The 115,343-nt window shown below is 56.4% G+C and carries 92 protein-coding genes (2 of these 92 cut by a window edge); 55 read left to right on the top strand and 37 right to left on the bottom strand.

Going from position 1 to position 115,343, the window contains the following annotated elements; genetic code table 11:
• Window positions 1–482, bottom strand: partial view of a hypothetical protein gene (locus ACEPPP_RS00685; RefSeq protein ID WP_374089145.1) — the 5' portion only. 379 nt of this gene lie to the left of the window's left edge; only the first 482 of its 861 coding nucleotides appear in the window; the start codon lies at window positions 480–482; the stop codon falls past the left edge of the window.
• 309 nt (window positions 483–791) lie between these two features.
• Here ACEPPP_RS00685 and ACEPPP_RS00680 point away from each other — a divergent pair, with 309 nt between their 5' ends.
• Window positions 792–1,091: a hypothetical protein gene (locus ACEPPP_RS00680; RefSeq protein ID WP_374089144.1), complete on the top strand. Its 300-nt coding sequence runs from the start codon at window positions 792–794 to the stop codon at window positions 1,089–1,091.
• 39 nt (window positions 1,092–1,130) lie between these two features.
• Here ACEPPP_RS00680 and ACEPPP_RS00675 read toward each other — a convergent pair whose 3' ends face one another.
• Entirely contained in the window at window positions 1,131–1,547 is a 417-nt protein-coding gene (locus ACEPPP_RS00675) for an MAPEG family protein (RefSeq protein ID WP_374089143.1), read from the bottom strand.
• A 157-nt stretch (window positions 1,548–1,704) separates the two neighbouring features.
• A complete protein-coding gene (locus tag ACEPPP_RS00670; protein WP_374089142.1) occupies window positions 1,705–2,139 on the bottom strand; it encodes an Hsp20/alpha crystallin family protein in 435 nt (144 codons plus the stop codon).
• A gap of 310 nt (window positions 2,140–2,449) precedes the next feature.
• Here ACEPPP_RS00670 and ACEPPP_RS00665 point away from each other — a divergent pair, with 310 nt between their 5' ends.
• The 3 genes from ACEPPP_RS00665 (at window position 2,450) to ACEPPP_RS00655 (ending at window position 7,232) form a co-directional block, all read left to right on the top strand.
• Window positions 2,450–5,143, top strand: a complete 2,694-nt coding sequence (locus ACEPPP_RS00665) for a glucosidase (RefSeq protein ID WP_374089141.1) — start codon at window positions 2,450–2,452, stop codon at window positions 5,141–5,143.
• Between the two features lie 129 nt (window positions 5,144–5,272).
• On the top strand, window positions 5,273–5,821 hold the full coding sequence (locus ACEPPP_RS00660; RefSeq protein ID WP_374089140.1) for a hypothetical protein: 549 nt from the start codon (window positions 5,273–5,275) through the stop codon (window positions 5,819–5,821).
• A gap of 61 nt (window positions 5,822–5,882) precedes the next feature.
• Window positions 5,883–7,232 (top strand): cyclic 2,3-diphosphoglycerate synthase, encoded by a 1,350-nt coding sequence (locus tag ACEPPP_RS00655; protein ID WP_374089139.1) that lies wholly within the window; start codon window positions 5,883–5,885, stop codon window positions 7,230–7,232.
• Window positions 7,233–7,253: 21 nt separating this feature from the next.
• Here the strand turns inward: ACEPPP_RS00655 and arcC are convergent, their stop codons facing one another.
• From arcC to uvrB, 8 genes are read right to left on the bottom strand one after another with little or no spacing between them, the layout of a single operon-like run.
• Window positions 7,254–8,183 carry a carbamate kinase gene (gene arcC, locus ACEPPP_RS00650; protein WP_374089138.1) on the bottom strand — a complete coding sequence of 310 codons (930 nt, stop codon included), beginning with the start codon at window positions 8,181–8,183 and terminating at the stop codon, window positions 7,254–7,256.
• 46 nt (window positions 8,184–8,229) lie between these two features.
• Window positions 8,230–8,412, bottom strand: a complete 183-nt coding sequence (locus ACEPPP_RS00645; protein ID WP_374089137.1) for a hypothetical protein — start codon at window positions 8,410–8,412, stop codon at window positions 8,230–8,232.
• Between the two features lie 40 nt (window positions 8,413–8,452).
• Window positions 8,453–9,415 carry an XdhC family protein gene (locus ACEPPP_RS00640; protein ID WP_374089136.1) on the bottom strand — a complete coding sequence of 321 codons (963 nt, stop codon included), beginning with the start codon at window positions 9,413–9,415 and terminating at the stop codon, window positions 8,453–8,455.
• Entirely contained in the window at window positions 9,408–9,884 is a 477-nt protein-coding gene (locus tag ACEPPP_RS00635; RefSeq protein WP_374089135.1) for a hypothetical protein, read from the bottom strand. The genes ACEPPP_RS00640 and ACEPPP_RS00635 overlap by 8 nt, the downstream gene beginning before the upstream one ends.
• Window positions 9,877–12,141: a xanthine dehydrogenase molybdopterin binding subunit gene (locus tag ACEPPP_RS00630; protein WP_374089134.1), complete on the bottom strand. Its 2,265-nt coding sequence runs from the start codon at window positions 12,139–12,141 to the stop codon at window positions 9,877–9,879. Before ACEPPP_RS00630 ends, ACEPPP_RS00635 begins: the two co-directional genes overlap by 8 nt.
• Window positions 12,128–13,567 (bottom strand): FAD binding domain-containing protein, encoded by a 1,440-nt coding sequence (locus ACEPPP_RS00625; protein WP_374089133.1) that lies wholly within the window; start codon window positions 13,565–13,567, stop codon window positions 12,128–12,130. Before ACEPPP_RS00625 ends, ACEPPP_RS00630 begins: the two co-directional genes overlap by 14 nt.
• Before the next feature lie 5 nt (window positions 13,568–13,572).
• Entirely contained in the window at window positions 13,573–15,231 is a 1,659-nt protein-coding gene (ade, locus tag ACEPPP_RS00620; RefSeq protein WP_374089132.1) for an adenine deaminase, read from the bottom strand.
• A complete protein-coding gene (uvrB, locus tag ACEPPP_RS00615; protein ID WP_374089131.1) occupies window positions 15,232–17,241 on the bottom strand; it encodes an excinuclease ABC subunit UvrB in 2,010 nt (669 codons plus the stop codon). It abuts the gene before it with no gap.
• An 87-nt stretch (window positions 17,242–17,328) separates the two neighbouring features.
• Here uvrB and ACEPPP_RS00610 point away from each other — a divergent pair, with 87 nt between their 5' ends.
• Window positions 17,329–18,510, top strand: a complete 1,182-nt coding sequence (locus ACEPPP_RS00610; RefSeq protein WP_374089130.1) for a pyridoxal phosphate-dependent aminotransferase — start codon at window positions 17,329–17,331, stop codon at window positions 18,508–18,510.
• A 63-nt stretch (window positions 18,511–18,573) separates the two neighbouring features.
• Here the strand turns inward: ACEPPP_RS00610 and ACEPPP_RS00605 are convergent, their stop codons facing one another.
• Window positions 18,574–19,569, bottom strand: a complete 996-nt coding sequence (locus ACEPPP_RS00605) for a DUF3137 domain-containing protein (RefSeq protein ID WP_374089129.1) — start codon at window positions 19,567–19,569, stop codon at window positions 18,574–18,576.
• A 506-nt stretch (window positions 19,570–20,075) separates the two neighbouring features.
• Between ACEPPP_RS00605 and ACEPPP_RS00600 the strand changes: the two genes are divergently transcribed.
• The 4 genes from ACEPPP_RS00600 to ACEPPP_RS00585 all read left to right on the top strand — a co-directional run bounded on the left by ACEPPP_RS00600 (window position 20,076) and on the right by ACEPPP_RS00585 (window position 22,891).
• On the top strand, window positions 20,076–20,519 hold the full coding sequence (locus ACEPPP_RS00600) for a bacterioferritin (protein ID WP_374089128.1): 444 nt from the start codon (window positions 20,076–20,078) through the stop codon (window positions 20,517–20,519).
• A gap of 26 nt (window positions 20,520–20,545) precedes the next feature.
• Window positions 20,546–20,929: a hypothetical protein gene (locus ACEPPP_RS00595; RefSeq protein WP_374089127.1), complete on the top strand. Its 384-nt coding sequence runs from the start codon at window positions 20,546–20,548 to the stop codon at window positions 20,927–20,929.
• A gap of 166 nt (window positions 20,930–21,095) precedes the next feature.
• Complete coding sequence (locus ACEPPP_RS00590; protein WP_374089126.1) at window positions 21,096–22,298, top strand: AAA family ATPase; 1,203 nt, start codon at window positions 21,096–21,098, stop codon at window positions 22,296–22,298.
• Window positions 22,295–22,891 (top strand): DUF4276 family protein, encoded by a 597-nt coding sequence (locus ACEPPP_RS00585; protein ID WP_374089125.1) that lies wholly within the window; start codon window positions 22,295–22,297, stop codon window positions 22,889–22,891. The genes ACEPPP_RS00590 and ACEPPP_RS00585 overlap by 4 nt, the downstream gene beginning before the upstream one ends.
• A 251-nt stretch (window positions 22,892–23,142) precedes the next feature.
• On the opposite strand, the gene ACEPPP_RS00580 is transcribed toward ACEPPP_RS00585, so the two are convergent.
• The 3 genes from ACEPPP_RS00580 to ACEPPP_RS00570 are packed head-to-tail and all read right to left on the bottom strand — an operon-like array spanning window position 23,143 to window position 25,076.
• Window positions 23,143–23,982 carry an AAA family ATPase gene (locus tag ACEPPP_RS00580; protein WP_374089124.1) on the bottom strand — a complete coding sequence of 280 codons (840 nt, stop codon included), beginning with the start codon at window positions 23,980–23,982 and terminating at the stop codon, window positions 23,143–23,145.
• 17 nt (window positions 23,983–23,999) lie between these two features.
• Window positions 24,000–24,425 carry a protoporphyrinogen oxidase HemJ gene (gene hemJ / locus ACEPPP_RS00575; RefSeq protein WP_374089123.1) on the bottom strand — a complete coding sequence of 142 codons (426 nt, stop codon included), beginning with the start codon at window positions 24,423–24,425 and terminating at the stop codon, window positions 24,000–24,002.
• A gap of 3 nt (window positions 24,426–24,428) precedes the next feature.
• A complete protein-coding gene (locus ACEPPP_RS00570) occupies window positions 24,429–25,076 on the bottom strand; it encodes a peroxiredoxin family protein (protein WP_374089122.1) in 648 nt (215 codons plus the stop codon).
• 90 nt (window positions 25,077–25,166) lie between these two features.
• Between ACEPPP_RS00570 and serA the strand changes: the two genes are divergently transcribed.
• The 17 genes from serA to ACEPPP_RS00485 all read left to right on the top strand — a co-directional run bounded on the left by serA (window position 25,167) and on the right by ACEPPP_RS00485 (window position 40,336).
• Window positions 25,167–26,750, top strand: a complete 1,584-nt coding sequence (gene serA, locus ACEPPP_RS00565) for a phosphoglycerate dehydrogenase (RefSeq protein WP_374089121.1) — start codon at window positions 25,167–25,169, stop codon at window positions 26,748–26,750.
• Window positions 26,747–27,388 (top strand): HAD-IB family phosphatase, encoded by a 642-nt coding sequence (locus ACEPPP_RS00560; RefSeq protein WP_374089120.1) that lies wholly within the window; start codon window positions 26,747–26,749, stop codon window positions 27,386–27,388. Before serA ends, ACEPPP_RS00560 begins: the two co-directional genes overlap by 4 nt.
• A gap of 229 nt (window positions 27,389–27,617) precedes the next feature.
• A complete protein-coding gene (locus tag ACEPPP_RS00555; protein WP_374089119.1) occupies window positions 27,618–28,367 on the top strand; it encodes a YebC/PmpR family DNA-binding transcriptional regulator in 750 nt (249 codons plus the stop codon).
• 15 nt (window positions 28,368–28,382) lie between these two features.
• The gene (gene ruvC, locus ACEPPP_RS00550; protein ID WP_374090959.1) at window positions 28,383–28,901 is read left to right on the top strand and encodes a crossover junction endodeoxyribonuclease RuvC; all 519 of its coding nucleotides are present in this window, start codon (window positions 28,383–28,385) and stop codon (window positions 28,899–28,901) included.
• Window positions 28,898–29,497 (top strand): Holliday junction branch migration protein RuvA, encoded by a 600-nt coding sequence (ruvA, locus tag ACEPPP_RS00545; RefSeq protein WP_374089118.1) that lies wholly within the window; start codon window positions 28,898–28,900, stop codon window positions 29,495–29,497. Before ruvC ends, ruvA begins: the two co-directional genes overlap by 4 nt.
• Entirely contained in the window at window positions 29,494–30,528 is a 1,035-nt protein-coding gene (ruvB, locus tag ACEPPP_RS00540) for a Holliday junction branch migration DNA helicase RuvB (RefSeq protein ID WP_374089117.1), read from the top strand. The genes ruvA and ruvB overlap by 4 nt, the downstream gene beginning before the upstream one ends.
• A gap of 69 nt (window positions 30,529–30,597) precedes the next feature.
• Window positions 30,598–30,996: a tol-pal system-associated acyl-CoA thioesterase gene (gene ybgC / locus ACEPPP_RS00535; RefSeq protein ID WP_374089116.1), complete on the top strand. Its 399-nt coding sequence runs from the start codon at window positions 30,598–30,600 to the stop codon at window positions 30,994–30,996.
• Window positions 30,986–31,663: a protein TolQ gene (tolQ, locus tag ACEPPP_RS00530; RefSeq protein WP_326501487.1), complete on the top strand. Its 678-nt coding sequence runs from the start codon at window positions 30,986–30,988 to the stop codon at window positions 31,661–31,663. Before ybgC ends, tolQ begins: the two co-directional genes overlap by 11 nt.
• Window positions 31,660–32,103 carry a protein TolR gene (gene tolR, locus ACEPPP_RS00525; RefSeq protein WP_374089115.1) on the top strand — a complete coding sequence of 148 codons (444 nt, stop codon included), beginning with the start codon at window positions 31,660–31,662 and terminating at the stop codon, window positions 32,101–32,103. Before tolQ ends, tolR begins: the two co-directional genes overlap by 4 nt.
• Window positions 32,104–32,108: 5 nt before the next feature.
• The gene (gene tolA, locus ACEPPP_RS00520) at window positions 32,109–33,785 is read left to right on the top strand and encodes a cell envelope integrity protein TolA (protein WP_374089114.1); all 1,677 of its coding nucleotides are present in this window, start codon (window positions 32,109–32,111) and stop codon (window positions 33,783–33,785) included.
• A 265-nt stretch (window positions 33,786–34,050) separates the two neighbouring features.
• A complete protein-coding gene (gene tolB / locus ACEPPP_RS00515) occupies window positions 34,051–35,256 on the top strand; it encodes a Tol-Pal system beta propeller repeat protein TolB (RefSeq protein WP_374090958.1) in 1,206 nt (401 codons plus the stop codon).
• Between the two features lie 108 nt (window positions 35,257–35,364).
• A complete protein-coding gene (pal, locus tag ACEPPP_RS00510) occupies window positions 35,365–35,940 on the top strand; it encodes a peptidoglycan-associated lipoprotein Pal (protein ID WP_374089113.1) in 576 nt (191 codons plus the stop codon).
• Window positions 35,941–36,831 (top strand): tol-pal system protein YbgF, encoded by an 891-nt coding sequence (gene ybgF / locus ACEPPP_RS00505; protein ID WP_374089112.1) that lies wholly within the window; start codon window positions 35,941–35,943, stop codon window positions 36,829–36,831.
• Complete coding sequence (gene queE / locus ACEPPP_RS00500; protein ID WP_374089111.1) at window positions 36,828–37,469, top strand: 7-carboxy-7-deazaguanine synthase QueE; 642 nt, start codon at window positions 36,828–36,830, stop codon at window positions 37,467–37,469. Before ybgF ends, queE begins: the two co-directional genes overlap by 4 nt.
• A 6-nt stretch (window positions 37,470–37,475) precedes the next feature.
• Window positions 37,476–38,147, top strand: coding sequence for a 7-cyano-7-deazaguanine synthase QueC (gene queC / locus ACEPPP_RS00495; protein ID WP_374089110.1), 672 nt, complete (start codon window positions 37,476–37,478; stop codon window positions 38,145–38,147).
• Window positions 38,148–38,330: 183 nt separating this feature from the next.
• Window positions 38,331–39,338 (top strand): ornithine cyclodeaminase, encoded by a 1,008-nt coding sequence (locus ACEPPP_RS00490; protein WP_374089109.1) that lies wholly within the window; start codon window positions 38,331–38,333, stop codon window positions 39,336–39,338.
• Window positions 39,339–39,358: 20 nt separating this feature from the next.
• The gene (locus ACEPPP_RS00485) at window positions 39,359–40,336 is read left to right on the top strand and encodes a DUF3616 domain-containing protein (protein WP_374089108.1); all 978 of its coding nucleotides are present in this window, start codon (window positions 39,359–39,361) and stop codon (window positions 40,334–40,336) included.
• Between the two features lie 11 nt (window positions 40,337–40,347).
• On the opposite strand, the gene ACEPPP_RS00480 is transcribed toward ACEPPP_RS00485, so the two are convergent.
• The 8 genes from ACEPPP_RS00480 to ACEPPP_RS00445 all read right to left on the bottom strand — a co-directional run bounded on the left by ACEPPP_RS00480 (window position 40,348) and on the right by ACEPPP_RS00445 (window position 51,608).
• On the bottom strand, window positions 40,348–41,067 hold the full coding sequence (locus ACEPPP_RS00480) for a YcbK family protein (RefSeq protein ID WP_374089107.1): 720 nt from the start codon (window positions 41,065–41,067) through the stop codon (window positions 40,348–40,350).
• 111 nt (window positions 41,068–41,178) lie between these two features.
• Window positions 41,179–42,558, bottom strand: coding sequence for an L-serine ammonia-lyase (locus tag ACEPPP_RS00475; RefSeq protein ID WP_374089106.1), 1,380 nt, complete (start codon window positions 42,556–42,558; stop codon window positions 41,179–41,181).
• Between the two features lie 152 nt (window positions 42,559–42,710).
• Window positions 42,711–43,406, bottom strand: a complete 696-nt coding sequence (locus ACEPPP_RS00470) for a DUF2959 domain-containing protein (protein ID WP_374089105.1) — start codon at window positions 43,404–43,406, stop codon at window positions 42,711–42,713.
• Window positions 43,399–43,950, bottom strand: coding sequence for a uridylate kinase (locus tag ACEPPP_RS00465; protein ID WP_374089104.1), 552 nt, complete (start codon window positions 43,948–43,950; stop codon window positions 43,399–43,401). Before ACEPPP_RS00465 ends, ACEPPP_RS00470 begins: the two co-directional genes overlap by 8 nt.
• Window positions 43,947–45,326 carry an aminodeoxychorismate synthase component I gene (pabB, locus tag ACEPPP_RS00460; protein WP_374089103.1) on the bottom strand — a complete coding sequence of 460 codons (1,380 nt, stop codon included), beginning with the start codon at window positions 45,324–45,326 and terminating at the stop codon, window positions 43,947–43,949. The genes ACEPPP_RS00465 and pabB overlap by 4 nt, the downstream gene beginning before the upstream one ends.
• Before the next feature lie 278 nt (window positions 45,327–45,604).
• A complete protein-coding gene (locus ACEPPP_RS00455; RefSeq protein WP_374089102.1) occupies window positions 45,605–47,011 on the bottom strand; it encodes a C13 family peptidase in 1,407 nt (468 codons plus the stop codon).
• Window positions 47,012–47,245: 234 nt separating this feature from the next.
• A complete protein-coding gene (locus ACEPPP_RS00450) occupies window positions 47,246–50,422 on the bottom strand; it encodes a tetratricopeptide repeat protein (protein ID WP_374089101.1) in 3,177 nt (1,058 codons plus the stop codon).
• Complete coding sequence (locus ACEPPP_RS00445; RefSeq protein WP_374089100.1) at window positions 50,415–51,608, bottom strand: hypothetical protein; 1,194 nt, start codon at window positions 51,606–51,608, stop codon at window positions 50,415–50,417. Before ACEPPP_RS00445 ends, ACEPPP_RS00450 begins: the two co-directional genes overlap by 8 nt.
• A gap of 246 nt (window positions 51,609–51,854) precedes the next feature.
• On the opposite strand from ACEPPP_RS00445, the gene pepN reads away from it, so the two are divergent.
• The 14 genes from pepN to ACEPPP_RS00375 all read left to right on the top strand — a co-directional run bounded on the left by pepN (window position 51,855) and on the right by ACEPPP_RS00375 (window position 80,764).
• A complete protein-coding gene (gene pepN, locus ACEPPP_RS00440) occupies window positions 51,855–54,503 on the top strand; it encodes an aminopeptidase N (protein WP_374089099.1) in 2,649 nt (882 codons plus the stop codon).
• A 98-nt stretch (window positions 54,504–54,601) separates the two neighbouring features.
• A complete protein-coding gene (locus ACEPPP_RS00435; RefSeq protein WP_374089098.1) occupies window positions 54,602–55,564 on the top strand; it encodes a 1-aminocyclopropane-1-carboxylate deaminase/D-cysteine desulfhydrase in 963 nt (320 codons plus the stop codon).
• Between the two features lie 73 nt (window positions 55,565–55,637).
• Window positions 55,638–56,297 carry a trans-aconitate 2-methyltransferase gene (locus tag ACEPPP_RS00430; RefSeq protein ID WP_374089097.1) on the top strand — a complete coding sequence of 220 codons (660 nt, stop codon included), beginning with the start codon at window positions 55,638–55,640 and terminating at the stop codon, window positions 56,295–56,297.
• A gap of 24 nt (window positions 56,298–56,321) precedes the next feature.
• Window positions 56,322–58,412: a polyphosphate kinase 1 gene (ppk1, locus tag ACEPPP_RS00425; protein ID WP_374089096.1), complete on the top strand. Its 2,091-nt coding sequence runs from the start codon at window positions 56,322–56,324 to the stop codon at window positions 58,410–58,412.
• A 36-nt stretch (window positions 58,413–58,448) separates the two neighbouring features.
• A complete protein-coding gene (gene def, locus ACEPPP_RS00420; protein WP_374089095.1) occupies window positions 58,449–58,970 on the top strand; it encodes a peptide deformylase in 522 nt (173 codons plus the stop codon).
• A gap of 36 nt (window positions 58,971–59,006) precedes the next feature.
• Window positions 59,007–60,269, top strand: coding sequence for an MgtC/SapB family protein (locus ACEPPP_RS00415; protein ID WP_374089094.1), 1,263 nt, complete (start codon window positions 59,007–59,009; stop codon window positions 60,267–60,269).
• 312 nt (window positions 60,270–60,581) lie between these two features.
• Window positions 60,582–62,168, top strand: a complete 1,587-nt coding sequence (locus ACEPPP_RS00410; RefSeq protein ID WP_374089093.1) for an ArnT family glycosyltransferase — start codon at window positions 60,582–60,584, stop codon at window positions 62,166–62,168.
• Between the two features lie 327 nt (window positions 62,169–62,495).
• Window positions 62,496–63,173, top strand: a complete 678-nt coding sequence (locus ACEPPP_RS00405; protein ID WP_374089092.1) for a LuxR C-terminal-related transcriptional regulator — start codon at window positions 62,496–62,498, stop codon at window positions 63,171–63,173.
• 194 nt (window positions 63,174–63,367) lie between these two features.
• A complete protein-coding gene (locus ACEPPP_RS00400) occupies window positions 63,368–74,278 on the top strand; it encodes a cadherin-like domain-containing protein (protein ID WP_374089091.1) in 10,911 nt (3,636 codons plus the stop codon).
• A gap of 377 nt (window positions 74,279–74,655) precedes the next feature.
• Window positions 74,656–75,771 (top strand): IS110 family transposase, encoded by a 1,116-nt coding sequence (locus ACEPPP_RS00395; RefSeq protein WP_374089090.1) that lies wholly within the window; start codon window positions 74,656–74,658, stop codon window positions 75,769–75,771.
• Window positions 75,772–76,070: 299 nt separating this feature from the next.
• The gene (locus ACEPPP_RS00390; RefSeq protein WP_374090957.1) at window positions 76,071–77,462 is read left to right on the top strand and encodes an IS4 family transposase; all 1,392 of its coding nucleotides are present in this window, start codon (window positions 76,071–76,073) and stop codon (window positions 77,460–77,462) included.
• Window positions 77,463–77,607: 145 nt separating this feature from the next.
• Window positions 77,608–78,387, top strand: coding sequence for a DUF4347 domain-containing protein (locus ACEPPP_RS00385; protein WP_374089089.1), 780 nt, complete (start codon window positions 77,608–77,610; stop codon window positions 78,385–78,387).
• Complete coding sequence (locus tag ACEPPP_RS00380; protein WP_374089088.1) at window positions 78,330–79,163, top strand: cadherin-like domain-containing protein; 834 nt, start codon at window positions 78,330–78,332, stop codon at window positions 79,161–79,163. Before ACEPPP_RS00385 ends, ACEPPP_RS00380 begins: the two co-directional genes overlap by 58 nt.
• The gene (locus tag ACEPPP_RS00375) at window positions 79,094–80,764 is read left to right on the top strand and encodes a tandem-95 repeat protein (RefSeq protein WP_374090956.1); all 1,671 of its coding nucleotides are present in this window, start codon (window positions 79,094–79,096) and stop codon (window positions 80,762–80,764) included. Before ACEPPP_RS00380 ends, ACEPPP_RS00375 begins: the two co-directional genes overlap by 70 nt.
• A gap of 189 nt (window positions 80,765–80,953) precedes the next feature.
• On the opposite strand, the gene ACEPPP_RS00370 is transcribed toward ACEPPP_RS00375, so the two are convergent.
• From ACEPPP_RS00370 to ACEPPP_RS00335, 8 genes are all read right to left on the bottom strand, one after another.
• The gene (locus ACEPPP_RS00370; protein WP_374089087.1) at window positions 80,954–82,321 is read right to left on the bottom strand and encodes a TolC family outer membrane protein; all 1,368 of its coding nucleotides are present in this window, start codon (window positions 82,319–82,321) and stop codon (window positions 80,954–80,956) included.
• Between the two features lie 7 nt (window positions 82,322–82,328).
• Window positions 82,329–83,651: an HlyD family type I secretion periplasmic adaptor subunit gene (locus ACEPPP_RS00365; protein ID WP_374089086.1), complete on the bottom strand. Its 1,323-nt coding sequence runs from the start codon at window positions 83,649–83,651 to the stop codon at window positions 82,329–82,331.
• 6 nt (window positions 83,652–83,657) lie between these two features.
• Complete coding sequence (locus tag ACEPPP_RS00360; protein ID WP_374089085.1) at window positions 83,658–85,379, bottom strand: type I secretion system permease/ATPase; 1,722 nt, start codon at window positions 85,377–85,379, stop codon at window positions 83,658–83,660.
• Window positions 85,380–85,622: 243 nt separating this feature from the next.
• Complete coding sequence (locus ACEPPP_RS00355; protein ID WP_374089084.1) at window positions 85,623–86,621, bottom strand: cytochrome d ubiquinol oxidase subunit II; 999 nt, start codon at window positions 86,619–86,621, stop codon at window positions 85,623–85,625.
• 2 nt (window positions 86,622–86,623) lie between these two features.
• Window positions 86,624–88,015, bottom strand: a complete 1,392-nt coding sequence (locus ACEPPP_RS00350) for a cytochrome ubiquinol oxidase subunit I (protein WP_374089083.1) — start codon at window positions 88,013–88,015, stop codon at window positions 86,624–86,626.
• Window positions 88,016–88,063: 48 nt separating this feature from the next.
• Entirely contained in the window at window positions 88,064–88,903 is an 840-nt protein-coding gene (locus ACEPPP_RS00345) for a phosphate-starvation-inducible PsiE family protein (RefSeq protein WP_374089082.1), read from the bottom strand.
• A 205-nt stretch (window positions 88,904–89,108) separates the two neighbouring features.
• Window positions 89,109–90,734, bottom strand: coding sequence for a GTPase (locus ACEPPP_RS00340; protein WP_374089081.1), 1,626 nt, complete (start codon window positions 90,732–90,734; stop codon window positions 89,109–89,111).
• Window positions 90,715–92,454, bottom strand: coding sequence for a GTPase domain-containing protein (locus ACEPPP_RS00335; RefSeq protein WP_374089080.1), 1,740 nt, complete (start codon window positions 92,452–92,454; stop codon window positions 90,715–90,717). The genes ACEPPP_RS00340 and ACEPPP_RS00335 overlap by 20 nt, the downstream gene beginning before the upstream one ends.
• A 127-nt stretch (window positions 92,455–92,581) precedes the next feature.
• Between ACEPPP_RS00335 and ACEPPP_RS00330 the strand changes: the two genes are divergently transcribed.
• The gene (locus tag ACEPPP_RS00330; protein WP_374089079.1) at window positions 92,582–93,010 is read left to right on the top strand and encodes a hypothetical protein; all 429 of its coding nucleotides are present in this window, start codon (window positions 92,582–92,584) and stop codon (window positions 93,008–93,010) included.
• A 77-nt stretch (window positions 93,011–93,087) separates the two neighbouring features.
• Here the strand turns inward: ACEPPP_RS00330 and glgC are convergent, their stop codons facing one another.
• Together glgC and ACEPPP_RS00320 are read right to left on the bottom strand one after the other, a co-directional pair.
• Entirely contained in the window at window positions 93,088–94,305 is a 1,218-nt protein-coding gene (glgC, locus tag ACEPPP_RS00325; RefSeq protein ID WP_374089078.1) for a glucose-1-phosphate adenylyltransferase, read from the bottom strand.
• 189 nt (window positions 94,306–94,494) lie between these two features.
• Window positions 94,495–94,626, bottom strand: coding sequence for a hypothetical protein (locus ACEPPP_RS00320; protein WP_374089077.1), 132 nt, complete (start codon window positions 94,624–94,626; stop codon window positions 94,495–94,497).
• Between the two features lie 432 nt (window positions 94,627–95,058).
• On the opposite strand from ACEPPP_RS00320, the gene ACEPPP_RS00315 reads away from it, so the two are divergent.
• Complete coding sequence (locus ACEPPP_RS00315) at window positions 95,059–95,505, top strand: CBS domain-containing protein (protein ID WP_374089076.1); 447 nt, start codon at window positions 95,059–95,061, stop codon at window positions 95,503–95,505.
• A gap of 10 nt (window positions 95,506–95,515) precedes the next feature.
• Here the strand turns inward: ACEPPP_RS00315 and ACEPPP_RS00310 are convergent, their stop codons facing one another.
• Window positions 95,516–97,246, bottom strand: a complete 1,731-nt coding sequence (locus tag ACEPPP_RS00310) for a PQQ-binding-like beta-propeller repeat protein (protein WP_374089075.1) — start codon at window positions 97,244–97,246, stop codon at window positions 95,516–95,518.
• 294 nt (window positions 97,247–97,540) lie between these two features.
• Here ACEPPP_RS00310 and ACEPPP_RS00305 point away from each other — a divergent pair, with 294 nt between their 5' ends.
• The 4 genes from ACEPPP_RS00305 to ACEPPP_RS00290 all read left to right on the top strand — a co-directional run bounded on the left by ACEPPP_RS00305 (window position 97,541) and on the right by ACEPPP_RS00290 (window position 101,032).
• Window positions 97,541–98,332 (top strand): GNAT family N-acetyltransferase, encoded by a 792-nt coding sequence (locus tag ACEPPP_RS00305; RefSeq protein ID WP_374089074.1) that lies wholly within the window; start codon window positions 97,541–97,543, stop codon window positions 98,330–98,332.
• Window positions 98,304–99,092 carry a lysophospholipid acyltransferase family protein gene (locus ACEPPP_RS00300; protein WP_374089073.1) on the top strand — a complete coding sequence of 263 codons (789 nt, stop codon included), beginning with the start codon at window positions 98,304–98,306 and terminating at the stop codon, window positions 99,090–99,092. Before ACEPPP_RS00305 ends, ACEPPP_RS00300 begins: the two co-directional genes overlap by 29 nt.
• A 160-nt stretch (window positions 99,093–99,252) precedes the next feature.
• Entirely contained in the window at window positions 99,253–100,269 is a 1,017-nt protein-coding gene (locus ACEPPP_RS00295) for a M14 family zinc carboxypeptidase (protein WP_374089072.1), read from the top strand.
• Entirely contained in the window at window positions 100,262–101,032 is a 771-nt protein-coding gene (locus ACEPPP_RS00290; protein ID WP_374089071.1) for an alpha/beta fold hydrolase, read from the top strand. Before ACEPPP_RS00295 ends, ACEPPP_RS00290 begins: the two co-directional genes overlap by 8 nt.
• 83 nt (window positions 101,033–101,115) lie before the next feature.
• On the opposite strand, the gene ACEPPP_RS00285 is transcribed toward ACEPPP_RS00290, so the two are convergent.
• Both ACEPPP_RS00285 and recJ read right to left on the bottom strand, forming a co-directional pair.
• Window positions 101,116–103,203 (bottom strand): spermidine synthase, encoded by a 2,088-nt coding sequence (locus ACEPPP_RS00285; RefSeq protein WP_374089070.1) that lies wholly within the window; start codon window positions 103,201–103,203, stop codon window positions 101,116–101,118.
• 127 nt (window positions 103,204–103,330) lie between these two features.
• On the bottom strand, window positions 103,331–105,073 hold the full coding sequence (recJ, locus tag ACEPPP_RS00280) for a single-stranded-DNA-specific exonuclease RecJ (RefSeq protein WP_374089069.1): 1,743 nt from the start codon (window positions 105,071–105,073) through the stop codon (window positions 103,331–103,333).
• Window positions 105,074–105,285: 212 nt separating this feature from the next.
• Between recJ and ACEPPP_RS00275 the strand changes: the two genes are divergently transcribed.
• The 9 genes from ACEPPP_RS00275 (at window position 105,286) to ACEPPP_RS00235 (ending at window position 115,033) form a co-directional block, all read left to right on the top strand.
• Window positions 105,286–106,719, top strand: a complete 1,434-nt coding sequence (locus ACEPPP_RS00275) for a UbiA family prenyltransferase (protein WP_374089068.1) — start codon at window positions 105,286–105,288, stop codon at window positions 106,717–106,719.
• Entirely contained in the window at window positions 106,713–108,011 is a 1,299-nt protein-coding gene (locus ACEPPP_RS00270) for an FAD-dependent oxidoreductase (RefSeq protein WP_374089067.1), read from the top strand. Before ACEPPP_RS00275 ends, ACEPPP_RS00270 begins: the two co-directional genes overlap by 7 nt.
• A gap of 2 nt (window positions 108,012–108,013) precedes the next feature.
• Window positions 108,014–108,769, top strand: a complete 756-nt coding sequence (locus ACEPPP_RS00265) for an SDR family NAD(P)-dependent oxidoreductase (protein ID WP_374089066.1) — start codon at window positions 108,014–108,016, stop codon at window positions 108,767–108,769.
• A 14-nt stretch (window positions 108,770–108,783) separates the two neighbouring features.
• Entirely contained in the window at window positions 108,784–109,728 is a 945-nt protein-coding gene (locus tag ACEPPP_RS00260; RefSeq protein ID WP_374089065.1) for an NAD-dependent epimerase/dehydratase family protein, read from the top strand.
• A 2-nt stretch (window positions 109,729–109,730) separates the two neighbouring features.
• Window positions 109,731–111,017 (top strand): NAD(P)/FAD-dependent oxidoreductase, encoded by a 1,287-nt coding sequence (locus tag ACEPPP_RS00255; protein ID WP_374089064.1) that lies wholly within the window; start codon window positions 109,731–109,733, stop codon window positions 111,015–111,017.
• Window positions 111,014–111,415 (top strand): GtrA family protein, encoded by a 402-nt coding sequence (locus ACEPPP_RS00250; RefSeq protein ID WP_374089063.1) that lies wholly within the window; start codon window positions 111,014–111,016, stop codon window positions 111,413–111,415. Before ACEPPP_RS00255 ends, ACEPPP_RS00250 begins: the two co-directional genes overlap by 4 nt.
• Window positions 111,416–111,493: 78 nt before the next feature.
• Window positions 111,494–112,945 carry a hypothetical protein gene (locus ACEPPP_RS00245; RefSeq protein ID WP_374089062.1) on the top strand — a complete coding sequence of 484 codons (1,452 nt, stop codon included), beginning with the start codon at window positions 111,494–111,496 and terminating at the stop codon, window positions 112,943–112,945.
• A gap of 518 nt (window positions 112,946–113,463) precedes the next feature.
• Complete coding sequence (locus ACEPPP_RS00240; RefSeq protein WP_374089061.1) at window positions 113,464–113,727, top strand: RNA recognition motif domain-containing protein; 264 nt, start codon at window positions 113,464–113,466, stop codon at window positions 113,725–113,727.
• 154 nt (window positions 113,728–113,881) lie between these two features.
• Window positions 113,882–115,033, top strand: coding sequence for a DEAD/DEAH box helicase (locus ACEPPP_RS00235; protein ID WP_374089060.1), 1,152 nt, complete (start codon window positions 113,882–113,884; stop codon window positions 115,031–115,033).
• 193 nt (window positions 115,034–115,226) lie between these two features.
• Here the strand turns inward: ACEPPP_RS00235 and ACEPPP_RS00230 are convergent, their stop codons facing one another.
• Window positions 115,227–115,343, bottom strand: the 3' portion of a protein-coding gene (locus tag ACEPPP_RS00230) for a hypothetical protein (RefSeq protein ID WP_374089059.1). It continues 270 nt past the right edge of the window; 117 of the gene's 387 nt are visible here — the last part of the coding sequence; its start codon lies beyond the right edge, outside the window; it ends in the stop codon at window positions 115,227–115,229.

Here is a 115,343-nt window from a genome sequence, read left to right as displayed (position 1 = left end):
TCAGCCTCAGTGTATTCGGAGGGAGCAATTTGATTGTTGTTCTTGTCCACCTGAAAGTTGTCATTTTCGCTATTCAATATCGGGAAGAACAACGCTTTCCCCTCGGGGATAGTAGCCGTTCGAGAGGCCTCTCCGATATTCTGAGTACCTCCTTGTGGCAGTTGAGATTCGGTTGCGCTGTAAGTGCCGCCCAAAAACCATACTTTACCCGATTGACCCGTGGCGACGTATTCGCCGGTTGAATCAAATAGCGGGTGATTCGTCCCAGGCAAGGAATAGGCCCATTTCCAAAACTCGGCGGACCATTCGGCGTAAGTCTTTCCGTATGCATGTGATTGGGGTGGCAGGATACCTGGATTGTCCACATTTCCCTGGCCGGCCGATGCTCCCAAGGGCAGTGCTAGCATCAGCACAGCAACCGCAGCGCACCGAACGCCATAGAAAAAGAGTCGACTTTGTTTTATTACGAGCGAAGGTTTCATTGTTTTTCTCCTTGCTATTTTTATGAAAGAGCGCAAATTAGGATGGGCGCACGGCTCGAATAGATAGCCCCCTTTGTGAGATAAAGTAACTATCCATATTGACCACTGCCATTAGACTGGCCTGTCCTGACACCTGGTGAAAATTGACCATCCGTACCAGCCTAGCCTTGTTTAAGGCCGCTCAATTGGGCCACAACTTATATGGATAATCATATTGGTATGATTACCTAGGTATCTATACGTATAAGAGATGCTATTCGCCTTGGCCCCAGACCATCCGCCGAGGCCAGCTGGAGCTCGATTTGCCCGATGACCCAGCAGCGGATCGGGTTCGAAAAAAAGGCGACGACAGGAAAAACAGCACTGGAACAATCCGCACAGTTGGAGCCTCACTTGCTCGACCTGTTGGCGGACTTCAGCGCCGGCGACCCGATATCCGCAATGGGTACAAAGTGCGCGAAGGCGCTTTATGGAGAAATTTGTCGTGTAGCGAAATCGGCCGGCGCTGGCGAGAAAGCGACGCCGGTCAGCCCAAACACGGTGCGCATATCGGGCTTTTCCATAGGGCAATTTCGGGAAGTTATTTTTGAGCGAATCCAAAACGCCTAGCTGTCGCAAAGCGTAGTGAAACCTGCTGGTTTGGCCGGACTAAATCATTTGAACAAATAGACGTATCCAGATTCCGATAAGCACGATGCTTCCGAACAAGAACGGGATCATGCGATGAATAACATTATTGTAGGTAGTATGGATATAACTATGAATAAAACGGCTGCCGACATAGATCCACGCCAATGCGATATAGGTGACATCTACCCGCTTTGTCGCGTAGAGCATAAGTACGACAACGTAGAACAGTATAGGAATTTCAAGCAGGTTCTCGAAGTTTCGACTCACCTTAACCAAATATTCGGGAGCTTCCCAGCCGCGGTTCAGTTGGTAATAACGCCGGTCAAGGTCGCCTTGTTTGACGGCTTTGAACCTAAGGCGCGCCATCCAAAGCGCAACAAAGAAGGTCAACGCCCCTAACGCAAAAACAGGAAACAGAATGTCTTCTTGGTTCATAATGCTGTTGAGGTGAATGGTCAATTTCCGGAATGAGTGGCTGACAAGCAAAACACTCTGAGTTCTCGGAGGATGAAGAAAGGCATAATACCTTACCCCATCCTCATACAAGAAAGTCAAGCCGCCTCATCGTCAAACCGGCGACTCGTACGCTACATCACTCTATCGATTCGACGCTGATTTTCTTCGGCTTGACCGCTTCGCGTTTCGGAATCACAATTTCCAACACGCCGTTTTTCGATTTGGCGCTGATCGCATCGGCATTGGCGGTATCGGGCAGGCTGAAACGGCGGTAAAACGAACCGTAGATCCGCTCGACGCGTTTATAACCTTCCTGTTCGGACTGGGTTTCGTTCTTTTTTTCGCCCTTGATCGTCAATACGCCGTTTTCCATGCTGATGTCGATGTCTTCCGGTTTGACGCCCGGGATATCCGCATAGAGCACGAATTTTTCGTTGTCTTCCTTGATGTCGACCGCAGGCGTCCATTCGGCCGTCGCGATAGAGCCCTCACCTGCGCCGCCTTCATGTGCGCGCTCAAGCTCACGTTGCAATTGATTTAACAAACTCCAGGGTTGGTAATGGTAGGCCATCGTAGTCTCCTCGTTAATTAATCAAATGGATCTTGTCGATGATAAACCGGATGTCCGGTCTCATGCCCTTACAATAGGGTTTGCCCGTTAGCTTTTCAAGTGGGCATCCTGTCAGGCAAGAACAAAATAATACCCCTCCCCCACGCACCGGTCACGGATATTGCCGGATCTATGATGATGGCGTCATGAACCATGGCGTTGAAAATTTGTCACCGGTTAATCCTGGTGGCGTATTCGAGGAATACGGACATGGTATTGATGCGCTTAATAAGTCTCTATTATTTGATAATAGATAAAAAGGAGAAAAAGCATGATTGTCGATAAAACCAATGCCGAACAAAGACGGCTTGAGAATCAACGCCAACACAAAGAAAACTGGCGCCTGTGGGGACCTTACCTGTCCGAACGGGCCTGGGGCACGGTGCGCGAAGACTACAGCCCGGACGGGAACGCCTGGGAGCATTTTTCCCATGAGCAGGCGCGATCCCGCGTTTACCGCTGGAACGAAGACGGGCTGGGCGGCATTTCGGATGAAAAACAGCGCCTGTGTTTTGCCCTGACCTTATGGAACGGCAAGGACCCGATTCTAAAAGAACGCCTTTTCGGCCTGACCGCCAACGAGGGCAACCATGGCGAGGACGTCAAGGAATATTACTTTTATGACGATGCGACGCCGAGTCACAGCTACCTGAAATATCTTTACAAATATCCGCAAGCCGCTTTTCCCTATGCCCGCCTGGTGGAGGAAAACGCAAGGCGAGGACGCGATCAGCCGCCTTTCGGCCTGATGGATACCGGCGTCTTCGCCGACAAGCGTTACTGGGATATTGGCATCGAGTATGCCAAGGCTTCCACGGATAAAATCCATATCCGCCTATCGGTTTGCAACCGCGGCCCCGATTTAGCCAGTCTCCATCTCTTGCCGACACTATGGTTTCGCAATACCTGGAACTGGAGTGGCGAGCATAGGGATAGACCCGTACTGAAAAGAGAAAACGGGAACCGATGCGGATGGACCATCCAAGCCGCTCACCCGGAGCTTGGGAGCTACCGTCTCCACGGCAGGCAGGAGGTGGAACTGTTGTTTACCGAAAATGAAAGCAACGGCGAGCGCCTCTGGGGCATTCCGAATGCCCTGCCCCATGTCAAGGACGGCTTTCACCGCCGGGTAATCGATCGGGACATAGAGGCAGTCAATCCCGAACAAACAGGTACCAAAAGCGCCGCCTGGCATGTGCTGACCGTTCCGGGCGGCGGCGAGAAGATCGTCGAAATGGTGCTGAGCGCGCAAGACGATACCGATCCTTTCGCCGATTTCAACGCTGTGCTTGCACAACGCCGACAGGAAGCCGATCGGTTTTATGCCGATCTGCTGCCGAATGCCGACACGGACGATCTTCGGATTTTTCGCCAGGCCATGGCCGGCATGATATGGTCAAAACAGTTTTTTCATTATGACGTGCTGCGCTGGCTGCAAGGCGATCAATTGCCGCCTCCGGAAAGCCGCAAGGCTGGGCGGAATGCGCACTGGAAACACCTTAGGGCCGCCGATATAATCTCGATGCCGGATGCCTGGGAATATCCCTGGTTTGCGGCCTGGGATTTGGCCTTTCACTGCATCGCGTTCTGCTCGATCGACTCGGATTTTGCCAAACATCAGATCGAAGTCTTGCTGAAAGAAACCTATTTTCATCCGAGCGGCCAGATCCCGGCTTGCGAATGGTCTTTCAGCGACGTGAATCCGCCCGTGCATGCCTTGGGCGCGTTGCAGGTATTCAGGATGGAACGGCAACAGCGCGGCCATGGCGACCGCAATTTTCTGCAGCGCGTCTTTCACAAACTCTTGATGAATTATGCCTGGTGGATCACCAGCAAGGATCGCGACGGCCTGAATGTATTCGAAGGCGGTTTTTTGGGCCTCGACAACATTTCGGTGTTCGACCGCTCCCAGCGCTTACCGGAAGGTTACAAACTGAAACAGTCGGACGCGACGGGTTGGATGGCCATGTTTGCGCTGAACATGACCGTGATGGCGCTGGAATTGGCGACCGAAGATCCCGATTATGAGGATGCGGCGATACAGATTTATACGCAGTTTCTGAATATCGCCAACACCCTCGCCGGCCATGCCGGAACCGGAGTTTCGCTTTGGGATCCGGAGGACGGTTTTTTCAAGGATTTGCTGGTGGAGCCCAACGGCAAGCACCATCGCGTGAACGTCTATTCCTGGGTCGGACTGATTCCTCTATTCGCCTGCGAAATCGTCGATCATCGCTTGTTGAAGAACGCCCCTCGCTTCCGCGCCTTGCTCAACCAGCATGGCGGCGGCGTGTTCCACGGAAATGCCATTTGCGCCTGCCCCGCGCGTAAAAACGGCCGCGGCGAACACCTGCTGTCGCTGGTCGATCACACCATGCTGCCGGCGATCATTCGCCGCCTGTTCGACGAACAGGAGTTTCTCTCGCCATACGGCATAAGGAGCGTCAGCCGCGTCCATGCCGAGCGCCGCGATTTGGGGGTTTTGCCGGGCATCGGCCAGGCCATGATCGAATACGTGCCCGGCGAGTCGAATTCCGGCTTGTTCGGCGGCAATTCGAACTGGCGCGGCCCGATCTGGCTGCCGACCAATTACACGCTGATCCTGGCGCTGGAGAAATTCCACCGCTTTCTCGGCGACGCTTATACCGTTTCTGCGCCCGGACTCGGCGATAAGGCCTTGACCCTGAGCGAAGTCGTCGACTGCTTGTCCCGGCGGATGGTTAACCTTTACCGCCCCGATGCCGACGGCCGCCTGCCGGCCTTTGCGGCCGACAGTCCCTGGCAGTCCGATCCCGACTGGCGCGAACATCTGTTGTTCTTTGAATATTTTCACGGCGACAATGGCCAGGGGCTCGGCGCCGCGCATCAAACCGGCTGGACCGGGCTGCTGGCCAATCTGGTCATGCGTTGTCACGGATACGATATCGCCGGTTTCGGCATCGGGAGTGACATTTCCCCCGTGTAGCCATGTCGGGTCGAGTGCACTGAGACTCCCTGAGTAAAACCAGCGGACGCCTGCGACTATTCATTCCAAGCGCTCAATAACGCATGAAATGTTATATTATCTCTATCATCTCATCCATAAAGGGCAATCATGCACGAACTGACAGACCGCGAGCTATATCAGGCAATAGAATATGCGAGAAGCATCGACGAGAACGCCGGCCGGAAGATTATTGAGCAATTCCAGCTTGATCAAACCGCTTTGGCGCAAACCTTCTTCGGCATGTTTCCGGCCATCATCGCCGAGCAAAACCAGGACATGTCGCACTTGTTCATGGACCTTTGCTTCGACGTGATTTGCATCTATCAGCACGCTTTCGGCCCCCTACCCTCGCACAAAGACCTGGACTTCGACTTTCTTGAGAAAGAAGCGATGCTGCTGGATGCGGAGCTGCAATCGTTGCTGGCGGATAAATTCATGGACGAAAAGATCAGGGAAAAACTGCAAGATCGCCTGCGGCAGCGCTCGCTCGATGAAACCGGACAAATGGGACTGGTAAAATTCATGAACGAAACGATCGATGATTTCGCTTCGGAAAATCCGGTTCGGGTACCGGCAATCAAGACCACCCAGACGCTGATTGCCGTTGTCATCCGGCTCTTCAACAACCTGTATAGTCACACCCGCAAAGCATCCTGATAATAAGCGGAACGATTTGCCATAATGGATTCTCTGATCACCCTGTCAGGATGAACTTTCTATGCCCGCTACGAAACAACGCACCAAAATCGTGATCATGGGCGCCGCCGGCCGCGATTTTCATAATTTCAACGTTGTCTATCGGGACGATCCGGCCTACGAAGTCGTCGCCTTCACCGCCGCGCAGATTCCGGACATCGCGGGCCGCCGCTATCCGGCCGCACTGGCAGGCCAACTTTATCCCGAGGACATTCCTATCGTCGATGAAGCGGAACTCGCCGCCCTGTGCGGAACGCAGCACATCGATCAGGTCATTTTCTCGTACAGCGACGTGCCGCATAGCCGGGTGATGCACACGGCTTCGATCGCACTCGCCCAAGGCGCCGACTTCATCCTGCTGGGCCCGAAGCGAACGATGCTCCAGGCTTCCGTGCCGGTGATCGCCTGCTGCGCGGTGCGCACCGGCTGCGGCAAATCGCAAACGACGCGCTGGCTGTCCAAACTGTTGAAGGCGCACGGCCTGAAAGTCGCGGTGATCCGGCATCCGATGCCTTACGGCGATCTGGAGCAACAGGCCGTGCAGCGTTTCGCTGCAAGCGCCGATCTGGATGCGGCCGGCTGCACGGTCGAGGAACGCGAGGAATACGAACCGCATCTGGCGATCGGCAATGTGGTGTTTGCAGGCATCGATTATGCCAGGATCGTAGAACTCGCAGAACGGGAAGCCGACATCATTGTCTGGGACGGCGGCAACAACGATTTTTCGTTCATAAGGCCCGATCTGCACATCGTGCTGGTTGATCCGTTGCGGCCGGGCCATGAAACTTCGCATCATCCGGGCGAGACGGTGCTGCGGATGGCCGATATTATTCTGATCGCCAAGGTCAATTCGGCGGCGCCTGACGATGTGCGGCGCGTGGAAGACACCGTGCGGCAAATGAATCCACGTGCTAAGGTCGGGCGCGGCGCCTCGATCGTGCAACTGTCTGATCCTAATCGGGTGCGTGGCAAACGCGTGCTCGTGGTCGAGGATGGCCCGACCATCACGCACGGCGACATGGCCTATGGCGCTGGCTATGTTGCCGCATTGGAAGCCGGGGCGGCGGAGATTGTCGATCCGCGCGATTTCGCGGCAGGCGAGATCGTCGAGGTTTACCGCCACTATCCGCATATCGGCAAGGTGCTGCCGGCCGTCGGCTATCATCCGGCACAACTTCGCGCCTTGCAAGAAACGATCAATGCGGCCGAGGCCGATGTGGTCGTGACCGCGACGCCGTGCGACCTTGGCGCGCTGATCGAGATCAACAAACCGGTCGTGCGCGCGAGTTACGAATTCGACGAAATCGGCGAGCCGTTGTTGAGCGGGTTGGTGGAAGCATTTCTGCAAGAGCGGAATTTGCTTTCGGATTGAATGCGCAAGGAAACCCTGCAGTCAATCCCACCAGCCGATATCCACATCCGGCGCGATCGTCGTGCCGGCGGTTCCGTCGAGAATCTCGACCACATCCTTGAGCTGGCCGATGCCGGCAATGCGGCCGGTTTTCTCGACAAATTCGCATGCGGCCAGTATTTTCGGAGCCATCGAGCCTTCGGCAAAGGCCATTTCCCGAAGCGCTCCGGGCGATATGCGGCGAATCGCACGGGCCTTGGGCATTCCCCAATTCTGGTACACCGCATCGACATCGGTCAGCATCAAGAAATGATCGGCGCCTAACTCGATCGCCAGCAGCGCCCCGGCCAGATCCTTGTCGATCACCGCTTCAACGCCGCGCCAGTGGCCATCTACGTCCTTCACAACCGGGATGCCGCCGCCTCCCGCGCAAATCACCACCACATTACGTATGATCAGTGACTTAATCACCTCGATCTCGACGATCCTTCGCGGCCTGGGCGACGGCACCACACGCCGATAATATTCGCCATCCTTCGCGATGCGCCAGCGATGTTGATTGGCGAGTCGTTCCGCGGTGGTTTTGGAGTAAACGGGGCCGATCGGCTTGCTCGGCGAGTCAAAAGCCGGATCATTGGGGTCCACTTCGATTTGCGTCAGCAAGGTTGCACAGAGCCGTTCTGGCGGCAAATAATTGCCCAATTCCTGCTCGATCAGATAACCGATCATGCCTTCGGTTTCGGCGTCGAGAATGTCCAAGGGATAGCTTTCGTCAGACTTATAGGCCGCGCCTTGCAATGCCAACAGTCCGACCTGAGGTCCATTGCCGTGCGTGATGATGATCTGATGGTCGCCAGTCAGTGGCGCCAGCGCGGCGGCGGCAATTTGAATATTGCGGCGCTGATTTTCGGAGGTCAGCGCTTCGCCTCGGAGCAGTAGCGCATTGCCACCCAACGCAACGACTAATCTCATCGGTTTAAAGCAGAATCAGGAAATCGACATTCATCATAAGCCTTTTTCAAGCGGGTCCTTCGTTCCAACTGTCTTCGCTTACTGCACCCGACTTCACATCGGTCCATTCGATGGTTTGATAAACAAATTCAAATTTTTCGAGATCGACAGTGGCGATTTTATTATCTGCATTCGCGTCCTTCGTTGCTCTAATTACTCGGGCATTCGTGAGTTTAATGGCGCTGTTCATAAAGAGTCTCCATCGGTGATAAATCGGTAAGGCCATGTTGTTAATGGTTCATGACAGAATTGGTAAATTGGACCAATTCGGCGGCGATGCTGATCGCTATTTCGGCCGGCGCATGGCTCTTGATCGGCAAGCCGATGGGCGCATGCAGCCTTTGCAGGGCTTGCTCCGGTACTTGCCTGGACAAGGCCTCCTTGATCGAGGCAATTTTTTTACGGCTGCCCAAGAGGCCAAGATAAGGCACGTTCTTTGCGGCCAGCTTCGCCAAGACCCGCGCATCGGTTCGATGGCTGTGCGTCATGATGACGATAAAAACCTCGGGGCCTTCCGGAACCGCTTGATCGATCTCCGCGTAAGGGGTAACGATTTTTTTCCAGGCGACGTCGTTGCTTTGCATCGCTTCGAGGCCTTCGCGTTCATCGATCACGACGAAATCGAAATCCAGCAGATCGAGCACTTTGGACAGCATCAGACTGACATGTCCGCCGCCGATGATATAGGCGCATTTGCGGAGCCCGATCACTTCCTGGTAATGCCAGTCTGCACCGGGCTCGAAATGTGCAGAAAAACCCGACGCATCGGCGTCGATCAGTCGCAGGCCGCGCCTTGATACGACGAGGCGCCTTGGCATTCTGAGGCGGCAGCATTCGGCGACCTGCTCGAATAAGGACCGTTCCTGAATCCGGCAGGGGTAGGCTAGAACCGTTTGTTCGCCGCCGCAGATCATGCCGGAACCGGTACCCGTTTCCGAGGCATGATGCGCTCTGGAAACAAGCGTCGGCTCGGACTCTCCCTTGGCCATCGCTGCCCTGGCCGATTCAATCAAGCCATATTCGACGGCCCCTCCCCCAATCGTTCCGATCACGCCGTTCGCGCTGACCGCCATTTTGGCGCCGCTCTTGCCCGGAGAACTGCCGCAACTGTCGACGACAAGCAGCAACGTGGCCGGCTCGCCCGCAGCCAAGCTCTCGCCTATCCATTGCCAGGGTTGCACAGGATCAGCCAAACAGCACCTCGCTTAAAGCGTAATAGACCGCCATGGCAGCCGAAAACAGCGCACTGGCCAGAAACCGCCAGTTGAGCGATATCACGTTTTGTATCACGTAATTGATCAGTAGCGCAAACGGCAAGGCGTACAGAAAGGAATCCAGTCCGATTGCCAACAAGCCCCAGTTGATTTCCGAGCCGCGTCCCGAAAACAAATTAATCAGCGCAATATGCCGCGCGATCCACAACGGATTGAAAAATGCTTCCGCGCAGAGCATGCGCTTGATTGCATTCCATCGACCGGGATGGTCAAACTGCCGATCTATCCAGACGAAATACGCCGGAATCTCCAGCGCATAAAGCGTTCCGCCGACAAACGTCATGCCCAGCATCCGGCTCATCTGAAAATCGCCCGCAATCGCGGCGGCAATGGAATCGCCGCTCGCGTAAACCAGACTGCCGTGCACGACGTTGCGCCAGTTAAGCATCGGGATGTTGTTTCTGATGCAGCGCCAACAGCATTTTTTCCGGCGTCATCGGAGCGTGGAAATCGGGTTGCCAGCCTGGATTGAACGCCCGAATCGCCTTGCAGAGCGCGAAATAGGCCGCAATGCCGTACATCAAGGGCGGTTCGCCGACCGCCTTCGAATGCATCAGGCCCGGCGGATTCGTCGCCGATTCCAAAAAGTGCACGTCGATGGCCGGTGCGAAATGCATGTCCGGAATTTTGTAAGCGGTCAGGTTATCGGTCAACAGGCGCCCCGTCTCGTCGAACACGACCTCTTCCAGCGTCATCCAGCCCAGCCCTTGTACGACGCCGCCTTCGACCTGGCCGCGATCGACCATCACATCCAGCGGCTGGCCGTCATCGTGCACAATTTTGACGCTATCGATGCGATACCTCCCGCGCAGGCAATCGACGGTGATTTCGACCGCCGCACAGCCGTAGACATGGTAGGCGAAGGGCTGGCCCTGTGCCTTATCCCGGTCGAAAAACAGCTCCGGCGTCGCGTAGTGCGCCTCGGCCGACAAGGCCGTCCTCGACATATAGGCCAAGTTGACCAGTTTGTTCCAGCTTAGCTCTGTCGCTTTGCCCTGCCGATAGACCCCTTCCCGCTCGAAGGTCAGCTCCGAAGCTTCGACGCCGAGTTGTGCGGCAGCCAGCTCGATCAGGCGCTGTTGGATCTGCAATGCGGCCAGACGGGCCGCCTGACCGTTCAGGTCGGCGCCGGTGCTGGCCGCGGTCGGCGACATGTTCGCGATGCGCGTGGTATTGGTGCTTTCGACCTTGACGCGTTGCTCGTCGAGGCCGAAAACCGCAGCAACCACCTTAGCGATCTTCTGTTTCACGCCCTGCCCCATTTCGACCGCGCCGCAGCTGACGCTGACGCTGCCATCGCCGTAGACATGAACCAGCGCGTCGGCCTGATTGAGAAAAGTCGAGGTAAAGGAGATGCCGAAACACACCGGCATGATCGCGATGCCTTTCTTTTCGAGCTGATGGGCGGCATTGAATGCATCGATTTCCTTTCGGCGATCTTGCAAGCCAAAACGGGACTCCGCTTCCTGCCAGCATGCCGTCGCCATACAGCGCCGCGCCTGCATGCCATAGTAAAAATACCGGTCTTCCTGCATCAGATTGATCTGTTGAATTCGGCCGGCGTCGACACCCATGGTCTCGGCCGCCTTAAAAATCGCGCACTCCAGCACATACATTCCCTGCGGCCCGCCGAAGCCTCTGAACGCGGTATTGGGCGGCAGATGGGTCCTACAACTGACCGCGCTGACCTGCATGTTGGGGATGAAATAGCTGTTGCAGGCATGAAACAACGAGCGCTCCAGGATGGGCGGAGACAGGTCGGCTACCGCGCCGGCATTCTGGAAGAAATCGGCCCGGTAAGCCAAAATTTTTCCTGAACGGTCCAGGCCGATCTTGAAGTCCGCATCATAGGGATGGCGCTTGCCTGTCATCCGGCAGTCTTCATCCCGCCGTAGCGATATTTTTACGATTCGTTGCAAGCGATGAGCCGCCAGGGCCGCCATCACCGCAAATGCAGTCGCCTGTTCCTCCTTGCCGCCAAAGCCTCCACCGAGGCGCAGCACATCGACTTCTACCGCGTGCATCGGCAAGCCCAGTACCCTGGCGATGATGCGCTGTGTGGAGCCCGGCGACTGTGTCGCCGAAAGCACCTTGAGCCCGTTGTTCTCCAGAGGAAAGGCGATGGCATTCTGGGTTTCGAGATACATGTGCTCCTGCGCGCCGGTCGCGGCCGAGCCTTCGACGATCAGATCGCATTGGCCCCAGGCCGCCTCGATATCGCCGAAAGAAAACAGCCTTCTCGGCGCGATGTGCAGGCCCATTTTATCCGCCGTCCGGGCATCGAATACGGCAGGCAAGGGCCGATAATCGATCACGACCGAAGCCGCCGCCTGCCGGGCCATGTCGACGGTTTCGGCGACCACCAGGGCGATCGGCTGCCCCTGATACACGACTTCTGTCTCGGCCAGCAACACCTCATCGGCGGCAACGTTGCCGATTTGATTGATGCCCGGAATATCGGCCGCCGTAAACACGGCGACGACACCGGAGCAAGCCAATGCCGACGCGGTATCGATCCTTTCGATCATGCCGTGTGCTATCGTCGAAACGACAGGAAAAACCGCCAGCGAACCTTCCGGAAGAAGCAGGTCGTCGGTAAACTGGGATGCGCCCTGCGCATGTAATTCGACATCACGAAGATTCATACAGCGCCTCCCAGCCGGGTTGCTCCGCAAACAGTTTCAGGAAATGGGCGAAAATCAGCTGCCTGAGCAGCAAGCGTTTATAACCTTCGGTACCGCGGACATCGGAAATCGGCGCAATTTCGGTTTGCGCGACCCCGGCCGCTTCAATAACGACATCCGGACGCGGCGCTTTTCCGAGCAAATAGTCGCAAGTCGCGGCCAAATACAGGGGAATCGGCGCGACGCCGCCGGCGGACAGGTGAATTTTTTGGATAATGCCGTTCGACACTTCGATTAGCAGCGCCGAATTGACGCTGGCGATATCCAGGTAGGTTCGCTTGCTGACTTTTTCGAAACTGAAAACGGCAGACGGATCGGGCAGATCGAAAAGGATTTCCCGGAGCAGTTCGTCCGGCCCGCAATCGATCTGCTTGTACGCGTTGAAGAAGTCCCGCAATTTGACCGAGCGTTCCCGAAGGGGTCCGGCGATCCGAACGCCGGCATCGAGCGCCAGAAAAAACACCGACAGATCGCCGATCGGCGAGGCATTGGCCAGATTGCCGCCGACGGTCGCCCGCTGACGAATCGGCGCGGAACAGACCAGCTTGAAATCTTCGACTATTGCCGGAAACAGCGTCCGCATCTCTGGCGATGTCCGCAGTTGTTCGATCGTGGCTGCCGCATCGATCAGGCATTGGCCGTTTTGCAGGCGAATGCCTTCAAGGCTGTCCTCCGGCTGCAAAAAAGCCAGCGGTTGGGTGCATAATTGAACCGGTTGCTGCACAAACAGATCGGTGCCACCGGCCACCCTGACGGCATCTTGTTCGCCAGCGGACGGTTTTACCGACGGCAGCGCGACCAGTTGCTGCGGAATCGAGGCAAAGTAAGGCGGCAGCAATTGCCAGTCGATGCATTCGCGGATGCGGTTTTCGAAGGGCGAGGTTCTCAAATCGAAGCGGCCGCAAAGTTCATGAATGGCCCGTTTGATGCCGCTGTAACCGGTGCAGCGGCAAAGATTGCCGGCAACCGCATCGTCCGCTTCGGCGGCATCGGAAGCGCTCCCGTTCAGAAAAAAGGCGGTCAGCGCGACCACGATGCCCGGCGTACAAAAGCCGCATTGGATGCCGCCTTGAGCCACCAGCGCTTGTTGGATCGGATTCAGTGACTGGCCGTTGATACCTTCGATCGTGACCACATGACGACCGGCAACCGCGCCCAGCGGCAATAAACACGAGTTGACCGGGACATAATGCATCCGGGATGCAGCATCTGGCGTGCCGAGCAAGACCATGCAGGCGCCGCAATCGCCCTCGCGGCAGGCTTCCTTGGTACCGGTCAGATGGCGTTCGCGGCGGATGATGTCCAGCAACACGATGCCGGGGGCGGCCTTTTCCTCGACTCTGTCCCGATTCAGCAGGAAAGTGATCGCTTCGTTCGCAGCAGACATCGTGCTTATACCCTCAGGTCGGTGAATTGGAAGGTACGGCCGTCGAAGAGCCCCCGGTCGCTCAACTTCAGCTCAGGAATCACCAGCAAAGCCATGAAAGACAGGGTCATGAAGGGGGCCCGCAGGGGCGATCCGATCCGTTTGGCGATGCGGTCCAATTCGGCATAACGCCTCGCGACAAAATCGCCGTCCCTGTCGCTGATCAGGCCGGCAATCGGCAGCGGCAAGCACTCGAAACGGTCGTTGTGGACGACCGCGATGCCGCCCTGCTGATCGATCAGACCGTTGACGGCCCGGCATAGCGCCTCCGCATCGCCCCCTACCGCGATGAGGTTATGCGAGTCATGCGCCACGCTCGACGCCAGTGCGCCCTGCTTCAGGCCGAAACCCTGAATGAAGGCGACGGCCGGCTTTTCGGGGCGGTAGCGGTTGACCACGGTCAACAGTAGGATGTCCCGGTCGCTATCAGGAACGATGTGGCCGCCGGAGACTTTCGGCGCCAGCAAAATCTCACGCGTCAGCAATTCGCCGTCCATCGCTTGCATCACGCGTATTCTTTCACTGCCGGCCGTTATTGCCAGGTCGGAAGCTTGAATCTTGCGGGCGTTAAAGCGATTAATCGATTCGGGGATAACGGCCGGCAACAGGCTCTTGCCGTGTTCGGCGACCAAGCGGCCGGCCAGCCAGGTTTTCAGGGGCATCAATGTTTTAAGATCGCCGACCTCTACCGCATCCATGCGGTCGCCTACGCGCAGCTGTCCGATAGCGAGGCCATAATGCCGGATCGGATTGATCGACGCGCATTGCAGCACATCGAACAGCGCATGGCCGTGCTGAAGCGCCCTCGCCGCGAGCCGATCGATATGGCTCGAAGCCAGCTCGTCCGGGTGCTTGTCGTCGCTGCACAGCATCACCTTATCCGGATAGCGGCTGATCAAGGGGTGCAGGGCCTCGAAATTGCGCGCGGCCGAGCCTTCGCGGATCAGGATATGCATGCCGGAGGCGATCTTGTCTTCGGCTTCGTTTAAGGTGCTGCATTCATGATCGGTCGTGATCCCCGCCGCCGCATAGCCGGCAGCCTCTCGTCCCGACAATCCCGGCGCATGGCCGTCGATCTTGCAACCGTAACGCCTGGCCAGATTCAGCTTGGCCAGAACGGCAGGATCGTTCGCGAGGACGCCCGGATAATTCATCATTTCGGACAGATAAGAGGCCTCGCCGGCTTGAAACAATCCTTCGAGTTGCTCGCAATCGAACCTGGCGCCGGCCGTTTCGAACGGCGTCGCCGGCACGCAGGACGGCGCCCCGAAGCAGAAGCTGAACGGCGTCTGCCGGGCGTTATCGAGCATGAAGCGCACGCCTTCGAGGCCCAATACGTTCGCGATCTCATGCGGATCCGAAACCGCCGCCACCGTGCCATGGCGGACCGCGATACGAGCGAACTCGACGGGCGTCAGCATCGAACTTTCGATATGCACATGCGCGTCGACAAAGCCCGGCAAGAGATAAGGCAAGCACGAATCTTCGCCGCCAAGTTCGGTGATCGCGGTAATCACGCCATCGCGCCAGTAAAGCTCGGCCGAAAAGATTCGTCTCGCGGCGACGTCGACGATGTTGGCCCTGAGCGAATCGTCGAGGCTTTCGATGCGTTGGTCTTGCGGCATTTATACCAGCACCTGCTCTTGCAGCAACTTCAGCTCGTCGCGGATTTTCGCCGCCTGCTCGAACTCCAGATCCTTCGCATGCTTGTACATCGCTTCCTCGAGCTGTTTGATTTTTTTCGCCAGTTGCTTTTGCGTCAATGGCTTAATGTAAGACGCGGACGGCTCGGCGACGCGTTTTTGCGTGCTCGGGATCGCCAGGCCGGCGCCGGGGATCGCGGTCTGCAGGATGTCGGTGACCGATTTATAGACGGTCGCCGGCGTTATCCCATGCGCTTCGTTGAAGCTGCGCTGCTTTTCGCGGCGGCGCTCGGTTTCCTCCATCGCCTGCTGCATCGATTTGGTGATCCGGTCCGCGTACAGGATCGCCCTGCCGTGCACGTTGCGGGCGACGCGGCCGATCGTCTGCACCAGCGACACGGTCGAGCGCAGGAAGCCTTCCTTGTCCGCATCGAGGATCGCGACCAAAGAGACTTCCGGAATGTCCAGGCCTTCGCGCAGCAGGTTGATGCCGACCAGCACGTCGAACTGGCCGAGGCGCAGGTCGCGGATGATCTCGACGCGCTCGACCGTTTCGACGTCGGAATGCAGGTAGCGCACACGGATGCCGTGGTCGGTCAGGTATTCGGTCAAATCCTCGGCCATGCGTTTGGTCAATGTCGTGACCAGGACCCGTTCCTGCTTATCGACGCGTTTGTTGATTTCGGACAAGAGATCGTCGACCTGCGTCGTGGCCGGGCGCACCTCGACTTCCGGATCGAGCAGGCCGGTCGGCCGCACCACCTGATCGACGAAGACGCCAGAATGCGTCTTTTCGTAAGGCCCGGGCGTCGCCGAAACGTAAATCCGCTGCGGCGATTTCAGCTCGAACTCGTCGAAGGTCAACGGCCGGTTGTCGAGCGCGGACGGCAGCCGGAATCCGTATTCGACCAGGGTTTCCTTGCGCGAACGGTCGCCCTTGTACATCGCGCCGATTTGCGGGACCGTGACATGGCTTTCGTCGAGCACGATGATCGCGTTCGCGGGCAGGTAATCGAACATCGTCGGCGGCGGTTCGCCGGGCCCGCGGCCGGACAGATAGCGCGAATAGTTTTCGATGCCGGAACAGTAGCCCATCTCCATGATCATCTCGATGTCGAACAGCGTGCGCTGTTCCAGGCGCTGCGCCTCGACCAGTTTGTTCAGCGCGCGCAGCTGCTCCAGGCGCTCTTTCAATTCGACCTTGATCTTGTCGACCGCTTCCAGTAATTGTTCGCGCGGCGTCACGTAGTGATTCTTCGGATAGACAGTATAGCGCGCGACATGGCGCAGGATTTCGCCGGTCAAGGGATCGAACAGCGACAGGCGTTCGACCTCGTCGTCGAACAGTTCGACCCGCAGCGCTTGCGAGTCCGATTCGGCCGGATAAATGTCGATCACGTCGCCGCGCACCCGGTAGGTCGCGCGCCTGAGGTCGACGTCGTTGCGGGTGTATTGCATTTCGGTCAGCCGGCGAATGATCGCGCGCTGATCGATCAGGTCGCCCTTGACCAGATGCAAGACCATCTTGAAGTAGGATTCCGGCTCGCCCAAGCCGTAGATCGCGGACACGGTCGCCACGACGATCGTATCCTCGCGTTCGATCAGCGCCTTGGTCGCGGACAACCGCATCTGCTCGATGTGTTCGTTCAGCGAGGCGTCCTTGTCGATGAAGGTGTCTGACGCCGGCACATAGGCTTCCGGCTGGTAGTAGTCGTAATAGGAAACGAAATATTCGACGCTGTTTTCCGGAAAAAACTCCTTGAACTCGCCGTAAAGCTGCGCGGCCAGCGTTTTGTTCGGCGCCATCACCATCGCCGGGCGCTGGACCTTCTGGATCACGTTCGCGATCGTAAAGGTCTTGCCCGAGCCGGTCACGCCGAGCAGGGTCTGATGCACTTCGCCGTCGTTCAGGCCTTCAATCAGTTTTGCGATCGCGGCAGGCTGGTCACCGGCCGGCTGGAAGCGGCTGTGGATCTTAAATTCTTTCTTCACTCGTTATTTCTCAAAACCGTTTATTTGACGGGTCGCTAAAGGGTATAATTTACGGCGATTTTTGACATTGATTTTACACGGCGGAACATGAGCATCAAACTATCCAACAGAGTTCAGGCAGTCAAACCCTCACCGACCTTGGCGATTACCGCCCGGGCCGCACAAATGCGCGCGGCCGGCAAGGACATCGTAGGACTCGGCGCGGGCGAACCCGACTTCGATACGCCGGAACACATCAAGGCGGCGGCCGTCGAGGCCTTGGCGAAAGGCTTCACCAAGTATACCGCGGTCGACGGCATTCCGAGTTTGAAAAAGGCGATCATCGAGAAGTTCAAAAAGGATAACGGTCTCGACTACCAGCCGAAACAGGTTCTGGTCTCCTGCGGCGGCAAGCAAAGCTCGTTCAACTTGACGCAGGCGCTGTTGAATGCGGGCGACGAGGTGATCATCCCTGCCCCGTTCTGGGTTTCGTATCCGGACATGGTGCTGCTCGCTGACGGCGTGCCGGTGATCATCGAAACGACCCAGGCGCAGCGCTTCAAGATCACCCCGGAACAACTGCGCGCCGCGATCACGCCGAAGACCCGCCTGATCTTCATCAACAGCCCGTCGAATCCGTCCGGCATCGCCTACACGCTCGACGAACTGAAGGCGCTCGGCGACGTGTTGAAGGAACATCCGAACATCATCATCGCGACCGATGACATGTACGAGCATATTCTCTGGAAGCAAGGCACGTTCGTAAACATCCTGAACGCGCATCCGGACCTTTACGACCGGACCGTCGTGATGAACGGCGTCTCGAAGGCCTATTCGATGACCGGCTGGCGTATCGGCTATGCGGCGGGTCCCGCCGACCTGATCGAGGCGATGACCACCGTGCAGTCGCAAAGCACCTCGAACCCGACCTCGATTTCGCAGGTCGCCGCCGAAGCCGCGCTGACCGGCGATCAAAGCTTCATCGACGACATGTGCGTCGAATTCAAGAAGCGCCATGATTATGTGGTCGCAGAATTCAACAAGATCGACGGCATCGACTGCATCGAAACCGACGGCACGTTTTATGTGTTCCCGAACATCGAGAAACTGCTCGCGCGGCTCGACGGCATCGACGACGATCTAGGATTTTCGGAATATCTGATCGAGCATGCCGGCGTCGCGCTGGTGCCGGGTTCCGCCTTCGGTACCCCGGGCCACATCCGGATTTCGATCGCGACCAGCATGGCGAATCTCGAAAAAGCGATGGAGCGGATCAGAAACGCGGTTTGACACGGCTAACCGCATCTGTAGGGTGGATAAGCGTAGCGCATCCACCCTGTAGTGGATCGATTATTACACCTTCCCCCAAATCCTCAAATTCAGGTTCAGGTCGTCGACGATCCCCGCGACCAGCGCGAGATAGCGGAAATAATCCCGCAAACAGGCGGACTGTACGCCGCTCGAAAATATCTTCGGCGCGAACAGATCCTTGCTGAGCGGCAACGCCACGAACATTTTCGAGTTGATGAAGGAAAGATGGACCGGGGTGTCTGCCTTGTTCCTGAAATGAACCAAGCGGTCCATCATCGCCGATGACAGGATATAACGCGCCACGATCTGATCGGTGCCGTAGACGGTAAACAGCGCGTCAAATTCGGGATTTTCGAGTTCGACGATGTCGCCGCGGCCGAAGCTCCCTTTTTCGAATAACTTGCCTAAATTCAAGACGCTGCCGCGCGCATCGGGCACCACATAGGTTTTGCCGTGAAAAGGCTTGTTGAAGTCGGCGATGAAAAAAAGGCCCTTGAAGACGGTCTCCCAGCGCGTCCGCCTGCATCCTTTCGCATCGGTCGTTTCCTGCATTTCCTCGTGCATCAGTTCGGAGAAGAAAAAACGGGTCGCGCCGAGCGCCCCTTCGACCAAATCGCGGCCGCGGTAACGGTCGATCCGGTTCCTAAAGAGCTCGGACTCCCGGTAATCGGCTTCGTCGATATGACGGTGCGGAAAATAATCGAAATGCGGATCGATCAATGCGACCAACTCGCGGATTACGCAATTCTTGAACACGTCCGCATAGGCTCGCTTCTTTTGCTTGAAACGATAAAACTGGTAGACCGCAACGATCACAAACGGCGCGGCCGCCAGCAAATAAACCGGCTGATCGGAACGCAACGACAACACGAAGCCGGGCGCGCTGGCCGCCAGAAACACGACGCCCGTCCAAAACAGGAGCAGCAACGCTCTCCTCTCAGGCTCCAGATCGCGTAATATCGGCGCCACATTATTGCGGTAGTGTTTGATAAAGTTGTCGACCGATTTCATAGGCGTCAGGCGTGTACGTGTTGGCAAATCGGACTCAGCTTTTGAACACATCTCAGGCGCCGATGCTCTTCCTCTCTTTGTCCGATATTTCGATAGGAGTTTTGAGCAAAAAATTCATCATACCGGCCAAAATATTCGTCGCCAACTGCTCGCAGGCATTGTGGCAGTCAACAGGTCATAACGTTTTTTCATCTTCGCATCGATCGCGCCGAAGGCATTGCCGACCGCATTCCTCGCGATCAGCGAGTTGTTCAGCAAAAACGATCAGAATGGCCAAAAACAGTAGGATGCCGAGCAATACTAAGATCATGGGAAAATATCCAGAGATTCAGGTAAAAATGCCGTTCAGACGGCTAGACTCTGCGCGCTTCTCCATCCGAAGAATAGATGAGGATCGCAGAAATGCAACACGCAAGTCCTTTACATTACTGGCAAAATCATGAATTCCTTGTCTATCGGACGGGACCCGGGTCGCAAAATTCGGCCAAACCCGATATAGTAAGGCTTTCTTCATTTTGCCTTTGGAGGCAGCCATGGCTCACAACGGATTCGATAAAGACGAAGTCGTCACCGTGCTGAACAAGATTCTGGAAACCGAATTGGCCGGCGTGGTGCGCTATACCCATTATGCCTTGATGGTGGTCGGCTACGGACGTATACCGATCGTCGGCTGGATGCGCGCACAGGCCACCGAATCGCTGCAGCACGCGAACGAAGCGGGCGAACTGATTACGCTGCTGGATGCGCATCCGTCGCTCGGCATCGGCCCGCTGCTCGAAACGCACCGGCACGACATCGGCGACATCCTGCGCGAATCGCTCGATCATGAAATGCTCGCGCTGTCGGCCTATAACACCCTGCTCGACCTGGTCAGCGGCCATCATGTGCTGCTGGAAGAATACGCGCGGCGGATGATCGCGCAGGAAGAAATGCATCTGGGCGAAGTGCGAAAAATGCTGAAGAAACCCGGCAACTGAAGGACATTGCACAATACCCGAACGCGATGAAAGCTGCCCCGGATGACTTGCCGAATCGCCGGCCGGTGTGGGAGGCGCTGTCCGATTTATTTCTCTATACGGATGTGACGCTTGCCCGCACTTGGCGGGCGGAAAAACTGGCCGCATCGCCCTATTCCTTGGCCGACATCGAGCAGATCCTGATCGACGAGGTTTATCCGGTCTGCAAATACAACCTTGTATGCGTGGCGGGAGAATGGGAGTTTTTCGACCCCGATTGGCTCGAAAACCGCATCTTGAACCGTCTCAAGTCTCCGCTGCGCGGACTGCACTGGCTGAACGCCGGCCGCTTCTGGGTCCCGCGCTGCGAAGAGTGGCAAGCCACCAAAACAACGATAATCTCGATTCGCGAGTCTTCAAACAGCGCCTAGTCGGCTAACGCCGTTTGATCCGCGAGAATGATATGTGATAGAGATCTGGACTTGATCTGACGGCTTCAAAATACAGTGCGCCGGAAAAATCAGGTGTCAATTACCGAGCCTGGCCAAGCAGTTCGATTGCCGTTAACGTACATCATAATATAGAGAACCTAACCCCATGGCCCATGCCCGTATCACCTGCGTCGTATTACGAAATTACAAAAGTATTGGTTATTGCAACGTAAAACTGGACCAACTCACCTATTTAGTAGGGGCAAACGGTTCCGGTAAAAGCAATTTCCTTGATGCCTTGCACTTGGTACGAGATGCCTTAACAAGTTCGTTGGACAACGCATTAAACGAACGTGGAGGTCTATCGGAAGTACGCAGATATTCCAGCGGCCATCCAAGCCATTTCGGCATTCGTCTGGAATTCTCACTAGCTAATGGGCAAAAAGGACATTACGCATTCAATGTTGGAGCGCTTTCCGGCCAAGGCTACGAAGTGCAAACAGAGGAATGCGTATTGGAGGGTATCGGTAAAGGTCCGTTTTTCCAGATCGAAAAAGGCAAACTGTGCAACAGTAGCGAAGCGACATTCCCCACCGTGACCTCCGACCGCTTGGCCTTGGTAGCTGCTTCCGGCTTGACCGAATTTCGTCCGGTTTTCGACCTGTTCTCAACAATGGGATTTTACAATTTGAATCCCAAATTAATGCGCGAATTGCAGAAACCGCAAGAGGGTAGATTACTAAAGCCGGTTGGCGAAAACATCGCTAGTGTCATCGGGCACTTAGAAAGAGTATCTCCGGAACGCATGACCATCATTCAGGAATATTTGCAAACCGTCGTACCTATGGTTCATGGTGTAAAACGTAAGTCCATTGGCCCGATGGAAACCCTTGAATTTCGTCAGGACATGGCCGGCGCCAAGTATCCCTGGCGTTTTCTGGCGCAAAACATGTCCGACGGCACCTTAAGGGCATTGGGAATATTGGCTGCACTGTTTCAAGGTAACCGGGATTACGCCCCCACCTTGATAGGCATCGAAGAGCCGGAGACGGCGTTACATCCGGCGGCAAGTTCAGCTTTGCGCGAAGCGTTGAATCGGGCTTCGCAAGAAACTCAAATCATTGTCACCAGCCACAGTCCGGATCTGCTCGACGATCGGCAATTGAGCGCCGATTCTTTATTGTCGGTGGTTTCCGAAAAAGGCGAAACCCGGATCGGCCCCATCGACGAAGCGTCTCGGCAAGCGATTCGAGACTCACTGTTCTCTGCCGGCGAGTTGCTGCGTCTAAATCAACTGGCTCCCGACCGCAAACAACTGGAAGCGCAAGAACAAAAACAAACCGATTTATTTGGAGACAGCCAGCCGTGATCAATGTGACTGCGATTGTGGAAGGCGATGGTGAAGTCATCGCTTTACCTGTCCTATTACGGCGACTCAACGAGTGGTTAACCCCAGAAGTATATGTCGATGTAGGCTATCCGATTCGTGTCCGCCGAGACCGTTTCCTAAACAAGGACGACGAATTTCGCCGCCATCTCAGTCTTGCCGCCAACAAATGCGGCGACGAAGGCTGGATATTAATCCTATTCGATGCGGACGATGACTGCCCCGCAGAACTGGGTCAAGAGATTTTGCGTCGCGCCCAAAGTATCGTCCCTCACCGTAAAATTTCCGTTGTGTTGGCAAACAGAGAGTACGAAGCCTGGTTTATTGCAGCCGCCGAATCGTTGCAGGGAAATCGAGGCTTCAATTATGACCCGGCAAAGGCCGTAGATCCCGAACGACCGCGCGATGCCAAGGGCTGGATCGAGGCTTGCATGGCCAACCGCTCGTATGGCGAAACTACCGATCAACCGGCATTTTCCGCGCAAATAGACTTGCAACTAGCGTTTGACCGTAGTCGCTCGTTTAGAAAGCTGTGTAGCGAATGGAACAAATGGTCACAGGTTCCTAGCGATTAACGCCTGCCTTTCTATCATCAATCCCCCACCGTGTGATCCTCTTCCATCATGTTTTCCAACATGCCGAATGTCGCAGCGGGCTAATCAAGCAACCAGCGTCGCACAAATGTAGGGGCAAGTATTCCACTCAAGCATCTTTGGATAAACTGAATGGCCAGTATTCATTTTACTGCTGTCAAACCAGGTCGAACTTTGGTGGCAGCTCCTGGCCGGTTTGAGCCGATAAATTTTGATGAGCCTCGCCCTTCATATCAAATATTGACATCCATCGCGGCTTCCCAGGCTTGCCGCATTGACGGCGACACGGCACCGGCGAGTTCGCTGAAATTCGCTGCATCTTCGGTCAATATCCGGGCAGGAATCAGGTCGAGGCCGGCCTTGCGCGCGGCCAGCATTTGTTGATGGCCGTCGGCGATATAGATCAGGCCGTCATGCACAAATACCGAGATCGGCGCAGCGAAATCGAACTCGCTATTCTCGCCGGCTTCAAGCTTTTGCGTGGGCAACAACCGCCGAGGGTCCAGCCAAAGTTCCGGAAACTCCCCGCCCTGGTTCCGCTGTTCAAAGCAGTCATAGATCTTGCGGGCGATCGCTTCGGGCGCGGTATAAGAGGTGTCGACGATCAGGTCGTAATTGTCGTAGCGCCTAAAATGCACGTCGTACAATTTGTAAAAACGCTGGTCTTCCGAGGACTGACGTTTCAGGTTGTTTTGCAGCGTCGCTTCCAGCGACGGATTGTGCTCGTCGCTGCGGCCGGCGTTAAAAACGCGTTCCGCGCCGATCAGCGCATCGACCGACAGGTAGACCTTGAACGCGGCCGGAATGAAATGCCAGGCCAGCCGCGAATCGATGATCAGATCATCCTGGGTTTTACCGGTTTCGATCACATAATTGTCGATCTCGTCATCGACGCTGCGGTCGGTTTCGGAAATCTTGTTCAATTCGAGCGTGGTCAGCCCGCGCCGCTCGGCGATCGCGCGCTGAATCTTGCCGGTGCCGATGATGTCGTAGGCGGTCAGTTTTTGCAGTTCCGCCGCGACCGAGGACTTGCCGCTGCCGATGTCGCCGGACAGGGTGATGATGTGTTTCATGAATTAAAAAATAGCTATTAAAAAGGTTTGACCACGGCCAGAATCACGATGCCGAACAGGAACAACACCGGCACTTCGTTCATCCAGCGAAAATACACATGACTATGACGATTGCGCTCATGCTTGAAATCGAGGAGCCACTTGCCGCACAGGCCATGATAGCCGACCAGCAACGCCAGCAAGGTAAATTTCGCATGCAGCCAGCCGCTGCTGCGGTACATGTCCCAGGCGTAATCGGCCAGCATCCAGACGCCGAACAGCAAGGTCAACAGCATGCCCGGCGTCATGATGCCGTAATACAGCTTGCGTTCCATGATCTTGAAGCGCTCTCGGCTGACGGTATCGGAACTCATCGCATGATAGACGAAAAGGCGCGGCAGATAAAACAGTCCGGCGAACCAGGTGACCATGAATATCAAATGAAACGCTTTTAACCAGAGCATCGCTCATCCTTTGTTCAACATTGCGGCAATTCGGGCTTGCCAGGATGGATAATCGAAAACGCCGACCGATTTTTCGGCGATCTTGCCTTCGGGGCTTATCAAAAAAGTCGTCGGGGTAAATTGTACATCGCCAAACGCCAACGCATGCGCCGAATTCAAATCCAGCGCCACATGATAAGGCAATTGTCTGGCGCGCGTCATTTCGACGACATGATTAGGTGGATCGTAAGCCATCGCGACCGCGATCATTTCGAGACCCTGGGGATGAAACTTCTGATACAAATCGAGCAGATGCGGAATTTCAAGCATGCACGAAGGACAATCGGTCGCCCAAAAGGTCACGATCGCCGGCTTGCCGCGCCACTCCCGCAGTGCGATCTGCTTGCCGGTAATCGTGGTAAAGGCGACCTCCGGCGCCGCGCCGGTCATCCGGGGCACGGCCTGCCAGACGAGCCACACGGCCAAGGCGAACACCGGCAGCGCGAACAATAATTTAGCCCTGGACAACTTCCCCCCCTTCACCGCCCAGCCGACGGCAGGCATTTTTTTACTGACAAAGGCCGGATTATACCAAATCGGCTCGCTGTAGGATTGCGCAAAACGCAGCGCGTGCCGGCCGGTATCAAACAGGCAAAAACCGGGCCGAAGCAAATCGGATCCGCGAAAGCCGATACCGGGAAAGGGTCAATTCTGTTAGAATAGGCACTTTTTAGCAAGCCTCACTGCGGCCAACAGAGCACTATGAAGAAAATCCTGATCTCCGACAAATTATCCGAAGCCGGCATTAATTACCTAACCGAGCAATCCGGCCTCCAGGTTCACATCCAGACCGGACTCGACGAAGACGGCTTGTGCGGAATTATCGGAGATTACGATGCGCTGTTGATCCGCAGCGACACCAAGGTCACGGCAAAGGTATTGCAAGCCGCCAAGCGCCTGAAACTGATCGGCCGCGCCGGCATCGGCGTCGACAACGTCGACATCCCGGCCGCGACCGAAATGGGCGTGATCGTGATGAACACGCCGGACGCAAACGCAACCACGACCGCCGAACTCGCAATCGCGCACATGATGTCGCTGAGCCGCCGCCTGCCGACCGCCGACAGCTCTGTGCGTTCCGGCAAATGGGAGCGCTCGAAGCTGATGGGTGCGGAAGTCGCGCACAAGACCTTGGCTATTCTCGGTTTCGGCACGATCGGCCGCATCGTCGCGCAGCGCGGCCACGGCCTCAAAATGAAAGTGATCGCCTATGACCCGTTCGTCGCACCGGAAATCTTCGCCGACCTCGGCGTCGAAGCGGTCAGCCTCGACGACCTGGTCAGCCGCGCCGACTATCTGACCCTGCACTGCCCGCTGATCGAAAAGACCAAAAACATCATCGGTGCCGCACAGTTCGGCATGATGAAAAAGAGCGCGCGGATCATCAACTGCGCGCGCGGCGGCCTGATCGACGAGGGCGCCCTGTATGAGGCGCTGAAGAACGGCAAGATCGCCGGCGCGGCGCTCGACGTGTTCGAAAACGAGCCGCCGGTCGGATCGCCCCTGCTTGAACTCGACAACATCGTGTTCACGCCGCATCTGGGCGCCTCGACGACCGAAGCGCAGGTCGCGGTCAGCGTCGAAATCGCGCGCCAGGCGGTCACCTTCCTGCAAACCGGCGAGGCGATCAATGCGATCAACCTGCCGAGATTGTCTGCGGAAGAACTGAAAAAATCGGCCGATTACATGAATCTTGCGACCATTCTGGGCAAGGTCGTGGTCGGTCTCGCGACCCAGCCGATCGAAAAACTCGAAGTCGCGCTGTTCGGCCGCGCCGCCGAAGTCGAGACGCGGCCGGTATCGGTCGCGGCGCTGGTCGGCGTGTTGGGCGGCCAGTTTTCGACGCCGGTCAATCGGGTCAATGCCGAGAACATCGCCAAACGCCAGGGCATCGCGCTGATCGAATCGAAAACGGCCGAAACCGAAGACTATGTCTCGCTGATCAAGGTGACCGGCCACTGCGCGGACGGCAGCATCAGCGCTTCCGGCGTACTGCTCGGCGGCCACCACCCGAGGCTGATCTGCATCAACCATTTCGACATCGAAGTGGTACCGGAAGGTACCTTGCTGATCACCCGGCACGATGACCGTCCGGGCGTGATCTCCGCGATCAGCGCGGTGCTCGGCAATGCGAACATCAACATCACAAGGATGCAGGTCGGTATGGCCGACGGCCAGCAGCAGGCGATGGCGGTGATCAGCGTCAGCGAACCGGTCGGCGAGGACTTGTTGAAACAATTGCACAACGTGCAACCGGTGCATCAGGTCACCCAGATCCGTTTATGAGCTTCGGCATCATCTGCTTCGATTGCGACAGCACCCTGAGCCGGATCGAAGGCATCGACGAACTGGCCGGCCGCGTCGGCCTCGGCGAAGCGATGGCCAAGCTGACCGATGCGGCGATGAACGGCGAAGTGCCGCTCGAGGCGGTGTATGAAAAACGGCTGTCGCTGATCCGTCCGGATGCGGACAGCATCGACTGGCTGGCCGGACTGTACATCACAGAAATGGTCGAAGGCGTCGCGGACGTGTTTTCGGCGCTCGCTGCGCACGGCAAGGAAGTGCATATCGTCAGCGGCGGCCTGCGGCAGGCGATCCTGCCGCTCGCGGGCTTCCTCGGCGTGCCGGAAAATCATGTGCACGCGGTCGATATTTATTTCAACGCCGACGGCAGCTATAAGGATTTCGACCAGACTTCGCCCTTGGCCCGGACCGGCGGCAAGGCGCAGATCTGCCGCGACCTGAAACGGCCGGAAAGTCCGCTGTTGCTGATCGGCGACGGCAAGACCGACATGGAAGCCAAGCAGGAAGGCGTCAGCGTGATCGGTTTCGGCGGCGTGGCCGCGCGGCCGATCGTCCGCGAGCTGGCCGATCATTTTGTCGAGGGGCCGAGTTTGGCGGCGGTGCTGACGCATATTCTGTAGGGTGCGCACTGCGCACCAAATTCATACCTATTTTCTCGGACGCCTCGGGTTACAGAATTTGGTGTACGGAAATATTCAATGGTGCGCAATGCGCACCCTACCGGGGAGTCTTGTAGGTACGCTGCGCGTACCTTAACAAGGTCTGCCTGGTCTGAAAAACTCAAAATGGTACGCGCAGCATACCCTACGATTGTTGTTTATTTAAGAAATACGTTATTAGAGAAAGATAATGGCTGGACACAGTAAATGGGCTAACATCAAGCACCGCAAGGCCGGACAGGATGCCAAACGCGGTAAAATCTTCACCAAACTGCTGCGCGAAATCACCGTCGCGGTCAAATCCGGCGGCCCCGACGCGGGCAGCAATCCGACCTTGCGCACCGCGGTCGACAAGGCGCTCGGATCGAACATGCGCCGCGACACGATCGACAACGCGATCAAGAAAGCCTCCGGCGCGCAGGAAGGCGTGAACTACGAAGAAGTGCGCTACGAAGGCTACGGCCCCGGCGGCACGGCCGTGATGGTCGAATGCCTGACCGACAACCGCAACCGCACGGTCAGCGACGTGCGCCATGCCTTCACCAAGGCGGGCGGCAACCTCGGCACCGACGGCTCGGTCGCCTATCTGTTCACCAAAACCGGCATCATCAGCTATGCGGGAGGCGTCGACGAAGACGCGCTGATCGAAGCGGCGCTGGAAGCCGGCGCGAACGACGTGATCACGAACGACGACGGTTCGATCGACGTGATGTCCTCGCCCGAAGAGTATCTGGCCGTCAAATCCGCGCTGGTCGCGGCGGGCTTCGAACCCGACAACGCCGAAGTCACGATGCAGGCCTCGACCAACACCGAACTCGACGCCGAAGACGCGGAAAAAATGCTGCGCCTGATCGACCGCTTGGAAGATCTCGACGACGTGCAAAACGTGTATTCGAACGCGGACATCAGCGAGGACATCATCGCGCAGTTCGCAGGCTAACCGGCATTGAATCCCATTCATACGGATAGTCAGACCACCCGGATACTCGGCATCGACCCCGGCTCGCGCATCACCGGCTACGGCATCATCGAACAGGGCCCGAAAGGCTGCCGCTACATTGCCAGCGGCAGCATCAGGGTCAAGGCCGATTATTTTCCGGACCGGCTGAAACAGATCTTCGATTCGGTACGCGAAATCGTCGATCTTTACCATCCCGAGCAGATGGCGATCGAGCAGGTCTTTATGCATAAAAACGCCGATTCGGCGCTGAAGCTCGGCCAGGCGCGCGGCGCGGCGATCTGCGCGGTGCAGACCGCGGGCCTGCCGGTCTTCGAGTATGCGGCCCGGCAAGTCAAGCAAGCCTTGGTCGGCAAGGGCAACGCGGAAAAAACACAGGTGCAACACATGGTCAAAATTCTGCTCGGCATACAGGGCGAACTGCAAATCGACGCCAGCGACGCGCTGGGGCTGTGCCTGTGCCATTCGCACTACCGGCAGACCGCGCTCAGGATCGAACGGAGCCTGGCGCGATGATCGGTTTCCTGCGCGGCATTCTGGCCCATAAGGCTCCTCCCCTGTTGCTGCTCGACGTGCACGGGGTCGGCTATGAGATCGAGGCGCCGATGACGACCTTTTACAACCTGCCGGCCGTCGGCACCGAAGTGAAGCTGCATACGCACCTGGTCGTGCGCGAGGATGCGCAGATCCTGTTCGGTTTTTCGACCGAGGCCGATCGCGCCCTGTTCAGGAGCCTGATCAAGGTCAGCGGCGTCGGCCCTAAGCTGGCATTAACGCTGCTGTCCGGACTCACGGCCGAACAATTTCAACGCGCGATCCAGGACAATGATACGCAGGCCCTGGTCCGTCTGCCCGGCGTCGGCAAAAAAACCGCCGAACGCCTGATCATCGAAATGCGCGACCGTCTGCCCGAGTTCGGCGGCGGCGACGCGCCGGTCGTCAGTCTAAACCAGAGCCCGGTGACGAATACGCCGAAGCAGGAAGCGATCAGCGCCTTATGCGCACTCGGCTACAAACCGCAGGATGCGGCCAAAATGGTGCAGAATATCGCCGGCGAGGACAAACGCTGTGAGGACATCATCCGGCTGGCCTTGCAGGGCGCGGCGCGATGATCGAAAAAGACCGCCTGATCACGCCGCACAGCCGGCTCGATGAAGAGCGTCAGGACCGCGCGATCCGGCCGAAAAAACTGGCCGACTATATCGGCCAGGAAGAACTGCGTACGCAGATGGACATCTTCATCCAGGCCGCCACCGCGCGCCGGGAAGCGCTCGACCATGTGCTGATTTTCGGCCCGCCCGGCCTCGGCAAGACCACGCTCGCAAACATCATCGCGGCCGAAATGTCGGTGAATATCCGCCAGACTTCGGGGCCCGTGCTCGAAAAGGCCGGCGATCTGGCCGCGATGCTGACCAATCTGGAGGCGCACGACGTGTTGTTCATCGACGAAATCCACCGATTGAGCCCCGCGGTCGAGGAAATCCTGTATCCGGCGATGGAAGACTACCAGCTCGACATCATGATCGGCGAAGGCCCGGCCGCGCGTTCGATCAAGCTGGATTTGCCGCCGTTCACGCTGGTCGGCGCGACGACGCGGGCGGGGCTTTTGACCTCGCCGCTCCGCGACCGCTTCGGCATCGTGCAGCGGCTCGAATTTTATACGGTGGCCGAGCTATCCCAGATCGTCACCCGCTCGGCCCATATGCTGAACATCCAGATCGAGCCGAAAGGCGCCGAGGAAATCGCCAAACGCGCGCGCGGCACGCCCCGGATCGCGAACCGATTGCTGCGCCGGGTGCGCGATTTCGCCGAGGTCAAGGGCGGCGGCATCGTGTCCGAACAGATTTCCGTTCAGGCTCTAGACATGTTGAAAGTGGATCATAACGGCTTCGACGCCTTGGACAGGAAATTGCTTTTGACGATGATAGAAAACTTTGCCGGCGGACCGGTCGGCCTCGATACCTTGTCCGCCGCGATCAGCGAGGAGCGCGGCACGATAGAGGACGTGCTGGAGCCGTACCTGCTGCAACAGGGCTTCATCATGCGTACGCCGAGAGGCCGGGTCGTGACCCCGAATGCCTATCTACACTTCGGCCTGAAACCGCCCCAGCCGATGGGCGTTTCGCAAGATTTGTTTGAATAGCCTCGATAAATTAGGCTTGAATCGATAAAATTTAACCTTATCATGGTGCAAAGCGAGCAACCGATCGATATGTTCACCTGGCCGATCCGGGTGTATTACGAAGACACCGACGCCGGCGGCGTGGTGTTTTACGCGAATTATCTGAAATTTTTCGAGCGCGCCCGCACCGAAATGCTGCGCGCGCTGGGCCATGAGCAGGATGCCTTGATCGCCGATTACGGCGTGATTTTTGTCGTGCGTTCGGTGCAGGTCGATTACCTGAAGCCGGCCCGCTTCAACGAACTTTTAACCGCCAGCGCCCGGGTCATCGAAGCGAAAAAAGCCAGCCTGGTCTTCGCGCAAGAGATTACGCGCGGCGACGATGTTTTATGTAAAGGGATCATCCGCATTGCCTGTCTCGATGCCGGCACGATGACTCCGAAAGCGATTCCTCAACATTTGTTAGAACCACTCAAGCATGAACACTGATTTATCGATACTCCATCTCATCAAGGAAGCCAGCGTCGTCGTCCAGTTCGTGATGGCGCTTTTGGTCTCGGCCTCGCTCGCCTCCTGGACGTTCATCTTTTCGAAGCGCAAGGAGCTCAACCGCGCGATCAAGATCACCGACGAATTCGAGGCCGAATTCTGGTCCGGCGTCGCGCTGGCGGAACTGTACCGCAAACTGACCGCGAAAGGCTTCGAGCCCGAAGGCATCGAAAAAATCTTCCTGGCCGGCTACAAGGAATTCTCGAGGATGCGCCAGGCCGGCAATGTCGAACCCTTGGTCCAGGTCGAAAGCGCGCAACGGGCGATGCGGATCGAATTGTCGCGCGAAATCGATCGTCTCGACGAACACCTGCCGTTCCTGGCCACGGTCGGCTCGACCAGCCCCTATGTCGGCCTGTTCGGCACGGTCTGGGGGATCATGAACTCGTTCCGCTCGCTCGGCAATGTCAAACAGGCCACCCTGGCGCAGGTCGCGCCGGGCATCGCCGAAGCCTTGATCGCGACCGCGATCGGCCTGTTCGCCGCGATTCCGGCCGTTATCGCCTATAACCGTTTCTCGACGAACCTGGACCGTCTGATCGGCCGCTACGAATTGTTCGTCGAAGAATTCGTCGTATTACTGCAAAGACAGGCGCACCAAAAATGAGCAGACAACGAAAAGGCCGGCGCAGAAAGCCGATGGGCGAGATCAACGTCGTACCCTATATCGACGTCACCCTGGTATTGCTGATCATTTTCATGATCACGACGCCTTTGTTGCAGACCGGCGTCAAGGTCGACCTTCCGGAAGCCGAATCGGCGGTCGTCGAGCCCAAAAACGATCCGCCGCTGATTCTTTCGATCAAAAAGGAAGCCGACGACAGCTACAAGTATTACATCACCTGCTGCGAAAAAGACCAGGAGCCGATCGAGCCTGAAGAAGTCGACGTCAAGGTGTCGGCGGTATTGGCCGAAAAACCCGAAACACAAGTGCTGATCGAAGCCGACAAAGACGTCGATTACGGCACGGTGGTCACGATGATGGCCGGCCTGAAGAATACCGGCGTGCCGAATGTGGGCTTATTGACCCGACCTGAAGAAAACTGAGCGGGATGGACAGAAAAAAATATTCATGGCCGTTCGTACTGGCCCTGACGTTGCATCTTTCGATCGTGCTGTTGTTCATCCTCAGCACGCTGTTCAAAAAGTCGGACAATGCGGCGCCGCCTGCCCCCGAAATCATCCAGGCCACGATAGTCGAGCAACCGGCCGAACATCCTGCCAGCGAGGCAAAAGCCGAACCGGTATCCGAACCTGCGCCGGAGCCGCCGGTCGAGCCGGCCAGCGACGTGCAGAAACAGGCAGCCGCGATAGCCCAGGCGCAAGCCGCGAAGGCCAAGGCCGCTGCGGAAAAGGCGGCGGCGGAAAAGGCGGCGGCGGAAAAGGCGGCGGCAGAAAAGGCGGCGGCGGAAAAAGCCGTTGAAGAAAAGAAGGCTCAGGAAAAAGCGGCCGCGATCAAGGCGCAAAAATTGGCCGAGGAAAAAGCCAAAGCCGCAGCGGAAGAGGCGGCGCTGAAAGCCAAAAAGCTTGCCGCCGAAAAAGCGGAAGCCGCCGCCAAAGCCCAGGCCGATGCCGAAAAAGCGGCCGAAGCCAAGGCGCAAAAGCTCGCGGCCGAAAAAGCCGAAGCCGCCGCCAAGGCGAAAAAACTCGCCGCAGAGAAGGCCGAAGCCGCACAGAAAGCGAAGGCCGAAGCCGAAAAAGCCGCGGCCGAGAAAGCGCAAAAATTGGCCGCCGAAAAAGCCGAAGCCGCCGCCGCGAAAGCCAAGGCGGAAGCCGAGAAACTGGCTGACCTGAAAGCGAAAAGACTCGCGGCGGAAAAAGCCGAGCAAGAGAAAGCCGCGGCGGCGAAGGCCGAGGCCGAAAAGGCGGCGGCCGAGAAAGCCAAAAAATTAGCCGCTGAAAAAGCCGCCGAAGAAAAAGCCCAAAAACTCGCCGCGGAAAAAGCCGAAAAGGCAAAAGAAGCCGCGGCCGAGAAGGCCGCTACGGAAAAAGCCAACAAGCTGGCTGCGGAAAAAGCGGCCAAGGCGAAGGCCGAAGCCGAAGCAAAAGCCAAAAAACTGGCGGCCGAAAAGGCCGCCAAGGCGGAAGCCGCCGCAAAAGCTAAAGCAGAAGCCGATGCGAAAGCGAAGGCCGAGGCAAAAGCCGAAGCGGAAAAGGTGGCGGCGGAGAAAGCCAAAAAATTAGCCGCCGAAAAAGCCGCCAAGGCGAAAGCGGAGGCCGATGCGAAAGCCAAGGCGGAAGCCGCCGCAAAGGCCAAGGCGGAAGCCGAAGCGAAAGCGAAGGCCGAGGCGGAAAGAGCCGCCGCCGCCAAGGCTAAGGCGGAAGCCGAGGCTAAAGCGAAGGCCGAAGCTGCACGCGCGGCTGCCGAAGCGCAAGCCAAGGCCGCAGCCGCTGAAAAAGCGGCTCAGGAAGCGAAAGCCAAAGCCGCCGCCTCGCAGGATGCGGTCAATGCTGCGATCAAAGCGATTCGGCTGAAGGTCAACCGCAGCTGGATACGCCCAATGTCGATGCAACCCGGCTTGAAATGCCGAATCCGGGTCAGGCTGATGTCCGACGGCACAGTAATCGATGCGGAAGTCATCGCCTCCAGCGGCGATGAAATTTTTGACCGTTCGGCCGAAAATGCGGTCAATAAGGCATCGCCATTGCCGGTGCCGCAGGATAAGGACGTTTTCGCGAAATCCTTCCGGTCGTTTACGTTTACTTTCGACCCGGACCGCGGCGCTTAGTGATAGCCTGGAAAACTCCGGCAAGGTACGCGCCGCGTACCCTGTCTAGTGCAATGAAAACGAATGATCGTTCCCACGCTCTGCGTGGCAACGCAATTCGAACCGCTCTGCGGTTCGGGACGCAGAGCGTCCTTATCCCGGTTCCCACGCAGAGCGTGGGAACCATAAGAGAAGTTGTTTTTTAGAGGTCTTGCGCGTGAAGAGAATAAAGAAAATCATCATCATCGGTCTATTAGGTCTGTTTGCGCCATTGCTGCGCGCGGAAATGGATATCGAGATCACCGAAGGGATCGAGAGCGCTCTGCCGATTGCGATCGTGCCGTTCGCCCAGCAAGGCGGTCCGGTCAGCATCAGCAGCGTCGTCAGCCATGATTTGGGCGGCAGCGGCTATTTCAGACCGATGAGCGAACAATCCATGCCGAGCCGGCCGACCTCTCCCGAGGCGATCCAGTTCGGCGAATGGAAATCGGTCGGCCAGAATTACATCGTGATCGGCCAGGCGGTGCCGGCCGGCGGCCAGTACAATGTGCAATTCCAGTTGTTCGACGTGAATAGCGGCAGTCAGCTGCTCGGCTACCGGATGGCGTCGACCGCGCAGGATCTGCGCCGCACCGCGCATCACATCAGCGATCTGATCTTTGAAAAGCTGATCGGCAAAAAAGGCGTATTCAGCGGCCGTATCGCCTACATCACCAGCAGCGGCCAGGGCGCCTCGGCGACGCACCGCCTGCAGGTCGCCGATGCGGACGGCTTCAATCCGCAAACGATCGCGACCTCGTCGGAACCCTTGATGTCGCCGTCCTGGTCGCCGGACGGCCGCAGAATGGCCTATGTGTCGTTCGAAAGAAAAACCGCCGCGATCTATGTGCAAACGCTCGCGACCGGCCAGCGGGTCAAGGTCGCCGAATTCCCCGGCATCAACGGCGCGCCGTCCTGGTCTCCCGACGGCAGCAAGCTCGCGCTGACCCTGTCGAAGGACGGCAGCCCCGATATTTATGTGCTGAGTCTGGTCAACAATTCCCTGCGCAAGATCACGAACAGTTCCGCGATCGATACCGAACCGACCTGGTCGCCCGACGGCGGCACCATCGTGTTCACCTCGGACCGGGGCGGCAAACCGCAGCTGTATCGGGTTTCGAGCCAGGGCGGCGGCGAAAAGCGGATTACTTTCTCCGGCAGCTACAATGCGCGTGCCAGCTTCTCTCCGGACGGCAAGAATATCGCGATGGTGCACGGCAACGGCAATGACTACCGGATCGCGGTGATGGATGTCGGCAGCGGAGCGATCAACGTCCTGACCAGCGGCCCGACCGACGAATCGCCCAGTTTCGCGCCGAACGGCGACATGATCTTGTATGCCTCGCAACGCGGCAGCGGCGGCTTCTTGGCGGCCGTCTCGCTCGACGGCAAGATGCAGCAAAAACTGGTCTTCGACAGCAACGCGGTGCGCGAGCCGTCCTGGGCGCCTTAAAACCCTCGACCGGCCATCCGGAGGCAGGGCTAACATAAATGCCCTGCCCGATTGGCACAAACCCTTTTTTTTTGTAGAATTATTACCTTATTTTTCTGGACCTTAACGATGAAACTGAACAAAACACTCTTAGCTTTGGCGATAAGCGCCATGTTTTTGACCGCTTGCAGCGATGACGAAGCCGATCAGGCCTTGACCGATGGCTCGCAAATGGGCGCCAGCGGCATCAACGATGCATCGACCGGCGGCCTGAATAACGGCGCAGGTCTCGGCGGTTCGCAATTCGGTGCGGGCGGTGCTGGAAATTATCCCAATAGCCGCTTGGGGCCCGAGTTTTCCGATCCGAACAACCCGCTGTCCAAATCAACGATCTATTTCATGCTCGACAGCAGCCAGATCCAACCGGATTTTGAACCGGTCATCGCCGCGCACGCCCGTTATCTGGCGAGCCATCCCGGCCAACGCCTTGCCCTGGAAGGCCATGCCGACGAACGCGGCTCGCGCGAATACAACATCGCATTGGGCGAAAACCGCTCCAAATCGGTCGCGAACCTGATGCGGGCGCAAGGCGCCTCCGATGGCCAATTCGACATCGTCAGCTATGGTGAAGAGAAACCGGCCGCCTTCGGCAGCGACGAGTCTGCGTGGGAACTTAACCGCCGCGTCGAACTGGTTTATAAGTAAATGAACATACGTCCCTTGCTGCTGTCGGCGCTGGTCGGCAGCCTCTCTGTAAACGCCTGGGCGTTGGCTCCCGTGGTCAACGATCCCGGCAATCCGGCAGGGGTTCCGATCCCGCAGGCGGCTGCATCCAGCAAGACCCTTTACGAGCTGATGAGCCGCATCGACCAACTGCAAAGCGAAGTGCGCGAACTGACCGGCAAGGTCGAGGAACAGGCCTATCAAAACGCCGAACTGAAAAAACGGCTGAGCACGATGTATTCGGATTTTGACGAGCGCGTGCAAAATCTCGAAAGCAAGGCTTCGGGCGGCAGTCCGGAGGCAGCCCCAGCCGGCGATGCCGCGCCGCCTGCCGATCTGGACAACTTGCAGCCTTCGGGCGATGCGCAACCGGCAGAGCCGAATCAGGGCGCCACGGAACCGCCTGCCGATGCAGGTCAGGCGGCTGAGCCGGCGCCTGCCAGCAGCCCGGCGGCCGCCGTTCCACCGCCTCCGAGCGAGCCCGCCGCCGCGGTTTCGGAAGATCAGGAATACAAACAGGCTTACGACGACCTCAGAAACGGCCGCACGGCGCAGTCGATCGAGGAATTCAAGGCCTATTTGAGCCGCAACCCTTCCGGCCCTCTGTCCGGCAATGCGCAATACTGGCTCGGCGAAGCCTATCGGGTCAATCAGGATTTCAGCTCTGCCCGCGCGGCCTTCACCAAGGTGCTGGACAGTTATGCCGGCAGCCCGAAGGTGCCTGATGCGTTGTTGAAACTCGGTTATCTCGAAATCGACCTGAACAACAAGGCGAAAGCCCGCGAGTATCTGACTCGGGTTTCGAACGATTATCCGAACACGAACGCGGCGCGTTTGGCGGCCAAGAAACTGCAATCGATCCAAGGCCAGTGAGTTCTCTTCGCATCACCGAGATTTTCTATTCGCTGCAAGGCGAATCGAACACGGTCGGCTTGCCGACCGTCTTTATTCGCCTGACCGGCTGTCCGCTGCGCTGCGTTTATTGCGATACCGAATACGCCTTCACCGGCGGTAAAAAAATCGCGATCGACGAGATCCTCGCCGAGGTCGACGCCTACGGCACGCCCTATGTGACCGTCACCGGCGGCGAGCCTTTGGCGCAGCCGGGCTGTCTGGAATTGATGACCCGCCTGCTCGACAAAGGCTACACCGTCTCGCTCGAAACCAGCGGCGCGCTCGACATTTCGAAGGTCGATCCGCGCGTGATCAAGGTGATGGACCTCAAAACGCCAAGCTCCGGCGAACTGGGCCGGAATCTTTATCAAAACATCGGTTTCCTGGATCGCAAGGATCAGATCAAATTCGTGATCGGCAACGAAGAAGATTACGCCTGGTCGAAGGCCGCGCTGAACGAATATCACTTGCCGGAACGTTGCCAGATACTGTTCTCGCCGGTGATGGGCCAGCAAGATCCTACCGACCTGGCCGATAAAATTCTCGCCGACCGGCTGCCGGTCCGCTTTCAGGTTCAACTTCACAAACTGCTGTGGGCCGATGCCCGCGGCAAATGATCCCGCATGCAAAAAAAAGCGATTATCCTGCTCTCGGGCGGGCTTGATTCGATTACCGCATTGGCGCTGGCCCAAAGTCGGGGCTATCTTTGCCACGCGCTCAGCTTCGACTACGGACAGCGGCATAACGCGGAATTGAACGCCGCGCGGCGCATCGCCGAACGCTATCGGGTCGCCGATCATAAGATCATCCCGTTGGGACTCGGCGCTATCGGCGGCTCCGCATTGACCGACGATCACATTCCGGTGCCGATGACGCCGCAAGACGGCATACCGACCACCTATGTGCCGGCGCGCAACACGATCTTTCTGGCGTTTGCGCTGGGTTGGGCGGAAGTGCTGAATGCCCGCGACATTTTCATCGGCGTGAACGCGGTCGATTATTCCGGCTACCCGGATTGCCGGCCCGAGTTCATCGCAGCCTTTCAAAAACTGGCGGACCTTGCGACCAAGGCCGGCGTCGAGGGCGATCATTTTACGATCCACACGCCGCTGATTGCCCTGAGCAAGGCCGACATCATCAAAACCGGCCTGGCCTTGGGGGTCGATTACAGTCAGACCGTGTCCTGCTACGCCGCCGACCCGGACGGCCGCGCCTGCGGCCTCTGCGATGCCTGTCGGCTGCGCAAAAACGGTTTTGCGGCCGCGGGCATCGCAGATCCTACGCGCTACCGCTAACCCTACCCTCGTCCCCGCGCGTCGCGTTGGGATGCCGCACACACCGCGCCTGCGGTGCGTGAGGCAAAGCGTCCTTCTACTAGCATATGAACCCGCTCGCCTAGAGCCTGTCATAAGGTCAAGACACATGGACTTCGCCAGTCCCTGTCCAGAACAGAGCCAACATTTAGTCAAGGCCTCCCCATGAAAGTCGTCACGGTTCGAGACATGCAAAAGCTGATCGCCACGATCGGCATCGAAGCCTTTTTTGGCCGGCTGATTACTTCTCTCGAACGCGACTTTTCCCGCTGGCCAGACTTTCGCTTATCTCCCCGCCATGCCACGTATTATTCCCATGGCGCGATCGAACTGATGCCCTGCGCCGACGACCGCTACTATGCCTTCAAATATGTGAATGGCTATCCCGGCAATCCGGCCAAAGGCAAATTCAGCGTCGTCGCGACCGGCCAGCTCAGCGATGCCCTGACCGGCTATCCCCTGCTGTTTGCCGAAATGACCCTGCTGACCGCATTCAGGACCGCCGCAACCTGCGCATTGGCGGCAAAATACCTGGCCCGTAAAAACTCCGAAACGCTCGCGATCATCGGCACCGGCGCGCAGGCGGAATTTCAGGTTCTGGGCTTCAAGCGCCTGTTTCCGCTCAAGGAAATCCGCTTTTATGACAAAGACCCGCTGGCGATGATCAAATTCGCGCATAATCTAAAGACCTGTAATTTTACGCTGACTCCTTGCGACACGATTCAGGAAGCGGTCCGGCAAGCCGATATCGTGATTACCGCGACCGCCGCCTACGGCCGGCATCGATTATTCGATTTGCAGGACATCGCGCCCGGAACCCATATCAACGCGATCGGCTGCGATTGCCCCGGCAAAACCGAACTGCCCCCGGAACTGCTCGATGCTGCAAAGATCGTTGTCGAATACCTGCCGCAATCGCTGATCGAAGGCGAAGTGCAGCAATGCGGCGCCATCCGCATCCATGCCGAGTTATGGGAACTTACGACCGGGAGTAAACAGGGGAGGGAAAGCGGTGCTGAAATCACCCTATTCGATTCGGTCGGCTTTGCGCTGGAAGATTATTCGGCGCTCCGCCTGCTCTATCAACTGGCTTTGGAGCATGCCTTGGGCCAGGATCTGGACCTGTTGCCGGAGCCTGCCGACCCGAAGGATTTGTTCGGGCTGTTAACCTAAAATCAGGAGTCGTGGCGCAGATGAAAAGAATCAGATTCAGTGTTGATAAAGAACTCATACATCAGGGAATCTGCGATGCCTCAGCGGCGATTGCCCTTGATGAACGGCATTTTGTTGTGGCCAATGACGAAGACAATATCCTAAAAGTCTATCGCTCCGACGAGTCGGGAGGGCCAATTCCCGGAATTTCCGGGAAGGATATTAACGACTACTTTGACAATAACCCTAAAAAGAGGGAAGTCGATATCGAAGGCGCTGTTCAACTTGGCGAAATACTCTACTGGATCACCTCGCATGGAAGAAATAAAGACGGTGAATCCAAGCCGGAACGGCATCAATTTTTTGCCAATAAACTAGTGACAGACGATGGCGAGAAGCGCTTCAAACAAGTCGGGCATGCCTATACTCAACTGTTTGAGGACTTGCTGAAGGATGAGCGGTTAAAGCCTTATCAACTTGAAGCCGCGGAAAAACTGCCGCCTAAAGCCAAAGGCGGGTTAAACATCGAAGGGTTAGCCGTAACGCCCCATCATGAGCTGCTGATCGGTTTCCGCAATCCCATTCCTGGCGGCAAAGCCTTGCTTTTGCCTCTAACAAATCCGCAAGCATTGCTTGAGAAAAAACAGGCCCATGCCATTTTTGGCGCGCCTATCGAACTGGACTTGAATGGCCTCGGGATCCGAAGCATTGAATATTGGGCGGAAAAAAAGCGATTTATCCTCATCGCAGGCGCTTATGACGGCAGCGATCAATTTTCTCTCTACCAATGGTCGGGGCAAGAAAAGGAAAACCCCGAGCGGATTGAAGTCACGGGGTTGCCCGATCATTTTCGTCCGGAAAGCGTTTTATTTTATCCGCATCGGGATAATCGGCTACACCTTCTCAGCGATGACGGTTCGATCGAGAGAATTGAAGGCACGCCTTGCAAGGACATTGAAGATAAGGATCATCCCCAGAAATATTTTAGGAGCGTCTGGATTAGCCCTGATGAAGCATAGTCTTCCTTTATCTACCAGGTTCTAAACTCACCCGTATCCAAATGGACAAAATTATCCCGAGGATAATAACCCACGCCGCCTTGAGCCAGCGTCAGCGCCGCGTTTCTGATCGTTTTGGAGGACACGCCTTCAAGCCTGATGTCAATCGCTCGGCCTTGCATGTGAAAACTGTGATCTGCAACCCCGTGGCTATGTCTGCGTAACTGGGCGTTGGTGAGCGGAGAACGATAACCGGAGATGATATGAAAAGGTTTATTCACGCCCAGGGTTTGCTTCAGCACAAACAACTGATCCAGTAACGCGGTATCAATGGGATGCACATCATCGGTGCGGAAGTCGCGGAGCAAGTAATTGATTTCTTGCAGCGCTTCCGTAATATACCGGCCCCGTTCGAAATAGGTTAATTTTAATTTATCGCCGGTATGCGTATGTTCGAAGGCGAGAGTTTTGTGTTCGGCCGCATGCAGATAGTAAGGTTCCGGGGTATTCTGCATAAAACGCGTCTGCACATGACGCTCAAGGGCGCGGATAGGTTTTGCATGTGAATGCCCATGGCTATGGCCGTGCCTGTGCCGATGCGGATGGATCACATGCCGAACCGCCGCCGTGGCAACCTCGGATCCGCCCAATGCCAGCAAAGATCCAAAAGCCAGCTTCTTCAGAAACTTACGTCTTGAAGCAATAGCGCCATCTTCGTCAATATTCGTGTTTTCTAAGGGTTGCTCGCTCATATTTTTAATTCAGGTAACGCTTATTTTCAATTGTCCACTACAGACATTAATCAAATCTTAATTATACACTTAATTGATTAGGCTGCTCTTGCACCGATTGAAAATCGACTTTCAACACTCGATCAAATTCACCGCGAGCCCCCCGCGCGAGGTTTCCTTGTATTTGGTTTTCATATCCGCACCGGTTTCGCGCATCGTCTTGATCACCTTGTCCAGCGACACGAAATGCGTACCGTCGCCGCGCAGAGCAATCCTGGCAGCGTTAATCGCTTTGACTGCGCCCATCGCATTGCGTTCAATGCAGGGCACCTGCACCAAACCGCCGACCGGATCGCAGGTCAGGCCCAGATTATGCTCCATGCCGATTTCGGCCGCGTTTTCGACCTGCTCCGGCGTGCCGCCCAACACTTCCGCCAAGGCGCCGGCCGCCATCGAGCAGGCGACGCCGACCTCGCCCTGGCAGCCGACTTCGGCCCCGGACAGCGACGCATTCTCCTTGTATAAAATCGCGATCGCGGCCGCGGTCAGCAAAAAGCGGATCACGCCGTCTTCATTCGCGCCTTCGCAAAACCGCCAGTAATAATGCAGCACCGCCGGAATGATGCCCGCCGCGCCGTTGGTCGGCGCGGTCACGACGCGGCCGCCGGCGGCGTTTTCCTCGCTGACCGCCAGCGCGAACAGGTTAACCCAGTCCAGCGTCCCGACCGGCACGCCCGGCGTCTGCCGGGGTATCTCGCCGATCAATTGCCGATACAGGTTCGCGGCCCGGCGCTTCACCTTCATGCCGCCCGGCAGGACGCCTTCTTCGCGCATGCCGCGTTCGACGCAGGCCTGCATCACCCGCCAGATGTTCAAGAGGTTTTGACGAATTTGATCCTCGCCCAGCCAAACCCTTTCGTTGCTGAGCATCAACGCGCTGATCGGCTTGTCATGCGCCGCGCACAGCTTCAACAGTTCGGCGCCGGTTGTGAACGGATACGGCAGACGGGTGTCGTCATGACTCAGTTTGTCGGCCGCCGCGGCCGCGCCGGTCACCACGAAACCGCCGCCGACCGAGTAATAATCGGTTTGCAGCAGTTCGGCTCCGGTATCGTCGAACACGGTAAAGCGCATGCCGTTCGAATGATAAGGCAGAACCTTGCGGTGAAACAGCAAATCGGCCTTCTCGTCGAAACGGATCGGATAGCGCCGCAACAGTTGAATGGCTCCGGCCGCCCGGATAGCCTCCAGCCGAGCCGGAATGATCGCGGTATCGATCAAATCCGGCGCCTCGCCTTCAAGCCCGAGCAGCACCGCCTTGTCGGTGCCGTGTCCCTTGCCGGTCGCGCCGAGGGAGCCGAACAACTCGACCTGGAGCCTATCCACCTCGCCGATGATACCCTGCTGCTCCAGCTTGCCCGCAAACATCATCGCCGCCCGCATCGGCCCCACCGTATGCGAACTGGAAGGGCCGATGCCGATCTTAAAAATATCGAAGACGCTGATAGCCATGACTGCCCCCTGGATGAGGTAAAGGAAAAGGGATTCGATAAACGGAAGTGCGAAGCGCTACAGAGATTTCAGCAATGATGATGCCAATGACGCCGCTTCGGCTCCGCTCAGCTAACGGCAAGAACGAAGGAGAAAGCCTTCCGTCATCAAACTTAAGGACTCGGCAACGCCTTCCGGTCGGACAATACCGCCACGAAACTGCTGGCCTCGGCGATCGTTTTTTCCATCGCCTGGATCAATTGCGCGATGTCGATGCCGATTTCGATGAACTCGTGTTGCAGCGCGGCGATCGCCTGCGCGTTCAGATTGTGCTTCAGATACAGCACCTGGTCCTTGAAGGCGGACAACACCGGCTGGATCTTCGCTTCGGCCATGCGCAGCGCCTTGATCAGCCGGGCGTAATTCTGCCGGGCCAGCTTGAGCTGCTGCTTGCTGTGATTTTTCAAGGCGCGGTTGCTGTATTCGTCCAATTCCTTTTCCCATTCTGCAAACAGCGCCTCGCTGACTTCCTCGATCGCCCGAATCCGCACGCTGACCGCTTCGGACTTCGACTTGCAGAACTGGTATTTGCGGTTCAACTGATGGTAGCGGTGTTCGAGCGCCGAATCGTTCACATTGACCAGCATCTTGAAGCGCTGCAAGGCATCCTCGAATTCGTTGCGCGTTTCCTGCAGGTTCACGCAGGCCTGTTCGACCTGATGCACCACGATAGCGCGTTTGTGATCGCCGCCGATCGTTTCCCTGGCGTTGTAATAGACCGATTTGATTTGTTTGACGAATAAGCGCCGGATAAACGTCAAGGCATAAGCCACCAGATCGCCTTCCGCGGGTTTGTTTGGTTCAGCCATTCAATGTGTGTTGATTGATGAGGGTAATTTTAAAAAGCGCGTCCGCCGCGTAATCCCAAAACGCCTTGTCGACTATCTGCCGCGCGGCCAGCTCCTCCAGGCTTTCGCTCCCTTCGATCGCGGCCGATTTTACCAGGATTAATTCCTCCGCCGAAAGCTGCTCGGCGAGCCAGGTCGCGAGACTGTCCGAGGTGATGTCCCAGCTGGCCGGAATCCCGGCCTGGTCGAGTTCGTCCGGGTCCGGCGACCAGATCCGGGCTGCCGGCTGGTCTTTGAGATCGGCGACGCGTGGAACGACAGGCCAATGCGGCTTCAAGCCGTTGAACAATAGCGCCATCTGCTGCATCGCCAGGAGCGCCATCCGGTGCGCGGTCACGTCGTCGAACCGCCATTGCTGCTGCGCGCTGCGGACCTGATCCGCAAACAGGCCGCCGCCCGGCACCACCACGACCGCCCTGCCCCCGAATTTCCGGTCTATCGCATCGAGACAATCGGCCAAGGTGCCGGCCGCCGCGAGACTGCCGCCGAGCTTGATGACGATCATCGCGTATCCGAAAACTGCCTGAGCAGGTCGAGCAAGGCCGCCGCCTTGTCGAAGCATTCCTGATATTCCTCTTCGGCGACCGAATCGTTGACGATGCCGCCGCCGGCCCAGAAGCGAATCTCGCCGTCCGAATGCACCAGAGTGCGGATCGCGATATTGCTGTCCATGTTGCCGTCGAAACCGATATAGCCGATCGATCCGCAATAGACGCCGCGCCGGCAGGGTTCGAGTTCCTCGATGATTTCCATCGCGCGGATTTTCGGCGCGCCGGTGATCGAGCCGCCCGGAAAACAATGTTTCAACAGGTCGAGCGCATGCTTGCCGTCCGCGAGCAAGCCGGTGACCGTGGTGACCAGATGATGCACGGTCGCATAGGTCTCGACCGCGAAAATCTTCGGCACCCTGACCGATCCCTGCTTGCAGGTCTTGCCGATGTCGTTGCGCAACAGATCGACGATCATCAGATTTTCGGCGCGGTCCTTCGGACTGTTTTGCAGTATCTCGATCTGCCGCCGGTCTTCGTTTTCATCCGCCTTGCGCGGCCGCGTGCCTTTGATTGGTTTGGTGGTTACCTTGCCGTTTATCAAACGTAAAAAGCATTCGGGCGAGGAACTCAGCACCTGCACGTCGGGCAGATTCAGATAGGCGCTGAACGGTGCGGCATTCAATTCGCGCAATTTACGATAAGCCGTCCACGGATCGCCCGCGCACAGCGCCGAAAACCGTTGCGACAGATTGACCTGATAACAATCGCCTTCGGTCAGATAATGCTTGATCCGATCGAAAGCCCGGAAATAACCGGGCTTGTCCATGTTGGCCTTGATCTCGCCGAGCACCCGGAACGGGGCCGCCGAGCGGTCATCCGGCAAGCGGCTGAACTGATCGATCAGTTTCTGCCAGTATTCCGGGTCGCGCGCGATGCCGGCCAGATAACTTTTTTGCTCGCGATGATCGACGACGACGGCCCATTCGTAAATACCGACCGCCATTTCCGGAATCCGCTCCAGATCGGCGGCGATGCTGTCGAGGCGTTCGATCCGTCTCGACAGATCGTAGGCGAAATAGCCGATCGCGCCGCCTTTAAACGGTAATTCATTCTTCGTCTGCCGGATTTTGCCCACCTCATGCTTGACCAAATCGAAGGGGTCGGCTGCCGATGACACGGTGTGACCGTCGCGGGTAATTTCGGTGATTCCTCCCCGTGTGACCAAGGTGCACACCGGATCGGCCGCGAGTATATCGTAACGGTCTAAAGTGCAAGCCGGATAGCCGCTGTCCAAAAAAACCGCCCAGGGCTTTCCTGCGATCGACGAAAACAACGCGGCGCTATCCGCGAAATAAGGCAAGGAAACCTTGTGCAAATTAGCTTGAGGCATTGAGGCGACTGGCTCGGTTAAGACTAAAAACGGACTTAGCCGGTATCGGCCGCATTATGCGGCATAACGCCGGGTTTGATGAATATTTGTAATCTGAAGGCATCGATAGTTCAGTGCTTCCTGCAACGCATCCGCAAGTTTCGGAATCAGGCGTGGCGGCAATGAGGCTTGGATTGGCGGAAAAGCGCAAGCGGTATGATGAAAGCGGATAATCGCGTGTCGTGAATGGCGGCTATTGTAACATTGTTTGGCACAATGCTCGACGCCAGTTCGTACATTCAGCACGCCTTCGCCTTGCCCCGCTCGGCCCCGCATTGCAGCTGTGTTAGCGATTTTTCGAGGACGGCAAGATGCGGCGCTATCGAGGGGCCGACCGACAATTGGGGCTTGGACGCTTCCAGTTGCTCCCGCTGCTCGCGCTTGGCGATCGAAACCGCGGCGTCCTTGAACGCCGAAATCAACGAAAACCGATTCTGCAACTGCTCTTTGAACACCGCTTCGCCGAAATAGGTGAAATCCGATTCGGAACCGCAGCCGAACGAGGTGCGGTCGGCGGCCGCGGCGGTCGCGACCAGCGTGTTCGGCCCTTTCAGCGCATCGACAAAGCCGCCGGAATAACAGGCCGACACCACGATCACCCGCCATTTGATGCCGGCCTGGTCGAGCATCGCCTTCAAGCGCTCGGGGGTCAGATCGTGCAACGGCAACGGCCAGAATTCGACCGCGAGCGTATGATCGCTGCCGCCGTGACTGGTCAGATACAGGAACAGCACGTCTTCATCCCGGTTCATGATTCTGCCGATCCCTTTCAAGGCCACTTCAAGATTGGTCGCGGTCGCGAGCGGCGTATCATCGAGCGTATCGAGATGATTGACCAGGTTGACCGAATGCCCGGAGGTGCCGAAGCGCCCGTCGAACAAGCGTTTGATATAGTCCGCTTCAATCGCGAACACGTCTTCGGTCGCGAAACCGGCAAAACCGACATAAAACAAATCGACGTGCTTTTTGCGCTCAGGGCGCAAGCGGTTTAGCGTGTCGTCGAGCAGGACCGGCTGCCGGTACAACAGCGCTTCAGCATCCAGCGCCTTGTACTTTGCATAAGGGTCGCCGTCTTGTGCTTCCTGTTCTTCGGGGGGATACCAAAAATCGCGGTAATCGGCAAACCACCATTCGCCGGGGCCGGCTGACAACAGCACCAGCGCAACACTGATCACGGTGGCGGGCAGCCGGCCGCAAACCATAAACAACGCGCGGCCGAGCAGAATCACAGCATAAACGCCAGTCAGGTATCCGAGCCACAGTCCAATATCCGGCCATTCGGCAAACTCATATTGATTGATATAACGCGACACCGTTTGCAGCAGAATAAACACTGGCGCCAGGCTGCAAATCACGGTGGCGCTCTGCAACACCGCGTTCTCGCGTCGTATGATCTTCGCGGCCAGATAGATCGCGATCAATAAACAGGCCAGATCGAAGGTGTAGACCGGCAACGCATAGAGTTGAAATTCCGGCTTCGGCCAATTCAGCAAATAGCCGGAACCGATTTCGAGCAGCAGATCGAACAGTAACAGAAGCAAAAACTGGTCACGGTTGTAAATGAACCGTTCCAGGCTGCATGGGCGGAAAAACGTCAGGTGCAAGCCGTTCTGCAGGTTGGTCGATAAATTGAATAATGCGTTCATTCGGAAAAGGTGCGAAACAAGCGCTGGAGAAGGTGGGGAGGTCCGATATTTTACCCGTTCCAGCCCTTGACAATCGCTTTTTTCTCAGCCAAAAGCCTGCCGACGGCGGCGCCCCGAATTGCCCCTAAGCCCTTAGCAGGACGGGATATTTATCCCGTCCGAATCGTTTTGCGTTACCGAATACCGCAACAACACACCCAAAAGCGTCGAGACGAGAGGAGAGGCTCGTCGCCTTCAGCGATTCCGATACGCGCGAATATCGGCCAACACCTCGGCAGCCATATTCTTGATTTCGGCCGCCGCACCCTCCAAGGCATCGGGCTCGCCGTCCGCTGCCCGCAAGGCTAAAATCATCGGCTGCATAAAATCGGCATGGCGCGACACCGCCATCAATTCGCTGAGGGCCCTGCCCAGACCGATCGCACCGGCTTCGCAGGCTTGTTCGCGCAGTTTATACAAAGCCCATTTATCGGCTTTGCCTGCCGCCTCCGCGAGACGGTCCAATGCCAAGCCGGCCGCATCGAAATTATGTAGCCATAAATGGGCTTGCAGCAACAATTCCTGGCAATCGATACCTTCTTCATTGAGTGCCGCTTGTGCTGCGGCTAATTGCGCAGCTTGCCGGAACAACTCGTTCGCCCGCTGCGTTTGTCCGAGCTGCGCCGCCAAGCGGGCGCGATTGGCGCAAGGATAAGGATCTTGCGGCTCCAATTCCTGTGCCTTTTGGTACGCATGATCGGCTTCCGGATAGCGATTCAGATGATCTTGCAATAAGTTGCCCAAACCATTCCAAGGAATGGCACCTTTCGGATCGAGCGCAATCGCTTGACGATACGCATCTTCGGCTTCCGGATAGCGATTCAAATGATCTTTCAATAAGTTGCCCAAACCATTCCAAGGCCATGCATACTTCGGATCGAGCGCAATCGCTTGACGATACGCTTCTTCGGCTTCCGGATAGCGATTCAGGCAATATTGCAACAAGTTGCCCAAACCATTCCAAGGAGATGCATCCTTCGGATCGAGCGCAATCGCTTGACGATACGCTTCTTCGGCTTCCGGATAGCGGTTCAGGTGATCTTGCAACAAGTTGCCCAAACCATTCCACGGGCGTACGTACTTCGGATCGAGCGCAATCGCTTGACGATACGCGTCTTCGGCCTCCAGATAGCGGTTCAGATAATTTTTTAATAAGTTGCCCAGGTTATTCCAAGGAATGGCATCCTTCGGATCGAGCGCAATCGCTTGGCGATACACTTCTTCGGCTTCCGGATAGCGGTTCAGGTGATTTTGCAACAAGTTGCCCAGGTTATTCCAGGGCACCGCATCCTTCGGATCGAGCGCAATCGCTTGACGATACGCGTCTTCGGCTTCCGGATAGCGGTTCAGGTAATATTGCAACAAGTTGCCCAGGTTATTCCAGGCCCAGTCCGCTTTTGGATCAAGCTCTATTATCCTTCGATAGATTTTTTCCAACCAAAGATCCTGATACCTGGCTCTGAGCAATTCAGAGCACCACCCTACAATATGAGCACTATCCCCAAATTCGGCGATGATCTGCCGGTAGGCTAATCCCGCATCCGGGCAATCCGGAAAAAAATTGCCCTGGACCACGGCAGTCAGCACACGTTCGGCATTCTCTTTTCCTAGTGCATCATGAATCGCCTCTACCTCATCGTAAAGAATCTTAAGTAACTCTTCGTACTGATCGACCTTTAACGATTCGGCCATCGTGGCTATCTGCTCTTTTTGCGCCAGATTGAGCCGGGTGCTTTGCTTGATTGCCAAAATCCATGCATTTTTTCTCTCCCCGTCCTGAGCAAAAGGGCAACGCGCCAATGGTTCATCCAAAGCCTCGAATCGTTGCAGATAATCCTCGGCGGTTTTGAAGTGACGGTCGTCGCCGTCCAGGTCGAACAAGCCCGGCACGATGCTGTTCAGCGCTTGCTTTTGTTCCGCAGCCAACTTGTGCGCCAAAGCATATACGCTGTGTTCGAGCTGGTATCTCTCACGGCAGTCGGCCGGCAAGGCCGCGGCATACGCGATGGAGAGCTCCAGATGCGGGCCATCCCGCAAGACGCCGCGGCCATGCGCTTCGGCCCTCCCCAAGGCCATGCCGCGCAATTCGTCGGCGCTGTACCAAAGGCGCATGAACTCGATCAGCCAGGTCAATTTCTGGCGCACCCAACGCGAGGTATAGCGCATCAAATACCAGATGTTGAATAGGCGCTCGCTGGCCTGATAGCCGCTGCGCCGTGTGCCCGGAAGTTTGACTTTTTCGATCAAACCTTCTTGTTCCAGGCGTTTGATCTGTCCGCTCAAGGTCGTATTCGGAATGCCCGACAACCTGGCCAGATCGCCCAAGGTAATCGGCTCCCACTGTTCCATCACGTGCGCGAAAATCTTGCGCGGCTGTTCGGCCAGATTTTCCATGCGCGCTTTGTACAAGGGGGTCATGCTGTCGAGCAAGGCTTTCAGGTCCGCGTGGGTGTCATTCTGGCCGCTCGCGGCAAACAGATCGTACAAGATTACCGTAGTTCTCGGGTTGCCGCCGGTGATCGCTCGCAGCGTTTTCAGGCGTTCGGGGCGGGCGTCGAGGTTTTGCGCCATTTGCGCTGCCGCCGCCTCGCCTTGCAGGCCGCTCATGCCGAAGGTGCGTGCCATCGCCAGCATGGCGTTGCGCATGTCGTCCAGCGTCAAAGGGCGCAGTTCGATCAGTTCGAAAAAATCGTGAAAGGCGTCGTGATATTGCTGGGTTACTTCCAGGGCTTGATAACTGGAACCGATCCAAAACAATTCCGGACTATGCGTCAGGGCGTTGCGCAAACGCCAAAGCTGCGTGCTGCCGCTCGCCTGCTCCGCTTTCGCTTCGCCGCTGCTCAAGCTGCCGAACAGCTGATCGGTGCTATCGATCAGCAGCAGTAATCGGCGGCCGTCGCGTTTTACCCAATCGAGCAACAGCGCAAGCGCCTCGGCCTCCTGTGCGGCAGGAACCAGCCTTTTGATGCGCGCGACGTCCTGATCGAGCCGGTTCAATTCTGTAGGAGAAGCCCCCTTCCCCTCCAACGTATCGGCCAAAACACCCAATACGTTAAGCCATAAATCGGCCAGTGTCGCAACGGTATATTGCTCTTCCGGCAGCACCAGCGGCAGCCATTGCCGCGACAGTTCGGCATCGTCCGCCACCGCCAGGGCAATCCGGTGCAGCAACGTGCTTTTGCCCATGCCGCGCGCACCGGTAATCAAGAGATGTTGCGGCGCTCGGCCCAGCTCGGTGCCGCGTATGCGTGCGACGATGTCTTCCAGCTCCCGCATACGCGCGACAAAAATGGAACGCAATTCATCGCCGCACCAAAGATGGGGATTGTATTTGACGGTAGCGCCCAGCGCCCTGTTGATCGCATCAACCATAGTTTCGTTTCCAATAGTCGCGCAGGAGGAAAGATAAAAACCGGATGCGTTCGTCCGCCTGGTTCAGATAGCCATCTTCTTCCAGTTTCAACAAGATTCGGTTCAGTTGCGCGCTCCGCCGGTCCGGGTCCGGCTCAAGGCGCTGCAGACGGCTGAGCAATTGATTGCGGGTTAAACCGTGCTCGGATTTAGCCGAGGCGTTCAAAACGGCAAGCGCCAATGCGAAATCAGGCGCCTCCAGATCGCGCTCGAGCCGTTGATACCAATGGATGAAACGGGAACGCGTCGCCAACAGGCGATCATAAGCGTCATCGACGTCCGATATTTGCAATCGATGTAACGACGATCCGCTTTCCAGTTCGCGGTCGCGCGCCGCGCCGATCGACTCGACCAGCAACAGATTCAAATAAAACGGCGAAAGCCATCCGACGCGCCGGCAAAGGTGTTCGAGCACGGGCGTCTCGCCTTCCCAATCTTCCCGCCGCGCTTCTTCCGCGAGCATTTGCAAGGCGGCTTTGAGCCGGAACGGACCCAATCTGAAATCGTAGCAATCGTTGAACCGAGTACCGGCCTTGTAGCGGTCGAGCAGACTGTTAAAACCGATCGAGCCGGAAAACACGAAACGGCAGGCGACGTTCGAATTCATCCGCCAGGCTCTGAGCCAGCCGAGAAATTTTTCCGCGTCGGCGGCATCCTTGGCAATCAATTTTTCCAAGAATACCGAAAACTCGTCGATAAAAATCAACAGCGGCGCTTTAGACAGCCGCTCCTGCAAGCGCACTGCCTGATCAGCCCAACCGGCGTCGGGTTTAGCCTGCATTTCTATCTCGCTGCCTACTCCGCCGGGTAAGTTGAGTTTGACACCCTTGATTCGATCCAACCCCACCGAAATTTTTTGTCCCACCGACTGCAAATAGCCGGTGATCGTTACATCAGGGAAAGCGTGCTCCAGCGCTAAAATGAATCCGCCTGCCGTATCAATGCCTTCAACGTCTACCAATTTCGCCAAGAGCCCTTGTTCCTGCGCTTCCTCGGCCAATCGCTGCAGCAATGACGTTTTGCCTAAGCGCCGAGGACCGCTCAATAAGATATGATTGCCCTCCAGAAGTCGCCAGATTTCCTCGCGTTCCGTAACGCGATCGAAAAAGTCATTTCCTTCCGCCTTATTGCCAACTCGAATTGCCATAAAAACCTCCCGCGTTGATTTTATGAGATCGATTATATATTCATACATGAATATATTCAACATTGAATATATTTCATAATGACCTTATTAGACTACTCAGCATAGATCTGACGATCAATGTCGCTTAAGCAAATCCCGGGAACTGACCATACTCAGCAATCCTGTTCATAGACGCTGAGCAAACAGTTGCGTTTACCGCTGATTCCGTTACACTCACAGTATTTATTCCAAAATGACCGTAAAAGCATGCGTGACGCCAATCCCAGAACCGTTTACCTGAAAGACTACACCGTACCGGACTATCTGATTCAACACGTCGATCTGAACTTTACGCTGGACGAAGAAAACACGCGCGTCGTTTCCCGGCTGACTATGTGCCGGAATCCGGCCAGCCGTTCGAGCGATACGTCCCTGACCCTGGCCGGCGAAAACCTGCAACTGATCCGGGTCGTGTTGAACGAAGACAACGAGCTGGGAGACAAGGATTACCTGCAGACCCCGGATTCGTTGATCATTCATGACGTACCGCAGCAGCGCAGTTTCGTGCTGACGATCGAAAACGGGATCGATCCGAAGGCCAATACCGCGCTCGAAGGCCTGTATCTGTCGAACGGCATGCTGTGCACGCAGTGCGAGGCCGAAGGTTTTAGAAAGATCACTTATTTCCTTGACCGCCCCGATGTGATGGCCGACTTCACGACCACGATCACCGCCGACAGGGACCGCTTTCCGGTATTACTGTCCAACGGCAACAAGGTCGGCCACGGCAACTTGCCGGACAATCGGCATTGGGTGACCTGGAAAGACCCGTTCAAGAAACCCTGCTATTTGTTCGCGCTGGTCGCGGGCCAACTCGAATGCGTCGAGGATTATTTCACGACCGTTTCGGGCCGCGACATCACGCTGCAAATCTTCGTCGAGAAACACGACCTGGACAAATGCGGCCATGCGATGCAGTCGCTCAAGAACGCGATGGCCTGGGACGAACAGGTTTACGGCCGCGAATACGATCTGGACTTGTACATGATCGTCGCGGTCAGCCATTTCAATATGGGCGCGATGGAAAACAAGGGCCTGAACGTGTTCAACACCAAGTTCGTGCTGGCGCGTCCCGATACCGCGACCGATGCCGACTACGAGCACATCGAAGGCGTGATCGGCCATGAATACTTCCACAACTGGACCGGCAATAGGATCACCTGCCGCGACTGGTTCCAGCTCAGCCTGAAGGAAGGTTTCACGGTGTTCCGCGACCAGGAATTCACCGGCGACCGCACATCGAAAGCAGTCAAACGGATAGAGGATGTGAACATGCTGCGCACGCGCCAGTTCGCCGAGGACGCGGGCCCCCTGGCGCATCCTATCCGGCCGGACGCCTATATCGAGATCAACAATTTTTACACGCTGACCGTCTATGAAAAAGGCGCCGAAATCGTGCGCATGCTACATACCTTGCTCGGCGCGGACGGCTTCCGGAAAGGCAGCGATCTGTATTTCGAACGCCATGACGGCCAGGCGGTCACCTGCGACGATTTCGTCAGCGCGATGGAAGCCGCGAACGGCGCCGATTTGAGCCAGTTCCGCCGCTGGTATGCGCAGGCCGGCACGCCGGTTATCAACGTGGCGCAGCATTACGATGCCGCGCAAAAAACGCTGTCGCTGACCTTATCGCAATACTGTCCGCCGACGCCGGGGCAACCGGCCAAGGAGCCTCTCTTGATTCCGATCACGACCGGCCTGATCAACAAGGACGGCTCGCCGGCTCTTTGCCGTTTGCAAGACGGCGAAGCGGCCGAACAGGTCGTTCTGCAATTGACGCAACCGGAACAGACCTTCGTCCTGGCGGACCTCAACGAAGAACCTATCGTCTCGGTACTCCGCGGCTTTTCCGCGCCGGTCAAACTGGCGATGAATCGCCCGCTCGATGAACTGGCGTTTCTGCTGAGCCATGACCCCGACACCTTCAACCGCTGGGATGCCGGCCAGCAGCTGGCGGTGCAGGTGATCTCGGGACTGATCGTCGACTATCAGGACGGTTCGGAACTGGCCGTCAATCCGCTGCTGATCGACGCCTATAAAAAGGTGCTGGCGCACCCGTGGGAGGACTTGTCCTATTTTTCATTGTTGATGACGCTGCCGTCGGAACTCTATCTGACCGAACAAATGCGCGTGGTCGATGTCGAGGCGATTCATTACGCGCGCGAAGCGGTCGCCAAAGCGCTCGCGGAACAGCTGCGCGAACCGCTCGAAGCGCTTTATCTTAAACATCACCGCGACGAATCCGGCCAATTCGATGCCGGCGCGATCGGCCGCCGCCGCATCAAAAACACCTGCCTGGCTTACCTCGCCCGGCTCGATGCGGACTGGGTTCAGCATTGGGCCTTGCAACAATTCAACAGCGCGAAGAACATGACCGACCAGCTCGCCGCGCTGACCGTGATCGTGAACCATCCGCATCCGGCCAGCCAGCAATGCCTGGACAGCTTTTACGAGCAATGGCGGCACGAGGCGCTGGTCATCGACAAATGGTTCACGACCCAGGCGAGCAGCCCGCTGCCGGGCACTTTCGAGAAGGTGCTCGACCTGCTCGACCATCCGGCCTTCGACATCAAGAATCCGAACCGGGTCAGATCCCTGATCGGCGCCTTCTCGCAATCGAATCCGCTGCATTTCCATGCCGCCAGCGGCCAGGGCTATCAATTCCTCGCCGACCGGATTCTGGAACTGAACAGCCTGAACCCGCAGGTCGCCTCGCGCATGGTCGGCGCCTTAACCTCCTGGCGGCGTTATGACGAGAAGCGGCAGGGCTTGATGAAGGCGCAGCTGGAGCGGATCATCTCGACCCCGGCGATTTCGAAGGATGTGTACGAGGTGGCGGTGAAGAGTTTGGCTTGATCAGATAAACCGCTCAGGTCTGGCAACGACGGCATCGTTGCCAGACTCTTCCGCTCCCGACCCAATTTGATCGTCGATCAAACAAAAATCCGCCTGCGATGCCAAGCACCCTACATGCAAAACTTTCGGCCCTTGAACGCGGCTTCAAGACTTCCGCGCTCGAAAAGATCGCCGATCCGCTCCTGCAAAAACGACAAATCGATCTATGGCTGAAACGGGACGATTTGCTGCATCCGGTCATTTCCGGCAACAAATGGCGGAAGCTCAAATTCATCCTGAATCACGCGCTTGAACTGGGCTCGGATACGCTGATCAGCATGGGCGGCTTCTATTCGAATCATTTGCATGCCTTAGCATACGCGGGAAAAGAACTGGGGCTTAAAACGATCGGACTTGTGCGCGGCGAACCGCCGCAGGTCTTAAGCCCTACCTTAGAGGACTGCCGGAACTGGGGCATGGAACTGCGTTTCGTCTCGCGCAGCGATTACCGGCGGCTTCGGCAATACCGTGAATCTTTCGACCTGCCCGGCATCAGCCCAGGGCAATACTGGCTGCCGGAAGGCGGCGCGCAGGCGTTGGCCCTGCAAGGCGTCGCCGAACTGGTCGAAGAAATCGGCATCCCTTTCGATGTGCTGTGCCTGCCCTGCGGCACCGGGACGACGCTGGCAGGCTGCATCGCCGCGCTGGACGGCGCGAAAACGGCGATCGGTTTTGCGGCGCTCAAAAATGCGGATTTTTTGGCGAGCGATGTGGAAAGACTGTTGACTAAATCCTCCCTCACCCCGGCCCTCTCCCGGAGGGAGAGGGGGAAATTTCGCTGTCAATGGCAGATCAATCAGAATTATCATTGCGGCGGCTTCGCGAAAACGACGCCCGAATTGCTCGAATTCATCCGCATTTTTGAATTAACTCAGCAAATCCCGCTCGAACCGGTTTACACGGGAAAAATGCTCTACGGCTTGTTCGACATGATCGCCAAGGGCGAGTTTGCGCCGGGCCAGCGCATCATCGCGGTGCATACCGGCGGCTTGCAGGGCAGGCGCGGATTCAACGCCATCTAAAACTCCATGATGAAATTTTTCGTGCCTTTCGTGCTTTTCGTGGACAATGCGTAAGATCAGTAAATGAGAAGAAATGATGGATAGACAAATGGAGCCCGAATTGATGGACGACCCGGCGCAGGTGAAAGCCTACGCCGAAGCCGATTTCGAGATTCCGCATCAGCAATTCATCGACCGCCTGCGCGAGTTCGTCGCCGAGCCGGGCTTTGCCGGTGCCGCGCTCGATTTGGGCTGCGGGCCGGGCGACATCTGCGTGCGTTTCGCCAAAGCCTTTCCTTTCAGCACGATCGACGCGGTCGACGGCTCCGAGGCGATGATCGAATATGCTGAGACCTTCACCGCTCCGATCAAAGACCGAATCCGCCTGATCCATGGCCGCCTGCCCTTTGTCATATTGCCGCAACAATCTTATGCAATAATATTAAGCAACAGCTTATTGCATCATCTACCCGACCCGCAGGTACTGTGGCGGACGATCAAGAAGACTGCCCGGCCGGGCGCCCGCGTCGCGGTGATGGATTTGCTGCGCCCCGCTTCCCGCAAGACTGCAGAAGCCTTGGTCGAGACTTATGCCAGCCAAGAGGCGGAGCTTTTACGGCGCGATTTTTACCATTCGCTGCTGGCCGCCTTCACGCTCGAAGAAATCGAAGAGCAACTCAAAAAGTCTGAACTACCGTTACACATCGAGCAAATCAGCGACCGTCACGTGTTTATCAAAGGCATTATTCCCTAAAGCGTTAGCCCAGCAAGGACATTCATGGACCCCACCGCCCCTATTCCCGCCATCGACTTACAAAAACCCGAATTTTATATCAACCGCGACGCGAGCCTGCTGGAATTCAATAAACGGGTGCTCGCGCAGGCCCGCAACGAGCACATGCCGCTGCTCGAGCGGCTCAACTATCTGTGCATTTCCTGTTCTAACCTGGACGAATTCTACGAAGTCCGGGTCGCCTCGGTGATTCAGATGGCCGCGATCGACCCGAAGGTGACGGGCTCCGACGGCCTGACGCCAACCGATCAGCTCGAACTGATCTCGGTCAAGGCGCATGAACTGGTTGCCGAACAATACCAGGTGCTGAATGAGATCCTGATCCCGAAGCTCAGGGAGCAAAACATCAATTTCATCCGCCGCAAGGACTGGAGCGAGGCGCAGATCAAATGGCTGCAAACTTATTTCAACGAGGAAGTGCTGCCGATCCTGACGCCGGTCGGACTGGATTCCGCACACCCTTTTCCGCGCATCCTGAACAAGAGCTTGAACTTCATCATCTCGCTGGCCGGCAAGGACGCCTTCGGACGCAACAGCGGCCGCGCGATCCTGCAGGCGCCGCGCGCACTGCCGCGCATCGTGCAGTTGCCGGCGGAGGAAACGCAAAGCGGTCCGCACGATTTCGTGTTCCTGTCCTCGATCATCCACGCCTTCGCCGATCAATTGTTCAACGGCATGAACATCAAGGGCTGTTATCAATTCCGGGTCACCCGCAACAGCGACTTTTTCGTCGATGACGACGCGATCGACGACTTGCTGCTCGCGGTCGAAGGCGAGCTGGCGATGCGCAACTACGGCGACGAAGTCCGTCTCGAAATCGACGCGAACTGCCCGGACGAAACGGTCGCCTTTCTGCTCGCCCGCTTCGACATGACCCGGCAACACCTGTTTCTGGTCGACGGCCCGGTCAACCTGAACCGGATGCAAGAGATCATCCGGCTGGTCGATCGCCCCGATTTGAAGTTTGTGCCGTTCAAGCCCAGTACGCCGGCGCAATTCGCGCGCAACAAGGACATGTTCGCGGCGATCCGCCGCCAGGATGTTTTGCTGCACCATCCGTTCGAATCGTTTGCGCCGGTCGTCGAATTTCTGCGCCAGGCCGCGGCATCGCCGGAGGTATTGGCGATCAAGCAGACCCTGTACCGCACCGGCGCCGATTCGCCGATCGTGAATGCGTTGATCAAGGCGGCCAGGGCCGGCAAGGAAGTTACCGTCGTGATCGAGCTGCGCGCCCGCTTCGACGAGAAGGCCAACATCGACCTGGCCGCGAAGCTGCAGGAGGCCGCAGTGCATGTGGTTTACGGCGTCGTCGGTTACAAGACGCATGCGAAGATGTGCCTGGTGCTGCGCCGCGAAGGCAAGGAACTGATCAATTATGTGCATCTCGGCACCGGCAACTATCACCCGAAGACGAGCCAGCTTTACACCGATTACGGCCTGTTTACCTGCGACAAGGAACTGGGCGAGGATGTCCGCCGCGTCTTTGCCCAGTTGACCAGCCTCGGCAAGGTGACCAAGCTGAACAAACTGCTGCAATCGCCGTTTACGCTGCATAGCGGCCTGATGGAAAAAATCGAGCGCGAGATCAACCATGCCAAAAGCGGCAAGCCGGCGAAAATCGTGTTCAAGGTCAATGCCGTGGTCGAGGAGCAAGCGATTCAGGCCCTGTACCGCGCCTCCCAGGCCGGCGTCGAGGTCAAACTGATCGTGCGCGGCATTTGCTGCCTGCGTCCCGGCGTGCCCGGCGCCTCGGAAAACATCGAAGTGCGTTCGATCATCGGCCGCTTCCTCGAACATGAACGCCTCTATATCTTTTATAATGACGGCAATCAGGAAATTTATGCATCGAGCGCCGATTTGATGAACCGGAACATGTTCCGCCGCGTGGAAGTGTTTTTCCCGATCGGCAATAAGAAACTGCAAAACCGCATCCTGCGCGAGATGGATTTGTACCTGCATGACAATACGCAAGCCTGGCTCTTGCAGCCGGACGGTCATTATCAGCGTATCAAACGCACCGAAGACCAGGACCCGGTGCAGGCGCAGACCCAGTTGTTGCTGGAGTTGCAGGGCTGATAATCTGACCTATTTTGAATTTTCCGGAACCATGCAATGAACGAAATTGTGGAAATCGCCCAATTGGGCGCCGCCGTGCTGCGGCAGAACGCCGAACCGGTCGGCGACGTGAACGGCGCCGATACGCGCGCCCTGATCGCGGCGATGAAAACCACGCTGGCCGGCACCCAGGGCGTAGGACTCGCCGCGCCGCAAATCGGCGTGTCCCGGCGCCTCGTGATCGTCGCCTCGCGCCCTACCCCGCGTTATCCAAACGCGCCGCTGATGCAACCCACCGTAATGATCAACCCTTCCTTCCAGCCGCTGTCGGATGCGAAGGAAAAGGGCTGGGAAGGCTGCCTGAGCATTCCGGGCATTCGCGCCCTAGTGCCTCGATACACAGACATCCGTATCGATTACACCGACGAACAGGGCGCCTGGGTCGAAAGGGTCCTGCACGATTTCATCGCCCGCGTCTTTCAGCACGAGGTCGATCACCTGGACGGTCTGGTGTTTCTGGACCGGGTCGAAAGCAACCGGGACATCTTTTCCGAAAGCGAATATTTGAAACGGGCATAACGCCAGCGGGGCGCCGCTAATTTAAAGGATAGCCGCATGGAATTCACCGACACCATCCCCCCATTGCTGATCCAGTTCGCGATGACGGTCGCCTTTGCGTTCGTGGTCGGCCTGGAATTCCGGCGCTACCATCAAATCAATCAATACCAGCTGCATTTCGGCAGCACCCGCACGTTTGTATTGATCGCCATCCAGGGCTTCATACTGTATTCGCTCGATCCCGCCAAGCTCCTGTTCGCGGTGGGATTTTTGTTGCTGGGCGCGGCGCTGCTGGTTTATTACTGGCACCTGGCATCGAAAGGCATCTTTTCGATTTTTAGCCCTTTGCTGGCCTTACTGATTTATCTGATCGGCCCGGCCGCGATTGCGTTTCCGAACTGGTTCCTGATCCTTTTTGTCGTGGTGCTGATCCTGATACTCGGCGAGAAACCGGTGATTCATCGTTTTTCGGACCAGCTCGCGAATGACGAAGTCGTCACCTTGGCCAAGTTTTTGATCATTTCCGGCGTGATTCTGCCCTTATTGCCGGATCGGCCGATCGCCCCGTCCCTGCCCGTCACTTACGATAAAGTCTGGCTGGCGGTGATCATCGTCTCCGGTTTTTCCTATCTGAGTTATCTGCTGCATAGCTATCTCTTTAAGAGCCGCGGTCTGATGGTGACCGCGGTATTGGCGGGACTTTATTCGAGCACGGTGGCGACCGTGGTGATCGGGCGGCGCGCCCGCAATCTGGCCGCCGCGGAAAGCCACGTTTCGGCCGCCCTGATTATCGCGACCACGATGATGTACCTGCGCTTGCTGGCGCTGATCTTTCTGTTCAATCCGCATGTCGCCGTACGCTTATTGCCGCCGTTCGCGCTGATCATTGCGCTATCGCTGATCGCGGCCGCCGTTTTGTGCCGTTACCAGAAGCCGTCACTGCCTTTTGCGAATGCGGTAGACGTTCAGCATCCGCTCGAATTATCGACTGCGGCCCTGTTCGCGGTCCTGTTCGTGGTGTTTACCTTCGTCACGCATTACGTGACCAGCCACTTCGGCAGCAACGGCCTGAATATCCTGGCCATCGCGGTCGGCCTGACCGATATCGACCCGTTCATTCTGGCATTGCTGAGCGGACAATTCCCGGCATCCGAAGCGGCCATCGTCGCGGCCGTCGTGATGGCCAGCGGCAGCAATAATCTGTTGAAAGCCGCCTACAGCTTGTTCTTCGCGCGCAATGTTTCGGTGCGCTTCGGGGCGCTCTGGCTGACGGCTTTGTTCGTGGCCTCTGCGGTTTACGCCAAGACGCTGACGATCTGACCTCCTCCCCCACACGGTTTGCCGGTGATCAGAGGCGTTCAAGCATCATCCGATGTCAATTCCCTTATTATTTAACCTAAAATAATCGGCTCGAATCGGTGGATTTCACCCGCACACGGTGGTTTTACCCACCCGCCCCTACACTGACCCTCTCAGCCATGCCGGACAAACTATTTCTTAATCAATCAGATGAAAAAACATTGATTGTCAAAACAAACTTGGCACGACTCTTGAGTTAACTAACTACCGTCTAATTTGCTGAGCTCACTTGCAATGGAAAACCCTCAATTCGATTCTTCCGATCACCTGAAGATGCCAACAGCCATCATGCGGAGCCATGCCGGCATCTTTACGGCCTGGCTGCTGCTGACCGTGGCCAATCTTTGTTTTCACCGCCTGATTCCCCTCGATGAAACCCGTTATGCTTCGGTCGCCTGGGACATGTGGGTTCGGCACGACTGGCTCGTGCCGCATTTGAACGGTATTCCCTATCATCACAAACCGCCGCTGTTGTTCTGGATCGACAATTTGGGCTGGGCCTTGTTCGGCGTGAATGAGCTCTGGCTGCTGCTGGTATCGCCGCTGTGCGCGCTGGCCAGTCTGTATATGCTCAGCTATTTGGCAGGCCAGTTGTGGCCGGGCAATCATCAAGCGATGCGCATGGCGCCCTGGTTGTTGTTCGGCAGCCTGATCTGGGGCGCTTATCTGAACGGTTCGATGTTCGACATGTTGCTCGGGTTGTGCGTGCTGGCCTCGATGACCGGTCTGGCCAAAGCCTCCAAGCGTTTGGATTGGCGGCACTGGGCATGGTATGCGTTAGGCTGCGGCTTCGGCTTGTTGGCGAAAGGCCCTGTCGTCTTCATGCATATCCTCGCACCTTTTTTGTTAGGCCGCTTCTGGAGCGAGACGGCCAAGCGCGATCCCGCGCTTTGGTATCTGCAAGGCGGCATCGCGCTGGTCATCGGCATCGCGATCAGCCTGGCCTGGGCCGTGCCCGCGGTGTTGAATGCGGGCGATGCCTTCGGCGGCACCCTGCTCTGGCATCAGACCGCCGACCGTGTCGTCAACAGCTTTGCGCACCGCCGGCCGTTATGGTGGTATCTCGAACTATCGCCGGTGATCTTGTTTCCGTGGTTTTTTTGGCCGCGGTTCTGGCAGGCCGTCTGCCGCAAGGAACTGTTCGCCGATCCGGCCGTGCGCTTCTGCGCCATTTGGTTTTTTGCGGGAATCCTCGGTTTTTCCGCGATCAGCGGCAAGCAGGTGCATTATTTGCTGCCGCTGATGCCGGCCCTGGCGTTGTTGACGAGCCGGGCGCTGACGTCAAGGGCGCCTTCAGACCTCCGCATCGGCGATTTTCTGCCGTTCGCAGTAATTTGCCTGTTCGGCCTCGGCCTTTTGCTGTTGCCGATGCTGCCGAACGTCAAAACCTATCATTGGCTGCAAAACCGGCAACTCTGGTGGCCGCTCGCGATCATCGCGACCGGCATCGCTGGCATCGTGCTGAAAACCCGAAGCCGCCGGCTGACGCCGTATTCCCTGTCGGCCTCCGTGATCGTTCTGTTGATGACCAGCCTGGCCGGTTTTTTCAGCTCGACCGGCAATGCCTTCCATTTGAACGATGCGGCAGCGCAGCTCGAAAAATACCTGAAGGCCGGCGAACCGATCGCCTGGGCCGGCAAATATGACGGCCAGTTTTTGTTCCTGCTGCGCCTGAAGGAGCCGATGACGGTGATCCAACCTCAGGATATGCCGCAGTGGCTGGACGAGCATCCGCATGGGCATGTGATTTCAATCGGCCCGTCGCAAAATCCCGTCAACAAGCGATTTAAATTGCAGGCCGACTATGTCCAGCCTTACCGTGAAGAATGGCTGATCGTCCAATCCCTGCCGAATTACTGAAGTCCTCCCTCCGGCACTTTTTCGCCTATGAATTGGGTCAAAAAATAACTTCCTTCCCAAAGACCAGCCTGTTTTAAAAACATGACTGGTCTTCAGCAAGTACGCATCGACAATCGATTGCCAATATAACGTTGGCTGAGCGGAGCCAAAGCCAACGGCATATAGATCGATCTTCAAAAAAAAGACATAACACATTACCTTAGCGGCGTCAGCTAATCTTAATGTTTTTGAAAAATCACCTTGTTAGAATAATCTGATTAGACGTTAGGCGCGGGTTGGAGAAGTTGCCCCTCGCTTTGATATCCTCAACCATAAGAAAAATCGCGCATGGAAGACGTATCAAGGGAAAAAATACGCATACTCGTTTTAGAGCGCCATAAGATCGTGCGAATCGGGTTGCGCACACTGTTTGAAAGCCAGCCAGAATTTCAAGTCGTTGCCGAATCAAATGGCTGTGATGATATTTACCGGCTTACCAACACACATACACCCGACTTGATTTTGCTTGATTTGCTGCTAGATGAGGAAAAAAATCTCCAACACATTCCTTTGCTCTTACACGTATCACCCAAAAGCAAAATATTGGCTTTTTCATCTATCGCTGATGAACAAACCCATCTAGATGCGTTACGTGCCGGTGCCGCCGGAGTGATTGCTAAAGACCAGAGTACCGAATTGCTGATAAAAGCCATCCATACCGTTTATGCCGGTCAGGTGTGGATAGATCGTAATTTAACCACGCTGCTTTGGCAAACACAGGGCAACCCCCAACCTGACCTTCCCCCTAGCGCAAGCCCCTCGCCTGCATCTCAGCACGCGAGCCTAAGCCATCGCGAGAGCGATGTTGCTTATTTGGCTGCAAAAGGCATTTCGGCTAAAAATATTGGCGAAAAACTGGGGATCAGTGAAAAAACGGTGCGCAATCATCTGACTCTCGTTTACGAAAAACTCGGTGTCGAAGGGCGGCTCGATCTCTGCTTAAAAGCGAAAACGCTGGGTTTTTGACAATTGATTGTCAGTGCGCGAGACCGGATCGGGACAAATGTCCTACTTGCCAGACAATTTTCTCGTTTATTTCGGGACAACCCTCTCTATCTTCCCTAAAAGGATCAAATCATAATGGCGCTGCATTACTGTCAACTGATAACTGACGTAATACCCCATTGTATTGTCCCATTCTTTCGTTGAGGAAAAATCCCATGAGCGCCCGCATCGTATTTATCGACTCCCGCATCAACGATTATCAAACCTTGATTGCGGATTTGCCGGCCGGAACGGCCTATGTCGTGCTTGATCCTGAACACAATGGTTTGGAGCAGATCGCACAAGCCTTGAAAAACCAGCCACAGTTCGACGCGATCGATATCTTTTCGCACGGATCGCCGGGATCTCTGACACTGGGTTCGAGCGTGCTGAACGGTGACAACGTGGCAGACCAAGCCGCGCTGTTGGCTGAGATCGGCAGCCATTTAACGGACAATGGCGATATTCTGTTGTACGGCTGCGATGTGGCTCAGGGCGATGTGGGGCAAGCGTTTATCGAACAACTCGCGCAACTGACGGGGGCGGATGTCGCGGGGTCGACCGATTCGACCGGCGCGGCGGCTTTGGGCGGGGATTGGCAGTTGGAAGCGCAAACCGGCACGATTGAAGCGGAGAGTATGCAACCCGATTACAACGGAATTTTGCTGGAGGTAACCGGCACACCCAATGACGACATGCTGGAAGGCAGCGAAGCTGACGATACCCTCTATGGCTTAGGTGGCAACGACCAACTGAGCGGCTACGGAGGTAACGACACTTTGGAAGGTGGAGACGGTCACGATATGCTTAGCGGTGGGGACGGTAACGACACGCTGATCGGTGGCGACGGGATAGATGATCTTTCCGGTGGCTATGGTGATGATAGCCTTAGTGGCTCAGGCGGGAGAGACTTTCTGAACGGGAATGAAGGTAACGACACGCTCGATGGTGGCTCGGGGAACGATTGGCTCCATGATTACAATGGTAGCAACATCGTAAACGGCGGCGACGGCGACGATACATTCAACATTTACTCTCAAAATGCTGCCGACAGCAGCACGCTGACTGGTGGCGCAGGTACGGACCATTATGCACTGGAGTCTACCAATCTCAGCGCCCTCACCGTCACCGACTTCACCGTCGGCGCCGGCGGCGACGTGATTAATATTTACAGCCTTCTGAATGCCAGCGCCGGCTACGCCTCGGGCAATCCGTTCGATCCGGCGCAAGGCTATTTGCGCCTGGTGCAAAACGGCGCCGATGTCGAGTTGCAATGGGGTCAAGACGGGGCAACCTCCGGCAGCCAGTCCTGGCAAACCGTGCTGACCCTGCAGAACATCGACCTCGCCGCCACGCCGTTGACTTTCGAGAACTTCGAGCCGCGGGTTCCACCGGACGGCAGTTCCGAAGGGCTCGCCTTCGGCGACGACAACGATAATATCCTCAACGGCAGCATACTGGACGATACCATCTACGGTCTGGGCGGTAATGATCACCTTTATGGGCACGCAGGCAACGATACCTTGGAAGGAGGGGATGATGACGATTCTCTCTATGGCGGCTCGGGCGATGATTTGCTGATCGGCGGCACCGCGGGCACCAATGTCGATACCGCAGGTAACGGTCTATACGGTGAAGCCGGCAACGACACGCTGGTCGGGAGCGACTACGCAGACGGATGGGATTCTCTTTCCGGCGGCGACGGCGACGACCACCTGAGCGGCCTAGCTGGCAATGATGGCCTCAACGGTGACGCTGGCAACGACACGCTGGAAGGCGGCGCTGGTGACGATTACTTGTCCGATTATGCAGGCGTCAATGCGCTCGATGGCGGCGACGGCAACGATACCTTCGAGGTTTACTCCTTCGACGCGGCTGATAGCAACACGCTGACCGGCGGCGCGGGTAGCGACCGTTATATCCTTAACCCTGACAATTTCAGCGTCCTCACCGTCACCGACTTCAGCGTCGGCGCCGGCGGCGACGTGATCGAAATCCAAAGCTTGCTTTACAACAGCAACGGCTACGACTCGAGCAATCCTTTCGACCCCGTCCAGGGCTATTTGCGCCTGGTGCAAAACGGCGCCGATGTCGAGCTGCAATGGGATCGAGACGGAGCGGCCTCCGACAGCCAAAGCTGGCAGACCGTGCTGACCCTGCAGAACACAACCACCGATTCGATAACAGCTGACAACTTTAATCCAGTCGTTAATCCAGATGGTAGTCAAATTGTGCCACCGGATGTCATTTCTTACGGTGGCGTGAATTATGCCGGAACGGTTTTGATAGCCAGCAATATCGATGACGTCGTGTCACAACCTGTCGCAATGGATTTTGCATTTGATTACTTCGGTTCTGCCATCACTTCATTTTGGGTCAACTCTAACGGCGTAATCGGCTTTGGCGATCCGAATGGCGATTACAGCAATACCGATTTACCCAATGCAAACACGCCCAACAATGCCCTCTTTGTTTTTTGGGATGATTTGGTTACAGGGTCAGGCAACGTTGCTTATACCTATATTCCCCCAGGGGATCCCAACAACACGACGGGACATGGCCTCTTGGTGGTGCAATGGAACGCGGTCCAGTTAATTGGCGGTTCTGAGCCAATGACCTTCCAGGCCATCCTGACGGAAGACACCAATCAGATTCAATTCAACTACTTGGATATGGGCGGCACCCCGATGGGAAGTTCCGCCACCGTTGGCATTGAAAACGCCGATGGTACCGCGGCTCTTCAATACTCTTACAGCGAAGCATTGGTTGAAGCGGGTCTGACGATCACTTATACGCCTGACGGCTTAGGCGGCTATACCTCGGAAGTATCCAGCGTCAATGGCTCAGACGGTTTGAACTTAACAGGCACCCCCGATGCTGATGTGCTGGAAGGATCGATTTGGAACGATCAGCTTGCCGGTCTGGGCGGTAATGATAACCTTTATGGGTACGCAGGGAACGATGCCTTGGAAGGAGGAGATGATGCCGATTATCTGCTAGGGGGTTCGGGCGATGACGTTCTGATCGGCGGCACCGTCGGCACGAACGCCGATACTGCAGGCAACACTCTTTCCGGTGAGCAAGGCAACGACACGCTGATAGGGGGCGCATCCGTTGACGGATGGGATTATCTTTACGGTGGCGACGGCAACGACCACCTGAGCGGCCTTGCGGGCAACGATTTCCTTTATGGTGAATTCGGCAACGACACGCTCGAAGGCGGCGCCGGCGACGATTATCTGGCCGACTATGCCGGCGTCAACGCACTCGATGGCGGCGACGGCAACGATACCTTCGAGGTCTACTCTTACTATGACGCGGCCGACAGCAGTACGCTGACCGGCGGCGCGGGTAGCGACCGTTACGTCCTTGCCACTTTCAATCTCGCCTCCCTCTCCGTCACCGACTTCACCGTCGGCGCTGGGGGCGATGTAATCGACGTTAGCAACTTGCTGAACAACAGCAACGGTTATACCGCAGGTGATGATCCTTTCGATGAAACCCATCAGTTTTTGCGTCTCTCAAGTGATGGCGCATCCACATGGCTGGAATGGAGCCAGGACGGCTCCTATTTGGGCCAGGTCGGGGCCGTCTGGCAGACCGTACTGACCCTGCAAAACATTGACAATTTTGTTACACCGCTGACCGCCGAGAACTTCGCTCTGAACCAGAGCGAACCACCGACCGATTTAGCGCCTTCACTAACCGGCATAGCCGCAACACTACTGGCGGGAACCGAGGATATCGCCTATACCGTGACCGATGCTGAACTATTGCAAGGCTGGACAGATCCGGAAGGCGCCTCTTTGTCTATAGTGAATCTATCGGCAGACCATGGCACCGTCGTCAACAATAACGACGGCACCTGGGCCTTTACGCCGGTGGCAAATTACAACGGCTCCGTCACGCTCAGTTATGGCGTCAGCGATGGCGTCAATATCCAAAATGCCGCATTAAATTTCGATTTGGCAGCCGTTAACGACGCCCCTGAATTGACCGGTACGCCGGCGACACTGGCAGATGGCACAAAGAATGTGGCCTACAGCATCAGCGCCGGCGACCTCCTGGCAGGCTGGAGCGACGTGGATGGCGATGCACTGGCCGTGTCGGATATTTTGGCCGACCATGGCACGATCACTGACAACGGTGACGGCACCTGGACGGTAACGCCTGAGCCCGACTACAGCGGCCCAGTGATACTGAGCTACAACGTCAGAGACGGACAGGGGGGTGTGACGCAAACAGCCCTGAGCCTCAACCTGGTAGCAGAGAACACGGCGCCGACCTTCGTTAGCGGATCCGGCAAGCTGACAACGGACATCGAAGGTTCGAGGGACTTCGGTTACAGTGTTGCCGTGCAGGCCGACGGCAAAATTTTGCTGGCGGGCGTTGGCTATAGCACAGACCACATCAGCAGCTTTGCCCTGGTGCGCTATAATCCGGACGGCAGCCTCGATGCCGGCTTTTCCGGCGACGGGAAGCTGACAACGTACTTCGGTGATCAGGGTTCCGAGGCTTATAGTGTTGCCGTGCAGACCGACGGCAAGATTCTGCTGGCGGGCCATAGCGACCGTGGCTATACCCTGGCGCGCTACAATCAGGACGGCAGCCTCGATGCCAGCTTCGACCGCGACGGCACGCTGACCACGGCAATCAGCGGCGGGCATGAATTTGCTAAGAGTGTCATCGTGCAGGCTGACGGCAAGATTCTTGCGGCGGGCCAGAGCCTTCTCAGCACCGACAACTATGCATTTTCCCTGGCGCGCTACAATCCGAACGGCAGTCTCGACACCAGCTTCTCCGGCGACGGCAAGCTGATTACAGACCTCGGCGGCCAGTATGACTGGGGTTACAGTGTCACCGTGCAGGCCGACGGCAAGATTCTGCTGGCGGGCACTAGCAATCTCTCCGGTAACTTCGACTTTGCCCTGGTGCGCTACAACGCGGATGGCAGTCTCGATGCCAGCTTCGACGGCGACGGCAAGCTGACCACTGACTTCGATGGAGGAAGTGACGCGGGCAACAGCGTCACCGTGCAGGCGGAAGGCAAGATCCTGGTGGCGGGCCATAGCGGCAATGACTTTGCCCTGGTGCGCTACAACGCGGACGGCAGTCTCGATACCAGCTTCGACGGCGACGGCAAGCTGACCACGGACTTCGGTGGACCGGCTGACGGGGGGGAAAGTGTCACCGTGCAGGCGGACGGCAAGATTCTGGTGGCTGGCTTTAGCGGCATAAACTACAATATCGCCAATAACGACAGCGACTTTGCCTTGGTGCGCTACAACGCGGACGGCAGCCTCGACACCAGCTTCGACGGCGACGGCAAGCTGACCACGGACATCAGTGCAAAATATGACCAGGGTTACAGTGTCACCGTGCAGGCCGACGGCAAGATTCTGCTGGCAGGCACGAGCTATATCGACGGCAGCAACACCGACTTTGCCCTGCTGCGCTACAATCCGGACGGCTCGCTGGATAGCACTTTCGGTGAGCCCCATGCCCTAAACGGAACCCCCAACTTTATCGAAAACGAACTCCCAGTCGTACTGGACGGCGATGTGCGCATTTTTGACGCCGAACTGGCCGCCGCCGACGACTATGCCGGCGCCAACCTGACACTGGCGCGCAATGGTGGCGCCAGTACCGAAGACAGCTTTGGTTTCAGCAGTTCGGACCAGTTCACCATCAATGGCAACGAACTGCAAGCCGGCAGCCAAACCTTTGCTACCTTCAGCAACACCGGCGGCACACTGCTCATCAACTTTACCAGTAGCGACACTCCCGCTACGCAAGCACTAGTCAACGACGTCCTGCAGCATATCAGCTATGGCAACACGTCCGATAACCCTCCCGCCTCGGTACAGATCGATTGGCTATTCTCAGATGGCGATGCAGAGCAACCGCAAACCGTCAATGGCAGCACTCCGGTGAGCATCACTGCAGTCAATAATACGGCGCCGCAGGCCAATCCAGTGACTTTGGATCCTGCCGATGAAGACAGCACGGGCATCACGATTACGGCAGCGCAATTGCTTGCCGGCGCCAGCGATGCCGATAACGATCCGCTGAACGTCACCGAACTGAGCCTGACCGATACCACGCAAGGCGAACTCTTCGACAACGGGAACGGCAGCTGGACCTTCGTTCCCGCTGCGGATTTTAACGGCACTGTCGAGTTCAGTTATACGGTCAGTGACGGCGAATCATCCGCCAGCAGCAGCGCCAGTCTGACGCTTGTTCCGGTCAATGACTTGCCGACGGGAGAAGTCACTGTCTACAACCTGACCGACGCCGATCGCGGCGCTGACGCGCCGCAAGAGGGCGATACCTTACAGGCAGGACACACGCTGGAAGACCCCGACGGCATGGAAACTGCGGTCATCGCCTATCAATGGCAGCGCGATGGCGTGGATATCGACGGCGCGGTTGAAGACAGTTATACCTTAACTCAAGCCGATGTCGGCGCCAGCCTCTCGGTTATTCTAGGTTACACCGATGACCAAGGCACGCCTGAACAAGTGTCCAGCCTTCCGACCGGCCAAATCAGCAACTTGAACGCGGCGCCTTCTGTAGAGTTGACCGGCGACGACAGCGACACCGCGACGTTGACGGAAGTCGATGCGCTCCTCTCCGCGAGCGGCACGTTGACCATTAGCGATACCGACGGCAGCGATATTGTCACCGCATCGGTGATCGCCTTGAGCGTGAACGGTGAAAGCTATGGTCTGGATGAAACTACGCTGCTGTCGATGTTCAGCTTGGCGCCAGAGCCGGCACTCGATGGCGTCGCCAGCGGTAAGTTGACCTGGCATTTCGACACCGATCCTGCGAACTTCGACGCACTGAGCGCAGACGAACTGCTCGAATTGGTCTATACCGTACAACTCGACGATGGCCAGGGCGGGATCACCGAAGCCCCGGTCACCATCAGCCTGCTCGGTAGCAACGACAATCCTATTATTGTCAGCGCGGTCGATAGCGGTCATGTGTTGCATGACGACCCTGTTCAGGAAGAAAACCAACTGCTGGGCGCGACCGGGACCCTTGATTTTGCTGACGTAGACATCAACGATGCCCACGGCGTCTCTTTCGAGGCCGATCCTGCCAATGCGCTAGGCGGTTTGTTTAGCGTTGAACTGATTAGCGACAGCACGGGGACGGGTGCTGGCCAGATACAGTGGAAGTATGATCTCGATCCGTCCATCATACCTGGCTTATCGGGCGATACGGTCGAAACTTTCAGGGTACTGCTGGATGATGGCCAAGGCGGCGTCGTTGAACAACAGGTTGCTATCACCGTGACCGGTGTCAATGATGCTCCGATCATCAGCGTGCAGGCGACCGATACAGACTTCGCCGCCTTGACCGAAAGCAACGCTCCGCTCACGGCGTCCGGCACGCTCACCGTCGAAGACATCGATAACAACGATGTCGTCACTATCAGCGTTGACGCCGTGAACGTGATCGGTGACGCCCATGGCTTTGATACTGCCACACTACTCGCCATGCTGTCCGTCTCCCCTAACCCGGTACTGGACGGCACGCAAACCCAGACCGTAGCGGCCTTGGCATGGCGTTTCGACAGCGGCCTGGAAACTTTCGGCGCCCTTGCCGAAGGTGAAGTGCTGGAGCTGGCCTACACGCTGCGGGCAACGGATGCGCAAAACGCCAGCACCGAGCAAACGCTCACCATCACACTGACCGGCACTAACAGTGCGCCCGTCATCCGTGTCGAAGCCGCAGATAGCGACAGTGCCAATCTCGATGAAGGGAACAGTGCGCTCTTGGCTAACGGCTCCTTAACGGTTGAGGACTTAGACGCAGGCGATGTCGTCTCAGCCGTAGTCACCGCCGTCTCGACTGTCGGCGGAGAAGCGCTGGGTCTGGACAACGCGGTGTTGCTCGATATGTTCACTCTGAACCCCGATCCGATATTCGATGGCAGCCAAATATCGACCGCGGCGGCATTAACTTGGACCTTCAATTCAGGCTTAGAAGCGTTCAATGGCTTAGCCGAAGGTGAAACGCTGGAGTTGGCCTATATAGTACAAGTGCGCGATGGCCAAGGGGCGACGGCCAAACACCCGGTGACGATCACGATTACCGGCAGCAATGATGCTCCGCTCATCACAGTGCAGGCGGGCGATACTGACTTTGCCGCATTGGCCGAAAGCAACACCCCGCTCACGACGTCGGGCACGATCACCGTCGAAGACATCGATAACAGCGATATCGTCACCATCAACGTTGACTCCGTGAACGTGATCGGTGACACCCATGGCCTTGACGCTGCCGAGCTGCTCGCCATGCTGTCTATATCCCCTAACCCGATATTGGACGGCACCCAAACTGCGGCAACCTTGGCATGGCACTTCGACAGCGGTGTGGAAACTTTCAGCACCCTCGCCGAAGGCGAAGTGCTGGAACTGGTCTATACGCTGCGGGCAACCGACGTGCAAAGCGCCAGCGCCGAGCAAACGCTCACCATCACACTTACCGGCACTAATAGTGCGCCCGTCATCCGTGTCGAAGCCGCTGATAGCGACAGTGCCGATCTCGATGAAGGAGACAGTGCGCTCCTGGCTAACGGCTCCTTAACGGTTGAGGACTTAGACCCCGCCGATGTCGTCTCGGCAACCGTCACCGCCGTCTCGGCGGTCGGCGGCGAAACGCTGGCACTGGACGAGGCAGCATTGCGCTCGATGTTCACCCTGAGCCCCGATCCGGTACTCGATGGCAGCCAGGCGTCGACCTCGGTGGCATTAACTTGGACCTTCAATTCGGGCCTGGAAGCGTTCAATGGCTTAGCCGAAGGTGAAACGCTGGCGCTGACCTATACCGTGCAAGTGCGCGATCTCCAAGGAGAGATCGACGAACACCAAGTGACGCTAACGATTACCGGCAGCAACGAAACCCCCATCGTGGCAGTCCCCCCAGTGGATCAGGCGGTACAATTTGACACCCCAGATTGGAGTTATGACGCGGCAGCCTCATTCAGTGACGCCGATTTGTTCGATAGTCTCAGCTTTAGCGCAGTACTTGCCAATGGTGATCCTCTGCCGTCCTGGATGCAGATCGACGCCGCGACGGGCCTCATCAGCGGCATACCGGGACTGGATGACCGTGGAACCTACGCACTGACCGTAACGGCCACCGATACATGGGGAGCGAGCATTAGCTTACCGCTGACCGTTGCCGTCACGCTATTCGACGCCGGTCGGTTGCTGGTTAGCACCTCTGGCAATGATGTTTTGGTCGGCAGTGCCGATAACGATAGCGTAACCTACGCGTATGCCGCCGGAGCGGTAACCGTCTCCTTAGCCACCACCGCTCAGCAAAATACCGGAGGCGCCGGAAGTGATACGTTAAGCGCTATCGACAATCTGATCGGTGGCAATTACAACGATAGCTTGACGGGTAACAGCGGCGCCAATGTTCTGGACGGCGGCTTGGGTAGCGATAGCTTGCGAGGGGGCGCCGGCAACGATACATACGTTATCGACAATGCCGGTGATGCCATCACCGAAAACACCTCGGCCGGCACGGATACCGCGCTGGTTTTGGTCGATTACGTACTCGCGGCCAATGTGGAAAATCTTACTGCGTTGGGTACAGCCGATATCAACGGCACCGGCAACAGTCAAAGCAATGTATTAATCGGTAACAGCGGGAATAATACTCTCGATGGCAAGGCAGGCGCCGATACCCTATCCGGTGACGCCGGCGACGACGTCTACATTGTCGACAATGCCAGCGATGTCACCATCGAAACCGCCGATGCGGGCAATGATACCGTGCAGTCGAGTTTCACCCGGACTTTGGGTGAAAACCTGGAAAATCTGATCCTCACCGGTACCCGAGCCATCAACGCGACAGGTAATAGCCTGAATAACGAGCTCACCGGCAATACTGCCGCCAACGTGCTGAATGGCCTGCAAGGCGATGACATCATGGCCGGCAAGGCGGGTAATGATACTTACTGGGTCGACAGCCTGGGCGACCAGGTCGTAGAAAATGCCGGCGAAGGCACAGACCTGGTCAACGCCAGTCTATCGTGGGCGTTGGCTGCCGAGTTGGAAAACCTGACACTGACCGGTACTTTAAATATCGACGCGACCGGCAATGAACTGGCTAATGTGCTCATCGGCAACAGCGGCAGCAACACGCTGGATGGCGGCAGCGGCGCCGATCGACTCCAGGGGGGTAACGCTGACGACACTTATGTGATCGATAACAGCGGCGACGTGGTCACGGAAACCAGCTCAGGAGGAAGTGCCGATACCGTATACAGCTGGGTGACTTTGACAAATCCATTGTTTAACTACGTGGAAAATATCGAACTCTTGGGCGCGGAGAATTTAAACGTCAACGGCAATACCCTGGCCAACAACTTGATCGGTAACAGCGGGAATAATATCCTCGATGGCAAAGCGGGTGCCGATAACATGTCCGGTGGTGCCGGCGATGACACCTATGTTGTCGATAATGTCAATGATAAAACGACCGAAAACACCGATGAGGGCAATGATACCGTTCAGTCTAGTATCGCCCTCACTCAGCCTTTGGGTGCTAACCTGGAAAACTTGGTGCTGACAGGTACTCAGTCGATCTCCGGTACGGGTAATGCTCAGGATAATGCCTTGACGGGTAATAGTGCTAGCAATACCCTTAAAGGGCTCGATGGGATTGACTTGCTGTTCGGTAATGGCGGCAATGATACACTCATTGGCGGCCGAGGCGTAGATCAACTCAATGGTGGTGCAGGCGCCGATAAATTCAGATTCGAAAGCATCACGGAAAGCGGTATCGGTGCAGGCAGCCGCGATACCGTATTGGATTTCCGTAGCAGCCAAAGCGACAAGATCGACCTCGCCGCCATTGACGCCAAAGCATCGACAACGACCAATAATGCGTTTAGTTGGATTGGCTCCTCCGCATTTACCCACGTAGCGGGACAACTCCATTATGTTCTCGATAATGGCAACGCCATTGTTGAAGGCGATGTCAATGGTGATGGTAGCGCGGACTTCCAGATCGAGCTCGTGGGCATCACCGACTTACAGGCTTCGAATTTCGTCTTGTAAGTTTGACAGGAGAAAAGTGCTATCTGCCGTATCCAGCCTCTTCCGTCGCAGGGAACCTGGGTGCGGTAGCACACATACACCCGATATGGTTTTGCTTGATTTGCTGCTGAATGTGGTCACATTCATGCCGGTCAGGTTTGAATAGATCGTAATTTAACCACGCGGCTTTGGCAAACACAGGGCAACCTCCAACCGAACCTTCCCCATGGCGCAAGCCCTGTGCCCGCATCTCCGCAGTTTACGAAAAACTAGGTGTCGAAGGACGTCTCGATCTCTGCTTAGACATCATGTATTGACCTACCACACCTCAAGCGCACGGGTTAAGCTTGGGGTTTCATAAAACCATCGGCTCAGAGCCGAAATTGAGGGGGTAGGTCATGAAGAAGTTTAACAAATATGTAGGATTGGATGTACACAAGGAAACGATCGCGGTAGCGGTGGCGGAAGCCGAAGGGGGTGAAGTTCGTTATCACGGCGAGATAGCCAACACGCCGGCCGCGCTAGACAAACTGATCAAGCAGCTCAGAAAAGGCGATGCGGCGCTATCGTTTTGCTACGAAGCGGGGCCTTGTGGTTACGGCATCCATCGGCAATTGACGGAGCAAGGTTGGGATTGCCAAGTGGTGGCGCCGTCGCTGATACCGAAGAAGGCCGGCGACCGGGTCAAAACCGACCGCCGCGATAGTTTGATGCTGGCCCGGTTGCATCGAGCCGGCGAGTTGACGGCGGTGTGGGTGCCGGATACAGCCCAGGAAGCGTTGCGTGATTTGACGCGGGCCCGGGAAGACCTAAAGCATCTGCAACGGCAAGCCAAACAGCGTTTGCTGGCGTTTCTGCTGCGGCACGGCCTGCGCTATGCTGGCCAAAGCCGCTGGACGCAAGCGCATTATCGCTGGCTGGAAACGGTGAAACTGGCGCATCCGGTACAGCAGATCGTGTTTCAGGAATACATCGATACGGTCAAGACCCTGAACAAACGGGTCGATACGCTTGACCAACAGATCGCCAGTACGGCAGCCGAATCGGTATTCTGGCCGGTGATTCAGGGCTTGATGGCCTTGCGCGGGGTGAATCTGTTGACCGCGACCACCCTCGTGGCCGAAATCGGCGACTTGAAGCGTTTCGCCAGCGCGCCACAACTGATGGCGTATTTGGGCGTGGTGCCGAGCGAATATTCCAGCGGCGGCAGTAAATCGCGCGGCGGCATCACCAAGACCGGCAATGGTCATGTGCGGCGAGTGCTGGTGGAAGCGGCCTGGTGTTATCGCTTCCCGGCCCGCAAGACGGCGGTCTTGCAGCGCCGGGCCGAGAAAGCCTCGGACGCGGTGCAAGATATCGCCTGGAAAGCGCAAACCCGCTTGTGTGGGCGTTACCGGCTGTTGGCGGCGCGGGGTAAGTTGAAGGTGCAGGTCTGTACCGCTATCGCCCGTGAGCTGGCAGGGTTTATCTGGGCGATTGGGCAAACGCTAGCGCCGGCAACGGCCCGCGCGTAAGGAGTACTCGCCATGATGCAGTGTGTCGGTAGCAGAAGGGGCAACGGTGGGAGAATCCTCGGTAATCCTAGGAGGCGCCCGGCAACGGGATGACCCTCGAACTTAGAGCGAGGCAGCTCCCCGACGAATCGGTTGTCATGCGGTAACCAACCCGCGCATATCAGACTGATCAACCGTCGGCAAACCGCCCGTTCTGCTACCCACACACTGGATGATGCATTTGAAAAATTGTTTTTAGATATTGACAGGTCAATACATATCAGGATTTGCTCAAAAGTAACTTCCCGAAATTCGCCCTCATCGTTCCCACGCTCTGGGCTCATCGTTATACACAAGTCTCCCAAAGACTAAACTACAAGGAAAGACAGGTTTTGGAGAACAGTAATGAGAAACTGGGCCAGCACCCGCAACTGAGTATCCCGTCAGCATGCGGAGGCTGGAAGGATACGATAGGAGCTTATCGTTTCTTCGATAACGACAAGGCGACGTTCGAGAAGATACTGGCACCGCATCGAGACGCTACTGTCGAGCGCATGAAGAGTTGTCCGGCCGTGCTGCTGGTGCAAGACACCACTGAAGACGATGAGAACATTAGCTTGGGTCCCAAAAGGCTAGGTACCTTGAGGGACGTGGAAAAACGGTCGCACCGACTGCATCCGACCGTTGCCTTTACCCCATCGCGTATTTGTTTGGGGGTCGTGAAAGCCTCGTATTGGACGCGTGAAGCGCCCAGCCCGCGACAGCAACGGCGTAGTAAAGGTGTGGATGAGAAAGAAAGTTACCATTGGATCGAAAGCTATCAGGACAGCTGCGCGTTACAGGCGCAATTGCCAGAGACCTTGCTGGTCAATCTTGCCGATCGAGAGGGCGATATTTACGAATGGTTTGCCGAATACGAAGACTACGCACCCACCATGCGTGCCCAATGGATCGTCCGTGCGGCGCAAAACCGATGTCTGCTCACCGCGGAGAGCAGCATGAAACATCTGTGGGACGCCTTAGCCCAAGCCAAAGTACTGGGTTACACCAAGGTTAATGTGAAGCGGCGGCCAAATCGCGCGGCGCGTCTGGCTCATATCACGTTACGCGCCGCCAGGGTGACCCTCAAGCCGCCTGCTCGCGTGGGGTATCGACTGGCAGCGCTCACCGTCAATGTCGTACTCGCGCGCGAAGAGGCGCCGCCCCCCCGCGTGGAAGCGCTGGAATGGCTCCTGTTGACCAGTTTGCCGGTCGATAGTTTCGAGCGGGCCGCCACCGTGGTGGATTGGTACGCCGTGCGCTGGTGCATTGAAGTCTACTTCCATGTGCTGAAGAGCGGCTGCCAAATCAAGCGGCTACACCTGGAAACGGAAGCACGGCTACTGCCTTGTTTGGCCCTGTACATGGTCATTGCGTGGCGGGTGCTATTCACCCTGATGCTGGGGCGTGCCACGCCAGACATGCATTGCGAGATTATCTTCGACGCACAAGAGTGGCGAGCGGCTTATATTGTGGTTAAGCGCTGCCCGCCGCCGCTAACGCCACCTCGTTTGGGTGAAGTGATCCTCCTGATAGCGAGTTTGGGTGGCTATCTCGGACGTAAACACGATGGTCCTCCGGGCGCCAAAGCTATGTGGATCGGTTTGCAGCGCTTACGCGACTTTGTCATCGCCCTGGAGGCTCAGCAGCTTGTCTCTACGAGATGTGTATAACGATGAGCGCTCTGCGTGGGAATACCGCCTGAACCGCTCCTGCGGTTCGGGACGCAGAGCGTCCTTTAGCGGGTTCCCACGCAGAGCGTTGGAACCATAAGTGGAAGTTATCATTGTCCTATTCATTCGTTGAGGAAAAAATCTCATGAGCACCCGTATCGTATTTATTGACTCCCGTATAAATGCTTATAAGTCCCTGATTGCGGAGTTGCCAGCCGATGCCGACTATTTTTTCCTTACCCCTGATCGCGATGGGCTTGAACAGATCGCAGAGTCCTTGGTGAATCGGTCCGATCTGGACGCGATCGACATCTTTTCGCCCGGATCGCCGGGATCTCTGACGCTGGGTTCGAGCGTGCTGAACGGCGACAACGTGGCGAATCAAGCCGCACTTCTAGCTGAAATCGGCAGCCATTTAACGGAGAACGGCGATATTCTGCTCTACGGCAGCGATGTAGCGCAGGGCGAGGGCGGGCTGGCGTTTATCGAACAACTCGCGCAAGTGACCGGGGCTGATGTGGAGGCGTCTACCGATTTGACCGGCGCGGCAGATTTGGGCGGAAATTGGCAGTTGGAAGCGCAAACCGGAACTATTGAATCGGCGAGTATACAACCGGCGGCTTACAGCGGTGTCTTGACAGTTCCAACCTTCAAAGTGACCACGGACTTCGGCGGTTCGGATGACTTTGGCCGCAGTGTTACCGTGCAAACCGACGGCAAGATTTTGGTATCAGGTTACAGCTGGAACGGCAACGACTACGACTTTGCTCTGGCACGCTACAATGTGGACGGGACGGCACACTGGATCGCACATTCGGTGAACCCAACTTTACTAGCCAAGGCGAACCTGTGCGACTGGAAAGCGAAGTGCGGATTTTTGATGTCGAGCTGGCGGACGCCGACGACTATGCCGGAGCGAGCCTGACTTTGGTGCGCCATGACGGAACCAATGCCGACGACAGCTTTGGCTTTGGCAATTCTGCGCTCTTTACTGTCAGCGGCAACGAACTGCAAGCTGACGGTCAAACTTTTGCCACCTTCGGCAACAATGGGATCGAAGGCATGCTGGTCATTGCCTTTACCAGTAGCGGCACCCCCGCAACGCAAGCGCTGGTCGACGACGTCCTGCAGCATATTATCTATAGCAATATCTCCGCCAATCCACCCGCCTCGGTACAGATCGATTGGTTATTCTCCGATGGCGATGCGGCTAAACCACAGGCTGCCAATGGCAGCACCACGGTGAGCATCACGCCAATCAACTCGGACAACAATGCGCCGCAAGCCGCACCGGTCGATCTGGGCCATGCCGGTGAAGACAGTAGCGCAATCACGATCACGGCAGAGCAGTTGCCTGCCGGCGCCAGCGATGCCGACGGCGATACACTGCATATCACCACCCTAAGCCTGATCCATTCGTCACAAGGCCAACTGACCGCCAATGCGGACAGCAGCTGGACTTTCGTACCGGCGGCGAATCTGAACGGCAATGTCGCCTTCGACTACACGGTCAGCGACGGCGCCTTGTCCGCCAGCAGCAGCGCCAGCCTGACGCTGGATCCGATCAACGACGCGCCGGTGGTTCAACCTGTGGCGTTGGGCCATGCCAATGAAGACGCAACGGCGTCACGATCACGGCCGCGCAACTGCTGGCCGGCGCCAGCGATGTCGACGGCGATGCGCTGCATACCACCACTCTAAGCCTGAGCGATCCGGCGCAAGGCCAGCTGACCGCCAATGCGGACGGCAGCTGGACTTTCGTACCGGCGGCAAATCTGAACGGCAATGTCGCCTTCGACTACACGGTCAGCGACGGCGAGTTGTCCGCCAGCAGCAGAGCCAGCCTGACGCTGGATCCGGTCAATGATGCGCCCATTGTGGTGGCACCGCTTGCGCTTCAGGCGGTGCAAATTGATTCCCCGAATTGGAGTTATCATACGGCAGCCGCCTTCAGTGATGCCGATTTATCCGATGTTCTGAGCTTTAGCGCCAAACTTGCCAATGATGATCCTCTGCCGACGTGGATGCATCTCGATGCTGAGACCGGCGTCATTACGGGCATCCCCAAACAGGCTCACCGAGGCCACTATGCCTTGGTCATCACGGCTACCGACGCGGCGGGAGCAAGCATTAGCGCACCGCTGACCGTTGCTGCCACGTTGTTCGACGCCGGCCGCCTGCTGTTTAGCACCCCAGGCAATGATGAATTGACCGGCGATGCCGGTAACGATACCGTAACCTACGAGGATGCCGCCCAGGCGGTCACTGTCTCCTTAGAGAGCGATTTTCAGCGAAATACCGGCGGCCACGGCCGGGATAGTTTAGTCGCCATCGACAACCTGATCGGCAGCAATTTCAACGATAAATTGACGGGTAACAGCGGCAACAACACGCTGGACGGCGGCAGCGGCGTCGATAAACTCAAAGGAGGTGACGGCGACGATACCTATATCATCGATAACAGCGGCGACAAAGTCACCGAAACCGGCAACGGCGGCAATAACGATACCGTACAAAGCTGGGCGACTTTGGCAAAGGCCTTGGCTAACAACGTCGAAAATATCGAACTGATGGGTACGGAGGATTTAAACGCTATAGGCAACACCTTGGACAACCACTTGATCGGAAATGCCGGCAACAACCGCTTGGATGGCAAAAAAGGTGCAGACTTGATGGCCGGCGGCGCGGGCGACGACACCTATGTTGTCGACAATATCGGCGATGTGATCAGCGAAAATAACGAAGATGCAGGGATCGATAAGGTCGAATCCTCCATCGATTACAAGCTGGCCGCCAACGTGGAAAATTTGTTGTTGATCGGTTCCGGCCGCTCCGGTACCGGCAATGATCTGGACAATACCTTGACCGGTAACAAAGGCAACAATATCCTGACTGGCCTGGCAGGCGATGATAAGTTGTTCGGCGACGCAGGCAAAGACATACTTATCGGCGGCCTAGGCGTCGATGAGCTCAGTGGTGGTAAAAAAGCCGATACATTCGTCTTTGAAAGTCTCGCCGACAGCGGTGTCGGCGCCGACCGTGATACCATCATGGATTTCATTGCCAGCCAAAAAGACCTGATCGATCTCTCCGGCATCGACGCCAAAGCGGGGACAATCGGCAATGATGCGTTCAGCTGGATTGCCAATGCGGAATTTGGCAAGGTCGAAGGGGAGCTCCGCTATTTTCAAGAGAATGGCAACGCCATCGTTGAAGGCGATGTCAACGGGGACGGTAGCGCGGACTTCCAGATCGAGCTCTCGGGTATCGCCAGCTTGCAGGATTCGAATTTCGTCCTGTAAGTTTTAACGGCGCGAAAACGCCATCTGCCGTACTCAGTCTCTTCAGCCGAAGGGAGCTTGGGCGCGGCAGGTGCGCATGTTGTAACCGACAAAGCGTCTTGCTGTCGGTAGCGGTTCTGGTAATGGGACCGTCATTAGCGATGATGTCGGCAGCCAACGCCCTGACGGCGATGGCCGCTGCAATGGTGTTTATTCAGGCCTATCCCCTATTTCCAACTTATGATTCGCCGGCGCAGGGTTCGTGGCCGCCTCCAGCCAATCGTTGATCTCGAGCAAGTGATTTTCGCCGAGAGATCCTATCGCCAACAAAAAGCGGATATGATTTTTGATATAGCTGTATTTGGCCTGCGCCAGATCTCTTTTGGCAATAAACTCATCTTCTTGCGCCTTCAGAAGATCGCTGACCGTGACGACGCCGTAGTGGAGGCCTTTCTCCATCGATTCGCGCGATTTGGCCGCAGATGCGAATGCCTTTCTCCCCGCCTTGATGCGCCTGACATCCGCATTGGTGCTCAGAAAGGCGTCGCTGGTTTCCTTGATCAGCGCGCGCAAGGTGATTTCGTTATCGTATTGGCTCATCCGTAATCGGCTTTTCGCTTCAAACATCTGCTGCGTGGTAATGCCACCGGAAAACAACGGCACGTTGACATTGATCGCCGCGACCTGGGTTTGTATATTCGAATGTAAATTCTGGCTGTTATAGCCGGTGTTGGTGTCGTAATAATTCAGCTGCATATCAACGACAGGCAGGTATTTGGATCTTTGCACGGCCACATTGTTTTCCGCCGCCTCGATCGCGCCCCGTTTGGCGGACAAGGCGGGATTTTGGCTTTGCGCCATATCGATCCATTGCTGCAATTCGCCCTCGAGTTCCTTGTACTCGATGTTTTCTTGCAGTTTTTGCAAGCTTGCAGGCGAAACCCCGGTCAATTCGCGCAGCCCTTGCTGGCTGGTCACCAACTGGCTTTCGGCCTTGATCTCGTCGGCGGCGACTTGATCCAGACGCGCCTCCACCGCGTACACATCGGTTATTTTCAGCACCTGCTTGGCGAACTGTTTTTGCACCTGTTCGAGCTGCCGCCGGGTCGTCTCCTTCTCAGCGCGCGCCAGCTCCAGCTGATCCTCGGCTTCGAGCACCGTGAAATAGCGGTCGACCACGTTATAAATCAATTCATTCTGGGACTCGATCTGCTCGGCTGCATATTGATCTTCCACCTTGGACGCGCGCCGCCATTCCCAGAACTTGGCAAAATCGACCAAGGTCTGGCTCAGCGAGACATAGTAGCGCGTGCCGTTATAGGTGCTATGCGCCGCCTTCAAACCGGCGTCCGTTCTTTGCTCGTTTTTCGACCAGTTGCCGCTGGCAGTGATTTGCGGCAACATCTGTCCGAGCGCCTGGCCTTTTTGCGCCTTGCCGACTTCCAGTTTTGCTTCCGCCGACTTGAGGGTCGGGTCGGCCTCCAGGGCTTGGCGATAAATGGTCAGCAGATCCTCTGCGCCTGACTCCTGGGCGTGCAAGCCAAGCGCCAACACCAACAACAGGTGAAATTTTTTCATGTACCGCCTAATCTTCGATCAATGCGCGCGCAAACGCATTGGTCGCGGGCTGGGCTAAATATTCAAACAAGGTTCTTTCGCCGGTATTGATCAATACCTCCGCCGGCATGCCGGGCAGCAATTGCAATGAGCCCAGAGCCTTTCGGCTTTCCGGGGTCAATTCGATGCGGGTCTGGTAGTAAGGCGTGCCGGATTTTTCTTCGATGAAGCGGTCCGCCGACAGATGAATGACCGTGCCGTTCATTTTGGGCGTGGTTGCCTGTTTGAAGGCGCTGAAACGCACCTCGGCTTGCAGCCCCACCGAGACGCGGTCGATATCGGTGGGCGACACCTGCGCCTCGATGATCAATTCGGCGTCTTTCGGAACGATGTCGAGTATCGCACTGCCGGGCGCAATGACCCCATTCTGGGTATGCACCGACAGACCCATCACCATGCCGCTGACCGGCGCCTTGATCACGATACGGTTCAATTTGTCCTGAAAAGCGGACAGCCGCTCGCTGACATCGTTAAGCTGTGCTTGCGCTTCGCTGAGCTTGCTTGCCACTTCCTCTTGAAACTTCTTTTCGACCTGCAGGATTTGCAGACGCGTTTCGCTGATCAGCATCTGGTTGGTGGCGATTTCCGCGGTGAGCTCGGCGATTTCGCCGCTCTGCATGGCATGACTACGCTCCATGTCGCGCAAGCGTTGCTTGTCGGCGAAGCCTTCCGCCAATAATTCTTTTAAATCATGGACCTCTTCGCCGTAGGAGGCGACCAGTATTTTTTTACTCTCGACCTGGCTTTGCAGGCCTTTTATCTTGCTGGCTATTTGGCTGATTCTTTCCTTGAGCACCGCCATCTCCCCGTCATGGGTCGTTTTCCTGGAATGAAACACATTGTTTTCGGCCTGTTTGGCCTCGGCGATTCTTTGATCGCCGCCATCGTTCAGCACTTCCGGAAAGACCACCTGTTTGAGCTGGTCTTTTTCGGCGCGCAAGCGCGCGACCTGAGCCGACAAGACGATGAACTGGCTGCGCGCGATTTCCATCTGCGCCTTGATTTGCGTATCGTCCAGAATCAGCAAGGGATCGCCCTCGTCGACCCGATCACCGTCCTTGGCCAGAATCTTCGCGACGATGCCGCCATCGAGATGCTGCACGGTTTTTCGGTGCGCTTTGACGACGACGACGCCTGGCGCCAATGCCGAACTGTCTAGCGGAGCCAGACATGCCCAGCTCCCAAAAATCCCGAAGGTCAACGTCACGACCACCGCGCCGATCAGGCGGATGGAGCGGTCATTGGTCTGCAAATCCGAAGACATTGTTTTTTTCGGCGTGTATTCTGTCATGGCGGCTTATAGGGCGGCTTGAGCGACAGGAGCGGCGGCCTGTTGCTGTTTTTGCTGTTGCTGCAAATAGTCGATGACCTGACCTCTCGGCCCATAAACCGCCAATGCGCCGTCATTCAGGATCATCAGTTTATCCACGCGGGACAGCACACTGCTTCGGTGCGTGACGATGATCACGGTCGTCTGTTTTTGTTTGAGCCGCAGCAGGGCTTTTTCGAGCGCGGCTTCGCCCTGCTCGTCGAGATTGGAGTTCGGCTCGTCGAGCACGACCAGAACCGGATTGCCGTATAAGGCCCGCGCCAAACCGATGCGTTGCCGCTGCCCGCCCGACAGGTTGCCGCCGGTCGCCCCGATGACGGTGTCATAGCCGTCAGGAAAGCGCAAAATCAACTCGTGGACATCGGCCATTTTGGCAGCCTCGACCACCTTTTCCGGATCGATTTCTCCGAATCGGGCGATGTTTTCGCTGATGGAGCCCTCGAACAGCTCAATGTCCTGGGGCAAGTAGCCGATGAAACGGCCGAGATGCTCGCGGTCCCAGTTGAAGACTTCCGCACCGTCCAGGCGAATGGCGCCGTTCGCTGTGGGCCAAATGCCCAGTATGGCGCGCGCCAACGTCGATTTACCGGCACCGCTGGGACCGAGCACCCCGACAATGTCGCCTTTTTCGATCACCAGATTGAGCCCTTTAATAACGGGCGTCTTGCTGCCCGGGGGCGTCACAATCGCATTTTCGAGCTGTATGCGGCCCTGGGGATCGGGCAATTGCATGTGCTCCTTTTCGGCGGGGATTTGCTGCAGGATTTCGTTGAGGCGCTTGTACTGGTCGCGTGCGCTGATAAAGCCCTTCCAGGTGCCGATCATTAAATCGATAGGGGCCAATGCCCTGCCCATCAGGATGGAGCCGGCAATCATCAGGCCCCCTGAAATTTCGCGCTCGATCGTCAGATAGGCGCCTAAGCCCAAGATGAGTGACTGCGATGAGATGCGAATGACTTTGGACAGCGCGGTTAATAGCCCGGCACGGGAGCTGGCGAGCGCTTGCAAGTCCAGGACTTTTATCGCACCTTCCATCCAGCGTCGGCGTAAGCTGCCTAACATGCCCATCGATTCGATCACCTCGGCATTGCGCAAGTTCTTGCCTAACAAGGCTCGCGTAGCGATGGAGATTTTGTTGGCCTCGCTCAGCGTTTTGGCCGTGGCTTTTTCGTTCGCCACCGCGACCAGAGTCAATAGCATGGCGGTAAGGACGGAAAACCAGCCATACCAGGGGTGGAAGATAAACAGCAGCCCCAAATAAACCGGCATCCAGGGCGCGTCAAAGAAAGCAAACAAGCCGTTGCCGGTAAGGAATTGACGCAGGCCTGTCAGGTCGTCGAGCGCCTGTGTCGTCGCTTGCCGCCCTCCGCTGTATAAGGCCTGTTTAAAAACGACCCGGAACAAGCGTTCATTCAACAAGAGTTCCAAACGGGTGCTGACCCTGACCAAAATTTGTGACCGCACCCACTCCAATAATGCCATCGTAATGAACAACACGAGCACGATCAATGTCAGCATCAGCAGCGTGGTTTTATTGCCTGTCGACACCACCCGATCATACACTTGCAGCATATAGATCGATGGAACAATCATCAGGAAATTGATCAGCAAGCTAAAACCCGCTGCCGACAAAAATGTTCCTTTACAAAGATGCAGAGTCTGTTCCAGATCGGTCTTGATGGTTTTCATGTGCGGACAGTGCCGGGTGCAAAAGATGGGTATTATCTCATAAACGGAGAAAGATAGCCGCCGTTATGCGGGCATAGAAACCGCCAAGCTGAGGCATAATGATATCAATTATATCGCGCGGCTATTCGCCATGGAACCGAAGACAATCCGCCGTGGGCTTTGGGAATTAGACTTGACCGCCGATCCGGCCTCGGTTCGGGTCCGAAAAAAAATGCGCTCAGTTTTTAACAGAAAGGCTCAGTATCAGTGCTCCGATTGCAGGCGGCCGCGAAACACATAATACTGATAAGCGTTATAGCCTAGGATGAAAGGCAGTAGTCCGCCGACCGCATAGAGCATGAATTCGAGCGTACTGGTCGACGATGCGGCGCCATGCAGCGTCATCGCGCCCGGGACCAGGAACGGATAATGGCTTACCACCAAGCCTATGACCGCCACGATCAATCCTGTCAAAGCCCAGAAAAACGGACTGCCGTTACGACGTTGATGAAGGCTTCGCAGTAACATCAACAAGGGTATAGCGAGACAACCGGCCAGGATTGCGAAGACAAAAGGTTCAGCGCTCCAACGCGCTACCACGGAAGGCATGACCCGCGCGCAGCACCCAATAAACACCGGCAACAGTAAAGACAACGAGAGCGCGGCTCGCCAAGCCCAGCGATGAGCCGACTCAAGCAGTTCCCCATCAGCCTTGCGCAGCAAATAGCAGGCGCCGAGCAGCACATACAGATTAACCACCAGGATGGCCGCCAACAGCGAAAACGGACTGCACCAAGCGAAGAGTTCGACTGGAATACCAGCCCTGTCGATGACCCTGCCGCCAAGCAAAGCACCCAACGCGAAGCCCTGCGCCAGCGCCGCCAGCAAGCTGCCGATGCCGAAAGCCAGCATCCACCCGGCCGGCCGGCGCGCATACAGACGAAACTCAAAGGCGACGCCGCGAAAAATCAGCGCAAACAACATCAGTAATACCGGCACATACAATGCTTCCAGGACCGCCGCATAAGCGAGCGGGAAGGCGCCGAACAGCGTGCCGCCGAGCAACACCAGCCAGGTTTCATTGGCATCCCATACCCCGCTCAGACCCTCCATCATCACTGTCTTTCGGGACGAGTCCCGTTCGGTCAATGACAAAATCCCGATGCCGAGGTCAAAGCCGTCCAGCGCCACATAGGCCGTCAACATCAAGGTGAATATCGCCGCCCAGGCGTTGATCAAAAATTCGGAGACTTGATGTTCCATAGCTAACCCTTTTGAGTATTCACTGAAGGCATGAATGCCGGCAACGGCTGATCGACATTCGGCCCGGCCATGATGATACGCCGGGCGAACACTATAAATGACGCCAACAACAACGTATAAACCCCCGCGAACAAAGCTAGGCTGGTCGCGACCGCGCTTGGGGAAAGGGCCGATGCGGACTGAGCGGTGCGCAACAAACCGTAAACCGCCCAGGGCTGGCGCCCGACTTCGCGCACTATCCAGCCGCATTCGGTCGCGATATAGCCCAAGGGAATGGCGGCCACCCAAGCTTTCAATAGCCATGGCGGCAACGCCAGAGTGATAGGCTGCCGACGTTGTCGCCACCCATACCATGCGCTGACCGCGGTCAGCGCCGCGATCGCCAGCCCTGCGACCAGCATCACGCGAAAACTGTAGAAAATCAGCCCAATCGCCGGCGGCTGGTCGGCGGGAGCGAACGCCTTCAAGCCTTTGACCTGGCCGTCCAGCGAATGCGTGGCGATCAGGCTCAAGGCATTGGGTATCGAGAGCACCCAGTCATTGGCCTGGTTATGCGTGTTGGGCCAGGCCAAGACATGCCACTCGGCGCCCTGCCCCGGCGGATTGGTATCCCAATGCGCCTCTATCGCGGCGGTCTTCGCCGGCTGTAGATCGAACAGATATAAGCCGGCCACATCGCCGACCAGAATCTGCAACGGCGCCGCCGCCAACAAACCGGCCAAAGCCAGCTTCAAGGATTTGCGGAACAGGTTTTGATGGCGCTGCTTCAGGATGTACCAGGCGGACACACCGCCGACCACGAGCAGACTGGTCTCGATGCAGGCCAGCCACATATGCGCATAACCCCAGTAATGATAGGGATTCAGCAAGGCTTCGGCATAGCTGTCGACGACATAGCGTCCGGCCTCGATATGGCCGCCGGTGGGCGCCTGCATCCAGCCGTTGGCGATCATGATCCAGAAGGCGGACAGCGACGATCCTAGCGCCACCATAGCGGTCGCAAACAAATGCATGCCCGCCGGCACCCGGTTCCAGCCGAACATCATGATGCCGAGAAAGCCCGCTTCCAGCATCAGTGCCATCGCGCCATCGTAGCCGAGAATATTGCCGAAAAATTCGCCGGTGAGGCGGGAGAACGGCGCCCAGTTGGTGCCGAATTCGAATTCCATCGGTATGCCGCTGACCACACCGACAGCGAAGTTCAGCAGAAACAACTTGCCCCAGAAGCGTGCGTGATGAAAATAATCCGGGTCCTTCGTCTTCAGCCAGAGCACTTCAACGGCGACCAGAAAGATCGACAAGCCGACCGTCAACAGCGGCCACAGGATGTGAAAAATTGCGGTCAGCGCGAATTGCAGGCGCGATAACAACAGCGTATCTTGCAAAGATTCCATCAGCTTGCCTCGAAGGATAGAAGTCTGTCGGAAAGACCAAGTTCGGTCTTAGGCGTCCGAATGCACCTTGAATTCGCGCTCCAGCAACCAATAACAGCCGCCCAAGGCCAGCACCAGCAGTGCGGTTCCGATCACATGCAGAGCCGACACCTCGTGAAAGTCGAAGACGATGATCTTTCGCGCGACCGCCATCAGCGCGGTCGCAACCACCATCTTGACCGGTATCACATCTTTTCGTATGTACAAGGTGATATTGATGAAAATTTCGACCGCGATCAGCACGATCATGAAAGACCCGAATACGTGCAAAATTTCGGATTTGCCGAGACTGCTGATCGGATGACTCAATATTTCCTGGTATATCACAATCATCACGTCAAAAACGCACCAGAGCACGGTCAGCATCATCAGCAAAGCCAGCACCTTGACACCGAAGCGGATCATCGTATGCAAAAAACGAATAAACGCGTCATCCTCTTCCAGAGACAATTCATCGTGTTCGTTCTTCTTTTTGCTTTCGGTCAGGAAATGGTGCGTCAGTTTGTTGATCAAGTCCGACTTGTCGGTGCTCAGGCTACCGCTCAGGTCGGTCTCGAAAAACTTATTCAATCCAGGCACATTGCGCAGTTCCTCCTTGTCCACTCTTTTGAAGCCCATCGTCCATTCGGCATATTCACGTGTATTGATTTTTTTTCTTTCGATGATGCGGAAGTCTTTATGCCGAGGGTCCTTCTTGATGTCCGCGACCAAATCATCGACGACTTTCTCCTCACCTTCCAGTACCTGGATGAAGGCTTCGCCGGTGTACAACAGCATACCGGAAACGCCGAGGCAGGCATTATTCAGGCGGGAGGGATTCAGGATACCCATGAGATCTTCGTTGCTCATGGGGCGTGTCGGGATGCTGATATAGGTTAGCTGAATCACGATGAATGCCTCTGTTGTTATAATTATGCGAGCGCTATTCTGGAATACATACGTGGCAGACACATTGAGATTTCGTTACGGCTGCCTTAAAAGCAATACTGTAACATGCGTCTGCTAATAGTCAACAAACCGAAACGAGGAGGCACCCGTCCCCTCGTTCAGGTTATCACGATTCGATCAGCATACGCGACAACGGACTGTTGCTTTCGATCGCGACTTGCTCTCTCGTTTCCAGCGCGGCGCATTGACCGATCAACTCGTCCAGCTGTTTTTGCTGCTCGCCGTGCAGGCGCTTGACCTGATCGATCGCCGCCAAGACTTCGCCCTCGATCAGCGCAAACGCCTGGGTCAGGCCTTTTTGCAAGCCGCGTTGCGCCGCCGCCTTCAGCGACGGCTTCAATTTTTTCGCGATGAACCAGGGCGTCAGCCAGCTGATCGCGACCATCAGGCTGCTGTGGATCAGGAAATCGACGCCCAGATAAGCCGAATGGGTCTCGTTGCTGTGCTGGAAACCGGTAAACACCTGAAAGCCGACCCAAGCGAGCGCCGCCAAAGGCAGCAGGATTTCGGCGATGCGCGCGGTGCCCAACAAGGTTCGCTGGAGTGCGTTGCCCGGATTCGCGAGCGCCTGCCTGACCGCCAGTTCGCTCTGGGTTTCGATGATTTTCGCCGCCTTGTCGCGCAGCGGCGCCAACTGCTGCTTCAGCGGCAGCGCGGGCATGCCCTGCTGCTCGGCCTGCAGCACGAATTCGTCGAGCGCATCGTCGAAGCGGGTTTTGGCCCAGGGGTCCCATAAGATCGCGTCGGCCTGGGCTGACGGATACTTGCCGGTCGCAGGATGGGTCAACAGGCCGACCGCGTGTTCCGCATAGTGATTGGCCAATTGCTGCACCGGCCAGGCGAAGCCTTCCTGCAACAACGCGGCCGTGCGCTGCCATTGCCGTTGCCAAAGCGGGGACGCGTCCTTGAACGCCGTCTCCTTGGCCAGGGCCAGCCGGTAATGGCCGAGCGTCTGCCGCAGTTGATCGAGACGCGCCTGCAAACCGCGCTGTTCGAGTTGTTGCACGGTATGATCGTTCGCCAATGCGGTCAGCGTCTCGGCCAGCTCGGCGAATTCGTCCGGTAGCCGGTCTTCGGCGCAGATTGTTTTGAAGATGATCGGCTCGATAAAGCCGGCCTTGCCGAGCTGGCGTTTGAAATCCTCGAATTGCTCTAACTGCCCCCGGTCCCACTGATTCAAAACGAACAGCCAGGCATGCCGCGCGCCTTCGGCGAGCAACAGCCGCCAGGCCTTCTCGTCGCGGTAGCGCTCGGGGCTGACCACATAGATCAGCACGTCGATATGCGGCAGCCATTCCAACACCAGATGGCGATTGTTTTGATCGATGCTGTCGAAATCGGGCATGTCGATCCAGACGATGTGCTTTTTCGCCGCGTCGTCGTGCTGCGCAATCTTGACGCTGGCGACCGGCAGATTTTCAGGCAAGTGCCGAAGCTCGACCGAGCGGTGATGGAACAAGGTCACTTCGCGCGAGGTCGGCCTTTCGATGCCGGTTTTAGCGACCGGTTTGCCGGCCAGCCGGTTCAACAGCGAGCTTTTGCCGACGCCGGTGCCGCCCATGAAGGCGACCAACAATGGCCGGCCAGGCCCTGCCGCAAACAGCGCATTCGGGGTGCCGGACGGTAAAGGGATTTCCTGTTCCAGTATCTCCTGATCTATCCATCCCGCGGCCGCGGCCTGTTCGGCCCAGAGCCGGGTGTTTTCGACCAGATCAGAGTAATCGTAAGCCATGGCGTTTTTCCTTCAGCTGGTTTTCCGCTTCCTGTAATTGTTCCGGCGAAATATTGAAATGCGAGAGCCCCGACAATTGCGTCGGCAAAAGCAACAATTTATCGCGCAGCGCCTCGATGAACAGCGCCTGTCTGACCTGGTTCAACTGGTTCTTTTTCAGATCGGCCTCGACGCTGTGCATGTAACTGCCGATCGCGCTCTCGGCCAACAGCGAGGTGACCGTCAACAGCGACGGCGCGATCACCAGATCGTGCACGCCGATGCCGCCGGTATTCAAAGCCAGCGCGATCATCGCCGCATCGGTCGTAACCCGCGTCGCGCGCAGGCTGTTCAATAACAAAGGCTGCTCCTGCAGTTTACGGTACAGTCGGTGCGCGGCGCTTTCGACATCCTGTTGAAAAGTCAGGTGATAATGCCTGACCGCGCCATCGAAATCGATCAACAATTCCTGGCGCCGGCCGCGCAAGAGCGCGCTCATGTCCCGCCACCAAAGGCGTTGTTGATGCTCCTCGGCCTTGTCGCGCAGTTTATCGGTCATCTGCAGCAAGGCATGTTCGGCGATCTGATGCAACAGCGCGACTTCGTGGCTGGTTTCGGTCAACGCGGATTTCTTGCGGCCGAGCTTCATCAACTGCCTGACCGGCCAGGTCAGAGCCCGGCGCGTGCCGGCCATTATCCCGGCCAACCCCGGAATTTCGAGCAGAGTCAACAGCTCGGCCATCGCGACCTGGAAGGTTTCGTAATGATGCGGATGATTCAAGAAATCGCGCTGATAATTGTCCAGCGCCTGTTTGATCATGTGATCGAGCAACTGCTGCCAGTCCTTCAGCGCCTGATGCTCCTGGGCGATCGGCTCCAGCCATTGCGGCCAATAATATTGCAGCAGTTCCTGCTCGTAACGCGCATGCCTCTTATAGGAGACCAGACCGGCCAGGCGCTGCAGCAAGTTCTGCTGCGCCACAGGCCAGGACGGCAGGCCGGATTGTTTCTGATAATACAGCGGCACGACCTCCGGAAACGGGTCTTTCCGGGCCAGTTGCCATTTTTCCTGCAACGAATGCACGATCAGCGCCTCGGAACCTTCGCTGAGTTTGTTCAGGCAGATCACGGTCGGCTGGCGCAAGGCTTCCAAGGCGGCCATCATCTCCCAAACCGACTGATCGGCGTATTTTTCCTTGCTGACCACCAGCACGACGACATCGGCCAACGCGATGGTCCTAATCACGCCTTCGCGATAGGTCGATGAATCGATCGAATCGAAATCGGGCGTGTCCCAGAGCACGCAGTCGGGCAACATGGAAGAGTGCGAATCTGAGTCCGCCAACGCAAAACAATCGTACCGGTCCTTGCTCAACTGCGTCGGCAGCAACTGCTGAAAGCGTCCGAAATAGCGTTGCAGGCCACCACAATCCTCGCGCCTGACCCGATGGCAAAAACCTTGCGGATGCACCGTATAGCCCGCCAGGGGGCTGACGCCGGCCGCGCCGGACTGAAGCAATACATTCACCAGCGTACTCTTGCCGGCCTGCGTGGGACCTACCACCGCGATCTGCAAGGGCGGCAACGGGGCCGATTCGACCAGCGCGCCCTTGCGCAAAAACGCTTCCGCCATCAGCAACTGATCGATGCGTTGCTGATAAACCCCTTTGATCGATTCGAGATGAGCCTGCTGTAAAATCGTCTGATAACGCTGCTTCAGTAATTGGATAAATTCCAGCATAAGACTTTGCTTGGGTTATAATGACCGATCATTTTACCGAGTTTTTCGAAGATCAGGCGTTATAAATTAACTACAAAAGTAAACAATAACTGCTTAACACCGATCCGTAACATACAGAGGCAGCCTAATGAAAAAAATTTCCGTATTCCTTGTTTTTGTTTTGAGTTGTGCCCTTTTATCGGCCTGCGGCAGAGGCGAACAAGTCAACGGCCACAACATCCGCACCGCCTATAAATCGGTCAAAGTCTTGAAGGAAAGGTTGCCGGCCGAAAAACGCATCGAATTCGAAGTGTCATTCTGGACCATCCGCGACGCGCAAAAGGCCGACGCCGGATTTTTGGACGCGATTGACGGCAAAACCCCGCTCGAAATCATCGATATGGGCAGAGAAATCTACCAGCAGCGCAAGAATTCAGGCTTCAAAGGCTATGAGCAATATACGAGCTGGGAAGACATGATTTCCAAATTCGGCCAGGAAAGATCGCAGCAAGGCGCCGTCAAGAAAGAAGATGCGAAGGATAAGGCGAACGACGTGCTCTATAATTTGCAGCGTTAATCGAAAAAATACATCTTTACTCGGATGGGCCGCTTCGCGCCGGTCCATCCGCAGCCCGCACACCCGCCCAAACCGGGCTAAAAACAATACCCCTTCGGCACCACCGTCACGCCGTTTTCCGAAACCGTAAAACGCGCCGAATCGACGGCCGGATTGCCGCCGATTTTCTCGCCGGGCGGCACCCTCACCTCCTTGTCGATGATGCAACGTTTCAACACCGCGCCGGCCCCTACCTGAACACCGTCGAACAAAATCGAATCTTCGACCAGCGCATTGTCGTCGAGGCGGACTTGCGGAGACAGGATCGAATGCCTGACCGTACCGCCGCAGATCACCGCGCCGCCGCAAATCATCGAGTTATCGAACTGGCCTGTCCGCCCGGAAGCGCCGGGCACCATCTTAGCCGGCGGATATTGGCCGGGATAAGTCCGAATCGACCAGTCCGGCTGATATAGGTTGATCGGCGGCACCGGCAACAACAGATCCATGTTCGCCAGGTAATAGGAATCGACCGTGCCGACATCCCGCCAATAGCGGTCCGGCGTCACGCGCCCTTGTTCGCCGCCGAAACGGTAAGCGAAAACCCGTTGCCTGTCGATCAGGCGCGGAATGATGTCCTTGCCGAAATCGTGGCTCGATTCGGCCAGTTCGTGATCGAGTTTGAGTTCCCGGCACAGTAAATCCATATCGAACACATAGATGCCCATCGAAACGAGGGCCTGCTGCGGATTGTCCGGCAACGCCTGGGGATGCTCGGGCTTTTCGTGAAAGCCCGAAACGCGCTGCGTGGGATCGATCGACATCACCCCGAAGCCGCTCGCATCGGCGAGCGGCACCTGCATGCAGGCAATCGTCAGCTCCGCCCTCTGGTCGCGGTGAAAATGCAGCAAGGCGGCGTAATCCATCCGGTAAATATGATCCCCCGACAGAATCAGCACATGGGTCGCGCTACTGCGCTCGAGCAGATACAGATTCTGCAGGATCGCATCGGCTGTGCCCGCGTACCAGGAATTGCCGGTGCGCATCTGCGGCGGAACCGGGGTGATGTACTCGGAAACTTCCGGATTGAAAATCGACCAACCGTCACGCAAATGTTTTTGCAGGGAATGCGACTTGTATTGTGTCAGCACCAGAATGCGCCGTAGCCCGGAATGCAGGCAATTGGATAGCGTGAAATCGATGATCCGGTATTTTCCGCCAAAGGGCACCGCGGGCTTGGCCCTTTCGGCGGTCAAGGGATGCAGCCTGGAGCCGGCGCCGCCGGCGAGTATGATGGACAGGATTTTGTCGAACATGGGGAATCCTTGCAGCCAAACCTGTCCGCCGAGGCCGAACAGTGATTAAAGGATTAGAAAAGCAAGAGAGGCTGTATTGGGAAACAGCGGCGAATGAATGGGGCTTCCCTCCTCTCCAATCTCAACGAAGTTTGGCGAGGAGAGTTGAAATAATAGATCATAAAAGCAACATTTTCGATAATGAATATGTCACCGCTGCCGGTCGCGCTCTTGTTGCGGGCGGTAGCGGGCCGCTGACATGCTTTTTTGACGATTCGCCAGTTCGCGCCGATGCACTTCGATCAGCATCAATAACACGCAGGAAAATATAAAAGCCGCCATGATAGTCTCCTTAATACGTTAAAAGGAAAACGCCAAGCATGTTTGCTTGACGCCAGTTATCTAGCATTTGTCATGCCATTTCTTCATTTGCTATGCTGATTCACAGCATCAAATAGCAAAAACTTCAAACCAATTGTACGCCGCCGATCTCCTTGGCACCAAAGCAGTGCGTTCTATGACAAAACTTGAATCATCGTAGTGCTTCCCTTACAGATAGAGGCTCACTGCGGCCCACCTAAAATCGCCGGCTCTGAAATACTTACCTTTTTAGTCACCTACCGCTTCAGAATAGTTCAGTTTCGAAAGTTTATCTTGACAACCAACCATTACACTGATAGATGCCAGTTTTGATTTGTGCTATGGATCGCAATTTGAATCAAATCCGCCGTGCACGGTCCTACTTGCCGTAATTCTATGAAATAAGGACGCGACATGACTCTCAAAACCCTATGCAATCGTGAAGTGTTGGTTGCCGCCAAAGACGACAGCATTCTCGAAGCCGCCAAACTGATGCGCGAATATCACGCGGGCGATGTGATCATCGTGGAAGAACGCAACGGCGCGCGCTACCCGGTCGGCATCGTGACGGACAGAGACATTGTGATCGAATTGATCGCCAAGGAGATCGCGATCGACTCGGTCACGGTGGGCGATCTGATGTGCCGCGAGCTGGTGCTCGCGCGCGAAGAAGACAGCCTATTCGACGCGATCAAACTGATGCGTCAAAAAGGTATACGGAGACTGCCGGTGGTCGATCTACACGGCGCGCTGGCCGGTATCATCACCGCGGATGATCTGATCGAGTTGACCACCGAACAGTTGCGAGACATTGCCGGATTGATCGGCAGAGAGCAGGCACTGGAAAAGCAAATCCGTTAACTGTCGCCCGCTAGGGCATTACCTCGATTTTAAAGCCTTCCAGGATGGCTTGGTGGGTGGCTGGCAGGCTTGAAGCCGCGTAGAGCGAGTCATGATCGATCACCGGCGCGGACAACGGCCGGCCGGTGCCCTGCATCAACGTCTTGGCCAGCAACTTGCCGTCCCTGACGCGAATGCCGTAAAGCGTTCCCTGCATGCCGATATCGATGATCCAGACCGCCTCATCGCCGCCCTGGCCAAGCTTCGAAAGCACCGGCAGCGAGGGATGGGAGCGGAAGGCTTGTTTCGCTTCGGCGCTGGCGGGATCGGGATATTGCCAGAAACGTCTGAATTTCGGCGCGCCGTTTTCGAGCACGATCTTCAACGCGACCAAACCGGCCGGATGGGTGTGGTCCGGCACAAAGGTCGGAATCATCACGACCGGTTCACCCTCCACATAACTCAACGCCGGCTGCGTCACGATCATGCCCGCCCATGACATCTTGCAGGGATCTTCCGCCGTGCCGCAGATTTCGGCGATTTGCAGACGATCAAATTGCGTGCCCAGATGCTCCGCATCCAGTAAGGATACGGAGCCGTCCTTGCCCGCCTGAACCAGCACCGAGCGGCCGTCCCGCAAGGCCGCCATGACCGGAGCATTCGCGCCGAGATCATAATCCATCCAGGCCAGGCATTCCGCATAGCTTTTATTATCGCAATCCCCGTTTGCGGGCTTCAAAGGCGCATTGTGTTCCGCCAGCCGCGGAATGAACAAATTCTTGCAGGACGCCATGCAGGCCTTGTCCGGATTGACCGGATCGAAAGCAGCACAAAGCGCTGCATCGCAGCCGGGATCGAATTCGAGTCCGGGTTTCAGCCGCATCAGCGTATTCGCATAATCGTGCCGGGATAAATCCACCTGACCATTGCCGGTCGGCACGAAGATTTGATAACTGTCGCCCGCTGGGTAAATCTGCGGACCCGGTGGCGTCCAGATGCCGCCGCCGCAGATCATTTCCTGGGTGCCGTACTCTACCGTGACCGGACATTCGGCTTCCGGCGTCGTCAACAATGTCGATCTAACCGCCTGTTTTGCGCCGCGTTGCCGCCAGGCATCCAGATCGATTTCAAACAGCCAGCCGTGAAAAGGCTGGGTATCGCCGGCATTGCCGAAAGAAGCGTAAACGCTGCCGAGGCCGCCGCCTTTATTGGCCGCATGCTGCAAGGCCGCGTGCGAATAGGCGGTCTGAGGATTGAATTTGACAAGGGACCGGCCGTCGGCCGACGGCTTTTCGGCATCGACCTCCAGTACCGGAAATGCCGGATCCAGCCTCTTGTTCGCCATGTCGATCACCGCGAGGCGATGGCTCACGCGCACGCCATGATCGAGGCATTGATAGACGATAATCAGCTTATCCCCGACAAGCACCGGAGTCGATACCAGTTCAACCGGCTGTCCTTCAGGCGCCGGCGCCTTCAGTTTCCAATCCAGCGCGCCGGTTTCGGCATCCAGCATCGCGATGATGCCGTCGGAAGACGTAACGACGATCAAGCGTTGATCTTGACCTTGATACAGCAAGGGGGATGCGATGAGGGTCTGATCGAAGGTGACCGGCGGAAGACCGGGAGCCGGGAACAAGGAAGTCAGGACGACCTGTTCGGGTTCGTGCTCAGTCGCAAACCCCGGTATTTGATAGTTCGACAAGAACAGACCCGCGGTGATAATCAGGGCGGCCTGCACATAAACCGGCGTAAATCTCATGAAGGCGTTGAGGCAATGATGTTAAGTCGCCGTGATGTCAAGCGGCAACGGTTATGGAATGTTCAAGAATGCAATTCGAAATTTTAAAAAACGAAAATGACAACAGGATGTCACTCGTTTTACAAAACGATGAAAAATACCGACTCGGATTGATTTGCCTTAACGGCTTAATTTCCACCTCCACCATGTCATCAAAACGTCACCCGTTTGTCATCGAGCGTTAACGCACCCGTCGCGGAACTGACATCTTGCTCCCGTAATTTATCGGCATCCTTTATCAACCAAGAGCAGCCGATGAAAAACCTCAATCCGGAGACCAACCAGCCAGCCGCCAAACGCTTCAGCAGCTTTGTCGCGGATTCGGAAGCGATGATAAAAGCCGCGCAAGAACTCCGCTACCGGGTCTTCGCCCGGGAAATGGGCGCCAAACTGAAATCTGCCTCCGAAGAGTTGGATTATGACGAAATCGATGCGTATTGCGATCACTTGATCGTCTATGACAATCTGAAGCAAAAAATCGCCGGCTACACGCGCCTGTTGAATCATGAACAGGCCAAGGTACTCGGCCGCTTTTATTCCGAGGCGGAATTCGATCTGAGTAAGATCATGGCCCTGCCCGGCCGTTTTCTCGAAATCGGCCGCACCTGCGTCGACCCCGACTACCGCGGCGGCGCGGTATTGACGACCCTGTGGTCGGCGCTCGCGCAATACGCGATCGAAGGCGGTTATCAGTATCTGCTGGGCTGTGCGAGCATCACGCCGGGCCCGAGCGGTTATGCGGTCGACGCGATTTTTCGCCATATCGACGACAAAAACATCGCGCCGCTGGCCTTGAGAACCACGCCGACGATCAAGGTGCCCGAGCATTTGCGCTGCCAACGCGACGAGTCCGGCATTCCGCCGCTGTTGAAGGCTTATTTGCGTTTCGGCGCGCTGGTGTGCGGCGAACCGTTCTGGGACGAAGACTTCAACTGCATCGACCTCTTGATGCTGATGCCGCTCGAACAATTGGAACAGCGTTACAGCAAGCACTACCTGAAAGACGGTCAAGTTGCCAATGAAAGCGAAAATTCGGCAGTACTCTAGAGCATTTCGCCTGGCCCTGTTGTTCTTGGGGGGATTTTTGATTGCCGGGGGACTTTTCCCGGCAATCCGTTGGGTGCTGCCGACTATCAGGGCCAAGCATCTCAGGGACCAGATCAAAATACGCTGGCTGCGCTCTTTTAGCCGCACCCTGAATCTGAAGGTGATCAAGCAAGGCCATGTCGCCCGGCGCCCGGCCTTCATCGTCAGCAACCACGTGTCCTGGCTGGACATCATCGTCCTGGGCCAGTTTGCGCCGGGCTGTTTCGCCGCGAAAAGCGACATTGCCGGGTGGCCGCTGATCGGATACTTGTCGCGTCAGGCCGGCACCGTTTTTATCCGCCGTGGCGATAAGAAGCAGATCCTGCAAACCACCGAATCGATGGCCTGGCAATTGCGCCAGAACGGCAATATCCTGGTGTTTCCGGAAGGAACGACCACAGACGGCAGCGAAGTGCTCGATTTCCACGCCTCGCTGTTCCAGCCTGCCCTGTTGACCCAGGCCGCAATTCAACCGGCGGCGATTCGTTATTTGCATGCAGCGAAGGAAACCGCGCCCTTCATCGCCGATGACGAATTTCTCGCGCATTTGTTCAAGATGCTGGCGCTCGAAACGATCGAAGTCAGGCTCGACTTTCTGCCGGTAATCGACAGCGAAGGCAAAACCCGCAACGCGGTCAGCGGCGAAACCAAAGGCCTGATCGAAACCGCCTTGGCATCTCCCGAACCCTTGAGGCGGCCCTGGCGTGCGCAAATATTGTGACCGCCTTGCCCTCCCTCGGCAAGAAAATCACCCAAGCAAAAGACGCCCCAGCCTGTTGTCAGTGCGGATAAAGTTTGAGTAAAATCGCCTTGACCGGCGCCGCGCCAGCCCTGCCGGTCAACGCGGTTACGCTCAATTCACCACGGGAATAACCTTCATCATGGCAGATATTCACTTACCGGAACTCGACCAGCTCGAGCGCATCATCGAACAATTCGGCAGCCGCGCGCAGTGCGAAATCATCGCGCGCATTCCGTACAAGCAGCACCAATTCCCGATCCATTGCATCACGCTTGGTTCAAATCAGCCCGAGGCGCCGACACTGGCGTTTTTCGGCGGCGTGCACGGCCTCGAAAAAATCGGCTCGGAAGTGATTCTGTCGTTGATGAGGACAATCAGCCGCCTGCTCGACTGGGATGAAGAATTTGCCTCCCGGCTGCAAAAATCGCGGCTGATCTTCATGCCGCTGGTCAATCCGGTCGGAGTCTATGTCGGCACACGCGCGAACGGCAACGGCGTCGATCTGATGCGCAATTCGCCGGTCGACAGCGACGGCGCCACCAAGCTCTATTGCGGGCATCGCATCAGCCCCCGCCTGCCCTGGTACCGCGGCAGCGAACACGAAATGGAACAGGAAGCGCAGGCGCTGTGTCGTGTCGTCGAAAAACATCTCTTCGGTTCGCGCTTGTCGATTGCGGTGGATCTTCACTCCGGTTTCGGCATCCGCGACCGCCTGTGGTTTCCCTATGCCTCGCGCAAGACGCCGTTCAGCCATCTGGCCGAAATGATGGCGTTGAAGGAAAACTTCGACCGCTGCTACCCCTATCATATCTACAAGATCGAACCGACCTGCACCGAATACCTGATCAACGGCGATTTATGGGATTATCTGTTCGATCAATTCGTCGAGCAAGCCCCGGAAGAGCGCCTGTTCCTGCCGCTGACGCTCGAAATGGGTTCCTGGCTCTGGCTGCGCAAGAGTCCTTTGCATCTTTTTTCACGCCATGGGCTGTTTCATCCGATCCTGCCGCACCGCCAGCAACGCATCTACCGGCGGCACTTTTTGCTGTTCGACTTCCTGCACCGCAGCCTGCTCTATCCGTCGGCCTGGACACAGTTGACCGAGCCGCAAAAACAACTGAATATGCAAAGAGCGCAGGAGCTCTGGTATGACTGAACAACATTTTGTTTTACTGCGCGGATTGACCCGCGAATCCGCGCACTGGGGCGATTTCGTGCCGCAGTTGCAAGCCGCGTTTCCGCATGCGAAACTGACCCTGCTCGACCTGCCCGGCGCAGGTCCTTATTTTCAAGAGACCTCGCCGAACTCGGTCAAAGGCATCCTGGAGAGCGTCCGCATGCAAGCGCTCGAAAAAGGCGCGCTCGGCAAATCCGCAACGCTGATTGCGATCTCCTTGGGCGGCATGGTCGGCTGGGAATGGCTGCTGAGGTATCCTAAGGATTTCAGCAGCGCGGTGTTGATCAATACCAGTCTGGGCGGCCTCAGCCCCTTTTATCGGCGCCTGCGCTGGCAATGCTACGGCCAATTGTTTGCCGCGGCCGGGAATCGGGCTATCGAAGCGCGGGAACCGGCACTGCTCAAACTGCTGAGCAATCGCGAAGACAATTATCGACAAACCGCCAACGACTGGATAGCGATTCAGAAAGCGCGCCCGGTCAGCGGCAAAAACGCCTACCGCCAACTCTATGCGGCAGCCACCTATCGACCCGGTGGCGCCAAACCCAAACCGCCGGTTCTCTTATTGAACAGCCTCGGCGATAAGCTGGTTTCGCCGCATTGCTCCACAGCGATAGCGCAAAAATGGCAGCTGGAACTCCACACCCATCCCTGGGGCGGGCATGACTTGACGCTCGATGCGAGCGAATGGGTCGTGGCGGAGGTAGGCGACTGGCTCAAGAAAACACAGGCGGCAGGATAACGGCGTTTCGTAACCTCCACCCCCGCCCTGGATCGGCGCCGTCCATAACCCAGTCTCAACGGTTTTATCGCCCTGGCCATTCCTTATTTCAAAATCTGAAACAGATTGCTGTAGTCATCGGTCCACAATGGCACCGCCGTGCGGTATCCTGCCATCCTATCGGCATGATCCCTGATCGCGGGTACATCCAGCACGGCCGTATCGCGCGCCATGAGCAGCCAATCGGTCGGGTAGCCGCCCTTCGCATCGCCCGGATAACTGACGCTGGCGATGCTCAAACCATGGAATTTCGCCAGCTGCCAAACGACGGGACGCAGATCGAGATGCAGGTTCGAAACATGAACCGCAATCATGCCGTCCGGCGCGAGATGCTTCAGATACAAATCGAAGGCTTCCCGGGTCAATAAATGCACGGGTATCGCATCGCTGCTGAAAGTATCCAGGACAAGCACATCGAAATGTTGCGGCTTGCCGCTCGCCAGTTCGCGCTCCAGCGAGATGCGCGCATCGCCGAATACGATTGTGACCTTTGCCTTGCAATGTTTCAAGTAAGTAAAATAATCGCCCTTGCCTTCGGCCAGCGCGATCACGCTCGGATTGATTTCATACAGGCGGTATTCGTCGCCGGCTTGTGCATAGGATGCAAGCGTCCCTACGCCGAGTCCGAACAATCCGACCTTCATGCCCCTGCCATGCCGCGGGTGATTCAACAAGGCCAGCCCGCCGCCGCTTTCGCGCGCATAATAAGTGGTCGGCAGATTGCGCAGGGCAGGATTGATGAATTGCATGCCATGCACCGTGGTGCCGTGCGACATCTGATAGGCCGGCTCCCTCGTGTTCAAGGGCACAACTTCCCCCACCCGGATCACGCCAAAGAAATTTCTCTCGGCAAACAGGGCCCCGGAAAATCTGCCGAAAAGGCTCATCGAGGCCGTGAACAACAGAAATACGGTCAACATGAATCGCGCCCATTCGGCATGATTTTCCGTACGCGACGGTTGCAATACCCTGAGCCATACCGCCAATGCCAACGCCAAGGCGACCACAAACTCCCAATAGCCGTTGAACAGCAAGGGAGCGATCAGGCTGGCGAAGATACCGCCCAGGGCGCCGCCAATCGAGATCATCAAATAAAACGCGGTCAAATGCCTTGCCTCGGGGCGAAGCCGGTACAACTCGCCATGGCACAGCATACAGGCTGAAAACAGATAACAGCAATAAGTGAAGATTTGCACGAAGACATGCAAAGACTTCATCTGAAACAACACATAGATCAGCAAGCCGACCGACAGCGCAAACAGCAGCAGATAGCGTTTGCGGCCATACCCCGCATCGCCCGAAAAGGTCAGGATAAAGGAAAGCAGATACAGCGTCAGCGGCAAAATCCACAGAAACGGGATCACCGCCACTTCCTGCGAGATTTGATTCGTGGTCGACAGCAGCAACAAAGACGCGGAGCCGCTGAGCGCAATCCATAACGCTTTTGTGGCCGTTGCCGGCGGCGAACTACCCGAGTCTCCCTTTGACCCCGATTGAACCGGCGGCTTGCTTCCTGCATTCCGAATCGCGATAAAAACGACCAGCAGGCTAAAGACGATGAATCCGATTGACCAGGTCCAGCCCTGGTGTTTGAGCGATTGGTAGGGTTCGACCAAGGTCGGGTAGGTCAGCAATCCCAACAGCGAACCGGTGTTGGAAAGCGCGTACAAACGCGCATAGGATCGTCCCGGAAAGAGGCGGCTGAACCAGGCCTGCATCAGGGGGCCATTGGCCGCCAGAATGAAATAAGGCAGCGCGACCGTAATCAGCAGCAGGATAAAAATTTCGGAAATCGGCGAAGCCGCCGCCAACGGCTTCATGCTGGCCGGCGGCGTGACCGGTGAAGTCCAGAGCCAGCCCAGCCCGAGCGACAATGCGACCGCCGCAACCGCTAACAGGCTATGCGTGAGACTTTGGTGTGGAATCTTGACTCTGTCGACTAACCAGTAGGCATAGGCATAGCCGCCGGTGAGCAGCACCTGAAAGAACAGCATGACCGTTGTCCAGACCGCCGGGGAGCCGCCAAACCAGGGCAAAATGACCTTGGCGATGATCGGCTGGATCTGAAATAGCAGAAATGCCGAAAGAAAAATGCTGGCGGCAAAGATGAACCTGAGAATATGATCTTTCATGACAAGGCAGCCGGCTCCAGATGTTAATTACAGAAACAACCCTCTTGTCAATAATAGCCGACTTTTTCTCGCCTTTTTTGCCCGCTTTCCGCGCGGCTCACTCGACTGCGCGGGCAAACCAATCTATTTAAGCCGTTTTTTCAAGATACTGCACGATCAACTGCACACTGCGGTTGCCCCTGAATTCGTTGATGTCCAGTTTATACGCCGCCCGGCAGGCGCGAAGACCGAGCCATTTTTCGGGATGATCGATAAAGAAGGCGATCGCGTCGATCAAGAAACCGCCGCTATTTCTGAGCACCAGTTTCAGATGTTTCTGGCCGACGATGCTGGCCTGCACGACCTCGAACTCGCCGTGAAAAATCGGTTCCGGAAAGCCCTGCCCCCAGGTCGCGGCATTTTGCAGGAGCTCGGCGAATTCGACGGTCATTTCCTTTTCGCCGAGTTCGCCGTCCGAAAGCACTTTTTGCTCCAGATCGACGGCGTCCAGGCGCTTTCGCACCATTTCGTCGAATGCCAAAGCGAAAGGCGGATAATCGTGCATCGCGATGCTCATGCCGGCCGCCATCGCGTGGCCGCCGAACTTGCTGAGCAGGTTCGGATGCGCGGCGGCGATGTCGCTGAGCACGTCGCGAATATGAATGCCCGGAATCGAGCGGGCCGAGCCCTTGATCTGGTCCTTGCCCGCCGGCGCGAACGCGATCACCGGGCGATGCAGGCGGTCCTTGATCCTTGACGCCAGAATGCCGATCACGCCCTGATGCCAGTTCTGATCGAACAGGCAGACGCCGGCCGGCAGACGGCTTTCGTCGAGTGCGCGCATTTCATTCAGCAGCGACATCGCCTCGTGTTTCATCTGGCCTTCGATTTCCTTACGGCCGTTGTTCAGATCATCGAGTTGCTGGGCAATCTGCCTGGCCTCTTCGGGATCGTCGCTGAGCAGGCATTGAATGCCCAGCGACATATCGTCCAGACGGCCCGCCGCGTTCAGCCGCGGCCCCAGCGCAAAACCGAGGTCGGAGGCGCTCAGCGTGGCCGCTTTGCGGCCCGCCACTTCGATCAGCGCGTGGATGCCGGGATGCGCCTTGCCCATCCGGATTCTGAGCAAGCCCTGATGCACCAGCGTGCGGTTGATGCGGTCGAGCTCGACCACGTCGGCGACCGTGCCGAGCGCTACGTAGTCGAGCAACTGGCCGAGATTCGGATCGGGCAAGCCCTTGGCCTGAAACCAGCCGGTCTCCCGGAGCCGGCTTCTGAGCGCCAACAGGCAATAAAACATCACGCCGACGCCGGCCAATGCGCCGCTCGGGAATTTGTCGTCGGGCAGGTTAGGATTCACGATCGCATCGGCGGCCGGCAGTTGCTCGCCCGGCAAATGGTGATCGGTCACCAACACCTTGATGCCGGCCTGTTTGGCGACATTGACGCCTTCGAGGCTGGAAATGCCGTTATCGACCGTGATGATCAGATCCGGATTTTCGAGTTTGACCAGTTCGACGATTTCAGGCGTCAGACCGTAGCCGTACTCGAAGCGATTCGGCACCACAAAACTGACGCGTTTGGCGCCGAACAATTGCAGTCCCTTGATCGCAACCGCGCAACTGGTCGCGCCGTCGGCGTCGAAATCGGCGACGATCACGATTTTTTGCTGCTGTTCCAACGCGGTGATCAGCTGCGTAACCAGCTTTTCGATGCCGGCCAGGAGCCACGGCGACGGCAACTTGGCCAGGGAGCGGTCCAGATCATCCGGTGACATCACGCCACGGGCCAAAAAAATGCGTTCGAGCAAAGGGTGCAGACCTTCGACAGGCAGATGTTTTTGCGTCAACGGACGGTTGATGATGGTTTTCTTGATGCCTTGATGGTACATGCGTTTTGGGGGCGTGGCGGCTTTAATGAAGTGATACGGGACCGCCATTATAGCGTTAAATAATCGTGCCGATGCTTCCGGGTTATGCTTATGGTCAAAACAGCCAACCCACATTATGGCGAAACCCGTCAGGAATGATGACTTGAATCAATAGCCTGCAAACCGATAAAATGATAAAGTGGAATAGTATCGCTAATGTGAGTGGAATTTTTTTGAGTATTCATCCCCTTGTAGTTGATCTAGATGGAACGCTGATTCGCACAGACATGCTCCACGAGTCGGCATTGAAAGTCTTGCGTGATGGACCATGTAATATATTGCGAATTCCCTTTTGGTTAGCGCGGGGAAAGGCCGCGCTCAAGCGGCGTTTGGCTGACCGAACCCTCTTCGACCCCGCTTCCCTGCCCTATAATCACGAGTTACTGGACTGGCTAAAACAGCAACGGACTCAGGGTCGAAAGTTAATCCTGTGTACGGCTAGCGATCTTTCCATCGCAACCGCAATATCCGATCATCTCGGCGTTTTTGACGAAGTGATGGCGAGTAACGGGATAAACAACCTAGCCGGAAAACACAAAGCAGAGGCGCTTGAACAGCGTTTTGGGCCTGCCGGTTTCGATTATGCGGGCAATTCGCGTGCCGATCTGCCAGTTTGGCAAAGCGCTCGCCGGGCCATCATCGTTAATGCGTCAACCGACTTGATCCAAAAAGCGAAGGCTTTTTGCGAGGTTGAACAAATATTTCCCTCCCCCTCTATCAACTTAAATAGTCTGCGGCGGGTGCTACGTGCGCACCAATGGCTGAAGAACTTACTGCTGTTTGTCCCGCTATTTGCGGCGCATCAGTTCACAAACCTGGGCGCTTGGCCGGCCCTCATTCTGGCTTTTTTCTCGTTTAGCCTGTGCGCCTCGTCAGTTTATATCGTCAATGACTTGCTCGATCTGGAGAGCGACCGGCTGCATCCGCGCAAATGCAATAGACCCTTTGCCTCGGGTGTGGTCCCGGTATGGATGGGCGTGGCCCTGGCGCCTCTTTTACTGCTGGTTAGTCTTGGTTTAGGTCAACAAGCCGGCGGTACCTTTTTACCCTGGCTGGAATTTTATTTCGTGCTGACCTGCGCTTACTCCTTTGGGCTCAAAAGGCTGATATTGCTGGACTGCCTGACCCTCGCGATGCTTTATACTTTGCGCATCATCTCAGGCGCTTCCGCTGCCGGCCTAGGGCTGTCCTATTGGCTGCTTGCGTTTTCCGTTTTCATGTTTTTGTCGTTAGCCTTCGTCAAACGCTATGCGGAATTGGAGGTACAGTTGCTAAATGGAAAGCAACAGGCGCATGGGCGCGGCTATTACACATCAGACGCCCCCCTGGTGCAAACGCTGGGCATCACTTCAGGATATGCGGCCGTCCTCGTTCTGGCGCTTTATCTCAATAGCGAAGCCGTCGTAAAGCTTTATCGGACCCCCGAATGCATATGGGGGGCGGTACCCGTGATGCTGTTCTGGATCAGTTGGATGTGGATGCAAGCCCACCGGGGCAACATGCATGATGACCCCTTGGTCTTTGCCGTTAAAGACAAAGCCAGCCTACTGTCGGGTATCGCGTTTGCGGGGGTCTTGGCGATTGGCACGATGGGTTGGCCATGGTAGCGGTTTCATCGTGGGGAAGGCAGGGGCGTTGGGAACACGAAGTCAGGCATCTGACCGACCGACATCAGGTAGCTGATCAGCTGAAAAACAGCCGCCCCGGTCTCGCCTATGGCATGGGGCGCAGCTATGGCGACGCCTGTCTGAATCCGGACGGGGTGTTGTGGAAGACGACCGGGCTGGATCGCTTCATTAGCCTTGACGAAAACCTGGGGCGGCTTGTTTGTGAAGCCGGCGTCCTCCTGCGCGACATCCAGCGGCTCATGATTCCGCGCGGATGGATCCTTCCTGTCACCCCCGGTACGCAACTGATTACCGTGGGCGGCGCCATTGCCAACGATGTCCATGGCAAGAATCATCATGTATCTGGCTCCTTTGGCAACCATGTGCAAAGGATTAAGCTCACGCGTACCGACGGCACGACCATCGAATGCGGCCCTGACTTAAGGATGGACTGGTTTGCCGCCACAGTCGGCGGGCTAGGCCTCACCGGGGTCATTACCGAGACAGAAATTCAATTACGCCGGGTAGCCGGCCCCTGGCTAACCACCGAGACCGTACCTTATGACAACTTGGATCAATTTTTCCGTTTAGCCGACGATTCCGAAGCCGATTGGGAGCATACCGTTTCATGGATCGATTGCCTGGCCGGGGAAGAAGGACGTGGGCTCTTCATGCGCGGCAATCCGACCGATATTGCCCCATATTCCGAACCTCACGGACGGAAATTGACAATGCCTTTCGCACCTCCCATATCCATTGTTAACAGGTTGACGCTGCGACCGTTAAACCTGGCGTATTACAACCTCAACAAATGGAAAGCCGGCAGCCGCATTGTCCATTACGCGCCTTTCTTTTACCCGCTCGACAACCTGCAAGACTGGAACCGGATGTACGGACCGAAAGGCTTCTTCCAGTATCAGAGCGTCATACCGCGCAAAGTGGGGCATGATGCGGTGCGGGCCATGCTGCGTGAAATCGCTAAATCGGGTGAGGGATCGTTCCTGGCCGTATTGAAGACCTTCGGCGACCGCCAATCCTTAGGGATGATGAGCTTCCCGCAGCCTGGCGTGACCCTGGCTCTGGACTTCCCCAATAGAGGGGAGCGGACGCTGAAGCTCTTTGCGCGTCTGGACGTCATCGTGCGCGAGGCCGGCGGACGCATTTATCTCGCCAAAGATGCGCGCATGCCTCGCGATCTTTTCGAGGCAGGCTATCCAAACCTTTCCAAATTTCTGCAATACCGTGACCCCGGCATCAGTTCGGCGCTGTCGCGGCGACTCATGGGACATTAATCGTGTCAAGCATCAAAAAAAGAATCGTCATCATCGGCGCAACCTCATCTATCGCCGAGCATTGCGCACGCTTATGGGTCAAGGATGCCGGTGTCGATCTGACGCTGGTCGGCCGTGATCAGGACAAAACTGAACGCATCGCGGCCGACCTTCGGGTGCGCAGCCCGCAATCCATTATTCGGGCACGTGAAGCGGACTTCGTTGATCCCGTCGCCATTCATCATTTGGTCACTGACATCGTCACGGGTGAATCAACCGATATCGTACTGATCGCGCACGGTTTTTTGCCTGACCAAGCGGTATGCCAGCGAGACCTTAGTGCCTGCCATGATGCCCTGACAGTGAACAGCATCTCTCCTGCGCTGTTTGCGGAAGCATTCGCAGGCCCTATGCAGAAAGCCAATCGGGGGACTTTGGCGATAATCGGTTCGGTGGCTGGAGACCGAGGGAGGAAGTCGAATTATGTCTATGGCGCCGCCAAGGGATTCGTTGCTCGCTATGCCCAGGGACTTCAACATCGTCTGGCAGGATCGGGCGTTAAGGTGGTTTTGATCAAGCCGGGGCCGACAGATACGCCGATGACAGAACATCTAAAGCAGCAAGGGAAGCCTCTCGCCAGTGTCACCGAGGTAGCGCAGTCAATCGTCGATGGCATAAATCAAGGTAAGCCGGTTATTTATGCGCCGGCTAAATGGGCCTTGATCATGATGATCATTCGACATCTGCCCCGATTTGTTTTCAACCGAATGGATATATAAATACCAAGCCGCCAATGAACCCAACTAATCAAAAAATCATCCTACCCGGCGGAGCCGGTCTTGTTGGACAGAACCTCGTCGCCCGACTTAAGGCAAAGGGATACAACGATATCGTCGTTCTCGACAAGCATCGTGCCAATTTGGCTGTTCTGAAACAGGTTCAGCCGGATATCACCGCGGAGTATGCAGACTTGTCCGAACCCGGTGCATGGCAGCACTATTTCGTGAATGCCGAGGTCGTCGTGATGTTGCAGGCCCAGATCGGCGGCAATGAGTATCAAGACTTCGTCCATAACAACCTGGATTCCACCCGTCTTATTCTTGATGCCATCAAGGCTAACAAGGTGCCCTACCTCGTTCACATCAGTTCCTCGGTTGTGGAATCGGTCGCGGATGATTTCTATACCAACACCAAGAAGGATCAGGAGCGCATGGTGCTGGAAAGCGGAATCCCCTGTCCGATATTGCGCCCGACCTTGATGTTCGGCTGGTTTGACCGCAAGCACTTGGGCTGGCTCTCTCGCTTTATGAAAAAAGTGCCGGTTTTCCCCATTCCCGGACACGGCCGCTACATGCGCCAGCCTCTATATGTGGGCGACTTCTGCAATATCATTATCCGTTGCATAGAAAACCGCATTCCCGATGGCATTTATAATATTTCCGGCCATGAAAAGGTCGACTACATTGACCTCATACGCGAAATCAAGCGCGCGACAGGCGCAAAAACCCTGATTACCAAGATTCCCTATCGTTTGTTTTATAGCTTGCTGTGGATCTGGGGGCTGTTTGATAAGCATCCTCCCTTCACGACCCAGCAACTGGCCGCGCTGATCGCGAAAGATGAATTTGAAGTGATCGATTGGCCCGGTATTTTTGGCGTACCCTACACACCTTTTAACCAAGCCATCGATGAAACCTTTAACGATCCCGCTTACAGCAAAGTGGTATTGGAGTTCTAAAGATGAAGCAACGCATTGCCGTGCTGGGCGCAGGGCCAATGGGACTGGCGGTAGCCTATCAATTGGCGCGTGACGGGCATCAGCCGATCGTCTTCGAAACCGATGACAGAGTGGGCGGCATGACCGCCGCATTCGATTTCTCCGGCTTGACGATTGAACGCTATTATCATTTCCATTGTATCTCCGATCATGCCTTCCTGAAGATTTTGGAGGAGCTGGGTATTGCCGACAAGATGCGCTGGGTAGAAACGAAGATGGGCTACTGGTACCAGGATCGACTGCAACCTTGGGGAAATCCCGTGGCCCTCCTGAAGTTCCGAGGACTAAGCCTGGTGGCAAAATTCCGCTACGGTCTCCATGCTTTTCTGTCCACCCAGCGCAACGACTGGAAACCTCTGGATCCTATCGAAGCCACAAATTGGATTAAACGCTGGGTGGGCGCTGAGGCGTATGAAGTCCTGTGGCGCAGGTTGTTCGACTACAAGTTTTACGATTACGCGAATAACCTGTCGGCGGCCTGGATTTGGAGCCGAATTCGCCGAATCGGCCGATCGCGCTACAACCTATTCCGCGAAAAGCTGGGTTACCTGGAGGGCGGGTCGGAAACCTTATTGCAAGCCATGCGCGCGGCTATCGAAGCGCACGGCGGCCAGATTCGCCTCAAATCGCCTGCCAGTCAAGTGATTATCGAAGAGGGGAAAGTGCGAGGCTTAGAGGTGGCTGGCCAAACCGAAATTTTCGACAAGGTGATCAGCACCATTCCCCTGCCTTATGTGCCCCGACTGATACCCGATTTGCCGCCCGATATTTTGGAGCGCTTCCAGGCCGTCAAGAATATCGCGGTTGTCTGTGTGATCGTCAAACTCCGCAAGGCCGTGACCGAAAACTTCTGGCTGAATATCAATGACCCTGAAATGGATATTCCGGGCTTGGTGGAATACACTAATTTGCGGCGCCTGGATAGACACATCGTGTATGTTCCGTTCTACATGCCGGGTGAACATCCGAAATTTGCCGAACCGGATCAAGCCTTCCACGATAAGGTACGCCGTTATTTGAAAAAAATTAATCCGGGGCTAATCGACGAGGATTTCATCGCCCTGCACTCCAGCCGTTACCGTTACGCACAACCGATTTGCGATCCGGGTTATTTGGATAGACTGCCTCCGGCCGCACTGCCGGTAAAAGGCCTATGGGTGGCCGATACGTCTTATTATTACCCGGAAGATAGAGGCATCTCCGAGAGCATTGATTTTGGCAGAAGCCTAGCGAGGCAAGCGACGGCGTGATCGGGTTGTTTATATCGAAGCAGTTTCTGGCTTTTTTGCTGACCGGGGGGACGGCCGCGGCCGTCAACTTTAGTGCCAGAATTTTTTACAACCAGTGGCTGGACTTTTCCTCCGCCGTGATTTGCGCCTATCTCACCGGGATGATTACCGCCTTTTTGCTGGCCAAGCTGTTTGTATTCAAGGATAGCCGGCAGTCAATACACCGTTCTGCTGTGTTTTTTGTCCTGGTCAATGGGGTTGCGATCCTGCAAACCTGGGCCATCAGCATGGCGTTGGCCTATTATCTTTTGCCATCGCTGGGGGTCACCTTATTCGTACCCGAAATCTCTCATGCTGTCGGCGTAGCGTTTCCAGTCTTCACCAGCTACATCGGACACAAACGCTGGTCATTTCGCTAACTGGGGTTACTCTAAAAATTTTGATTCGTCGATAGTAAAAATCACCCTATGTTCCTACAGCATAAATTCGCGCCAAGCTTGATCATTTCCGGCATCACTGTCGTGCATCTACTGCTTATCTTGCTGCCTCCTGTCAACTTTGAGTTCGCATTCGTGGATGCAGCCCGGTATTTCAGTTCCCACGATCAAGTCTTGTTGGACCAGTATTTCACCTATCAGGCCAATACGCTCGGCATGCCCTATCTTGCCTGGATCCTGTCTGAAATACTGCCAGCCATGAACATGCTTTCAGTGATCCGCCTGCTTTCCGTTGCCGGCATCGTTCTTTTCGGTTACGGAATACTCAATATATGCAGGCATATGGGCCGGCAAGACAATGCCATCATTCTCCTGCTGATTCTATTGAACCCTCTGGTATGGATTTTCTCCGCCAGAGGGACGGCGGATTTTTTACCTGCAGCCGTCGGCGTTTTTGCAATTTCCCTCGCCCTTGGCGCAAACCCTACGCGGCTAAGAACCTTGGTGTCAGGGATATTGCTGGGATTCGCCGCCATATTGAAATACCACGCCTTATGCCTCTCGGTATTCCTGATCGCATTACTCTGGAGCCGCAGGCAAGAGCGATGGGTATTGCTTTCCTCCTTTGCCGTGATAGCGATTGCGATAGCCGCCGTTGCGGCCTATATGATCACGGCGCATGCACACTTCGGCTTCTGGGTTACGCCGCCTAAATTCCAATCCGTTCACCACGTGGCGATGGCGGGGATCATCAGCAATTTCATCTCTTACGCCGGCTTTCTGGTCATCTTGAGTGGCCCGCTATCCCTGGTTGTGCCTGAAGCCCGGCAATATTTAGTGAAATTCTGGAAATTTCTGCTCCCAGTGTTGATATTTTTGTTTCTTGCGGGGATGTCTATGCTACAAACCAATGGAGAAATGAATTTCGGTCCTCTTGACCGCTGGATCAGCAAGAGGATGGCGTCAGGGATTTTTTTACTGCTCGGCTTAGGTTTGCTCTCACCCATCCTATTGCAGTTTTCAGAGCGCGATCAAACAGGCAAACTGAAAAAATGCCTGGGACTCGCCGTGATCTTAACATTGTTGGTATTTTCATTAAGCCGCCCGGCTCAGCGCTACTTGCTGCTAGTATTGCCATTCTTTGTGCTGGCGTTGCCCATAGGGGCGTTCAGGTTGCGCTCGATCTTTATTGGCACCATTGCCTTATATATCGCCATCAACGCGTTTATCAGCTATAGCCAATGGTGCACAGGAACAGCGGCTGAACAAATGGCGGCTGCGATCGAACGAGCGGGTTTGCTTGAAGCCAGCAAAGCCGGAGCCATAAAAGCGCATGTTGGCAACCGTTTCTACCAAGCAAAGCCTAAAAATTTATTGTATGTCGTGGTACCCGGGAATAATCCCCGAGCCATAATCACCAGCAAAAGCGGCTTATCTTTCGCACAGACATCCTTCTCTCTTGTATCGATAGCTAAGGATGGCAACCCTGTTAAAATTGATGCCCCGGAATGAAATCCCGAGATAAAGTTGTCGAGGCTACATGGACATTTAGGGCTTGCTGCCCTTGGCTTTTGCTGGTTCAAACATCAAGGATTTCGCGTCAACGCTCACGTCCGAGCAATTCCGAGATCGCCCGAAGCAAGCGCCGACTTTGCCGGTGTCATCAAATCGGCTCCACCGTTATGTTGATATGCAGAGATTAAGTGTCATATAATTGGGCTCTTTTTGAACTTTGTAAATAATCTACCGTCATATTCGTTTATAATGATGAATGGCTGAGAGATCGGGCTTGATCTAGCGATCACCGGCATCGCAACAAAATTCAAATTACCCCCTCAACACTGGAGGTCGGCGAGATGCTTGAATACAAAGATTCTCCCCAATCCGGAACCCATGCTACGGTTGTCCCGGCAGAAAGGCAGTCAACTCTGTCACCGGCGGCAAATTAACCCGAGTAGCGCCACGCGTTGTATGGCCGGTTAAAAGGCTTGACCGCATACAACCTTCTTCACCCCCACTAAGGACACCTTTTGAAAAGATTATTTGTTGGAAACTTGCCCAGCGACGCGACCGAAGCCAGCGTAACGGCTTTATTCTCGGAGTTCGGCAAAGTGCATTCCATTGAGCTCGTCACCGACTTGTTTAGCGGTAGATGCAAGGGTTTTGGCTATGTCGGCATGGAAGGCCACGAAGCCAGGGCAGCCATCGCAAAACTCAGCGGCATTCTGTTCGGCGGCAAGCCGCTCAGAGTCAGTTTTGAAGTTTCTACCGGTAAAAAAGGCAGACGCCGCTAGCTGCCATCGAATAACTTTCGCTACTTTTTCGGGTTTCGGGGCGACATCTCGGCCGGGATAAGCTCAATGCTTATCCCATGGCAACAGAGTCGTCCCGTCACCTCACTCCGTTTTAACCTATACCGGGATTTCATCCCCACACTCGAGAATTTCTATGTCATTTTCTTCTCTCGGCTTGTCCGAGCCCCTGTTGCGCGCGATCAGCGACTCAGGCTATACCACGCCCACACCGATACAACAAAAAGCGATACCATCGGTGTTATCCGGCCGCGACCTGCTCGCCGCCGCCCAGACCGGCACCGGCAAGACCGCGGGCTTTACCCTGCCGATCCTGCAACGTCTGGCGGAGAAACATATCGGCAGCAACCGTCCTGTTAGGGCGCTCATTTTGACGCCGACCCGCGAACTGGCCGCGCAGGTGGCCGAATCGGTGACCAAATACGGCGCGCATCAGATGCCGCGACTGAAATCGGATGTCGTCTTCGGCGGGGTCAAAATCAACCCGCAGATGATGCGTTTACGCGGCGGCGTCGATATCTTGACCGCGACGCCGGGGCGCTTGCTCGACTTGGTCTCGCAGAATGCGGTCAAATTGAATCAAGTCGAAATCCTGGTTCTGGACGAAGCCGACCGCATGCTGGACATGGGCTTCATCAGGGACATCAACAAAATTTTGGCGTTATTGCCCAAAAAGCGGCAAAACCTGCTGTTTTCGGCGACTTTTTCCGCCGATATCCGCAAACTGACGCAAAACCTGCTGGTCAATCCGGTGCAAATCGAAGTCGCGGTTGAAAATGCCGCCGCCGACACCGTCGAACAGATCGCCTACACGGTCAACAAGACCGCGAAAACCGCTTTGTTGACGCATCTGATCAAGAGCAACGACTGGCGGCAGGTGCTGGTTTTCACCAGCACCAAACACGGCGCCAACCGACTGACCGAAAAGCTGAATTCCGCGCAAATCACCGCGAAGGCGATACACGGCAACAAAAGCCAGGGCGCCAGAACCAGCGCCTTGGCCGATTTCAAATCCGGCGACATCCGGGTGCTGGTCGCCACCGACGTGGCCGCGCGCGGGATCGATATCGCCCAGTTGCCGCATGTGGTCAATTATGAATTGCCGCGTTCCTCCGCCGATTACGTGCACCGCATCGGCCGCACCGGACGGGCAGGACGGGGCGGCCTCGCGGTGTCGCTGATCTCTCAAGACGAAAACAACGCGCTGCGTCTGGTTGAAAAACTGATTGGCTCCAAGATTGCCCGCGAACGGATTGCGGGTTTTGAGGAAGTGGAAACCGCGCGTTAGCGTGCTACTGTCCGCAGCCTAACCGCTACGGATTATGCGCTTGCAGGTTTCACGGCAAAACGGGTTTGCCGTGAAAAATAGTTCAAAACGCGAACTTGATGCGGCAATCAGTCAGCCGTTCGGGTTCGCGAATCCTACCTGCCCTGGATGATGGCTGCATGGCAATCTTGCAAAACGCCACGTCCATCAAGGCCTATTTTTTATTAAAGTAATAAAGCTCGCCGAATTTTCCTTTCAGCGTCATCGTCTTATCGTCCTTCTCGACTAAAGAAAAGGTATCAAAACCGGATCTGCCGACATAAGGAATTTT

The organism is Methylomicrobium lacus (assembly GCF_041897535.1).
In the GTDB taxonomy this organism is placed as follows: domain Bacteria; phylum Pseudomonadota; class Gammaproteobacteria; order Methylococcales; family Methylomonadaceae; genus Methylomicrobium; species Methylomicrobium lacus_A.
The sequence above is the reverse complement of the archived record's forward strand: the minus strand, read 5'-3'. Positions and strand labels throughout refer to the sequence as shown.

Bases quoted from the DNA above. Each gene is read 5' to 3' on its own strand.
- ACEPPP_RS00680 (WP_374089144.1), top strand. From the start codon at position 792: ATGACCCAGCAGCGGATCGGGTTCGAAAAAAAGGCGACGACAGGAAAA.
- ACEPPP_RS00675 (WP_374089143.1), bottom strand. From the start codon at position 1,547: ATGAACCAAGAAGACATTCTGTTTCCTGTTTTTGCGTTAGGGGCGTTG.
- ACEPPP_RS00670 (WP_374089142.1), bottom strand. From the start codon at position 2,139: ATGGCCTACCATTACCAACCCTGGAGTTTGTTAAATCAATTGCAACGT.
- ACEPPP_RS00665 (WP_374089141.1), top strand. From the start codon at position 2,450: ATGATTGTCGATAAAACCAATGCCGAACAAAGACGGCTTGAGAATCAA.
- ACEPPP_RS00660 (WP_374089140.1), top strand. From the start codon at position 5,273: ATGCACGAACTGACAGACCGCGAGCTATATCAGGCAATAGAATATGCG.
- ACEPPP_RS00655 (WP_374089139.1), top strand. From the start codon at position 5,883: ATGCCCGCTACGAAACAACGCACCAAAATCGTGATCATGGGCGCCGCC.
- arcC (WP_374089138.1), bottom strand. From the start codon at position 8,183: ATGAGATTAGTCGTTGCGTTGGGTGGCAATGCGCTACTGCTCCGAGGC.
- ACEPPP_RS00645 (WP_374089137.1), bottom strand. From the start codon at position 8,412: ATGAACAGCGCCATTAAACTCACGAATGCCCGAGTAATTAGAGCAACG.
- ACEPPP_RS00635 (WP_374089135.1), bottom strand. From the start codon at position 9,884: ATGCTTAACTGGCGCAACGTCGTGCACGGCAGTCTGGTTTACGCGAGC.
- ACEPPP_RS00630 (WP_374089134.1), bottom strand. From the start codon at position 12,141: ATGAATCTTCGTGATGTCGAATTACATGCGCAGGGCGCATCCCAGTTT.
- ACEPPP_RS00625 (WP_374089133.1), bottom strand. From the start codon at position 13,567: ATGTCTGCTGCGAACGAAGCGATCACTTTCCTGCTGAATCGGGACAGA.
- ade (WP_374089132.1), bottom strand. From the start codon at position 15,231: ATGCCGCAAGACCAACGCATCGAAAGCCTCGACGATTCGCTCAGGGCC.
- ACEPPP_RS00610 (WP_374089130.1), top strand. From the start codon at position 17,329: ATGAGCATCAAACTATCCAACAGAGTTCAGGCAGTCAAACCCTCACCG.
- ACEPPP_RS00600 (WP_374089128.1), top strand. From the start codon at position 20,076: ATGGCTCACAACGGATTCGATAAAGACGAAGTCGTCACCGTGCTGAAC.
- ACEPPP_RS00595 (WP_374089127.1), top strand. From the start codon at position 20,546: ATGAAAGCTGCCCCGGATGACTTGCCGAATCGCCGGCCGGTGTGGGAG.
- ACEPPP_RS00590 (WP_374089126.1), top strand. From the start codon at position 21,096: ATGGCCCATGCCCGTATCACCTGCGTCGTATTACGAAATTACAAAAGT.
- ACEPPP_RS00580 (WP_374089124.1), bottom strand. From the start codon at position 23,982: ATGAAACACATCATCACCCTGTCCGGCGACATCGGCAGCGGCAAGTCC.
- hemJ (WP_374089123.1), bottom strand. From the start codon at position 24,425: ATGCTCTGGTTAAAAGCGTTTCATTTGATATTCATGGTCACCTGGTTC.
- serA (WP_374089121.1), top strand. From the start codon at position 25,167: ATGAAGAAAATCCTGATCTCCGACAAATTATCCGAAGCCGGCATTAAT.
- ACEPPP_RS00560 (WP_374089120.1), top strand. From the start codon at position 26,747: ATGAGCTTCGGCATCATCTGCTTCGATTGCGACAGCACCCTGAGCCGG.
- ACEPPP_RS00555 (WP_374089119.1), top strand. From the start codon at position 27,618: ATGGCTGGACACAGTAAATGGGCTAACATCAAGCACCGCAAGGCCGGA.
- ruvA (WP_374089118.1), top strand. From the start codon at position 28,898: ATGATCGGTTTCCTGCGCGGCATTCTGGCCCATAAGGCTCCTCCCCTG.
- ruvB (WP_374089117.1), top strand. From the start codon at position 29,494: ATGATCGAAAAAGACCGCCTGATCACGCCGCACAGCCGGCTCGATGAA.
- ybgC (WP_374089116.1), top strand. From the start codon at position 30,598: ATGTTCACCTGGCCGATCCGGGTGTATTACGAAGACACCGACGCCGGC.
- tolQ (WP_326501487.1), top strand. From the start codon at position 30,986: ATGAACACTGATTTATCGATACTCCATCTCATCAAGGAAGCCAGCGTC.
- tolR (WP_374089115.1), top strand. From the start codon at position 31,660: ATGAGCAGACAACGAAAAGGCCGGCGCAGAAAGCCGATGGGCGAGATC.
- tolA (WP_374089114.1), top strand. From the start codon at position 32,109: ATGGACAGAAAAAAATATTCATGGCCGTTCGTACTGGCCCTGACGTTG.
- tolB (WP_374090958.1), top strand. From the start codon at position 34,051: ATGGATATCGAGATCACCGAAGGGATCGAGAGCGCTCTGCCGATTGCG.
- pal (WP_374089113.1), top strand. From the start codon at position 35,365: ATGAAACTGAACAAAACACTCTTAGCTTTGGCGATAAGCGCCATGTTT.
- ybgF (WP_374089112.1), top strand. From the start codon at position 35,941: ATGAACATACGTCCCTTGCTGCTGTCGGCGCTGGTCGGCAGCCTCTCT.
- queC (WP_374089110.1), top strand. From the start codon at position 37,476: ATGCAAAAAAAAGCGATTATCCTGCTCTCGGGCGGGCTTGATTCGATT.
- ACEPPP_RS00490 (WP_374089109.1), top strand. From the start codon at position 38,331: ATGAAAGTCGTCACGGTTCGAGACATGCAAAAGCTGATCGCCACGATC.
- ACEPPP_RS00485 (WP_374089108.1), top strand. From the start codon at position 39,359: ATGAAAAGAATCAGATTCAGTGTTGATAAAGAACTCATACATCAGGGA.
- ACEPPP_RS00480 (WP_374089107.1), bottom strand. From the start codon at position 41,067: ATGAGCGAGCAACCCTTAGAAAACACGAATATTGACGAAGATGGCGCT.
- ACEPPP_RS00475 (WP_374089106.1), bottom strand. From the start codon at position 42,558: ATGGCTATCAGCGTCTTCGATATTTTTAAGATCGGCATCGGCCCTTCC.
- ACEPPP_RS00470 (WP_374089105.1), bottom strand. From the start codon at position 43,406: ATGGCTGAACCAAACAAACCCGCGGAAGGCGATCTGGTGGCTTATGCC.
- ACEPPP_RS00465 (WP_374089104.1), bottom strand. From the start codon at position 43,950: ATGATCGTCATCAAGCTCGGCGGCAGTCTCGCGGCGGCCGGCACCTTG.
- pabB (WP_374089103.1), bottom strand. From the start codon at position 45,326: ATGCCTCAAGCTAATTTGCACAAGGTTTCCTTGCCTTATTTCGCGGAT.
- ACEPPP_RS00455 (WP_374089102.1), bottom strand. From the start codon at position 47,011: ATGAACGCATTATTCAATTTATCGACCAACCTGCAGAACGGCTTGCAC.
- ACEPPP_RS00450 (WP_374089101.1), bottom strand. From the start codon at position 50,422: ATGGTTGATGCGATCAACAGGGCGCTGGGCGCTACCGTCAAATACAAT.
- ACEPPP_RS00445 (WP_374089100.1), bottom strand. From the start codon at position 51,608: ATGGCAATTCGAGTTGGCAATAAGGCGGAAGGAAATGACTTTTTCGAT.
- pepN (WP_374089099.1), top strand. From the start codon at position 51,855: ATGCGTGACGCCAATCCCAGAACCGTTTACCTGAAAGACTACACCGTA.
- ACEPPP_RS00435 (WP_374089098.1), top strand. From the start codon at position 54,602: ATGCCAAGCACCCTACATGCAAAACTTTCGGCCCTTGAACGCGGCTTC.
- ACEPPP_RS00430 (WP_374089097.1), top strand. From the start codon at position 55,638: ATGATGGATAGACAAATGGAGCCCGAATTGATGGACGACCCGGCGCAG.
- ppk1 (WP_374089096.1), top strand. From the start codon at position 56,322: ATGGACCCCACCGCCCCTATTCCCGCCATCGACTTACAAAAACCCGAA.
- def (WP_374089095.1), top strand. From the start codon at position 58,449: ATGAACGAAATTGTGGAAATCGCCCAATTGGGCGCCGCCGTGCTGCGG.
- ACEPPP_RS00415 (WP_374089094.1), top strand. From the start codon at position 59,007: ATGGAATTCACCGACACCATCCCCCCATTGCTGATCCAGTTCGCGATG.
- ACEPPP_RS00410 (WP_374089093.1), top strand. From the start codon at position 60,582: ATGCCAACAGCCATCATGCGGAGCCATGCCGGCATCTTTACGGCCTGG.
- ACEPPP_RS00405 (WP_374089092.1), top strand. From the start codon at position 62,496: ATGGAAGACGTATCAAGGGAAAAAATACGCATACTCGTTTTAGAGCGC.
- ACEPPP_RS00400 (WP_374089091.1), top strand. From the start codon at position 63,368: ATGAGCGCCCGCATCGTATTTATCGACTCCCGCATCAACGATTATCAA.
- ACEPPP_RS00395 (WP_374089090.1), top strand. From the start codon at position 74,656: ATGAAGAAGTTTAACAAATATGTAGGATTGGATGTACACAAGGAAACG.
- ACEPPP_RS00385 (WP_374089089.1), top strand. From the start codon at position 77,608: ATGAGCACCCGTATCGTATTTATTGACTCCCGTATAAATGCTTATAAG.
- ACEPPP_RS00370 (WP_374089087.1), bottom strand. From the start codon at position 82,321: ATGAAAAAATTTCACCTGTTGTTGGTGTTGGCGCTTGGCTTGCACGCC.
- ACEPPP_RS00365 (WP_374089086.1), bottom strand. From the start codon at position 83,651: ATGACAGAATACACGCCGAAAAAAACAATGTCTTCGGATTTGCAGACC.
- ACEPPP_RS00360 (WP_374089085.1), bottom strand. From the start codon at position 85,379: ATGAAAACCATCAAGACCGATCTGGAACAGACTCTGCATCTTTGTAAA.
- ACEPPP_RS00355 (WP_374089084.1), bottom strand. From the start codon at position 86,621: ATGGAACATCAAGTCTCCGAATTTTTGATCAACGCCTGGGCGGCGATA.
- ACEPPP_RS00350 (WP_374089083.1), bottom strand. From the start codon at position 88,015: ATGGAATCTTTGCAAGATACGCTGTTGTTATCGCGCCTGCAATTCGCG.
- ACEPPP_RS00345 (WP_374089082.1), bottom strand. From the start codon at position 88,903: ATGAGCAACGAAGATCTCATGGGTATCCTGAATCCCTCCCGCCTGAAT.
- ACEPPP_RS00340 (WP_374089081.1), bottom strand. From the start codon at position 90,734: ATGGCTTACGATTACTCTGATCTGGTCGAAAACACCCGGCTCTGGGCC.
- ACEPPP_RS00335 (WP_374089080.1), bottom strand. From the start codon at position 92,454: ATGCTGGAATTTATCCAATTACTGAAGCAGCGTTATCAGACGATTTTA.
- ACEPPP_RS00330 (WP_374089079.1), top strand. From the start codon at position 92,582: ATGAAAAAAATTTCCGTATTCCTTGTTTTTGTTTTGAGTTGTGCCCTT.
- glgC (WP_374089078.1), bottom strand. From the start codon at position 94,305: ATGTTCGACAAAATCCTGTCCATCATACTCGCCGGCGGCGCCGGCTCC.
- ACEPPP_RS00320 (WP_374089077.1), bottom strand. From the start codon at position 94,626: ATGGCGGCTTTTATATTTTCCTGCGTGTTATTGATGCTGATCGAAGTG.
- ACEPPP_RS00315 (WP_374089076.1), top strand. From the start codon at position 95,059: ATGACTCTCAAAACCCTATGCAATCGTGAAGTGTTGGTTGCCGCCAAA.
- ACEPPP_RS00310 (WP_374089075.1), bottom strand. From the start codon at position 97,246: ATGAGATTTACGCCGGTTTATGTGCAGGCCGCCCTGATTATCACCGCG.
- ACEPPP_RS00305 (WP_374089074.1), top strand. From the start codon at position 97,541: ATGAAAAACCTCAATCCGGAGACCAACCAGCCAGCCGCCAAACGCTTC.
- ACEPPP_RS00300 (WP_374089073.1), top strand. From the start codon at position 98,304: ATGAAAGCGAAAATTCGGCAGTACTCTAGAGCATTTCGCCTGGCCCTG.
- ACEPPP_RS00295 (WP_374089072.1), top strand. From the start codon at position 99,253: ATGGCAGATATTCACTTACCGGAACTCGACCAGCTCGAGCGCATCATC.
- ACEPPP_RS00290 (WP_374089071.1), top strand. From the start codon at position 100,262: ATGACTGAACAACATTTTGTTTTACTGCGCGGATTGACCCGCGAATCC.
- ACEPPP_RS00285 (WP_374089070.1), bottom strand. From the start codon at position 103,203: ATGAAAGATCATATTCTCAGGTTCATCTTTGCCGCCAGCATTTTTCTT.
- recJ (WP_374089069.1), bottom strand. From the start codon at position 105,073: ATGTACCATCAAGGCATCAAGAAAACCATCATCAACCGTCCGTTGACG.
- ACEPPP_RS00270 (WP_374089067.1), top strand. From the start codon at position 106,713: ATGGTAGCGGTTTCATCGTGGGGAAGGCAGGGGCGTTGGGAACACGAA.
- ACEPPP_RS00260 (WP_374089065.1), top strand. From the start codon at position 108,784: ATGAACCCAACTAATCAAAAAATCATCCTACCCGGCGGAGCCGGTCTT.
- ACEPPP_RS00255 (WP_374089064.1), top strand. From the start codon at position 109,731: ATGAAGCAACGCATTGCCGTGCTGGGCGCAGGGCCAATGGGACTGGCG.
- ACEPPP_RS00235 (WP_374089060.1), top strand. From the start codon at position 113,882: ATGTCATTTTCTTCTCTCGGCTTGTCCGAGCCCCTGTTGCGCGCGATC.